General features: G+C 71.4%; 103 protein-coding genes (1 of these 103 only partly in view). 64 read left to right on the top strand and 39 right to left on the bottom strand.

Translation table 11 applies throughout. The features are described from left to right. The 3 genes from ACGFK0_RS22245 to ACGFK0_RS22235 all read right to left on the bottom strand — a co-directional run. Positions 1-542, bottom strand: the 5' portion of a protein-coding gene (locus ACGFK0_RS22245) for a cytochrome c biogenesis CcdA family protein (RefSeq protein ID WP_392907459.1). The gene continues 313 nt to the left of window position 1, outside the view; the window shows 542 of its 855 coding nt (coding positions 1-542); its start codon is at positions 540-542; its stop codon lies off the left edge, out of view. A gap of 7 nt (positions 543-549) precedes the next feature. Further along, entirely contained in the window at positions 550-1,110 is a 561-nt protein-coding gene (locus tag ACGFK0_RS22240) for a TlpA family protein disulfide reductase (RefSeq protein WP_392907457.1), read from the bottom strand. A gap of 151 nt (positions 1,111-1,261) precedes the next feature. Continuing rightward, the gene (locus ACGFK0_RS22235) at positions 1,262-3,106 is read right to left on the bottom strand and encodes an FAD-dependent oxidoreductase (RefSeq protein WP_392907454.1); all 1,845 of its coding nucleotides are present in this window, start codon (positions 3,104-3,106) and stop codon (positions 1,262-1,264) included. 283 nt (positions 3,107-3,389) lie between these two features. On the opposite strand from ACGFK0_RS22235, the gene ACGFK0_RS22230 reads away from it, so the two are divergent. Together ACGFK0_RS22230 and ACGFK0_RS22225 are read left to right on the top strand one after the other, a co-directional pair. Next, the gene (locus tag ACGFK0_RS22230; RefSeq protein ID WP_392907452.1) at positions 3,390-4,049 is read left to right on the top strand and encodes a TetR/AcrR family transcriptional regulator; all 660 of its coding nucleotides are present in this window, start codon (positions 3,390-3,392) and stop codon (positions 4,047-4,049) included. Between the two features lie 144 nt (positions 4,050-4,193). Next, a complete protein-coding gene (locus ACGFK0_RS22225; protein WP_392907450.1) occupies positions 4,194-5,246 on the top strand; it encodes an LLM class flavin-dependent oxidoreductase in 1,053 nt (350 codons plus the stop codon). A gap of 101 nt (positions 5,247-5,347) precedes the next feature. Here ACGFK0_RS22225 and ACGFK0_RS22220 read toward each other — a convergent pair whose 3' ends face one another. From ACGFK0_RS22220 to ACGFK0_RS22205, 4 genes are all read right to left on the bottom strand, one after another. After that, complete coding sequence (locus ACGFK0_RS22220; RefSeq protein ID WP_392907448.1) at positions 5,348-10,882, bottom strand: carboxyl transferase domain-containing protein; 5,535 nt, start codon at positions 10,880-10,882, stop codon at positions 5,348-5,350. A gap of 292 nt (positions 10,883-11,174) precedes the next feature. Next, complete coding sequence (locus tag ACGFK0_RS22215) at positions 11,175-11,504, bottom strand: DUF202 domain-containing protein (protein WP_392907445.1); 330 nt, start codon at positions 11,502-11,504, stop codon at positions 11,175-11,177. Then, positions 11,501-11,902, bottom strand: a complete 402-nt coding sequence (locus ACGFK0_RS22210; protein ID WP_392907442.1) for a YidH family protein — start codon at positions 11,900-11,902, stop codon at positions 11,501-11,503. The genes ACGFK0_RS22215 and ACGFK0_RS22210 overlap by 4 nt, the downstream gene beginning before the upstream one ends. 249 nt (positions 11,903-12,151) lie before the next feature. Further along, on the bottom strand, positions 12,152-13,504 hold the full coding sequence (locus tag ACGFK0_RS22205) for an LVIVD repeat-containing protein (protein ID WP_392907616.1): 1,353 nt from the start codon (positions 13,502-13,504) through the stop codon (positions 12,152-12,154). Between the two features lie 259 nt (positions 13,505-13,763). On the opposite strand from ACGFK0_RS22205, the gene ACGFK0_RS22200 reads away from it, so the two are divergent. Then, positions 13,764-14,402: a DUF305 domain-containing protein gene (locus ACGFK0_RS22200; RefSeq protein WP_392907439.1), complete on the top strand. Its 639-nt coding sequence runs from the start codon at positions 13,764-13,766 to the stop codon at positions 14,400-14,402. A 70-nt stretch (positions 14,403-14,472) separates the two neighbouring features. Here ACGFK0_RS22200 and ACGFK0_RS22195 read toward each other — a convergent pair whose 3' ends face one another. Next, positions 14,473-14,643, bottom strand: coding sequence for a hypothetical protein (locus tag ACGFK0_RS22195; protein WP_392907436.1), 171 nt, complete (start codon positions 14,641-14,643; stop codon positions 14,473-14,475). Next, positions 14,643-15,434: an ABC transporter ATP-binding protein gene (locus tag ACGFK0_RS22190; protein ID WP_392907433.1), complete on the bottom strand. Its 792-nt coding sequence runs from the start codon at positions 15,432-15,434 to the stop codon at positions 14,643-14,645. The genes ACGFK0_RS22195 and ACGFK0_RS22190 overlap by 1 nt, the downstream gene beginning before the upstream one ends. A gap of 472 nt (positions 15,435-15,906) precedes the next feature. Between ACGFK0_RS22190 and ACGFK0_RS22185 the strand changes: the two genes are divergently transcribed. Together ACGFK0_RS22185 and ACGFK0_RS22180 are read left to right on the top strand one after the other, a co-directional pair. Then, positions 15,907-16,839: a hypothetical protein gene (locus ACGFK0_RS22185; RefSeq protein ID WP_392907431.1), complete on the top strand. Its 933-nt coding sequence runs from the start codon at positions 15,907-15,909 to the stop codon at positions 16,837-16,839. A 36-nt stretch (positions 16,840-16,875) separates the two neighbouring features. Further along, a complete protein-coding gene (locus ACGFK0_RS22180; protein WP_392907429.1) occupies positions 16,876-17,454 on the top strand; it encodes a DNA-binding response regulator in 579 nt (192 codons plus the stop codon). A gap of 21 nt (positions 17,455-17,475) precedes the next feature. Here the strand turns inward: ACGFK0_RS22180 and ACGFK0_RS22175 are convergent, their stop codons facing one another. The 5 genes from ACGFK0_RS22175 to ACGFK0_RS22155 all read right to left on the bottom strand — a co-directional run bounded on the left by ACGFK0_RS22175 (position 17,476) and on the right by ACGFK0_RS22155 (position 21,388). Further along, the gene (locus ACGFK0_RS22175; RefSeq protein WP_392907425.1) at positions 17,476-18,444 is read right to left on the bottom strand and encodes an acyl-CoA dehydrogenase family protein; all 969 of its coding nucleotides are present in this window, start codon (positions 18,442-18,444) and stop codon (positions 17,476-17,478) included. Beyond that, positions 18,441-19,526: an acyl-CoA dehydrogenase family protein gene (locus ACGFK0_RS22170; RefSeq protein WP_392907423.1), complete on the bottom strand. Its 1,086-nt coding sequence runs from the start codon at positions 19,524-19,526 to the stop codon at positions 18,441-18,443. Before ACGFK0_RS22170 ends, ACGFK0_RS22175 begins: the two co-directional genes overlap by 4 nt. A gap of 110 nt (positions 19,527-19,636) precedes the next feature. Then, a complete protein-coding gene (locus ACGFK0_RS22165; RefSeq protein WP_392907420.1) occupies positions 19,637-20,365 on the bottom strand; it encodes a DsbA family protein in 729 nt (242 codons plus the stop codon). A gap of 111 nt (positions 20,366-20,476) precedes the next feature. Further along, positions 20,477-20,878, bottom strand: coding sequence for a cupin domain-containing protein (locus ACGFK0_RS22160; protein ID WP_392907417.1), 402 nt, complete (start codon positions 20,876-20,878; stop codon positions 20,477-20,479). Positions 20,879-20,926: 48 nt separating this feature from the next. Next, a complete protein-coding gene (locus tag ACGFK0_RS22155) occupies positions 20,927-21,388 on the bottom strand; it encodes a hemerythrin domain-containing protein (protein ID WP_392907413.1) in 462 nt (153 codons plus the stop codon). Between the two features lie 164 nt (positions 21,389-21,552). Between ACGFK0_RS22155 and ACGFK0_RS22150 the strand changes: the two genes are divergently transcribed. Together ACGFK0_RS22150 and ACGFK0_RS22145 are read left to right on the top strand one after the other, a co-directional pair. Beyond that, entirely contained in the window at positions 21,553-22,491 is a 939-nt protein-coding gene (locus tag ACGFK0_RS22150; protein ID WP_392907411.1) for an ATP-binding cassette domain-containing protein, read from the top strand. Next, positions 22,488-23,237: an ABC transporter permease gene (locus ACGFK0_RS22145; RefSeq protein ID WP_392907408.1), complete on the top strand. Its 750-nt coding sequence runs from the start codon at positions 22,488-22,490 to the stop codon at positions 23,235-23,237. Before ACGFK0_RS22150 ends, ACGFK0_RS22145 begins: the two co-directional genes overlap by 4 nt. On the opposite strand, the gene ACGFK0_RS22140 is transcribed toward ACGFK0_RS22145, so the two are convergent. After that, entirely contained in the window at positions 23,221-26,355 is a 3,135-nt protein-coding gene (locus tag ACGFK0_RS22140) for a BTAD domain-containing putative transcriptional regulator (protein ID WP_392907405.1), read from the bottom strand. The genes ACGFK0_RS22145 and ACGFK0_RS22140 overlap by 17 nt on opposite strands. A gap of 163 nt (positions 26,356-26,518) precedes the next feature. On the opposite strand from ACGFK0_RS22140, the gene ACGFK0_RS22135 reads away from it, so the two are divergent. Both ACGFK0_RS22135 and ACGFK0_RS22130 read left to right on the top strand, forming a co-directional pair. Continuing rightward, positions 26,519-27,355 (top strand): alpha/beta fold hydrolase, encoded by an 837-nt coding sequence (locus tag ACGFK0_RS22135; RefSeq protein WP_392907402.1) that lies wholly within the window; start codon positions 26,519-26,521, stop codon positions 27,353-27,355. Then, entirely contained in the window at positions 27,348-27,914 is a 567-nt protein-coding gene (locus ACGFK0_RS22130; protein ID WP_392907398.1) for a TetR/AcrR family transcriptional regulator, read from the top strand. Before ACGFK0_RS22135 ends, ACGFK0_RS22130 begins: the two co-directional genes overlap by 8 nt. Here ACGFK0_RS22130 and ACGFK0_RS22125 read toward each other — a convergent pair whose 3' ends face one another. After that, entirely contained in the window at positions 27,915-28,532 is a 618-nt protein-coding gene (locus ACGFK0_RS22125) for a TetR/AcrR family transcriptional regulator (RefSeq protein ID WP_392907395.1), read from the bottom strand. Positions 28,533-28,546: 14 nt separating this feature from the next. After that, positions 28,547-29,890: a hydroxysqualene dehydroxylase HpnE gene (gene hpnE, locus ACGFK0_RS22120; protein WP_392907391.1), complete on the bottom strand. Its 1,344-nt coding sequence runs from the start codon at positions 29,888-29,890 to the stop codon at positions 28,547-28,549. A 337-nt stretch (positions 29,891-30,227) separates the two neighbouring features. On the opposite strand from hpnE, the gene ACGFK0_RS22115 reads away from it, so the two are divergent. The 12 genes from ACGFK0_RS22115 to ACGFK0_RS22060 all read left to right on the top strand — a co-directional run bounded on the left by ACGFK0_RS22115 (position 30,228) and on the right by ACGFK0_RS22060 (position 45,225). Then, complete coding sequence (locus ACGFK0_RS22115) at positions 30,228-31,145, top strand: transporter substrate-binding domain-containing protein (protein ID WP_392907387.1); 918 nt, start codon at positions 30,228-30,230, stop codon at positions 31,143-31,145. Next, a complete protein-coding gene (locus ACGFK0_RS22110) occupies positions 31,142-32,062 on the top strand; it encodes an amino acid ABC transporter permease (protein ID WP_392907384.1) in 921 nt (306 codons plus the stop codon). Before ACGFK0_RS22115 ends, ACGFK0_RS22110 begins: the two co-directional genes overlap by 4 nt. After that, on the top strand, positions 32,059-32,973 hold the full coding sequence (locus tag ACGFK0_RS22105; protein WP_392907381.1) for an amino acid ABC transporter ATP-binding protein: 915 nt from the start codon (positions 32,059-32,061) through the stop codon (positions 32,971-32,973). Before ACGFK0_RS22110 ends, ACGFK0_RS22105 begins: the two co-directional genes overlap by 4 nt. Next, positions 32,942-34,093, top strand: coding sequence for a CapA family protein (locus tag ACGFK0_RS22100; RefSeq protein WP_392907378.1), 1,152 nt, complete (start codon positions 32,942-32,944; stop codon positions 34,091-34,093). The genes ACGFK0_RS22105 and ACGFK0_RS22100 overlap by 32 nt, the downstream gene beginning before the upstream one ends. Positions 34,094-34,118: 25 nt before the next feature. After that, the gene (locus ACGFK0_RS22095) at positions 34,119-35,396 is read left to right on the top strand and encodes a CaiB/BaiF CoA transferase family protein (protein WP_392907375.1); all 1,278 of its coding nucleotides are present in this window, start codon (positions 34,119-34,121) and stop codon (positions 35,394-35,396) included. Beyond that, positions 35,393-36,466: a 2-hydroxyacyl-CoA dehydratase subunit D gene (locus ACGFK0_RS22090; RefSeq protein ID WP_392907372.1), complete on the top strand. Its 1,074-nt coding sequence runs from the start codon at positions 35,393-35,395 to the stop codon at positions 36,464-36,466. The genes ACGFK0_RS22095 and ACGFK0_RS22090 overlap by 4 nt, the downstream gene beginning before the upstream one ends. After that, positions 36,463-37,737 (top strand): 2-hydroxyacyl-CoA dehydratase, encoded by a 1,275-nt coding sequence (locus ACGFK0_RS22085; RefSeq protein WP_392907369.1) that lies wholly within the window; start codon positions 36,463-36,465, stop codon positions 37,735-37,737. The genes ACGFK0_RS22090 and ACGFK0_RS22085 overlap by 4 nt, the downstream gene beginning before the upstream one ends. A gap of 109 nt (positions 37,738-37,846) precedes the next feature. Continuing rightward, complete coding sequence (locus ACGFK0_RS22080; protein ID WP_392907366.1) at positions 37,847-39,364, top strand: DUF3375 domain-containing protein; 1,518 nt, start codon at positions 37,847-37,849, stop codon at positions 39,362-39,364. Further along, entirely contained in the window at positions 39,357-40,028 is a 672-nt protein-coding gene (locus tag ACGFK0_RS22075) for a DUF4194 domain-containing protein (RefSeq protein WP_392907363.1), read from the top strand. The genes ACGFK0_RS22080 and ACGFK0_RS22075 overlap by 8 nt, the downstream gene beginning before the upstream one ends. Next, positions 40,025-43,369 carry an ATP-binding protein gene (locus tag ACGFK0_RS22070; protein ID WP_392907360.1) on the top strand — a complete coding sequence of 1,115 codons (3,345 nt, stop codon included), beginning with the start codon at positions 40,025-40,027 and terminating at the stop codon, positions 43,367-43,369. The genes ACGFK0_RS22075 and ACGFK0_RS22070 overlap by 4 nt, the downstream gene beginning before the upstream one ends. Continuing rightward, positions 43,366-44,592: a Wadjet anti-phage system protein JetD domain-containing protein gene (locus tag ACGFK0_RS22065; RefSeq protein WP_392907357.1), complete on the top strand. Its 1,227-nt coding sequence runs from the start codon at positions 43,366-43,368 to the stop codon at positions 44,590-44,592. The genes ACGFK0_RS22070 and ACGFK0_RS22065 overlap by 4 nt, the downstream gene beginning before the upstream one ends. A gap of 192 nt (positions 44,593-44,784) precedes the next feature. Beyond that, positions 44,785-45,225, top strand: a complete 441-nt coding sequence (locus tag ACGFK0_RS22060) for a pyridoxamine 5'-phosphate oxidase family protein (RefSeq protein ID WP_392907354.1) — start codon at positions 44,785-44,787, stop codon at positions 45,223-45,225. Between the two features lie 300 nt (positions 45,226-45,525). Here ACGFK0_RS22060 and ACGFK0_RS22055 read toward each other — a convergent pair whose 3' ends face one another. The 4 genes from ACGFK0_RS22055 to ACGFK0_RS22040 all read right to left on the bottom strand — a co-directional run bounded on the left by ACGFK0_RS22055 (position 45,526) and on the right by ACGFK0_RS22040 (position 47,677). Beyond that, the gene (locus ACGFK0_RS22055) at positions 45,526-45,867 is read right to left on the bottom strand and encodes a hypothetical protein (RefSeq protein WP_392907351.1); all 342 of its coding nucleotides are present in this window, start codon (positions 45,865-45,867) and stop codon (positions 45,526-45,528) included. Positions 45,868-46,066: 199 nt separating this feature from the next. Then, positions 46,067-46,486: a DUF2809 domain-containing protein gene (locus ACGFK0_RS22050; RefSeq protein ID WP_392907348.1), complete on the bottom strand. Its 420-nt coding sequence runs from the start codon at positions 46,484-46,486 to the stop codon at positions 46,067-46,069. 166 nt (positions 46,487-46,652) lie between these two features. Continuing rightward, positions 46,653-47,102, bottom strand: coding sequence for an OsmC family protein (locus tag ACGFK0_RS22045; protein ID WP_392907345.1), 450 nt, complete (start codon positions 47,100-47,102; stop codon positions 46,653-46,655). Between the two features lie 209 nt (positions 47,103-47,311). Next, positions 47,312-47,677, bottom strand: coding sequence for an ArsR/SmtB family transcription factor (locus ACGFK0_RS22040; protein ID WP_392907342.1), 366 nt, complete (start codon positions 47,675-47,677; stop codon positions 47,312-47,314). Positions 47,678-47,801: 124 nt separating this feature from the next. On the opposite strand from ACGFK0_RS22040, the gene ACGFK0_RS22035 reads away from it, so the two are divergent. The 5 genes from ACGFK0_RS22035 (at position 47,802) to ACGFK0_RS22015 (ending at position 52,840) form a co-directional block, all read left to right on the top strand. Next, positions 47,802-49,436, top strand: a complete 1,635-nt coding sequence (locus tag ACGFK0_RS22035) for an FAD-dependent oxidoreductase (protein WP_392907339.1) — start codon at positions 47,802-47,804, stop codon at positions 49,434-49,436. 97 nt (positions 49,437-49,533) lie between these two features. Beyond that, complete coding sequence (locus tag ACGFK0_RS22030) at positions 49,534-50,748, top strand: MFS transporter (RefSeq protein ID WP_392907336.1); 1,215 nt, start codon at positions 49,534-49,536, stop codon at positions 50,746-50,748. A gap of 152 nt (positions 50,749-50,900) precedes the next feature. Further along, complete coding sequence (locus tag ACGFK0_RS22025) at positions 50,901-51,209, top strand: ArsR/SmtB family transcription factor (RefSeq protein ID WP_392907333.1); 309 nt, start codon at positions 50,901-50,903, stop codon at positions 51,207-51,209. After that, the gene (gene arsB, locus ACGFK0_RS22020) at positions 51,206-52,312 is read left to right on the top strand and encodes an ACR3 family arsenite efflux transporter (protein WP_392907330.1); all 1,107 of its coding nucleotides are present in this window, start codon (positions 51,206-51,208) and stop codon (positions 52,310-52,312) included. Before ACGFK0_RS22025 ends, arsB begins: the two co-directional genes overlap by 4 nt. A 93-nt stretch (positions 52,313-52,405) precedes the next feature. After that, complete coding sequence (locus ACGFK0_RS22015; protein ID WP_392907327.1) at positions 52,406-52,840, top strand: arsenate reductase ArsC; 435 nt, start codon at positions 52,406-52,408, stop codon at positions 52,838-52,840. 276 nt (positions 52,841-53,116) lie between these two features. On the opposite strand, the gene ACGFK0_RS22010 is transcribed toward ACGFK0_RS22015, so the two are convergent. Both ACGFK0_RS22010 and ACGFK0_RS22005 read right to left on the bottom strand, forming a co-directional pair. Beyond that, positions 53,117-54,727: a protein kinase gene (locus ACGFK0_RS22010; protein WP_392907324.1), complete on the bottom strand. Its 1,611-nt coding sequence runs from the start codon at positions 54,725-54,727 to the stop codon at positions 53,117-53,119. Between the two features lie 116 nt (positions 54,728-54,843). Beyond that, on the bottom strand, positions 54,844-55,527 hold the full coding sequence (locus ACGFK0_RS22005) for a LysR family substrate-binding domain-containing protein (protein ID WP_392907321.1): 684 nt from the start codon (positions 55,525-55,527) through the stop codon (positions 54,844-54,846). Between the two features lie 54 nt (positions 55,528-55,581). Between ACGFK0_RS22005 and ACGFK0_RS22000 the strand changes: the two genes are divergently transcribed. The 5 genes from ACGFK0_RS22000 (at position 55,582) to ACGFK0_RS21980 (ending at position 60,588) form a co-directional block, all read left to right on the top strand. Further along, positions 55,582-55,965, top strand: coding sequence for a DUF5997 family protein (locus tag ACGFK0_RS22000; protein ID WP_392907318.1), 384 nt, complete (start codon positions 55,582-55,584; stop codon positions 55,963-55,965). Positions 55,966-56,106: 141 nt separating this feature from the next. Beyond that, positions 56,107-56,304, top strand: coding sequence for a hypothetical protein (locus ACGFK0_RS21995; protein WP_392907315.1), 198 nt, complete (start codon positions 56,107-56,109; stop codon positions 56,302-56,304). A gap of 113 nt (positions 56,305-56,417) precedes the next feature. Beyond that, entirely contained in the window at positions 56,418-56,552 is a 135-nt protein-coding gene (locus tag ACGFK0_RS21990; protein ID WP_392907312.1) for a tryptophan-rich sensory protein, read from the top strand. Continuing rightward, on the top strand, positions 56,549-57,841 hold the full coding sequence (locus tag ACGFK0_RS21985; RefSeq protein ID WP_392907308.1) for a cryptochrome/photolyase family protein: 1,293 nt from the start codon (positions 56,549-56,551) through the stop codon (positions 57,839-57,841). The genes ACGFK0_RS21990 and ACGFK0_RS21985 overlap by 4 nt, the downstream gene beginning before the upstream one ends. A gap of 656 nt (positions 57,842-58,497) precedes the next feature. After that, on the top strand, positions 58,498-60,588 hold the full coding sequence (locus ACGFK0_RS21980) for an MMPL family transporter (RefSeq protein WP_392907305.1): 2,091 nt from the start codon (positions 58,498-58,500) through the stop codon (positions 60,586-60,588). 123 nt (positions 60,589-60,711) lie between these two features. On the opposite strand, the gene ACGFK0_RS21975 is transcribed toward ACGFK0_RS21980, so the two are convergent. The 4 genes from ACGFK0_RS21975 to ACGFK0_RS21960 form a co-directional block, all read right to left on the bottom strand. Beyond that, complete coding sequence (locus ACGFK0_RS21975) at positions 60,712-62,142, bottom strand: ATP-binding protein (protein ID WP_392907302.1); 1,431 nt, start codon at positions 62,140-62,142, stop codon at positions 60,712-60,714. Continuing rightward, positions 62,139-62,831, bottom strand: coding sequence for a response regulator transcription factor (locus ACGFK0_RS21970; RefSeq protein WP_392907614.1), 693 nt, complete (start codon positions 62,829-62,831; stop codon positions 62,139-62,141). Before ACGFK0_RS21970 ends, ACGFK0_RS21975 begins: the two co-directional genes overlap by 4 nt. A gap of 128 nt (positions 62,832-62,959) precedes the next feature. Continuing rightward, a complete protein-coding gene (locus ACGFK0_RS21965; protein ID WP_392907299.1) occupies positions 62,960-63,607 on the bottom strand; it encodes an NAD(P)H-dependent oxidoreductase in 648 nt (215 codons plus the stop codon). Next, a complete protein-coding gene (locus ACGFK0_RS21960) occupies positions 63,604-64,692 on the bottom strand; it encodes an LLM class flavin-dependent oxidoreductase (RefSeq protein ID WP_392907296.1) in 1,089 nt (362 codons plus the stop codon). The genes ACGFK0_RS21965 and ACGFK0_RS21960 overlap by 4 nt, the downstream gene beginning before the upstream one ends. A 155-nt stretch (positions 64,693-64,847) precedes the next feature. On the opposite strand from ACGFK0_RS21960, the gene ACGFK0_RS21955 reads away from it, so the two are divergent. Then, a complete protein-coding gene (locus tag ACGFK0_RS21955; protein WP_392907293.1) occupies positions 64,848-65,294 on the top strand; it encodes a MarR family winged helix-turn-helix transcriptional regulator in 447 nt (148 codons plus the stop codon). Positions 65,295-65,384: 90 nt separating this feature from the next. Here the strand turns inward: ACGFK0_RS21955 and ACGFK0_RS21950 are convergent, their stop codons facing one another. From ACGFK0_RS21950 to ACGFK0_RS21930, 5 genes are all read right to left on the bottom strand, one after another. Continuing rightward, positions 65,385-65,546, bottom strand: coding sequence for a hypothetical protein (locus ACGFK0_RS21950; protein WP_392907612.1), 162 nt, complete (start codon positions 65,544-65,546; stop codon positions 65,385-65,387). 70 nt (positions 65,547-65,616) lie between these two features. Next, positions 65,617-67,947, bottom strand: a complete 2,331-nt coding sequence (locus ACGFK0_RS21945; protein WP_392907290.1) for a pyruvate dehydrogenase — start codon at positions 67,945-67,947, stop codon at positions 65,617-65,619. Between the two features lie 356 nt (positions 67,948-68,303). Beyond that, positions 68,304-69,323 carry an amidohydrolase family protein gene (locus tag ACGFK0_RS21940; protein ID WP_392907287.1) on the bottom strand — a complete coding sequence of 340 codons (1,020 nt, stop codon included), beginning with the start codon at positions 69,321-69,323 and terminating at the stop codon, positions 68,304-68,306. 68 nt (positions 69,324-69,391) lie between these two features. Further along, positions 69,392-70,432, bottom strand: coding sequence for a leucyl aminopeptidase (locus ACGFK0_RS21935; RefSeq protein WP_392907284.1), 1,041 nt, complete (start codon positions 70,430-70,432; stop codon positions 69,392-69,394). 11 nt (positions 70,433-70,443) lie between these two features. Beyond that, positions 70,444-71,217 carry an alpha/beta fold hydrolase gene (locus ACGFK0_RS21930; protein ID WP_392907281.1) on the bottom strand — a complete coding sequence of 258 codons (774 nt, stop codon included), beginning with the start codon at positions 71,215-71,217 and terminating at the stop codon, positions 70,444-70,446. Positions 71,218-71,461: 244 nt separating this feature from the next. Between ACGFK0_RS21930 and ACGFK0_RS21925 the strand changes: the two genes are divergently transcribed. The 10 genes from ACGFK0_RS21925 (at position 71,462) to ACGFK0_RS21880 (ending at position 81,128) form a co-directional block, all read left to right on the top strand. Then, the gene (locus ACGFK0_RS21925; RefSeq protein ID WP_392907278.1) at positions 71,462-72,193 is read left to right on the top strand and encodes a GntR family transcriptional regulator; all 732 of its coding nucleotides are present in this window, start codon (positions 71,462-71,464) and stop codon (positions 72,191-72,193) included. A 271-nt stretch (positions 72,194-72,464) separates the two neighbouring features. Beyond that, entirely contained in the window at positions 72,465-73,091 is a 627-nt protein-coding gene (locus ACGFK0_RS21920) for an isochorismatase family protein (protein ID WP_392907275.1), read from the top strand. A gap of 6 nt (positions 73,092-73,097) precedes the next feature. Then, entirely contained in the window at positions 73,098-74,168 is a 1,071-nt protein-coding gene (locus ACGFK0_RS21915; RefSeq protein WP_392907272.1) for an ABC transporter substrate-binding protein, read from the top strand. Further along, a complete protein-coding gene (locus ACGFK0_RS21910; RefSeq protein WP_392907269.1) occupies positions 74,161-75,033 on the top strand; it encodes an ABC transporter permease in 873 nt (290 codons plus the stop codon). The genes ACGFK0_RS21915 and ACGFK0_RS21910 overlap by 8 nt, the downstream gene beginning before the upstream one ends. After that, a complete protein-coding gene (locus ACGFK0_RS21905; RefSeq protein WP_392907266.1) occupies positions 75,030-75,806 on the top strand; it encodes an ABC transporter ATP-binding protein in 777 nt (258 codons plus the stop codon). Before ACGFK0_RS21910 ends, ACGFK0_RS21905 begins: the two co-directional genes overlap by 4 nt. Positions 75,807-75,849: 43 nt before the next feature. Continuing rightward, positions 75,850-76,836: a fumarylacetoacetate hydrolase family protein gene (locus ACGFK0_RS21900; protein WP_392907263.1), complete on the top strand. Its 987-nt coding sequence runs from the start codon at positions 75,850-75,852 to the stop codon at positions 76,834-76,836. Further along, positions 76,833-77,933, top strand: coding sequence for a zinc-binding dehydrogenase (locus tag ACGFK0_RS21895; RefSeq protein WP_392907260.1), 1,101 nt, complete (start codon positions 76,833-76,835; stop codon positions 77,931-77,933). Before ACGFK0_RS21900 ends, ACGFK0_RS21895 begins: the two co-directional genes overlap by 4 nt. Beyond that, complete coding sequence (locus ACGFK0_RS21890) at positions 77,933-78,886, top strand: VOC family protein (protein WP_392907257.1); 954 nt, start codon at positions 77,933-77,935, stop codon at positions 78,884-78,886. Before ACGFK0_RS21895 ends, ACGFK0_RS21890 begins: the two co-directional genes overlap by 1 nt. A gap of 28 nt (positions 78,887-78,914) precedes the next feature. After that, positions 78,915-80,171 (top strand): CaiB/BaiF CoA transferase family protein, encoded by a 1,257-nt coding sequence (locus ACGFK0_RS21885; RefSeq protein WP_392907254.1) that lies wholly within the window; start codon positions 78,915-78,917, stop codon positions 80,169-80,171. A gap of 42 nt (positions 80,172-80,213) precedes the next feature. Beyond that, a complete protein-coding gene (locus ACGFK0_RS21880; protein ID WP_392907251.1) occupies positions 80,214-81,128 on the top strand; it encodes a hydroxymethylglutaryl-CoA lyase in 915 nt (304 codons plus the stop codon). 352 nt (positions 81,129-81,480) lie between these two features. Here ACGFK0_RS21880 and ACGFK0_RS21875 read toward each other — a convergent pair whose 3' ends face one another. Together ACGFK0_RS21875 and ACGFK0_RS21870 are read right to left on the bottom strand one after the other, a co-directional pair. Then, positions 81,481-83,040, bottom strand: a complete 1,560-nt coding sequence (locus tag ACGFK0_RS21875) for an AMP-binding protein (RefSeq protein ID WP_392907249.1) — start codon at positions 83,038-83,040, stop codon at positions 81,481-81,483. A gap of 5 nt (positions 83,041-83,045) precedes the next feature. Next, positions 83,046-84,044: an NAD(P)H-dependent flavin oxidoreductase gene (locus ACGFK0_RS21870; RefSeq protein WP_392907247.1), complete on the bottom strand. Its 999-nt coding sequence runs from the start codon at positions 84,042-84,044 to the stop codon at positions 83,046-83,048. A 137-nt stretch (positions 84,045-84,181) separates the two neighbouring features. Here ACGFK0_RS21870 and ACGFK0_RS21865 point away from each other — a divergent pair, with 137 nt between their 5' ends. From ACGFK0_RS21865 to ACGFK0_RS21825, 9 genes are all read left to right on the top strand, one after another. Continuing rightward, positions 84,182-85,369: a lipid-transfer protein gene (locus tag ACGFK0_RS21865; protein WP_392907245.1), complete on the top strand. Its 1,188-nt coding sequence runs from the start codon at positions 84,182-84,184 to the stop codon at positions 85,367-85,369. 1 nt (position 85,370) lies between these two features. Beyond that, entirely contained in the window at positions 85,371-85,817 is a 447-nt protein-coding gene (locus tag ACGFK0_RS21860; RefSeq protein WP_392907242.1) for a MaoC family dehydratase N-terminal domain-containing protein, read from the top strand. Continuing rightward, entirely contained in the window at positions 85,814-86,227 is a 414-nt protein-coding gene (locus ACGFK0_RS21855) for a MaoC family dehydratase (protein WP_392907239.1), read from the top strand. The genes ACGFK0_RS21860 and ACGFK0_RS21855 overlap by 4 nt, the downstream gene beginning before the upstream one ends. A gap of 20 nt (positions 86,228-86,247) precedes the next feature. Further along, positions 86,248-87,072, top strand: a complete 825-nt coding sequence (locus tag ACGFK0_RS21850; protein ID WP_392907236.1) for an SDR family NAD(P)-dependent oxidoreductase — start codon at positions 86,248-86,250, stop codon at positions 87,070-87,072. Between the two features lie 23 nt (positions 87,073-87,095). Then, a complete protein-coding gene (locus tag ACGFK0_RS21845) occupies positions 87,096-88,379 on the top strand; it encodes a TetR/AcrR family transcriptional regulator (RefSeq protein WP_392907610.1) in 1,284 nt (427 codons plus the stop codon). 139 nt (positions 88,380-88,518) lie between these two features. Further along, entirely contained in the window at positions 88,519-88,869 is a 351-nt protein-coding gene (locus tag ACGFK0_RS21840; protein ID WP_392907233.1) for an ArsR/SmtB family transcription factor, read from the top strand. Further along, the gene (locus tag ACGFK0_RS21835; RefSeq protein WP_392907231.1) at positions 88,869-89,609 is read left to right on the top strand and encodes a methyltransferase domain-containing protein; all 741 of its coding nucleotides are present in this window, start codon (positions 88,869-88,871) and stop codon (positions 89,607-89,609) included. The genes ACGFK0_RS21840 and ACGFK0_RS21835 overlap by 1 nt, the downstream gene beginning before the upstream one ends. A 13-nt stretch (positions 89,610-89,622) precedes the next feature. Next, positions 89,623-90,150: a GNAT family N-acetyltransferase gene (locus ACGFK0_RS21830; protein WP_392907229.1), complete on the top strand. Its 528-nt coding sequence runs from the start codon at positions 89,623-89,625 to the stop codon at positions 90,148-90,150. 544 nt (positions 90,151-90,694) lie between these two features. Next, positions 90,695-92,881: a plasmid pRiA4b ORF-3 family protein gene (locus ACGFK0_RS21825; RefSeq protein WP_392907227.1), complete on the top strand. Its 2,187-nt coding sequence runs from the start codon at positions 90,695-90,697 to the stop codon at positions 92,879-92,881. A gap of 142 nt (positions 92,882-93,023) precedes the next feature. Here the strand turns inward: ACGFK0_RS21825 and ACGFK0_RS21820 are convergent, their stop codons facing one another. Next, positions 93,024-94,229, bottom strand: coding sequence for a cytochrome P450 (locus ACGFK0_RS21820; RefSeq protein ID WP_392907224.1), 1,206 nt, complete (start codon positions 94,227-94,229; stop codon positions 93,024-93,026). Between the two features lie 44 nt (positions 94,230-94,273). Next, positions 94,274-96,082 carry an ATP-binding protein gene (locus tag ACGFK0_RS21815; RefSeq protein WP_392907222.1) on the bottom strand — a complete coding sequence of 603 codons (1,809 nt, stop codon included), beginning with the start codon at positions 96,080-96,082 and terminating at the stop codon, positions 94,274-94,276. A 332-nt stretch (positions 96,083-96,414) separates the two neighbouring features. Between ACGFK0_RS21815 and ACGFK0_RS21810 the strand changes: the two genes are divergently transcribed. The 4 genes from ACGFK0_RS21810 to ACGFK0_RS21795 all read left to right on the top strand — a co-directional run bounded on the left by ACGFK0_RS21810 (position 96,415) and on the right by ACGFK0_RS21795 (position 100,558). Beyond that, entirely contained in the window at positions 96,415-97,374 is a 960-nt protein-coding gene (locus ACGFK0_RS21810; protein WP_392907220.1) for a helix-turn-helix domain-containing protein, read from the top strand. Between the two features lie 73 nt (positions 97,375-97,447). Continuing rightward, positions 97,448-98,155 (top strand): response regulator transcription factor, encoded by a 708-nt coding sequence (locus ACGFK0_RS21805; RefSeq protein ID WP_392907218.1) that lies wholly within the window; start codon positions 97,448-97,450, stop codon positions 98,153-98,155. A gap of 307 nt (positions 98,156-98,462) precedes the next feature. Then, entirely contained in the window at positions 98,463-99,359 is an 897-nt protein-coding gene (locus ACGFK0_RS21800; RefSeq protein WP_392907216.1) for a sigma-70 family RNA polymerase sigma factor, read from the top strand. A 458-nt stretch (positions 99,360-99,817) separates the two neighbouring features. Beyond that, the gene (locus ACGFK0_RS21795; protein ID WP_392907214.1) at positions 99,818-100,558 is read left to right on the top strand and encodes a hypothetical protein; all 741 of its coding nucleotides are present in this window, start codon (positions 99,818-99,820) and stop codon (positions 100,556-100,558) included. On the opposite strand, the gene ACGFK0_RS21790 is transcribed toward ACGFK0_RS21795, so the two are convergent. Further along, positions 100,515-101,225, bottom strand: a complete 711-nt coding sequence (locus ACGFK0_RS21790) for a response regulator transcription factor (RefSeq protein ID WP_392907212.1) — start codon at positions 101,223-101,225, stop codon at positions 100,515-100,517. The two genes, ACGFK0_RS21795 and ACGFK0_RS21790, sit on opposite strands and share 44 nt — an antisense overlap. 164 nt (positions 101,226-101,389) lie before the next feature. Between ACGFK0_RS21790 and ACGFK0_RS21785 the strand changes: the two genes are divergently transcribed. Further along, on the top strand, positions 101,390-101,758 hold the full coding sequence (locus ACGFK0_RS21785) for a response regulator transcription factor (protein ID WP_392907209.1): 369 nt from the start codon (positions 101,390-101,392) through the stop codon (positions 101,756-101,758). A 41-nt stretch (positions 101,759-101,799) separates the two neighbouring features. Here the strand turns inward: ACGFK0_RS21785 and ACGFK0_RS21780 are convergent, their stop codons facing one another. Then, complete coding sequence (locus ACGFK0_RS21780; RefSeq protein WP_392907205.1) at positions 101,800-103,194, bottom strand: hypothetical protein; 1,395 nt, start codon at positions 103,192-103,194, stop codon at positions 101,800-101,802. Between the two features lie 229 nt (positions 103,195-103,423). Here ACGFK0_RS21780 and ACGFK0_RS21775 point away from each other — a divergent pair, with 229 nt between their 5' ends. The 4 genes from ACGFK0_RS21775 to ACGFK0_RS21760 are packed head-to-tail and all read left to right on the top strand — an operon-like array spanning position 103,424 to position 109,627. Then, positions 103,424-105,262: a hypothetical protein gene (locus tag ACGFK0_RS21775; protein ID WP_392907201.1), complete on the top strand. Its 1,839-nt coding sequence runs from the start codon at positions 103,424-103,426 to the stop codon at positions 105,260-105,262. Between the two features lie 18 nt (positions 105,263-105,280). After that, a complete protein-coding gene (locus ACGFK0_RS21770; protein WP_392907198.1) occupies positions 105,281-106,273 on the top strand; it encodes an AAA family ATPase in 993 nt (330 codons plus the stop codon). A gap of 4 nt (positions 106,274-106,277) precedes the next feature. Further along, positions 106,278-107,411 carry a DUF58 domain-containing protein gene (locus ACGFK0_RS21765; protein ID WP_392907196.1) on the top strand — a complete coding sequence of 378 codons (1,134 nt, stop codon included), beginning with the start codon at positions 106,278-106,280 and terminating at the stop codon, positions 107,409-107,411. After that, positions 107,399-109,627: a DUF3488 and transglutaminase-like domain-containing protein gene (locus ACGFK0_RS21760; protein ID WP_392907194.1), complete on the top strand. Its 2,229-nt coding sequence runs from the start codon at positions 107,399-107,401 to the stop codon at positions 109,625-109,627. Before ACGFK0_RS21765 ends, ACGFK0_RS21760 begins: the two co-directional genes overlap by 13 nt. Positions 109,628-109,639: 12 nt before the next feature. On the opposite strand, the gene ACGFK0_RS21755 is transcribed toward ACGFK0_RS21760, so the two are convergent. Next, complete coding sequence (locus ACGFK0_RS21755) at positions 109,640-110,866, bottom strand: DNA-directed RNA polymerase I subunit RPA34 (protein ID WP_392907191.1); 1,227 nt, start codon at positions 110,864-110,866, stop codon at positions 109,640-109,642. 292 nt (positions 110,867-111,158) lie between these two features. Here ACGFK0_RS21755 and ACGFK0_RS21750 point away from each other — a divergent pair, with 292 nt between their 5' ends. From ACGFK0_RS21750 to ACGFK0_RS21735, 4 genes are all read left to right on the top strand, one after another. Continuing rightward, positions 111,159-111,779, top strand: a complete 621-nt coding sequence (locus tag ACGFK0_RS21750; RefSeq protein ID WP_392907189.1) for a DUF6668 family protein — start codon at positions 111,159-111,161, stop codon at positions 111,777-111,779. Continuing rightward, complete coding sequence (locus ACGFK0_RS21745) at positions 111,772-112,083, top strand: hypothetical protein (protein WP_392907187.1); 312 nt, start codon at positions 111,772-111,774, stop codon at positions 112,081-112,083. The genes ACGFK0_RS21750 and ACGFK0_RS21745 overlap by 8 nt, the downstream gene beginning before the upstream one ends. Positions 112,084-112,160: 77 nt before the next feature. Then, positions 112,161-113,177 carry a hypothetical protein gene (locus ACGFK0_RS21740; protein ID WP_392907184.1) on the top strand — a complete coding sequence of 339 codons (1,017 nt, stop codon included), beginning with the start codon at positions 112,161-112,163 and terminating at the stop codon, positions 113,175-113,177. Positions 113,178-113,243: 66 nt separating this feature from the next. Then, positions 113,244-114,413: hypothetical protein (locus tag ACGFK0_RS21735; RefSeq protein ID WP_392907182.1), on the top strand; the 1,170-nt coding region annotated here is incomplete at its 3' end.

Below are 114,413 nucleotides of genomic sequence, written 5' to 3'. Positions count from 1 at the left end.
TCCCGCGCCAGCGCCACCAGCATCGACAGGAGCCCCACGACCAGGCCCATCCCGACGCCGTACGCGGCGAACGCCGCCAGCCCGCCGACGATGCCCGCGCCGCCGGACACCAGGCCGGTGACGGCCAGGAACGGCGCGATGGTGCACGACAGGGACGCGACGGCGTACGAGACGCCGTATCCGTACAGTCCCGCCAGCGACCCCGACAGCCCGCCCGCCTGCACGCGCGGCAGCCGGAGCAGCAGTTCCCGCCCGGTGACCAGCCACGCTCCGAGCGCGATCAAGGCCACGCCCACGACGATGGTGACCCAGGGAAGGTACTGCTGGATCGAGGTCGTCAGCACCGAGACCAGCAGGCCGAACACGCCGAAGACGGTGACGAACCCCGCGGTCATCGCGGCCGACAGCCGCAGGGCCCGCCACACGCCGCCCGCCCCCGGCGTGGCGATCAGCAGCGTCAGATAGGACGGCAGGAGCGCGAAGCCGCACGGGTTGAACGCGGCCACCAGCCCGGCGGCCAGGGCGAGCGAGATCGTCTCCATCGGCCGGTCAGCCGAGGAGTTCGTCGACGTGCCGGTTCAGTTCGGACTGTCCCAGCGGCCCGGAGTCCTTGCTCGTCGTCCCGTTGGGGGCCATGAAGACGAACGACGACTGCGACGTCACCTTGAAATGGGAGTACAGCTTGCCGGTCCGGTCGTCCAGGTGCGTGAGGCTCTTGGTGCCCGTCCGGGAGACGAACGCTTGCAGCCGGTCCTTGCCGTCGTCCAGGCCGCCGATGCCGACGAAGGAGACCCTGTCCCCGTACTTCTCCGCGGCCTTGGCCACGTGGGGCCCCTCGGAGAGGCACTTGGGGCACCAGGGCGCCCAGAACCAGAACACCACCGGCTTGCCCGCCAGGCTCGCGCCGTCGAAGCCCTTGCCGTCCAGCGTCTCGCCCTCGAATTTCAACGCTTCGGGCACGGTCCCGGCGGGGCTTTGCGCGGCGGGGCGCTCGGGTGCATTGCTCGATGGCGGGACGGAGGTCGCGCCATCGCCATCACCATCGCCGCCGCCTCCGCATCCGGCCACGAGCAGAACGGCACCGATCACGGCCGCGATCACCTTTTTCATGCCGTTCACGCTAACGGCGGAACCGTCCATTGGTTCTTACGAAGAGATGACGCCGGACCGCGGCTTCCTGTGACGGCCGGAACCCGGCACTGGCCGCACGGTTCGGCGCGCGACGCGGCCAGTGCCGGAGACTCGGGTGCCCGGCGGCGGATCAGGTGCCGTCGTCGAGGATGTGCGGCTCGCCGTCGCGGTAGCGCTCCTGGTCGAGCTTCTTGGCGTCGTTGAAGGCGGGTGCGATCCACAGCTCGCCGATGGCGGCCTTGTCGCCGTTGTGGCCGGCGGCGTCCAGCAGGGCGTTGGCGGCCAGGCGGCCGCCTTCGTTGGCGGTTTCCATGGTGGACACGTAGAGGCCGGTCTTGACCCAGTCGCCGGCCAGGAAGAAGTTCTCGATGCCGGTGCCGGCGGTGGGGCGCGTCTCGTAGGCGCCGAGGGTCTGGATGAACAGCGGGTCCTCGTTGGCGACCTGGGGCGTGCCGGGGTTGAGGATGCCGGGGTCCAGGTACCAGGTGTGCAGCATGTCGTCGGTCAGCACCGGCGGTTTGCCGGGCTTGTTGACGTGCGCCTTGATCTGCTTCCAGACCTCCTCGGCGATCTCCTCGCGGGTGCACTCCTTGGCGGTCTTGCCGTTGAACATGCCGGGGGTGTTCCAGTCGGAGATGATCGCCGACAGGTTGTCGGTCACCGTGCCGTCGCCGTAGGCGGTGAAGTCCCGCTTCCAGAACTGGGCCTGGCTGATCGAGGTGATCGCCCAGGTGGAGTCCCAGTAGTTGACGTGCCCCGGCGTGATCGGCACCTCCCGCTTGAGGAAGAACATCAGGCCGTTCATCCAGTCGTTGCGCAGCTTGGAGATGTTGTTCAGCATCGGGTCGGCGGCGCGCATCCGGTGGTCGACCAGCCGGTCGGCGCGCTCCAGCGGCACCGCCGACACGAACCAGTCGGCGTCGACGGTGTGCCGGGCCCCGGCGGGGTCGACCGCGACCGCCGAGGCGATCCTGCCGCCGGACAGCTGGAACGACTCGGCCGCCCACCCCACCTGGAACCGCACCCCCAGGGTCTTCAGGTGCGCGACCCAGGGGTCGATGAGCATCTCGTCGGTCGCGCCGGCGAGGACCCGGTCCACCGACCCGCCCGCCTCGTTGCCCTCGCCGAGGACGCTCCACAGGGTGGCCTCGCCGACCAGGCCGATGGCGTGGGTGCTGGCGTCGGCGGACTTCATCGCGGCCAGGTTGCGCACCAGCCCGTCGGCCAGCAGCGTGTTGTACTCCTCCGACCGGGTGGCGGTGCCCAGGAAGTCGGCCCACGACACGTGGTCCCACTGCCCGACGCGGCGTTCGTCGCAGCTGGTGACGTACATGACGCCCTTGCGCACGAAGTGCAGGATCTCCGGCAGCGGGATCATGCCCAGTGACTGCAGCCCGCTGATCAACGTGGAGATCAGCGACTCGGGCGTCAGGAACGGCGGGGTGCCCTCGGGGATCGGCCACGGGAACGGGAACGGGATCGTCAGGTCCGGGCGGTCCTTGCGGGCGCCCAGGTAGGTGGACGCGCGGGTCAGGTTGTCCCAGGTGCCCTTCTCGTTGCCGGGGAAGGGGATGCGGCGCATCGAGTCGGGCAGGTTCTGGTAGAAGCCGGGGAAGAACCGGAACCCGTGCTCGGCGGGCAGTTCGTCCCGCCCGCCGCGCGCCGAACCCGGCACCCCGAACACCCGGGCCTTGCCGCCCAGCTGCCGCCGCTCGTACACCGTCACCGCGAACCCGCGCTCGGCCAGCTCCAACGCCGCCGACAGCCCCGCGATCCCGCCGCCGAACACCGCCACCCGGCGGCCGGCCGCACGCCGCCGCGCCCCGGCCGGGCCCGCCTGCCACCCGGCCTGCGCCGACGCCTCACCGCCCAGGACTCCCGCCACCGCCGCACCCGCACCCACGGCGGCGGCGCCGCCGAGGAACCTCCGCCGGGTCGGCCTGTCCGCAGGGCCCGAGTCGTGTCTGCCGCTCATGATGTCCTCTCATGTCGCCGGCCCCCGACTGTCTGGATCTCCCGCGCCGTGGAGTCACACGTGACCCTAGAGCAATATTGGCGCTTCGCCAATAGTGGCGGCCCTGTTGTCGGCAACGTCCTGTTGGCATAGCGTCAACAGTGCTCGCCGAGCGCAGCGGCACACGATCGGACGGAGGGTCCTCGCACATGGCAGGCCTCGCAACCACCGGAACACTCATCACCGGACGCGTCGCCACCGGTGGCCCGTACGCCGCTCCCGGCGATCGGATCCGAGGAACGACGTGACCGACCAGGCTGCGGTGGAGGCTCCGCGCAGAGTCCGCAAGGGGCCTGACGAGCGGCGGGAGCAGATCCTCAAATGTGCGCGCGCGCTGTTCAGGGAACGTCCCTACGGCTCGGTGTCGAACACCGAGATCGCGGCCGCGGCCGGTGTCAGCAGGGGCCTGCTCAACCACTACTTCGGCACCAAACGGGATCTGTATCTGGCCGCCGTGGCGCAGATGCTGGCGGTGCCGCCGGTCCCCGTGCCGGCGTTCGTGGAGGGTGCCATGGTCCCCGACCGCATCGACCAGAGCATCGAGGCGTGGCTGGAACTCCTCGAACGCAACCGGACGACCTGGATCACCGCCCTGGACATGAGCGCCTCCGGGGTCGACGCCGAACTGGTGGAGCTCTTGGAGAAGGGCAGGGAGACCGCGGTGGACCACATGGCCGAGGTCGTCGGGCTGGCGCCGGCCTCCCGCGAGCACCCGGAGATCCGTGCGGCGTTCCGGGGATACTCGGGGATGGCCGAGGCGACCACGCGTGAATGGCTCAAGTACGGGCGGCTGAGCCGTGACCAGGTCCATCTGATGCTGAAGGAGGTCCTTCTGCATCTCCTCGACCGGGTGGTCCCGCAGTTCGTCCAGGCCGGCGGCGGCTCAGGCCGAGGGTGTGGATGAGGGCGAGGCGTAACGGCCTTCATGGGACTTTGGTGGAAATCTGACGATAAGCGGAAAGTGACCCTCCGGCCACGCCGGAGCGCCTACGATTTCCCCATCCCCCGAACCGTGCGCAGGGTGCGCACTACAAGGAGATGTCTCCCTGTGAAGTTCAGCTATGCCATGCTTCCCGACTATCCGCTCTCGGAGTCGCTGGACTCCATCAAGCTCGCCGACCAGCTCGGCTTCCACGCCGTGTACGCGGCCGACGAGCCGTGGCACAAGGACCTGTGGCTGCTGTTCGCCGCCGCCGCGGCCGGCACCTCCCAGATCCGCCTCGGCCCGTCGGTGTCGGCGGTGACCCTCCGCGAGCCGTCCCTGATCGCCCAGGCCGCCGCGACGCTGGACGAGCTCACCGGCGGCCGCGCCGAGGTCGTCCTGGGGAGCGGCAACTTCGGGGTCCTCGCCCAATACAAGATCGACTGGGCGAAGACCAAGCCGCTCACCCGGGTGAAGGAGGCCGTCGCGGTCGTCCGGACCCTGCTGGACGAGGGCGCCATCACCCGCGACGGCGAGTTCTACTCCTACGAGGGCCTGTTCACCTTCGCGCGCCCCGTCCAGGAGCACCTCCCCGTCAAGATCGGCGCGATGCGCGGGCCGAAGTCGTTCGAGGCGGCCGGTGAGCTGTCCGACGGCGTGCACCACGCGCTGAGCTACTCGCGCGGCGCCTACGAGTACGCCGTCGAGCACTTCAAGGCGGGCGCCGAGCGCGCGGGCAAGGACTGGCGGACGCTCGACATCGGCGCCTGGGTCGTGTTCGCGGTCGGCCCCGACTCGGCCGCGGCCAAGGAGGCGGCCCGCAGCATGGTCGGCCTGTACGCGTCCGCGATGCCGGCCGAGCAGCTGGAGCGCAACGGCGTCGACCCGGCGGACATGGCCCCGATCATCGAGGCCATCGGCGCCGGCGACCTGGCCAAGGCCATCGAGCTGACCACCCCCGAGATCACCGAGAAGCTGTCCCTGGCCGGCACCCCCGACGAGGTCCGCGCCAAGATCGAGAGCGAGATCGCGCCGACCGGCGTCAACCACATGATCTGCGCGATCACCGACCCCGGCCTGGTGAAGTCCTTCACCGGCCGCGACCTCACCGGCGTCCCGGACGTGGACGGCCAGCTCCGCCTGATCCACGAACACCTGATGCCCGCGTTCACGTCCTGATGCCCGCGTTCACGTAACGCTGGTCAGGCCGTCCCGGAGCACGGGTGAGGGCCGGGCGCGCCGTCCGCGGCGCCCCGGCCCTTCGTGCGCGGGCCGGCCGCTCAGCGCCGGTTCAGGTGGGACTCGATCGCCTCGATGATCCGCGGGCGCAGTTCCGCCGCGCGGATGACGGCGTCGACCGAGCCGACCTCGACCGCGCGCCGGATGTCGTGGACGCGGTCGAACTCCGTGGCCACCTCGCCCAGCTTCTCCGCGCGGACCGACGCGCGGAGCTCGTCGAGCTCGGCGGTCAGCGCGGCGCGGTCGGCGCCGGAGGTGGGCGCGAGGCGGGCCTCCAGCTCGCGCACGCGCGGGTCGGCCGCGGTGCGGGCGTTGACGTCACCGGAGAACACGACGGCGGCTGCGGGCGCGCCGCCGAGCACCGACGCGAACGAGCCCTCCAGCGCCAGCACGGTCATGTTCGGGTTCAGCGCCTTGGAGAACACCACGAACGCGCCGCCGTGGTAGCGCGAGATCACGCAGAACACGATGGGCCCGCGGAAGTTCACGATCGCGCGGCCGATCTCGGCGCCGTACTCCAGCTGCAGTTTCCGCATCGACTCCGGTGAGCCGTCGAAGCCCGACAGGTTCGCCAGCACCACCAGCGGCCGGTTGCCGCTGGCCGCGTTGATCGCCCGCGCGGCCTTCTTCGACGACTGCGGGAACAGCGTTCCCGCGGTGTAGGTGTCCGGGCCGTCGGTGGGCGGGAAGCCGCGCCGCGGCACCGCCCGCGACTCGATGCCGAGCAGGCACACCGGCATGCCGCCGAGATGCACGTCCTGCACCGCCGCGGTGTCGGCGTCGGCCATGCCGGCCCAGCGTTCCAGCACCGGGTGGTCCTGGTCGGAGAGCGCCCGCATCACGGTCCGGATGTCGAACGGCTTCTTGCGGTCCGGGTTGGCCTCGGCGGAGAAGATCTCGCCGACGGTGGTGAAGTCGCTGCCCTCCACGGCGTGCGGGAAGCCGGAGACGTCCCGGTCGACGGGGTCGGACGTCCGCGCGCGGCGCGGCGCCTCCTCGCCCGGCGCGACGTAGGTGTGGTCGTAGTGCGACATCAGCACGTCCCGGGCGGCGGCCAGGCTGGGCGCCCAGTACTGGGCCTGCCCGTTCGGGCCCATCACCCGGTCGTAGCCGCCGATGCCGAAGTTGTCCTCCGCCGACACGCCGCCGGAGAAGTCGAGGGACTGCTTGCCGGTGAGCACCATCGCCGAGTCCGGCGTCATCACCAGGATGCCCTTGGTGTGCATGAGCATCGTCGCCTCGGCGTTCCAGTACGGCTGCGCGCCGACGTTGATGCCCGCGACCACGATGTTGATCTCGCCGCCGTCCTGGGTGAACTCGACGATCCGCTTGAGCGCCGCCGCCACCCAGTCCATGTTCTCCGTGCCCGACTCCATGGAGATCCGGGCCCCGGCGGACAGCGCGTACCACTCCACCGGCACCCGCATCCGCTCCGCGAGGTCCAGCGCGGCGATCACGCGGCGGCACTCCGGCTCCGACAGCGCGCCGAGCGCCTTCGTCGGGTCGCCGAGCAGCACGACCCGGGTGACGCCCCGGGGATGCCGCCGGGTCGTCGTGGTGACGACGCCCGCGACGATCGCCGCGGTGTTGCGTCCACGCGGCCGGTCGACCGGCACCAGCACGTGGTTCCCCGCTTCGTCGACGTCGAGGTCGTGCTCGGCGAAGCGGCCGAGCATGCCGGTCAGCTCGTACGGGTACACCGTGTTGCGGCTGCTCGCGCGCAGCACCTTCTGCCGGTAGTCGTCGAGCGGCTCCACCGGCTCGTCCGACGGCTCCCCGACGGTCAGCTCGGTTCCGCCGGTGGCGTCGTACGCCACCCGCACGGCGATCTTGAACAGCTCGCCGGTCCTCGGGTCGCGCTGCCGCCCGATGAGCAGGATCTCCTCCAGCCCGGCGCCCACGGTCGTCGGCACCACGCGCCCGGCGATCCGCTCCAGCTCCGTGCGGGTGAGGTCGCTCGGCGGCCAGACGTAGATCACGATCCGGTTGGTGTTGAAGCGGTTCTTCGACGGCCGGCGCTCCTGCGCGCGGCGGATCGAGTCGACGCAGGACGCGATGGTGTACTCGGCCGTCGGCAGCGTGAGCAGCCTGCCGTCGTGCTCCCGCAGTTCCGTCAGGTCGCGGACCTGCGCGAACGCGACGAGGCGGTCGTCGGACGGGTTGTCGCGCGCCACGCACTGGAAGAGGTAGACCTCCTCGTCCGAGGACGGCAGCCGGGTGAGGTCGAACCTGCTCAGCCGTTCCATCTGCATCCGCTGCGCGATGTGCGGGTGCAGGCCGCGGATCAGCCGCTCCTCCGCCATCCCGCCGCCCGACGGGCGGAACGTGAAGTGGTGGTGCATCACCGCGCCGCTGCTGCCCGCGACGGTGGCGGTGAGCCTGCGGACCCGGCCCGGCAGCGGGTGCGCGTTGATGACCCCGTGCAGCGCCGCCGCCATCGCGTCGAAGTCGTCCGGCTGGTTCTCCCAGGCGAGATAGATGTCGGCGTCGATGTCCTCGTCGCCGCCCGCCAGCTCGCCGAGCCCGCGCAGCGCGCCGCCCAGCGCCTCGAAGCTCACCGCGGACGAGACCAGGCACGAGCCCTCGCGCTCCGCGACCACGAACGTGCAGTCCGCGACCCGGCTGGTGCGGACGCCGGTGAGGCCCTTGTTGCCGTAGTACCGCCGGGTCAGCACCTCCAGCATGACCGCGTTGTCGCGCCCGTGGTCGTTCCCCCCGCGGCCGTCCTGCTCGCCGCGGATGAGCCGCCGGCCGAGCAGCCGCACCAGCGGCTCGGTGCTCCGCACCATCTCGGCGATGCGTTCCGCGCGGTCGGGCGCGTCCGGGTGCGCGTCCAGGTGGCGCAGGTGCCTGCGGACGTCGGCGTAGACGCGGGCCCGGTTGCGCCGCAGCAGCGGCTGGGCGTACCAGGCGAACACCACACCGCACGCGAGGTCGTAGACCACCGGGAAGCGGACCTGTGTCGCGGCCACCAGCCGCTCCAGCGCGAGACCGACGGGCTCGCGCAGCGACTCCTCCGGCGGCGGCTCCCGCAGCCACGCGCGCAGCAGCGTCGTGACGACCGCGGCGTCGGCGGACGCGCGCTGCTGGGCGAGGAAGATCCGGAACACCGCGGATTCCAGCGCGGGGGAGCGATCCAGCTCGGTGACCCCGTAGTGGCCGAGGGCCGTGGCGAGCTTGGCCTGGAACGCCTCCGGCAGCCCGGCCCGCTCGACGTCGAGGCTCTGCAGGTAGGTGTGGAAGTGCTCGCGGGCGCTGTGCACATGCCCGTTCCCGCCGCCGTCCCCGCCGCCGTCGCCGCCCGCCGGCCGGTTGCGGCTCAGCTCGGCGAGGTCGGCGAACACGTTGACGAGTTCGAGTTCCTCGGCCAGCGGCCAATGGCCGTCCACGATGGCGGCCCGGCGTGTGCCGAGGTAGTCGTCGAGAACCCGGCGTCCGTCCTGCGGGTCGACGTCGAAGCCCAGGAGCAGGCTGCGCAGGTCCTCCCGGCCGCGGCGGGCGCGTTCCCGCGCCGGGACCGCCGCGGGCGCGGCGGGCAGGTCCAGCTCGACGGACTCGGCCGCCGCGGTGTCGTCGTCCTCGCCGTCGTCGGCGAGCGGCTCCAGCCGAAGCAGCGGCGCACCGGTCTCCACCTGGCTGCCCACGGCGACGGCGCATTCCTTCAGCCGCGCCTTGAACGGCGCCCGCAGCACCGTCTCCATCTTCATGCTCTCCAGCACCAGGACCGGTGCCCCCGCCTCGACCTCGGCGCCGACCTTCAGCGGCGTGGCGACGACCAGCGCGGGCGCGGGCGAGCGGACGACGCCGCCCTCGTCGCGGCTGACCCGGTGCGCCACACCGTCCACCTCGACCATGTGGACCGGCCCGTGCGTGCCGGTGAGCAGGTGGTACCGGGAGCCGTTGACGACGATCTGCCCGGTGTGCCGGTCGAAGCGTTCGAGTTCGACGTCGGCGGTGCGGACCGCGCCGGCCGCGCCGTCCACCGCCTCGACGCCGACGCGGAACCGGTGCGCGCCGACGCGCGCGACGCGCACGCGGTAGCCGGCGCCGCGCAGCTTGAGTTCCAGCGGCCGGCCGCTCTCGTGCTGCACCTGCGGGCGCCCGCCGAACGCCGTGGACAGCAGCCGCTGCCGCTCGGCGCGCTCCTCCTCCTCGTACGCCTCGATGGCGGCGGCCGCCAGCGCGACGGCGGAGTGCCGGTGCGAGACGAGCCGGCCCTCGCCGCGGACCCGGTCGATCCAGCCGGTGTCCGCGCTCGCGTCGATCACCTCGGGCTGGTCGAGCAGGTCGAGCACGAAGCTCTTGTTCGTCGCGCCGCCCTCGATGATCACCGCGGTCTGCGCCATCGCCCGGCGCAGCCTGCCGAGCGCCTCGCCGCGGTCCCGGCCGTAGGCGATGATCTTCGCGATCATCGAGTCGAAGTCGGCGGGGATGGTGTCGCCCTCCCGGACGCCGGTGTCCACCCGGATGCCCGGCCCGGCGGGCAGGTCCAGCCGCGCGATGCGGCCCGGGGAGGGCGCGAAGTCGCGGTCGGGGTCCTCGGCGTTCAGCCGGGCCTCCACGGCGTGCCCGCGCTCCACCGGCGGCCCGCCTTCGAGCCGGCCGCCGGACGCCACCCGCAGCTGGGCCTTGACCAGGTCGAACCCGGTGGTGGCCTCGGTGATCGGGTGCTCGACCTGCAGCCGGGTGTTGACCTCCAGGAACGCGAACAGCTCGTCCCCGGGGTGATAGAGGAACTCGACGGTCGCCGCGCCGCGGTAGCCGACCGCGACGGCCAGCCGCTCGGCGGACGCCTTGAGCTCGGCCGCCTGCGCCGGGCCGAGCACCGGCGACGCCGACTCCTCGATGACCTTCTGGTTGCGCCGCTGCACCGAGCAGTCGCGGACGCCGAGCGCCCACGCCGTCCCCTCGCCGTCGGCGATCACCTGGACCTCGACGTGCCGGGCGCCGGTGACCAGGCGCTCCAGGAACACGACGCCGCTGCCGAACGCCCGCGCCGCCTCCTGGCTGGTGCGCTCGTAGGCGTCGGCGAGCTCGTCCCTGCTCGTGATCACGCGGATGCCGCGCCCGCCGCCGCCGGCGGTCGCCTTCAGCATCAGCGGGTAGCCGATCTCGTCCGCCGCCGCCAGCGCGGCGTCCAGGGTCTCGACCGCGCCGCGGCTCCACGGCGCGACCGGCACGCCGACCTCCTCGGCGAGCAGCTTCGCGCCGATCTTGTCGCCGAGCCTGCGCATCGCCTCCGCGCTCGGCCCGACGAACGTGACGCCGACCTTCTCGCACAGCTCCGCGAACGCCGGGTCCTCCGCGACGAAGCCCCAGCCGACCCACGCGGCGTCCGCCCCGGTCTCCACGAGGGCGCGCTCCAGCACCTCCAGGTCGAGGTACGGGCGCGCGGCGGCGGGACCGAGGTCGTAGGCGAGGTCGGCCTCGCGCACGAACGTGGCGGTGCGGTCGACGTCGGTGTGCAGGGCGACGGTCTCGATCCGCGTCCCGGTCTCCGCGGCGATGTCCCGTACGGCGTGGATGAGCCGCATGGCGGCCTCACCACGGTTGACGATGGCGACACGACTGAACACCCGGCCGAACCTTCCTGTACCGACGCTTCTGTAACCGACGCTGCGAGCCGCGACACGGCGGCCTCCGCAGGTGCTCACTTTTCCGTCTGGCGGCCCGCGGCGCCATGTCGCTGACAGCGCACGCTGGGCGTCCCGAGTTGTGGGAAACCTGCAAAACCCCGGCCGCCGCCAGAAGCGCCGGGCATGATCGATGAGTTCTCGAGGTGGCACCGGTCTACCCGGGCATGACAACGACATCTGAAGCGAGCCAGGTACAGTGCTCGCCCCGGCCCGCCGCCGTTGCGTCTCCTTATCAGCGTCGAAGCGGGAACAGGCTGTCCGAGGCGAAGAAGACCGTTGCGAGGGCGGCCGCGGCCACCAGGGTCACGGCGACGCTGATCAGCAGGAGGGCGCGGCGGCGCTCGTGCGCGGCGGCGCGTCCGGCCGGACGTGTCGCGCGGCCCAGCACGTGGACCAGCGCGCTCATGCCCAGGACGAGCCCACCGATCACGGGGGTCGTCTGGAGCATGGCGCCGCCGAGGGCCGCGAAGGCGACGGCGGTCCGGAACCAGGCCAGCTCGGTGCGCTCACGGGCCAGGCCGGGATCGAGGTCCTCTGGATCGTCGAGGGCCCCGGATGTCACTCGACCGCCTCCGACAGCAGGACGAGGACGGCGGCCAGCAGCGCGACGGCCGCGATGGCGATGGCGAGGACGCGGGGGAGCGGCGACCGCGGCAGCGGCTCTCCCCGGCGCAGCGCACGCTGGTTGCGGCCCCACTCGGCGAAACCGCCGACGGACAGCACGGCGCCGAGGACGATCAGCGGGACGGCCAGCAGATGCCGGCCCCACGGCAGCCCGGGGAACGGCGGCAGCAGCTGCACGATGGCCAGCCCGGCGACGATCAGGGCGAGCGCCGTGCGGTTCCAGGCCAGGAACGTCCGCTCGTTGGCGAAGGTGAACCGCGCGTCCGGCTCACTCTCGCGGGGACGGTCCGACGCGGCCTCCCCGCCGTCGGCCCCGGACGATTCGGATTCGCTCACGCGCAGGTCCCCCGGCCGGTGAGGTCCACCGGCGTGGCGTGCCGGCCGCTGGGATCTTCTGAAATCGCATCACTGTGAAGTCGCTTCACTACGTCGCAGCCTCCACGAACCGAGGGTAGCGGCTGTACTCGGCGCTCAGGTGGAGCGCCCCGGCATGCCGTCCGCATCGCCCGGAAACGCCATCGGCCGGAAACGCCATCGGCCCCGCGGAGCTTGGCGCTCCACGGGGCCGAGGCCCTTCCGGTCAGATCAGTCGTCGTAGTAGTTCGGCTGGGACTGCGCGTTGAGCATGTCGATCCTGACGCGCTTGGCCCGGTCGGTACGGCGGTCCCGGAGGTCGATGACGTCCAGGCCGCGCTGGATCTCGTTGGAGAAGATGAAGCCGTTGTAGTAGTACGCGGACCACGGGCCGGCGATCGCCAGTTCGTCCGACCACGGGCCGCGGTCGAGCCAGGCGATCTCCTTGGGCTTGCGGGAGTCGGTGAAGTCCATCACCGAGATGCCGCCCTGGTACCAGGCCTGCACCATGATGTCCTTGCCCTTCACCGGGATCAGCGAGCCGTTGTGCGCCACGCAGTTCTCGGCGTCGGTGTTGTGCCGCGGGATCTTGTAGTAGCTGCGGAACTTCAGCTCGCGGTGCTTGCCCTTGCCGACGATGTCGTAGATGGCGTTGGCGCCCTTCTCGGGCCCGACCTCCGCGTTGCAGGTGGCGGCGCCGCCGCCGCCCAGCTCGTCGGTGAAGACGACCTTGTTGGCGCGGTTGTTGAACGTCGCCGAATGCCAGAACGCGAAGTTGTCGTCGTCGCGCACACTGGTGATGGTGCGCGGCTTGAGCGGGTCGGAGATGTCGAACAGCACACCGTCGCCCATGCAGGCGCCGGCCATCAGGTCCTTGTCGGGGTAGGCGGTCAGGTCGTGGCAGCCGGAGGTGGCGCTGGTCCCGTTGGGCCACGGCGTGTCAGCCGGGTCACCGGGGTTGCCGCCGTCCGGGAACAGCACCGGCTCGGCCGCCACGTGCGCGGCCTGCGGGTGCCGCAGCGGGACCTTCACGATCGAGATGAGGTCGTGCGGGGGCTTGCAGTCGGGGTAGGTGTCGTTCGGGCGGTACGAGGACACGTAGATGTAGACCGTGCCGCGCTTGCCTGGGACGAGGGTGTTGGTGTGGGAGCCGCACTTGGTCTCGACGGCCTTGACGTAGCGCGGGTTGCGGACGTCGCTGATGTCGAAGATCTTGATGCCCTCCCACGCCGACTTCTCGGTGGCGGGCTTGGACACGGACTGGCACGAGTCGTCGCTCCTGGAACTGTCCGTCGACAGGAACAGCAGGTCCCCGGCGATCGACACGTCGTTCTGGGAGCCGGGACAGTGCACCACGGTGACGACCTTCGGCCTCTGGGGCCGGCTGATGTCGTAGACCGTGAAGCCCTCGTAGTTGCCGCCGAAGGCGTACCGGCCCTTGAAGGCCCAGTCCGAGCCGTACGCGGTGGGCCCGGCGAGCGGCCCCTGCTTGGGGATGTTCGCCAGATGGTGCATGTTCGGGGTCTTGCTGATCGGGTCATCGCCCGGCTCGGCCGACGCCGCTGGCACGAGCACGGACGACATCACCAGCACGATGCCCGAGAGGATGCCGAAGAAGGTCTTGCGTCTGGTTCTTCGCTTGAGAACTGGCGCCACCCTGACTCCTTTGTCTACATGACCCCCGGTGGGACAGTTGATCTCCCCGGATTATGAAGTCCACTGGGCTTGATGCATAGACCTGCCCGAACGTGTGGCTATTTGTCCAGATATCAAAAGCCGGTTTTGTGTAATCTTGCTCTGCTTGTACGGTCCGGTTGCGTGGTCGGCTGGCCTGGGAGGCGTGATGCGGAACCGGATCGCGATGACGGGCATGGTGGTCGTGCTGGCCGCCGGCGTCCTGGCGGGGTGCAGCGGCGAGGACGGGCCCGAGGCCGCCCCGTCGAGGTCCGTGCTGGTCCCGGGCCGTCCGGGCGAGCCCAACAAGACGGAGGTCGCGGGTCCGCGCGAAGCCGCGCCGCCCACCGCGGCCGAGGTCACGTTCGTGCAGATGATGATCCCGCACCACGCGCAGGCGCTGGAGATGTCCGCGCTGGCCCCCGACCGTGCGTCCGACGAGCGGGTGCGGTCGCTGGCCTCCCGCATCGACGCGGCGCAGAAGGTCGAGATCGCGGCGATGCGGTCCTGGCTGGAGAAGAACCCCAAGGCGGTCCTGAAGGCGCACGGCCGCAACCACGGCGGGCACCAGGCCGGCATGCCGGGGATGGCCACGGCCGAGCAGATGAAGCAGCTGCGGGACGCGCGCGGCGCCGCGTTCGACAAGCTCTATCTGACCCTGATGATCACCCATCACCAGGGCGCGCTCACCATGGTCAAGGACGTCCTGGGCAAGGGCACCGACATCACCATTCAGGAGATGGCCCGCGACGTCGAGTCCACCCAGCTGGCCGAGATCGGCCGCATGCGCGGACTCCTGGCGACCTGACCGCCGCGCGCCCTGCGGGACGGCCGCCGAAGCCGGGCGAGGACGAGGTCATCGCCCGGCCGGTGGCCGGCTAGTGGCTGGGAACGGTCTCGTCCTGGGATGCGGTGCTCGTGGTGCGGATTCCGCTCTCCATCAGCCCGCCGCACGCGGTGACGATGACGACTCCGAGGAACAGCGCGGCGAACGAGGCGGCGAAGCCGCCCTTCCGGAAACGCAGGGTGCGCAGGGCCAGCCGGAACATCAGGACACCTCCGCCGGACGGTGCCCGCCCGGATCGGTGTCCCAGGCGCCCAGATGCGTCATGCGCCCGGCGATCGCGTCGGCGGACGGCCGGTCCAACTCGTCCACGATGCGGCCGTCGGCCAGGAAGACGACCCGGTCGGCGTGCGCGGCGGCCGCCGGGTCATGAGTGACGATCACGATGGTCTGCCTGGCGTCGCGCACCGCCTCACGGAGAAGGGCGAGGACGTCCCGGGCGGTGCGGGTGTCGAGCGCGCCGGTCGGCTCGTCGCCGAAGACCACCGCGGGACGGGTGACCAGGGCGCGCGCGATCGCGACGCGCTGCTGCTGCCCCCCGGACAGTTCGGCGGGACGGCGGCGTCCGAGCGCGCCGAGCCCGACCCGCTCCAGCGCCTCGTGGACGGCGGCCCGGCGCGGCCTGCCGCCGGCGAGCAGGATCGGCAGTCCCACGTTCTCGGCCACGTTGAGCGCGGGCAGCAGGTTGAACGCCTGGAACACGAAGCCGATGCGCTCGCGCCGCAGTTTGGTGAGGGCCCGCTCGCCCATGCCGGTCAGCTCGTGGCCGTCCAGGACGACCGAGCCCGACGTCGGCCTTTCCAGTCCCGCCGCGCAGTGCAGGAAGGTGCTCTTCCCCGAGCCCGACGGACCCATGATCGCGGTGAAGCCGCCGGGCCGGAACGTGATGTCGACCCCGTTGAGCGCCGCGACGCCGTTCCGTTTCGAGCCGAACACCTTGCGCACCGCCCGCAGTTGGACGACACCGTCCGCGCCGGTACCTGTCGTTTCCTTCATGCCGTTCCCCGTGGATCCTTCCGGTGTGCGTGCGCACCGGTCTCCGGCGGCGCCCGTCCTGACGGATCGAGCCTCGCCGAGCGGACGGCCCGCAGGGCAGATGCCGATGTCGTCAGTCGGCGGTGATGAACGTCATGGGTGAAATGCGGACATCCGCATCTGCCGATGAACGCGGCGGCGGAACGACACTGGTCAACGGCGAACGCGATGGTGGAGGCCGGGAGGCCACGGGGACGGCGGAGGAGGTCACGTGACGGATGCCGGCGCCTCGTTGGCCATGCCGCGAGGCCGGCGCATATCCTGGCCCGGCCTCGATCCACGGGTGGAGGGCCACCTGACGCCGCAACCGACGCGACCCCCGCACGCCGCGCGACCCCCGCACGCCGCGCGACCGCCGCGGGCCGCGCGACCGCCGCGGGCGAGAACCGGCCGTTCCCTCCCGCTCACGGCGAACTTCGTTCCGCTCGCGGCGATGGGCGCGGTCGCCTACAGCGTCCTGATCCCCCTGGTGGAGCTGTGGCGCTTCGCCCTCACGTCCACGGACGCCCCCGCCCTGGGCGCGGTGCTGGCCACGGCCGCCTACCTGCCGCTGCACGTCAGGCACGTCTACCACGCGGCGCAGGGGACCCGTCCCCGCGGAGCCGGCTGGACGGTCGCGGCGATGGCCGCGGTGATCGTCGGGGCCGTCCCGTACCTCGGGGCCCTCTGGCTCGGGCAGTTCCACGCGCTCGCCGTGTCCGTGCTCATCGTGGTGCGCCGCCCCTGGTCGTTCGCCCTCTTCGGGACGATCGTGGCCGCGCAGGCACCGCTCGCGATCGTGCTCGGCCGCCCCGACATGGCGCCCTTCTTCACGATCGCCGGGGCCCTCAAGGGACTGCCGGTGTTCCTGCTGATCTGGCTTGTCGGCGCGGTGCGGCGGCTGCACGCGGCGCGCGGCGCGCTGGCCGACCGGGCGGTCGCGCGCGAACGGCTGCGGATCGACGAGGAACTGCGGCACACGGTCGGCACGGCACTGGAGTCGATCGCCGCGCGGGGACGGCGGGCGGGTGCGCTGGCCCCGCATGACAGGCGGGCCTCGGAGAACGAACTGCGGGCCCTGGCCGGCGATTCGAGACGGACGCTGGCCGAGACCCGGCGCCTGATCCGCGGCTACCAGCACACCTCGCTGGACGCCGCACTGGACACCGCGGTGACGCTCCTGTCCGCGGCGGGGATCGAGTGCCGCGTCGTCCTGCCGGACGGCGACGTCCCCGACACCCTCGATGAGGCCCTTCACTCGGCCCTGCGCACCGACGTCGCACGCCTCCTGCACGACGACGCCGTCCGGCGCTGCGCCATCGTGGTCACCCGCCACGACGGCCGCCTGCGGCTGGAGGTCACCGCCGAGCCGGGGGACGCCCCGTGAAGGCCGCGCCCGCCGGGTGGCTGGAGAGCCGAGGACGTGCACATGATCCGCGGTGCGCTGGTCGCCCTCATCTCGCTGGAGGACGACATGGAGGTCGTCGCCGAACTGGAGCGCGGCGACCAGATCGTCGCGACGGCCCTGGAGGTCCGGCCCGACGTGGCCGTCCTGGACATCGACCTGCCGGGCCTGGACGGGCTCGCCGCCGCCGGTGAGCTGTACGAACGGCTGCCCGAATGCCGGGCGCTCGTCCTCACCGGGCTCAGCCAGCCGGGCAACCTGCTGCGCGCGCTCAAGGTCCACGTCCGCGGCTTCATCATCAAGGACGCCCCCGCCGACACCCTCGCCGACGGCATCCGCCGCGTGGCCGCCGGCGAACGCGTCATCGACCCCGACCTGGTCGCGGCGGCCCTGGAGACCGGCAGCAGCCCCCTGACCCCGCGCGAGACCGACGTCCTCCGCGCGGCCGAAAGCGGCCTGTCCACCGAGGAGATCGCCACCGCCCTGTCCCTGTCCCGCGCGACGGTCCGCAACTACCTGTCCAACGCCATCGCGAAGGTCAACGCCCGGAACCGCATCGACGCCATCCGCATCTCCCGCAACGCCGGCTGGCTCTGATCCCGCCCCGCGCGGATCCGGCTACGGGTTGGTGATGAGGTGCCAGATGCCCTGGTCCGCCGATACCGCCGCCCGGGTGAGGAGTTCGTCCCAGTGGTGGAGCGAGCCGAACTCCGCGCTCCAGGCCAGAGCGGGAAGCGTGTAGCGGTGGAGCGGGTGCTCTGCCGTCGTCCCGATGGCGCCGTGGACTTGGTGGGCGTTGCGGACCACCGTCGCCGTCGCGTGGCCGGTGCAGGATCTCGCCACGGCGATGTTGAACGGTGTGAGGCCGTCGCGCAGGACGGTGTCCGTCGCCGCCTTCGCCAGCGAGGCCTCCGCCGCCATGTCGGCGATCAGGTGCTGGACGGCCTGGAAACGGGCCAGGGGGCGGCCGAACTGGGTCCGTGTCGCGGCGTGTTCGACGCTGAGCCGCAGGATGCCGTCCATCGCGCCGGTCGTCTGCAGGGCACGGGCCAGGGCTCCGCGGAGCATGAACTCCTCCGCCACGTGTTCGCCCACCCGGGTTCCGGACATGGTGTCCACGGGGGCGTGCACGGCGTCGCGTGGTTCGCCCGCCAGGTTCGCCGCGCGCTCGATGTGCAGTGACGACGCGGGGACGTCCGCTGCCCGCCAGCCGTCGCTTCCGGCCCACAGCAGCGTGATCCGGTCGGCGTCGCCGGCCCAGGGCACCGCCTTGGCCGTGCCGGTCCCGTCCAGGACGCAGGCGGTGCGGAGGCTCTCGTCGGACGGCAGGTCCGCCTCCGCCAGAAGCCAGTTCGCCAGAAGGTCGTTCTCGGCCAGCGGGACGGACACGCCGTGGGAGGCGGCCGTCCGGAGCAGCGCGGCGGCCTCGGCCCATCCGGCGCCGCTGCCGCCGCGTCCGGCCGGGGTGGTGAGGCGGGCGAGGCCCAGGGACTCCAGCGTCCCCCACAGGGAACCGGCCGGGGCGGCCGGGTCGTGGTCGGAGAAGACCGAGGCCATCATGTCCTGGAGCGCGGGATCGATGGTCATCGCAGCCCCAGCCCCCGCGCGATCACGCCGCGCAGGATCTCGTTGGTGCCGCCGCGCAGGGTGAACCCGGCACGTCGCAGCTGCGCGGCGGTCAGGAGCGGGTCGGCCATGCCGAGCCGGGCGGCGAACTCGACGATGTCGCCCTCCAGGGTCGTTCCGAGCACTTTGACCAGTGCGGCCTCGACGTCGGCGGTCTCCCCGGCTTCGAGGGCCCGCGCGACGCCCTGCGACATGTGCCGCAGCCCCGCGATCCGTGCGATGTGACGGCCCAGGTCGGGGTGATGGGGGAGTTCGCCCCGCCGTGTCGCCGCGGCCGCCTCGTCCAGCAGCGGAAGTGTCGACAGGAAGCGCTCCGGGCCGCTGCGCTCGTATCCCAGTTCGGACGTCACCTGCCGCCACCCGTCCCCGACGCGGCCCAGCAGCCGGTCGCCCGGGACGTACACGCCGGTGAACGCGACCTCGTTGAAGTGGTGTTCGCCGCCCATCGTCAGGATCGGGCGGATGGTCACGCCGGGGGCGCGCAGGTCGACGATGAACTGGCTGAGGCCGTCGTGCCGCGCGGACGGGTCGTGCGGCTCGGTGCGGGCGAGGACGAGGATGGCGTGGGCGCGGTGCGCCCCGGACGTCCACACCTTGGTCCCGGTGAGGAGCCAGCCGCCGCCGGTCCGTTCCGCGGCGGTGCGGACGCTGGCCAGGTCGGAGCCGGAGTCCGGTTCGCTCATGCCGATGGCGAAGAAGCACTCGCCCCGCGCGATCGCGGGCAGGAACTCGCGTTTCTGTTCTTCGGTTCCATGGGCCAGCAGGGAGGGGGCCGTCTGCCGGTCGGCGATCCAGTGCGCGGACACCGGCGCCCCGGCGGCGAGGAGTTCCTCGGTGACGGCGTAGCGTTCGAGAAAGGTCCGCCCGGCGCCGCCGTACTCCTCCGGGATGGTCATGCCGACCCATCCGCGCGCGGCGAGCGCCCGGGTGAAGTCCTCGTCCCAGCCGCCGTTCCAGGCGTCGACGGCAGGAGTGAAGTCGTACGACCGCAGGAACGCGCGGACGGAGGAGCGCAGATCGTCCATCAGAACCGGATCCCCCACGGCACCCCCATCGTCGGCTTCGATGGGCGCCAATCTTTCACGGCCGGCGACCCGCGCGCCGCCCGGGGTAGAGGGGCGATCAGATGCTGCGCTTCATCGGGGCGCCCGGCCTAAGCGGCGAGGACGGGCGGGGCGTCCTGTGCTCGGCGCCGCTTCGACGGCTGCGGTCCGTCCAGCAGTTCCGCCAGGTGGCTCAGGCCCGAAAGGCCCGGAAGGGCGCCGCCGTCCGGACGGACGACGGCCGGGACCACCTGCGTGAAGCCCTCCCAGTCCGCGCGCCACTGCTCGATCCGCAGCTGCCCGGTCAGTGTCAGGGCGCCGCCGAGCGTGCTGACGGTGGCGCCGAAGCGCCGCTCCGTCCCGGACGCCACACGACCGGCGTCCACCGGCATCGCGAGGCCCGGGGCGTACCGGTGCACGTCCATCGGCGTGCGCGGGTACATCAGCTCCGCGATGATCCGGCGGATCTCATACGGACTGCTCACGTGGCGCCCCTCCACCCAGACGGCACGGAAGATCGCGCGCCGCGCCTCGTCGGCCAGGCCGTCGGTCAGCGCTTCGGCGTAGGCCGCCACGGCCGCGCCGGTGTTGCTGACCACGGGCGGCGGCGCGTCCGGCACCCGCTCACCGGGCCGCGCGATGCCGGCGATCTCGCGCAGTTCGCGGTCCCACTCGTCCTTCGCGGCCGCGCTGGGGAGGCCGGTCAGCGGCAGCCGCGGCTCGTGCTCCACGGCGCGCCACTCGACGTCGGTCTGGCCCCGCCGGATGAGGTCGTCGACCCGCAGGCTCGCCAGGTAGGAGTAGGGGCAGTTGAAGTCCCCGTAGACGATGTAGGTCATCTCGCATCCCTCCTCGATGAGGCCGGCAGGCCGCGACCGATAGTGGTAATAGTTTTTACTAGTAGAAAATAAAAATCCACCCGCGCCCGCTGTGACCTCGCTCTCCCGGTACTACTGCCGGGTACCGCTCTCGTCGGCTCCCACGGCCTCGGCCGGCCACGGGCGGCGCGCGACCTCGTGGTCCGCCGCGGTCGGGGGCGGCGACACGACGTTCATGAAGACCATCCGGCCGCCGCGGGCGCGGACGCCCCGGGTGGTACCGGCCGGGACCACCACGACGTCACCCGCCGCCACGGCGTGCGGAGCGTCGCCGATCCACACCTCTCCCGCGCCCTCCAGGATCGCCAGCGCCAGTTCCACGCCCGGCGTGTGGAGCGGGATCTCCTGCCCGTCCTCCATGCCGACGATCATCACCCTGGTGAGGTCGGTCGCGGACAGGACCTTCGGGCGGAACGACTCGTCGCTGAACTCCGCGAGCTCGGACGCGCTTCCGACTACCGCCTTCTTCTCCATCGTCATCTCCGTAGCTGTCGAACCGGGCATGTGGTTTTCCGCTGGTGCTCAGGTGCGTGCTCTCAGGCACACCCACCCCTCCGGAAGCTCTCCGGAGCCGAGGAAGGAGCGCAGCCGCCCGGCCGCCGGCTCCGGCACGATCCGGTCCACCTCCGCGTAGAGGACCTTCTCCTCCTTCAGGTTGTGGTGAAGGAGCTGGACGGACAGCCGGCGGCAGAGCGTGAGCGCCGCACCGGTGTCCGGCTCGTCTTCCAGCGCTGCGAGCGTCCGCCACATCTGGGCGTGTTCGCGCAGCATGACGAGCACCGGGGCGGTCAGCCCCGCCCCGTACAGCGCAGGGAAAAGGAACTCCTCTTCGACGTAGATGTGGCGGCGGAGGGCACGGATCGCGCGCGTCAGCGGGCGCCGGTCCCGGCCCTCGGACGAGGGTTCGGCGGTGAAGGCCCCGATCCCGTCGTCGATCTCGCGATGTTCCCGTTCAAGGGCCGCCGCCAGCGACTCGATCCCCATCTCCGCCCCTCGACACGCATTGGAGAGTCCCGACGAACCTGCGGCGCCCATATTAATACAACTGGCGCTGTGAAAAATAGCCGGGTGCGGAGGCCGCGGCCGTGTCAGCGGCCGTGTCAGCGGGGTGACAGGGGGGTGACAGGCCCGGCGCTGATCGTGGAGCCATGAAGAATTCGGCGATTGCGGTTTCAGGGCTGCGCAAGGCGTTCGGCGACAAGGTCGTGCTCGACGGCATCGACTTCGATGTCGCCTCGGGCTCGGTCTTCTCCCTGCTCGGCCCGAACGGGTCGGGGAAGACGACGACGGTGAACGTGCTGACCACGTTGATGAAGGCCGACGGCGGGACGGTGCGCATCGCCGGCCATGACGTCGCGACCGAGGCCAGGGCGGTGCGCGCGGCGATCGGCGTCACCGGCCAGTTCGCGGCGGTGGACGAACTGCTGACGGGGCAGGAGAACCTGCAGCTGATGGCGGACCTGAACCGGGCGTCCTCCGGCGGCGGCAGGCGGATCGTCACGGAACTGCTGGAGCGCTTCGACCTGGTGGAGTCGGCGCGGAAGCCCGCGTCGACCTATTCCGGGGGGATGCGCCGGAAACTGGACCTGGCGATGACCCTCGTCGGCAGCCCGCGGATCATCTTCCTGGACGAGCCGACGACGGGCCTGGACCCGCGCAGCCGCCGCACCATGTGGTCGATCATCCGCGACCTGGTGGCCGACGGCGCGACCGTCTTCCTCACCACCCAGTACCTGGAGGAGGCCGATCAGCTCGCCGACCGGATCGCGGTCCTCGACCAGGGCCGGCTGGTCGCCCAGGGCACGCCCGGCGACCTCAAACGCCAGGTCCCCGGGACGCACGTCCGGCTCCGGTTCACGACCGTCTCCCTCCTCGACGGGGCCGCCCGCCTGTTCCCCGGCTCCACGCGCGACGACGAGGCACTGACCCTGCGGGTCCCCAGCGACGCCGGGACGAAATCGCTCCGTGCCCTGCTGGACAGGCTCGATGACCACTCACTCGGCGCCGAGGAGTTCTCCGTTCACACACCGGACCTCGACGACGTCTTCCTCGCCCTGACGGGCCGCACCACGGAGGCAGCGAAATGAGCACCACGTCCCATTCGATGGTGATGTTGCGCCGCAACTTCAAACACATCGCCCGCAACCCGACCTCGGTGTTCAACGCGGTCCTGATGCCGATCATCATCCTGCTGATGTTCGTGTACATGATGGGAGACGCCTTCGACGTCGGCGTCGACTACATCGACTACGTGACGCCGGGACTGATCCTGCTGGCCGTCTGCTACGGGCTGGGAGCCACCGCGACGTCCGTGAACTCCGACATGACGAAGGGCATCATCAACCGCTTCAAGGTCATGGACGTCTCCCGGGGTGCGGTGCTGACCGGGCACGTCGTCGCCGGCCTGCTGACCAACCTGATCGCCATCGCGGCCCTCGTCGGGGTGGCCTTCCTGCTGGGATTCGACCCGTCGGCGAGTCTCCTCGACTGGCTCGGCGTCGCCGGCATCGTCGTGCTGCTCGGTCTCGCGGCCGGCTGGTTCACGGTCGCCCTGGGATTGTTCGCGAAGTCTCCGGAGACGGCCGGCATGGCGTCCGTGCCGCTGGTCATGCTGCCGTTCTTCAGCAGCGCGATCGTGCCGGCGGAGACGATGGGGCCGGGCCTGCGGCAGTTCGCCGAGTACCAGCCCTTCACGCCGATCATCGAGACCGTCCGCGGCCTCCTCGCCGGAGCACCGGACACCGGCGACGCGATCACCGCCGTCGCCTGGTGCGTCGGCATCGGTCTCGCCGGCTACCTGTGGGCGCGTTCCACGTTCACGAAGCGAGCGTGACCGCGACCAGCTGATCCCAGCCGGTCTCCGTCCCCTCCCGAGCCGCCTCGGCGAACCCCGCGTCGCCGAGGCGGCTCCGCGCCGCCCGCTCGATGCGGGCGGTGTCCGGGAGGCAGCGGTCCGGCAGCCCGCGCACGGCGGTGCTCGCCGCGAGCAGCCGCGCCGCCTGCTCGGGCCGGTCGCGGCGCAGGGCCAGATCGGCGACCCCGACGAGTATCTGCGCGATCAGGGGTGCGTGCCATGTCTCGGCCACCGCCCGGCAGGCCGCGGCGTGGTGCTCCCGGGCCTCGTCGAGGTCGTCGGCGAGGAGGCCCCGCAGGTTGTGCAGCATCGCGCGGACGGTCGCCCGCTCCGCCTTGTCGCCCAGCATGGCCGTCGCGACATCGAGGTGCCGGTGAGCCTCCCCGGCGTCACCGGCCCAGCGGGCCAGTCCCGCTTTCGAGATGGCCAGCTCCGCCAGCGCGTCCGGCCAGGTGACCCGCTCCGCACACCGTTCCGCCTCGGCCATCGCGGCCGCGGCGGCGTCCTCGTCGCCCAGCAGCCGGTACAGCTGCGCCTGTCGTGCCCGCATCGGGATGACGTCCTCGATGGCGCCGACCTCGGTCACGACCCCGGCCGCCTGCTCGTAGTACTCGCACGCGGCGGCGAACTCGCCGCGCGTGGCGATGCGGTCCGCCAGCTCGGAGAGGGCGAAGGAGATCCCGAACCTTTCGCCGAGCGCCCGGAACTCGGTGAGCGCCGTCTCCAGGTCCGTGTCCGCCTCCCGCCCGGCGTGGCCGAGCGTGACCCGCGACTTGCCGAGGTGCAGCCGGGCGAGCGCGCGAACCCAGGCGTCCTCGTGGTCCAGCAGCGGTTCCCACGCGGACAGGGACGCGTCCGGCTCCCGCAGCATGCGTTCCAGCGGGACGACCAGGGCCGGCACAGGGTGGCGGGACCGGCTGAGCCGGGCGAACCGGTACGCCTTGCGGACCCACTCCGCGACCTGCTCCTGGTCGGCGGACGCCCCGGCGCTGGCGAACGGCACGGCGAGCCCGTACACGACGGCCCGGATCTCGTCGGTCACCTCGCCGGGCGTCTGCGTGGCCGCGATGATCAGCTCGATGCCCTCGGCCCGGTGCCCGCTGAGCCACCAGTACCAGCCGGCGCCGGCCGCGAGCCGCATCGCCGCCTGCGCCTCACCGGCCGCGAGCGCACCGCGCATCGCGGAACCGATGTTGTCGTGATCGGCATCGAGCGCGGCGAGCCATGTCATCTGCTCGGCGCGGCGGAGCCGCGGTTCCGCGGTCTCGGCGAGCTCGGTGAAGTAGGCGAGATGCGCGCGGCGCGCCAGGTCCGACTCCCGCGCCTCCGCGAGCCGGTGCGCGGCGTACTCCTTGACCGTGCCGAGCATCCGGTAGCGCGGCGCTCCGCCGCCCTCGGCGACCAGCAGCGACTTCTCGGTCAGCGCGGTGAGCAGTTCGAGCACCTCCTCCCGCTCGACCGTGTCGCCGCCGCAGACCCGCTCGGCCGCTTCCAGGCTCGCCCCGCCCGCGAACACCGACAGCCTGCGCAGGACGGTCCGTTCGGCGTCGGTCAGCAGCTCCCAGCTCCAGTCGACCACCGCGCGCAGCGTCCTGTGCCGCGGCAGCGCGGTACGGCTGCCGCCGGTCAGCAGGCGGAACCGGTCGTCGAGCCGGTTGGCGAGCTGGTCGAGGGACATGGTGCGCAACCTGGCCGCGGCCAGTTCGATCGCCAGCGGCATCCCGTCCAGCGCCCGGCAGACGCGCACCATCGTCGACAGCGTGGGGGCGTCGGCCGCGAGGTCCTTGCGCACGGCGCTCGCCCGGTCCCGCAGCAGCCGGACGGCCGGCGCGGACTCGATCTCGCCGGGACCGGCGTCCCCCGCCGGCAGGGACAGCGGCTCGACCGGCCACAGCACCTCTCCGGTGATGCCGAGCGGTTCCCTGCTCGTCGCCATGATCCGCAGCCGCCGGCACTCCCCGAGCAGCCGATGGGCGAGTGCCGCCGCCGGCTCGATCACATGCTCGCAGTTGTCCAGGATCAGCAGCGCCTCACGGTCGCGGATCGCGGCGATGAGCCGGTCCGCCGGCTCCATGTTCGGCGCCTCGCCGAGCAGCGCGTCCCGGAGGCCGAGCCCGGCGATCGTCGCCTGCACCACGTCGCCGTCCGCGCCGATGGCGGCGAGTTCCACCAGCCATGCCCCGTCCGGCAGGTCGCCGAGCAGCGTGCGCGCGGTTTCGGTGGCGAGCCTGGTCTTGCCCGAGCCGCCCGGCCCGATCAGGGTGGTGAGCCGGTGCCCGGCGACGAGGCCGGCGACCGCGGCGACATCGGCGTCCTTGCCGACGAAGCTGGTCAGCTCGGCCCGCAGATTGGTCTTCCGGTTCTCCTTCCGGTGTCCTGTTCCGCCCCGCAGCAGCGCGACGTGCAACGCGGCCAGCTCCGGTGAGGGGTCGGCGCCCAGCGCGTCGGCCAGGGCTTCTCTCGTGCGCTGGTACACGAGCAGCGCCTCGGTGTCGCGGCCGGTCGCGGCGAGGGCGCGCATCAGCGCGGCGACGAGCCGTTCCCGCACCGGGTGCGCGGCCACCAGGTCGGTCAGCTCCGTGACGATCTCCGCACCGCGCCCGAGGGCGATCTCCGCGTCCGCCCGCTCCTCCGCGGCGGTCAGGCGCAACCCCTCGAGCCGGGCGACCGCGGCGTCGAACGCGGCGCTGTCCTGCAGGCCGACGTCCTGCATGGCCGCGCCGCGCCACAGTCCGAGGGCCTCGCGCAGCGACCGCACCCGCCGGTGACCGTCCTCGGTGCGGGCCCGGCCCGCGATGAGGAGCCGTTCGAAGCGCACGGCGTCGACGGCGTCGGGCTCGACCGTCAACCGGTAGCCGTCCGTCCGCCCCTCGATCACTCCGTCCGGCAGTGCCTTCCGCAGCCGGGAAACCAGGCGCTGCAGGGCGTTCGCCGCATCGGCGGGCGGGTGCTCTCCCCAGATCCAGTCGATGAGCGACGCCTTCGGCACCACCTGGCCGGGCCTGAGCGCAAGGGCGATCAGCAGCCCGCGCAGCCGCGCGCCCGGTACGTCGGCCAAGCCGCCGCCGTCCGTGCGGACCTCGAGTGGACCCAGCATCCCGACCTGCACCCGCCGATCCTGCCATGGGCGTCCGGCGGACATACAACCGCGGCCGCGCCGCGCGACCCGCCCGACCGGACGTGCCGCCGACCTCCCGTTGACGGGGTTGGCTAATAAGATTAGCTTGTAGCTAACTGAATTAGCCAGCTTGGGGGATGTCATGACCGAGTACCTTGCCGTCGACGGCGGCACGATCGCTTACGAGGTGGCGGGGTCGGGCCCGCTGATCGTCCTCGCGCACGGCATGGGCGACAGCCGCGCCGCCTACCATGCGGTGATCCCGCCGCTGGTGTCGGCGGGCCATCGGGTCGCCGCGGTCGATCTCCGCGGTTTCGGCGAGTCCAGCGTCGGCTGGCCGGCCTGGAGCCGCACCGCCATCGCCGGCGACCTGCTCGCCGTCATCCGCCACCTGGGCGGCCCGGCGGTGCTCGTCGGCCACTCGGTCTCCGGCGGCGCCGCCACCATCGCCGCGGCGCAGGAACCCTCGCTGATCACCGCGGTCGTCGAGTTGGCGCCGTTCACCCGCAAGCAGTCGATGCGCCTCGGCGACCTCCGGGTGAAGCGCTTCCGGCAGGGCATGCTGCGGCTGCTCGGTACGGCCGCGTTCGGCAGCGTGCCGCTCTGGCGCTCCTACCTCGACGTGGCCTACCCCGGCGTGAAGCCGGCCGGCTGGGCCGAGCGGCTCGGCCGCATCGACTCCATGCTGCGCGAGCCGGGCCGGATGAAGGCCATGCAGGGCATGGGCCGCAGCGCCCCGACCGACGCCGGCGCGCAACTCGGCAACGTCCGCTCCCCGGTCCTGGTCGTGATGGGCACGCTCGACCCCGACTGGGCCGACCCGCACGCCGAGGGTTCGGCGATCGTCGACGCCCTGCCGTCCGGCCTCGGCCGCCTTGAGATGATCGAGGGCGCCGGGCACTACCCGCACGACCAGTTCCCCGACCAGGTGGTTTCGCTCATCCTCGCCTTCCTCCGATCGGACGCCGTCCGTGCCTAGGGTCGGCCTGGACCCGGCGGCCGTGGTCGCGGCCGGTGCCGCCCTCGCCGACGAGGTGGGCTTCGCCAACCTGACGATGGGTTCGCTGGCCCAGCGGCTGGGCGTGCGCACCCCTTCCCTGTACAAGCACGTGGGCGGCCAGGAAGACCTCAACCGGCGCATCGCGGCCCTGGCACTGAGCGAGGCCGCCGACGCCGTCGGCGGCGCGGTCCAGGGTTACGCAGGCCGCGACGCCCTGGCCGCCGCGGCGCGCGCCTTCCGCGCCTTCGTCGTGGAGCACCCCGGCCGGTACGCGGCGACGATCGGCGTGGAACCGTCCGGCCCGGACGATCCGCTGGCCACCGCGGGTCAGCGGCTGCTCGGCGCGTTCACGGCGGTCCTGCGCGGCTACGAGATCCGGGAACCGGACGCGGACCACGCCCTCCGCACGCTCCGCAGCCTCTGCCACGGCTTCGCCACGCTGCAGGCGGCCAACGGCTTCCAGTGGAGCGCCGACATCGACGACAGCTTCGAATGGCTGATCGACTTCGCGGACCGGGCCCTGCGCGCCGAACCGTGATCAGGTCCGGCCGGCGGGGAGGGCGTGGCCGTGGCCCGGGCTCGGGGGGAGGCTGAGTTGGGCGGCCATGTGGGCGCATTGGGCGAGGATGCGGTCGGCGGGGTAGGTCTGGGGGTCCCGGAGGTGGAGGCGGAGGAGTTCGTCGCCGACGAGGTGGAGGAGGTGGACGGTCAGGGACGGGTCCGGGCCGGTGGGGACGGGGTGGTCGGGGGTGGTGAGCATTTCGATGATGCGGGCCCGGCCGAGGGCGCGGCCCTGGTCGATGCGTTCGTAGAGTTCCGGGGGGCCGCCTTCGGAGGGCATGAGGAACATGCGCCAGGCGGCGGGGTCGGCGTCGGCGGCGCTGATGAGGCCCTGCAGGGCGGCGGTGAACGGGTCGCGGCCGGCCGGCGGGGTCTCGGCGATGACCGTGAGGAGGCCGGCCATGGCGCGTTCGGCTTCGCGGTCGATGAGCGCGGTGAGGAGGCCGGGGAGGTCGGTGAACTGGTGGTAGACCAGGGTTCGGGTGATGCCGGCGGCTTCCGCGACGCGGGTGATCGTGACGGCGGCGAAGCCCTCGGTGTCGACGATCGTGCGGGTCGCGTCGAGGATCTGGTCCCGCCGCCGGTCGGCGCTCATTCTTGCCATGGTGGTCAGCCGACCATACGCAGGGCTTCGATCGCACGTGAGGCGCTCTGTGCGGCGCCCTCCATGGTGGTGGGCCAGTCGTTGCGGGTCCAGTCCCCGGCGAGGGCGAGGCCTTCGACGGCGGTGCGCTGATCGGGGCGGATGGTGCCGGTGCCGGGGCGTGAGGAGAACGTGGCCTTCCGCCACGGGACGACGTGGGCGTGGACGACGTCGGCGTCCTCGGCCAGGGGGTAGATGGCGCGCAGCGACGCCATGCACCGCTCGACGACCTCGGGGGCCCGGAGCTTGATGAGGTCGTAGGACGCGCAGGTGGTCAGCGCGTAGAGGTGGCCCGCCGTGCTCGGTCTCCCGTGCATGCGCGTCCGGTCGAACACCCAGTGGACGTCGCCGTCCAGCAGGGTCTCCCACGGGTGGGAGGTCCCGATGGGGCGGTCGAGGTAGAGGTTGACCGACATGATCGGGATCGGGACGAGCCTGCGGGTCGCGGCGGCGATCTCCTCGGCGCCGGGGACGAGGTCGAGCAGGCCGCCGACGTCCCAGGCCGGGACGGCGACGATCACGGCGTCGGCCGGGATCAGCTCGCCGTCGGCCGTCGTCACGCCGCGCACCTTCCGGCCGTCCACCTCGACCCGTGCGGCCTTGGCCCGCAACCGGACCTCGACGCCCTTCTCCGCGAAGACCTTCTCGGCTCCGGTGAGGTAGAGGGTGCGCAGGTCGACGGTCGGGTATCCGATGCTCAGGGCGCGGCGTCCAAGGCGCGGGATCTTCTTGTTGCCCGTTCGCAGCGCGGAGGCCAGCGCGTGCGCGGACGCCAGGTGCGGGAGTTCGTTGAGGACGCCCAAGGCCGCCGGGCGCCACAGCATCCGGCGCAGCGCCGGGGGCATGCCGATCCGGTCGAGCCACTGCTCGACCGTGATCTCGTCGAGTTCGTCGCCGGGGCGGGCGGAGGCCGCGAGCATCCGCAGGTGCGGAAGTGCGCTCGCCGCGACGTCGCGGAACCCGATCCCGGGTACGCGGCCCGTCACGAGCCTGAGCACGTCGCGGGCGCGGACCCCGAGGGTCGCCGCGGTGCCGTCGGCCGCCCTGACCCCGAACGTGTCGGGGAACTCGACGAACTGACGAGTGCCCACCGAGCGGAGGTATCGCAGGAGGTGGTCGTACGACCCGGCGATGACGTGCTGCCCGTTGTCGACCATCTCGCCGCCGGCCTCCGCCAGCGGGAAACCGATCGTCCGCCCGCCGAGGCGCCCCTTGCGCTCCAGCAGCGTCACCTGGTCGCCGGCTTCGGCCAGCCACACCGCGGACGCCAGCCCGGCCAGCCCGCCACCGATCACCACGACCCTGCGCACGGCCCACCTCCCACTAAGTTACGTGCCGTAAGTTTCAGTCCGTAACTTGGCTGCGTCAAGGCCCGGTCGCTGATCGGACCGGGAGCGGATCCATCCGTCGCGCCCCTGCTCGGGGAGGTCGCGATCGATCATTCATGACGCTTGTCATGACGAGCGGAATGATCTTGTTGGTAAGAGTTCACGCCCGAGGCGGCGGCAGCACCTTGTGGCTGACCATGGACGATCTCTCTTGATCAGGCGATTCCAGCTCTTGACGCGCCCCAGGTGGCCGTTGAAGATAGTCACAATTCATGTCGCCCGACATGAGATATGAAGGCAACAGTGCCGGGAGGCCGCTGTGACCAGAATCTCAGGCCGTCCACTGTCCGCCCTGGTGATGACGGCGGTCGCGTCACTCGTGGTGACGCTGAGCGGATGCGGTTCCGAGGCGGAGCCGGACACCGAGAAGCTCCCCGCCGGAGCGGTCCCGGCCCTGCACCAGAAGCTCCCCGACTCGATGAAGAAGTCCGGAGTGATCCGGTTCGCCGGCGACCCGCACCCGCCGTACCGCATCGTCGGAGCCGACGGGAAGATCACGACGGGGCTCGACCTCGACGTGCAGGCGGCACTGGGCCGGGTGCTGGGCGTCCGCACCGAGATCGTGGCCGTCAGCGGCCTCGCCGCGTCGCTCGGCGGGATGCTCGCGGGCCGCCACGACATCTTCAACGGCCCGGTCCAGGACACCGCCGAGCGGGAGAAGCAGTTCGACGCCGTGGTCTGGATGACCACCGGGACCTCCTACCTGATCCCGGCCGGTTCGGGGCAGGCGGTGAAGGGCGCCGCGGACCTGTGCGGCAAACGCGTGGCGATCGTGGCGGGCAGCGTCGTCGAGAACCACATGAAGGGCCTGGACGATCACTGCCGCAAGCTCGGCAAGGGAGCGCTGACCCCCGTGGGACTCGCCGACACCAACAGCACCCTGCTGGCCGTCAAGGCCGGACGCGCGGACGCCGCCGGGATGACGCAGAACGCCGCTCTCTACGCCATGCGCCAGGAGAAGAACACCTACGGGATCGTGACCCAGACGGAGGAGCAGGGGGCCGGCACCGCCCAGCTCGCGCTGCTCGCCGCCAAGCGCGACAAGCTCGGCCCGGTGGTCCTCGACGCGTTCCGCGAGCTGTTCCGCACCGGCGAGTACCAGAAGATCATGAAGAAGTGGGGGATGGAGCAGGTGATGGTCCCCGAGCCCAAGATGAACGTCGCCTCCGGCGCATGAGCGTGGCGAAGATCAAGGGCTTGAGAGCGGGCGCCGCCACGTTGGCGCGGCCCGCCGGGGCGCCCCGGCCCACCGGACCGCCCACCGGGGACGACGACGCGGCCCGCGCGCGCTCGCGGATCAGGCCGGGCCGCTGGGTGGCGGGCGCGGTGTTCGCGGTCCTCGCCGCGCAACTGGCCGTGTTCCTGGTGCGCAATCCCGCGTTCGAATGGGGCGTCGTCGCCGAGCACCTGTTCAAGCCTTCGGTGCTGCGCGGACTGGCCATGTCCGTGCTGCTGGCCGTGGTCGCGATGCTCGCCGGCTCGCTGCTGGGGGTGTGCCTCGCCGTCGCCGCGCTGAGCGGCTTCGCTCCGGCGCGCTGGATCTCGGCCGCCTACATCACCCTGTTCCGAGGCGTCCCGCCGCTGGTGCAACTGCTGTTCTGGTTCAACCTCGCCTACCTGCTGCCGGAGATCTCGATCGGGATCCCGTTCGGGCCGACCTTCGCGCAGTGGCCGACCAACGACGTCATCACCTCGCTCACCGCCGCGATGGTCGCCCTGTCCCTGCACGAGGCCGGCTACATGTCGGAGATCATCCGCGGTGGGCTGCTCAGCGTCCCGCCGGGCCAGCGGGACGCGGCCCGGTCGGTCGGCTTCACCTCGGCCCAGGCGTTCCTGCGGATCACCCTTCCGCAGGCCATGCGGTTCATCATCCCGCCGTCAGGCAGCCAGTTCATCACCGTGCTCAAAGGCAGTTCGCTGGTCAGCGTCATCGCGATGTCGGATCTGCTGCATTCGGTCCAGGCCATCTACAGCCGCACCTACCAGGTGATCCCGCTGCTGCTGGTGGCCTGCTTCTGGTACCTGGTCGTGGTCACCGTCCTGTCGGTGGGTCAGCGGCACCTGGAGCGGTACTTCGCGAGGGGGATCGGATGAGCGCGACCAGCGCGACAGGCGGACCGGGCACCGCGGCGCCGGCGGGCGCGTCGTCGCCGCCGGTCCTGCGGATACGCGACGTGCGCAAGGCGTTCGGGTCGCACCAGGCCCTGGCCGGCGTCGACCTGGACGTGGCGGACGGCGAGGTCGTCGTGGTCATCGGGCCGTCCGGCTCGGGCAAGTCCACGCTGGTGCGCTGCGTGGACATGCTGGAGCCGATCGACGGCGGGTCGGTCTACCTGGACGGAGAACTGCTGGGCTACAAGCGGCGCGGCGATCGCCTGCACCCGCTGCCCGAGTCCAAACGGGCCGTCCAGCGCCGCCGGATGGGCATGGTGTTCCAGCAGTTCAACCTGTTCCCCCACTTCACCGTCCTGCGCAACATCACCGAGGGCCCGACGCGGGTGCACGGCCAGACGCGGGAGGAGGCCGAGCGGCGCGCGCGGAACCTGCTGGAGCGGGTGGGGCTCGCCGACAAGGCGCAGTCCTATCCGCAGCAGCTGTCCGGAGGCCAGCAGCAGCGGGTCGCGATCTCCCGGGCGCTCGCCCCCCGTCCCCGGATCCTGCTGTTCGACGAGCCGACCAGCGCGCTGGACCCCGAACTCGTCGACGAGGTCCTGGCGGTGATCAAGGAGCTGGCCAAGGCCGGGATGACGATGGTCGTCGTCACCCACGAGATGGCGTTCGCGCGCGAGGTCGCCGACCGGTGCGTCTTCATGGACGCGGGCCGGATCGTCGAGCAGGGCACCCCGGAGGAGATCTTCGCCCGGCCGCGCTCGGAACGGCTCCGCTCCTTCCTTTCGCGCATCTCCGAGCAGCACCCCGAGCAGGACCCCGAGCAGGGCCCCGCGCGGTCCGCCGAGAAGGGAGGCGACGCCGATGACGCAGGTGACACTGATGGCGGTCGGTGATCTGATCCTGGACGAGCCCGAGCCCGCCTGGTACCTGGAACCGGCTCGCCCGGCACTGGCCCGGGCACAGTTCGTGGTCGGGCACGTCGAGGTTCCGCACACCGACACCACCACCCGGCAGAGCACCGACGTCCCGGCCGAACCGGCCGATCCGCGGGCGTTGAAGGCCCTGGCCGGTGCGGGTTTCGGGGTGGTGACGCTCGCGGGCAACCACATCTTCGACTGCGGTGACGACGGCGTCCTCGACACCGTCCGCCACGCCGAGGCGGCAGGGCTCACGCCCGTCGGCGCGGGCCCGAACCTGGAGGAGGCGAGGAGACCCGCCATCGTCGAGAGGGACGGCCTGCGCATCGGATTCCTCAGCTACAACTGCGTGGGCCCCCGCGAGTCATGGGCGACCTCCGCGAAACCGGGATGCGCCTACGTCCACGTCCTGACCCATTACGAACTGGACCACGCCAGTCCTGGCGGCCCTCCCAAGATCTACACCTTCGCCGATCCGGACGGGCTGGACGCCATGGCCGCCGACATCGCCGCCTTGCGCGAGCGGGCCGACGCCGTCTGCGTGTCGTTCCACAAGGGAGTGGGCCACACCCCGGCCAAGGTGGAGCACTACGAACGGCAGGTCGCCAGGGCCGCGATCGACGCGGGGGCCGATGCGGTGTTCGGCCACCACGCCCACATCATGCGCGGCATCGAGGTCTACCGGGGGCGTCCGATCTACCACGGGCTGGGCAACTTCGTCACCGTCACCCGCGCCCTCGATCCCGGGAACGCCGACAGTCCCGAACGGCAGGCGTGGGCCCGGCGCCGCGTCGAGCTCTACGGGTTCGCTCCCGATCCGGCCATGCCGTTCTACCCGTTCCACCCCGAGAGCAGGAACACCGCGATCGCCGTATGCCGGTTCGGCCCGGACGGGGCTCTGGCCGAGGCCGGGTTCGTCCCGTGCTGGATCGACGACGGGGGACGCCCGGTCCCCGCCGGTGAGACCGGTGATCCCGGGAGGGCCGAGCGGGTGGCCGGCTACATCCGCGACATCAGCGAACGCGCCGGATTCGGCACGGAGTTCGTCCGGCGCGGCGACGAAGTGATCATCGAGGCCGTCGGGGGGAGATCATGAGCCAGGTAGGGAATCCGATCCGGCCGTGCGCGGGACGGGGTGCCCGGTGACCGGCGGCTCACCGGCCGGGCGCCCTCTCGCGGGACGGGTCGTCCTCGACCTGACCACCGCGCTGGCGGGCCCGTACGCGACGCTGCTGCTGGCCGGCCTGGGCGCCCGGGTGATCAAGATCGAGAATCCGGCGACGGGCGGCGACTCCTCCCGGGGCAACGCGCCCTACCTGGGCCGGGACGGGTTGAGCCTGGCCCGCCGGCACGACGACGACCTGTCGGTCTCCCATCTGCTGCGGGGGCGCGGCAAGGAGAGCGTGACACTCGACCTCAAGCATCCGGGGGCGCGTCCCGTCTTCGCCGACCTGGTGCGGCGCGCCGACATCCTGGTGGAGAACTTCAGCCCCGGCGTCACCGGCCGCCTCGGCATCGGCTTCGAGGACGTGCACGCGCTCAACGCCCGGCTCGTGTACACCTCCATCAGCGGCTTCGGAGGCCAGGGCGGCGGGCCGGGGACGGGCAAGGCGATGGACGCGATCATCCAGGCGCTGAGCGGGGTGATGACGACCGCGGGAGCCCAGGGCGACGGCCCCGTCCGGTTCGGGCTGCCGATCGGCGACCTGCTCGCTCCGCTGTACGCGGTCATCGGCACGCTGACGGCCGTCATCCAGGCCGACGCCACCGGCGTGGGCCAGCACGTGGACGTGTCCATGCTGGGGGCGCTCACGTCCCTGGTGGCCTGCGAGCCGTTCGACGTCTACGAGGCGGTGGGGCTGGAACAGCGCACCGGGGCGACGGTGCCGAGACTCGCCCCGTTCGGGGTGTTCGAGGCCGAGGACGGCTGGGTCGCGCTGTGCGCCCCCACCGACCGCTTCGCCGAGGGCGTGTTCGCGGCCATGGGCGTCCCGGACGAGCAATGGCGGCGCCGCTTCGGGGACCGGGACTCCCGCGTCGCCCGGGCGGGGGAGCTGCACGGCCTCATCGCCGACTGGGCCAGGCGGCGTCCGCTGGCCGAGGTCGTGGAGCGGCTGAGCGGGCACGGTGTGCCCGCCGCCGAGGTGCGCGATCCCGTCCAGGCCGTGCGGGACCCCACGGTGCGGGCGCGGGAGGAGGTCGTCCCCGTCCGGCATCCCCGCTACCCCGACGCGGTCGAGCTGTCGGGGACCGGCCTGCCGATCCGCTTCTCGGACGCCGACGCCGGGCTGCGCGAGCCGCCGCCCTACCTCGGCGAGCACAACCTGACCGTCCTGCGGGACCTGCTCGGCTATGACGACGTCCGCATCGCGGACCTGACCGGGGACGCGGTCATATGAGCGCGCTGGACGCCCTCACCGCCCGCTACGGCGACCGGCTCGCCGCGGCGCGCTCGGCCTGGACCGTCGGGTACGTGGGCGCGGACACCCCCGTCGAGCTGATCACGGCCGCCGGTGCGCTGCCGGTGCGGCTCTTCGGCGATCCGGGCGCGAGCACGGACGACGGGGACCGCTACCTCGGCCGGGGGGTGGACCCGTCCGCGCGTTCCGTGCTCACCCGGATCCTCGCCGGGGTCTGGGACGGGCTCGACGCCCTGGTCGTCTCGCGTGACCGTGAGGCGTCGCTGCGGCTCTTCTACGCCCTGCGCGAGCTGCGCAGAACCGAACCCGAGCGTGCGCTGCCGCCCGTCCATCTGGCGGACGTCCTGCATCTGCCGCACCGGACCACCACCGCCTACAACCTGGTGCGGCTGCGGGAGTTCCGCGACCGGCTGTCGTCGTGGACCGGACGCCCGGTCACCGATGAGGCCCTCGCCGCGGCGATCGGCGCGCACGACGAGAACCGGCGGCTGCTGGCCGAGGCCGCCGGGCTGCGGCGGCGCGTGCCCGCGCGGCTGACCGGCACCGAATGGCTGGCCGTCGTGGGCGCGGGCACCGTCATGCCCGCCGAGGAGTACTCCGGGCTTCTCAAGCAGCTGCTCGCCGAGGCCGGCGCGCTCCCCGGACATCGGGGCACCCGGGTCTTCCTGACCGGCAGCGGGCACGACACCCCGCACGTCCACAGGCTGCTGGAGTCGTCCGGATTCCTCGTCGTGGGCGAGGACCACGATTGGGGTGACCTGCTCTTCGAGCGTACGGCCGGAGTCCCGACCCTGGAGGCGCTGGCCGAGCGCTACCAGCACAACGGCCCCTCCGCCCCCCGCGCCTCGATCCGGGCCCGTGCCGCGCACACGGCGCGGGCCGTCCGCCGCTGCCGCGCCGACCTGCTGGTCTCCTACGCGCGCGCCCAGGACGACGCGCCCGCGTGGGACTTCGCCGCCCAGCGGGACGCGGCGGGCGTCCCGGCCGTCCTGATCGACCACCAGCCCTACGGCGAGATCGACCTGTCCCCCATGGAGGAGTACCGGTGACCGGTGACCGGCCGGCTTCGGCGCTGGAGGCGTCGCGCCACCAGCGCGAGTGGTTCCGGCGGCTGCACGCGGAGGCGGGGGAGGGGCGCCCGCTGGCCCTGGTGAACGCCGACGCCCCCCAGGAGATCTTCCGCACGATGGGCATCCCGTACGTGGTGAACCAGTGGTGGGCCTCGATCGTGGCGGCCAAGCAGCAGACCGGCCGCTACCTGGCCCTGCTGCGCGAACACGGCTACCCCGACGACACCGAGCAGTACAGCGCGACCTCGCTGGCCTCCCTTTTCGACGATGACCCGGAATCGGCGCCCTGGGGCGGGCTGCCGCGTCCCACGATCGTGCTCGGCGAGACCACCGGCGACACCTCCCGCAAGGTGTTCGACGTCTGGGACCGGCAACCCGGCATCACCTACTACCCCCTGGAGAGCGCGGCGGAGAACCTGGTGCCGCCCTCCTGGTGGGAGCTGATGCCCTACCAGTGGGAGCAGGCCATCGGCACCGCCCGGGTGGACCTGATGACCGCCGAGCTGCAGGGCCTGATCCGCTTCCTGGAGACCACCACCGGGCTCACCTTCAGCGAGACCAGGTTCCGTGAGGTCATGGCGCTCATCAACGAGCAGGAGGAGTGGAACCGCCGAACCCGGGACCTCGTCGCCCGCGCCCGTCCCACACCGTTGCGGGTGGCCGACGGCATCCCCAGCGTGATGATCCCGCAGTGGCATCGCGGAACCGAATGGGCCCGGGACGCAGCGCGGCGCTTCCACGACGAGGTGCGCGAGCGCGTCGAGTCCGGGCACGCCGTGTGCCCGGACGAGCGGGCCAGGCTGATGTGGATCGGACGCGGGCTGTGGTTCGACATGGACTTCTACCGGTCCTTCGAGGAACGCCATGGCGCCGTGTTCGTCTGGTCGATGTACCTCGCCATCGCCGCCGACGGCTACATCCGGTACGGCGACGACCCGCTGCGCGCCCTGGCCGCCCGGTTCGCCGCCTTCACCGACCAGCTCTACACACCCCCGTGGTCATCCGAGTGGTACGTCAAGGAGGCCCGCCTGCACGGCGTCCACGGGGTCGTCCATCTGATCGAGGACGACGCCCGCGGCGGCTACTTCACCACCCAGGCCCTGCGCCGCGCCGGCATTCCCGTCATCGAGATCCACACCGGCAACGTCGACACCCGCACCTACGACGGCGCCGCCATCACCCGCCGGATCGAGGACTGGCTGGAGTCGGCCGTCCTGCCGGAGGCGGAACGAACACGGGCCCCGCGATGACCGACCCGGAAAACGACGCCGCCGGGCACGCGGCCGCGAAGCCGCCGATCCCGATGCGGTCGATTACTGCGGCTGAGAGAAGGGGCCGCAGGCCGTACCCTGGTCGGCGATGGGTACACGAGGAGTGGAGGGCGCATATCAGGGTGCGCTCCGGGCGTTCCAGAACCCGATGCTCGATCTGCTCCACCGGACCTACGCGCCGTTCGTGGTGACGGTGCTGGCGATGATGTTCACGCCGGAGCGGCCGACGGTGGCGGTGGCGGACGCCCATGCGGAGATCGCCGACGCCCTCGACCGGTTGCGGGCCGCCGGCTACGGCCGCGAGGGCGACCAGCCACTGCCTTCGGGGAACGCCCGTGACCTGTGCCGGCAGTGGGTGCAGGCCGGCTGGCTGGTGCGGCAGGTCTCCGATGACGTCGAGGTGTACCGGCTGTCCGCCCACGGCGTGGGTGCGCTCGAGGTGGCCGGCCGGGTCGGCGGGGCGCGGACCAGAGTGTCGGAGTCCAGGGTCCGGACGCTGCTGGAGGCGGTCGAGCGGCTCGCGCAGGACGCCGACCCGGACGTGATGGCCCGGATGGCGCGCCTCCAGACGGAGATCGATCAGCGCCGGAGGGAGCTCGGGCGGCTCGAACGGGACGGCGTCGTCGACACCGTCGGTGACGACCAGCTGCTCGAGGCGGCGGAGAACGTGCTGCATCTGGCGCGGGAGCTGCCCGCCGACTTCGCCCGCGTCGCCGAGTCGATCAAGGCCATGCAGCGGGACGTCGTCGCCGACCTGCGGCAGGACGTGCGGCCGACCGGGGAGGTGCTGCGCGAGTACCTGGAGCGCGGCCGGCAGATCATGGACGCGACACCGGAGGGCCGCGCGTTCGCCGGGGCGCTGCGCCTGGTCGGTGACCCGGCGCAGATCGACGACCTGTGGGGTCTGCTGCGCACCGTGCTGCGGCACCGGTTCACCGACCTGATGCCGGAGCAGCAGCGCCGGGAACTCGCCGAGATCGCACGCCGGATCGAGCAGGGCGTCAAGGAGGTGCTGGCGGCGCAACGGCAGGCGTCGCACGTCATCACCACCCAGGTCCGCAATCACGACCCGATGCGGGACCGACAGGTGGACGAGTTGCTGCGCGACGTGATGTCCGGATTCCACACCTGGGTGCCCGCGTCGCGCCGCAGCGCGGCCGTCGCCCCGCTGCGCCGCCTGCCCGTGGCCGACGTCGGGCATCTGCGGCAGACCACGAGCGACCCGCGTCCGCCCCGGCCGCCCACGCCCCTGCGGGAATGGGACGAGGCCGAGGACGTGCCGTCCGCCGACACCCGGGCGTGGGGCGGTCCGCAGTACGCCGAACTGCGCGCGCATCTGGCGGCGTTCGCGGGCGACGACGGCGAGGTCGATGTCGCGGCGGCGTTCCGCGCGGCGGCCGAGCGGATACGGCGGCCGGTGGATCTGCTCGGCCTGCTGGAGATCGCGCACGATGACCTCGGGCTGATCGACACGGCCGAGGTCGCGGTGGTCGACGCGGTCCGGCCCGACCGGACCCGGCGGCGGCTCGCGTTCGGCGGCGTGCTGGCGGTGAACCCGGCACCGGCCCGGCCCGCGGACGAGCCGGCGGGGAACGGCGATGAGTGAAACCGGCGGCGCGGACGACGGCCCGGCGGCCGGCGCGGCGGCCGGCTTCATCGAGCCGGTCCCGATGGAGGACGACCCGGCCGAACTGTTCGCCGGTGACACCGGCACGTTGGACGTGGACGTGCGGCGCGTGCTGGTGCGGCTGCTGCAACGCAGGTTCCTGCTGGCCGAGAAGACCCCGGCCCAGTGGCGCACGCTGCTGGAGAACCAGCAGATCATCGAGTCGCGGTTGCACGACCTGTTCGTCCGGCTCGTGGTCGACCACGACCGTGGCATCGCCTACAAGCAGCAGGTGCGCTCGGCGGAGTCGGAGGTCCCGATCCTGCTGAGGGACGATCCCTACAATCGGGCCGAGACCCTGGTCCTGGTCCACCTGCGGACCGTCTTCCAGCGGGAACGCGGCGCGGGTGAGACGTCCGCACGGGTCGACATCGAGGAGCTGGAACAGACCGTCCTGACGTACTTCGATCCGGACGACCACAATCTCGCCCGCAGCCAGCGCGAGATCCAGAACGCCGTGCAGCGGCTGGTCACCGAGGGGCTGCTCGCGGAGGAGTCCGCGGGACGGTACCGCATCACGCCGCTGGTCGAGGTCGTGCTGAGCATCGAGAGGCTCACCGAACTGAACGAGTGGCTACGGGAGCAGAACGGGGCCGCGCCATGAGCATGCTCGACACCTTGTTCGGGTTGATCCCGGCGGCCTCGCGGGGGCAGCAGTGGGTGGCGCGGGATCTGCAGCTGGTCAACTGGGGCGGCTACGACGGGTACCACCGCGTCCGGCTCGCCCCCGGTGCGACCCTGTTCAGCGGCGGTTCCGGGTCGGGCAAGTCGACGCTGATGGACGCCTACATCGCGCTGCTGATGCCGCACACCACGCCGTTCAACGGGGCGTCCAACGGCGGGGTGGTCGGCCGGCCCCGGGGCAAGGACCAGCGCAACATCCTCTCCTACGCGCGCGGGAAACTCGACGAGTCACGGTCGGACGGCGAGACGAGGCTGCGGGTGCTGCGCGGGGACGGCCGCGACACCTGGTCGGCGATCGCGGTGACGTGGGCCGACCACGGCGGTGCGATGTTCACCGCGCTCCGGGCCTGGTACGTGCCGTCGTCCGCGCGCACCCTCGACGATGTCGTCCCGGTCCGCGCCACCTGCGACGACGCCTACGACCTGCGCGAGCTGGACGCCGCCGCGGCCAGCAGGCTCTCCCGCGCCGCGGTGACCGCGACCGGGCCGGCCTGCTTCGACACCGACCGGGACTTCACCGCCCGGCTGCACACCGCTCTGGGCATCGGCGCCGCCGGTGACGGGCACAAGGCGGTCGGGCTGCTCGGCCGGATCCAGGCCGGGCAGCAGATCACCACCGTCGACGCGCTGTACAAGACGATGGTCCTGGAGGAGCCGTCCACCCTGGCCACCGCGGACGAGGTGGTGCAGCAGTTCGACGAGCTGTCCGGAACCCGGGAACGGATGATCACCGCCCGCCGGCAGGTGCGGGCGCTGACCCCGATCCGCGGCCACCGGGACGCCATCGACCGCGCGGTGGCGCGGTTGCTGGTGATCGACGACGTCGGATCGTTCACCGACCCGGCGTCCCCCGCGGCGCTGTGGCGGCACGAACGCCGGCTCGACCTGCTGCGTGCGGCCGAGAAGGACCTGACCGGACGGCGCCGCCGCGCCGAGCAGGAGGCGCAGGAGACGGCCGCGCTGATCACGTCGGCGGAGTCCCAGCGGGAGGCGGTCCTCGACACCCTGCGCGCGTCCGGCGGCGACCGCCTGGAGAACGCGCTCCGGGAGATCCGCAACGTGGAGCGGCGGCTGGCCGACGTCGAACGCGCACGGGAGCGGCTGGACCGCGTCCTGGGCGCCATCGACGCCACCGTGTCGTCCGGTGGGGACTTCGCCGCGCTGGTCGAAACGGCGCGCCGGGCGCTGGCCGACTCCCATGCCAGGAAGACCGCCCAGAACGAGTTCGCCGAGGCGACGTCGGAACGCAAGGCCGCCGAACGTGAACTGGCCGAACTGCGCGCCGAGCACAAGGCGGTCAAGGCCCGCCGCGGCAACATCCCCACCGACCTGCACGCCGCCCGCGACCTGCTGGCCGACGCGGCCGGGCTCACCCCGGACGACCTGCCGTTCGTCGGTGAGCTGATCGAGGTGCGCACGGAGTTCGAACCGTGGCGGGAGGCGTTCAACCTGGCGCTCGGCGGGTTCGCCACCCGGATGCTGATCGACGCCGGCCGGCTGAGCTCGTTCCGCGAGGCGATCAACGCGGTGAAGCTCGCCCGGCGCATCCACTTCGAGGGCGTCCGCACCGGCATGCGCGACGAGATCGGGCTGAACGACAAGACGCTCCCCGGCCGGCTCGACTACCGGCCGTCGCCGTTCACCGCCTGGCTCAAGAGCGAACTCGTCCGCGGTTTCGACTTCGTCTGCGTCGAGACGCCGAAGCTGCTGGGGCAGTACTCCAAGGCGCTCACGATCACCGGCCAGACGTCGCAGAGCGGCCGGGGGGCGCACGGCGGTCACGGCCGGGCCAACCTGCTGGGTTTCAGCAACACCAGGCTGCTCGCCGACCTCGACGGCCGGATCCGCCGCGCCCAGGAACGTCACGATGACGCCGTCGCACAGGCGGCGGAGGCGGAGCAGGCCCTCAACTCGTTCGAGGAGAGACGCACCGCGTACCAGACCGTGACCGAACTGTCCTGGGACCAGGTGGACGTCGAATCGGTCACCGACGAACGGGACCGCTGGGCGGAGGTCATCGCCGACGTCCGCAAGGGCAACCCGGAGATCGACCGGCTGCAGAAGGAGTCGGAGGACCTCAAGGAGCGGATCAGGAAGCTCACCGAGCGCGTCGGCGGGCAGAAGCAGCAGGCAGAGCGGCTCGGCGAGGACTGGGAGTCGATCGTCGACGAGGTGGACGGCGCCCAGCGGGCACTCGACACCGCCGCGGCGACCGGCACCGTGGTGAGCCCGGAACACCGCGAGTACCTCGCGGGGCTGTTCGACGACGCCCCGGACGGCGCCGCCCCCGCGACCGCGCTGGGGGAGTTCGACGCCGCGCACCGGCGCGGTGTCGAACGGATGCACGACGACCGGAAGTCGGCGGAGGATGAGATCGGCCGGTCACGGAAGTCGCTGCAGGAGACGTTCTCGACGTTCGTCGAGCGCTGGCCGAACCCGAACCTCGGCACCGACCCGGACGCCTCCTACCGCGACTTCGACCGCCTTCTCACCGATCTGGAGACCAGCGGCCTGCACGAGCTGGAGACCGAGTGGCGCGACAGCCTGCTCAAACTCTCCGGCAACGACCTGACCAGCCTGGACAGCGAGCTCGCCGCCGCGGTCCGGGAGATCCGCGACCGGATCGACCCGGTCAACCGCATCCTCGCGGAACTGCCGTTCGCCGACGACCACCACCGGCTGCGCATCGACCCGCAGGAAAGCCACTCCGCGGTGCGCGCCCGGTTCCGCAAGGAGCTGCGCGACGTCCGCGCCGTCATCGACAAGGCGGTCGCGGACGCCGACCGGGAACGCGCCTACCACCGGATGGCCAAGGTGATCGACCACATCCGCCGCACGGCCCCCGATTTCGCCGACCTGATCGACGTGCGCAACCACGTCCGGATCAGCGCGGAGAAGTGCGACCTCGCCGGCGAGCATGTCGCGGTCTACGACCACATCGGGGAGAAGTCGGGCGGCGAGTCCCAGGAACTGGTCGCGTTCATCGTCGGCGCCGCGCTGCGCTACCAGCTGGGCGACGCGGGCGCCGAACGGCCACGCTACGCCCCCGTCTTCCTCGACGAGGCGCTGATCAAGGCGGACGCCCACTTCACCGGCCGGGCCATCGGCGCATGGCGCGGGCTGGGCTTCCAGCTCATCATCAGCGCCCCCAACGACAAGCACAGCGCGATCGAACCCCATGTGGACGCCGAGTACCTGATCCTCAAGAACACCGAGGGGCGGTCATGGGCGAAACCCATCGTGGCGGTTCCCGGCGCATGACCCCCCGGCTGATCAACCCGGCCGACGCGGCCGAGTCGCTTCGCCGCAACGTCCACCGGAAATGGGCGGCGGCAGTGTGCGCCGACATCGGCGTCGGAGACCCGGTCACGTTCTCCGTCCCGCTCCGTCCCGGCGTGTCGACCGGAGGCGCGGTCGCGCGGATCGGGTACGCCGCGTGGCACGAGTGGCACATGCGCTGGCGTGAGTTCGCCGACCGGCACCCCACGGGCGTGCTGATCGTCCGCAGGCCGGTGTCCGTCCAAGGCGTGACGGACGACTACCCCGCCACACTCGTCGCGGACCTGGACGCCGCCGTCGCCCTCGTCTCCGGTACCGGGCCGCCGGCCGTGGACGTCGCCCGCGCCCGTGCGCTCGCGTCGTCGCTCCGGTCCACCGGCGCGGTCCTCACCCCGGCCACCCTCCGGGCCGCCTGCCAACTCGGAGCCGACGACGCCGACGTGCTGCTCAGCGCGGTCGCCTGGCTGCATCGGAACCCGGACGCCGGCGCATGGACCGCACGTCAGCTCCCGGTCCCCGGGATGCACACCAAGTGGCTCGACACCCATGGCGCGCTGCTGCGCGATGTCGCCGGGCGCGACGTCCGGGACGAGGTCCGGCCCCGTCCGGCCGTGCTGCACCTGACCTACGTCGACCCCGGTCACGCCGCGTCGGGCCGCCGCAGACATGACGCCTGGACGACCGGCGACATGCACGACATCGCCTACCGGCCGCGGATCGTCCTCGTCGTCGAGAACCGCGACTCCCGGCTCTGGTTCCCACCGGCGCGGGACACGATCGTGGTCGAGGGCGGCGGCAAGGCGGCCGCGGCCCTGCTCGCGAACGTGCCGTGGATCCGCGCCGCGGACCACATCGTCTACTGGGGAGACATCGACGCGGACGGATACGCGATCCTCGACGGCTTCCGCGCCGCGCTGGCCGAGCCCGCACCGGACGGCGCACCACCGAAACCGGTCACCTCGATCCTGATGGACGCCACCGACCTGCACCGCTACGCCGATCATGGGGTGAACCACGACAAGGCCGGCCGTCCCATCAGGCCGTCCCCGGCGACCCTGAGGCACCTCACCGAAGCCGAGACGACCGCCTACGACACCATCGCCACCGCAGGCCCCACCCCGTTCCGCCGGATCGAACAGGAAGCGATTCCTCTCGCCCACGCGGCGACCCGGTTGCTGGACGTCTCCACGAAATCTCCTGCGTAACCGGCCGCCGCCGCCGTCCGCCGTGAGGCCGGCACGGGCCCGGCAACTACAGTCCGGCAGTCGGGAGCTCGGGGTCTCCCTGGTTCGCTTTGCCCGCCATGACGGATGCGGAGGGCGTCCGGGCCGAGCGTCCGGTCTCGCCGGGACCGCCGGGTGTCGGGCATGCTGGGAGATCGGCGGAGAGGAGCCGTGATGAGCCTGGTGATGAGCGCGGCCGAGCGGGAGGCGTTTCTCGCCGGCACGTACGTGGGCATCTTGAGCGTCGCGGACGAGGCGGGCCGGGCGCCGCTGGCGCTGCCCGTCTGGTACACCTACGAGCCGGGCGGCGAGATCACCTTCATCACCGGCCGGGACAGCCGCAAGATGGCCCTGATCCGGGCGGCGGGACGGGTGAGCCTGGTGGTCCAGGAGGCCGCGCTGCCCTACCGGTACGCCTCGGTAGAGGGACCGGTCGTCGGGTTCGAGGATCCGGCCCGTCCAGAGGACCGCCGCTCGCTGGCCGAGCGCTACCTCGGCGTCGAGGGCGGCGCCGAGTATCTGGAGGCGACGAAGGACGTCGCCGAGACGATGGTCCTGACGCGGGTGCGTCCGGAGCGCTGGTACACCCGCGACTACACCGAACAGTCCGGCTGACGACCCCGCCGGCCGCAGAACGAGCCCCGAAGACCCCCGGCGAGCGGAGGGCCGCCGTCCTGACGCCCATGGCACCTGAACGTGCCTCGGCAGCTGGTGGCGGCGTCGTCGAAGGCGCGCACGGCGAAGGTGAGCCGCCCGCCCTCGACCGTGCTCAACTCCGCTTCGACGGTGAAGCCCTCCACTGCTTGCCGAGGTGCGCGAGCGGCCGCAAAAGGTTGCGGAGGGCGGCGCCGACCCATAGGTCGCCTTGGTCGGCGCCCAGACCCGGGGATCACGTGCGGGACGACCGGAAACTCATTACATCTTGGGTCGGCCGTCCCGGTCTGGCGGACGATTCGCCGCTTCGTAAGCGTCGATCACCGTCTGCGGTATATGGCGGGACGGGTCTTGAGTGAAGCCGCGGCCAACATCGAATCGTCTGATCTTCAGGTGGCCGAAACCGTCTTCGAAGAATCCGCTGTCGATGACGTCGATCGGACATCCGATAATCTCAGCGATCTGGTCCACGGCCGCGAGCCACTGTTCGCGACGCTCTGGGTCGTCGTAGCCGATCACGAAATACGAACCAGTCATCGCGTCCTGGCTCTGCAGTTCCTCGGTCAGAAACCGCACCGGTTCAACCGTCAAGCCGTCGTCCACGACGTCAGTTTAGACCCGTTCATCGACGTGGTCGGCGTCTTCCCCGACCGCGCCGCCGCCCAGTTGCTTCCTCGGGTCCCCGGCTACTTCGGCCGGAGTAGAGGCGGTTGCGCCTCCCGACCAGTTCCCACGCTCATCGCTGCCGTTGCCCAAGCTTCTACTTCACGGACGGTGCAGGGCGAGCACGGCTGTTCCAGGATCATGATGTGAGGGTGGGTGTCGGGTCTGTTCGGGAACGTGTGCGGGCCCGGAGGAACCAATGTGCGGCGACCAATGGGATGACGCCGACGGGGTACCAGGCAACATCAATGAGGTCGAACCGGGCGCCCAGCAGTTGGCGCGCGAACCAGCTGCGTTGGGAGAGTGCCGCGGGTATGGGGGTGAGCTGTGCAAACTCGATGAACCAGCAGTATGCGATCGCGGCACTGCCGGCGGGCAGTGGGGAGATCAGCGGCCATATGAAGATCACTATCGTGTAGACGATGGCCGCGGACAAGGCGGCGCCTGAGTACTGTTCGATGGGCCCGTCCATCGCAGCGCGGATTGCGAAGGCCGCGCCTGTGAAGCCGGTTGCCGATACCACCATCAGAAGCCGAGTCCAGCGCACTGCGAGCGACATCGCGCAATCATAAGTGGCAGCGCAGCTAAGGTGGCGGCTGGTCTGCTGAGCTTGGACGGGCGGCAGCCTTACCGCTGCCAAGGGCGGGACGGCAACCCGATGGGTCTCTCACTCAGCGCGAACGTCGCCGAGCAGCGCGTCCAGGCTGGCCGTTCCGGCCCGCGCATCATGGCGTCGCGGCCGGTGGGCTCGTGACAATGCCGCCCTGCACCTCGCAGGTGGCGGCGAGGGTGTTGTAGACGGTGCCGTGGCGGCGCAGGTTACGGTGCAGCAGAGCGACCCGGTGTTCGGGTTCGTCGGTGTCCAGCCGCAGTTCGTAGGTGAAGCGGGTGAAGGTCGGTGGGGAGTCCTGGCGGTGGGCGGTCACCACGGCCTCGGCATGCCGGTACCGGAAGGGCAGGATCTGGCCGCACCGTTCGACGTTCTTGAGCAGGCAGGCGGCGAGCGCCGCGGCGAGCAGTTCGGCGGGTCCTGGGAGCCCGGACGGTGCGCTCGCCCAGGCCGTGTCGAGTGTGATCGTCTCGCGCCCGGCGGTGACCCGGGACCGGCCGGCCGAGGTGGTGGAGGCGGTGACCTGATAGCTGGTGGGCGCCGCCTGGGTGGTGGTGTCGTTCATCGCGGACTCCGGGTGTTCGCGGCGCCGTGAGGGCACGGCGTCCGCATGTCGGCCGTGGGGACATCGATGGCACTGTCATTTCGATGCTCCACTGGGAACCCACCCGTAAGGCAGAGGCCAAGGTCCCGAGATCCACGTCAGCTGGTCCAAGGCGATGGTGGCACCGGTCCGCGGGCACGTGTGGCCGGGGTACGAGGCAGGGGACGGAGTTAGGCCGGTGTCAGGGTCGGCAGGGTGAACAGGCCGGACAGGCGGGTCAGCCTGTCCGGCACCACCCGGTAGTACACCCATGTGCCGCGTCGCTCACCCTCGATGAGCCCGGCTTGGCGCAGCACCTTCAGGTGGTGGGAAATGGTCGGCGCGGTGAGTTCGAACGCGGCGGTCAGGTCGCACACGCACGCCTCGCCGCCGTCCACCGAAGCGATCATGTTCAGCAGGCGCAGCCGCACCGGGTCCGACAGCGCCTTGAACACCTTGGCAAGCTCGGCCGCGTCCGCGTCGCTCAATGCCGGGCCGCTCAGCGGTGCACAGCAGGCGGGCTCTGTCAGGTTCTCAAGCGCCAGAGACTTAGACATGCCTCTAAATTGACATCCATCTATGCAATGATGCAAACTGACCTCTGCTTAGACAGACATCTAAGCAAGGGTTGTGATGAGAGCGCTGCTCGCCCGAACCCTCCCGAACGCGTAAGGAGTCAGAGTGAACGACGAGACTGGACGGCCGCAACCCGAGCCCACCGGTACGGGAGGTTGCTGCACCGACGGCGCGGTGGCCGAGAACCCCGCGGTGGCGGTCCAGCAGGCAAAGGCCGACGCCGGCCGCGGCTCGGCCGTTGACGGGCGGTTCGACGGTCTGCCGGTCGTGGTGATCGGAGCCGGACCGGTCGGGCTGGCCGCGGCCGCGCATCTGGCCGAACGCGACCAGGACTTCCTCGTCCTGGAGGCCGGGGCCGAGGCGGGCGCGGCGATCTCCGAGTGGGGACATGTCCGGTTGTTCTCGCCTTGGCGGTACGACACCGACGCCGCCGCCCGGCGGCTGCTGGAGCCGGCGGGCTGGCGCCTGCCCGATGCCGAGGTGCTGCCGACCGGTGCCGAACTGGTGCGCGACTACCTGGCTCCGCTGGCGAAGGTACCCGCGCTGGCCGGGCGGATCCGCACCGGCACCCGCGTGGTGGCCGTCGCCCGTCAGGGGGTGGACGTCACCCGGACGGTCGGCCGCGAGGAGCGTCCGCTGCTGGTCCGCGCGGTCGGCCCGGACGGCGCCGTCCAGGACGTCACCGCCCGCGCCGTCATCGACACGTCCGGCACCTGGGGACGCGGCAACCCGCTGGGGCACTCCGGTCTCCCCGCGCCAGGCGAGCAGGAGGCCGCACCGTACCTGACCGGGCCGCTACCCGACGTCCTGAACCGTGACCGTGACCGCTTCGCCGGCCGCCACACCTTGGTGGTCGGGATGGGGCACTCGGCCGCCAACACCTTGCTCGCGCTGGCGGAACTCGCCCGAACCGAGCCCGGCACCCGCATCACCTGGGCGGTGCGGGGCGCGTCGGCGGCCCGGCTGTACGGCGGCGGCGACGCCGACGGCCTCCCCGCGCGCGGCGCCCTGGGCACCCGCCTCAAGCAGGCGGTGGACGACGGCGAGATCGACCTGGTCCGCGGATTCACCATCACCGGCTTCACCGCGCCCGAAGGCGGCCCCGCCGCCGGACCGGTCCAGGTCACCGGCGACACCCCGGACGGCGCACGCACCCTCCCGGCCGACAACGTGGTCGCGGCCACAGGGTTCCGGCCCGATCTGGACATGCTCCGCGAGGTCCGCGTCGACCTCGACCCCGCCACCGAGGCACCGGCCAGACTCGCCCCGATGATCGACCCCAACTTCCACAGCTGCGGGACGGTCCCGCCGCACGGTGAACGCGACCTCACCCACACCGAGACCGGCTTCTATCTGGCCGGGATGAAGAGCTACGGCCGCGCCCCCACCTTCCTGATGGCCACCGGGTACGAGCAGGTCCGCTCCATCGCCGCCGCGCTCGCCGGAGACCGCGAGGCCGCCGACACCGTCCAGCTCGACCTCCCCGAGACCGGCGTCTGCTCCACCGGCCTGGTCACCGAGGACCTGCTGCCCGGCGCCACCGGTGAGGACGCCGGATGCGGAACCTTGTGCTCCACCGGACCGGAGGCCGCCACTGAGGCCGGGCCCGACAGCGCCTCCTGCTGCGGCACCTCGGCATCCGAACCGGTCACCGTCGGTGTCGGCGCCCCGGCCGGAGCGGGGTTCGCGACCGGCCGCCTCCACGGCCACTCCGGTGAGGCCGAACGAGGCGATGCCTGACGCGGCGGAACCGGTCACGCGAGACCGGGCACCGGCGGTTTCGGCCGCCGGTGCCCGCGGACTGGCCGGCCGTGCCTCGAGAACGACCGGCAGCCCCTTGGCCGCGCTGTGCGTCACCGAGATCACCAGCTGGGGCGTGCTGTACTACGCCTTCCCGGTCCTGGCACGGGACATCACCCGCGATACCGGCTGGTCCACCGCGGCCATCACCGCCGCGTTCTCCTCCGCGCTGATCGTGGCCGCGCTGGCCGGCATCCCGGTCGGCCGGGCACTGGACCGGCACGGTCCCCGGGCACTGATGACCGGCGGCTCGCTGCTGGCCGTCCTCGCCGTCCTCGCGGTGGCGGCGGCGCCGAACCTGGTGTGCTTCGCCGCCGCCTGGCTGCTCGCCGGCGTCGCGATGGCCGCGGTGCTCTACCAGCCCGCCTTCGCCGCACTGACCCGCTACTACGCGCCCCACCACCTCCGCGCGTTGACGACCCTCACCCTGGTCGCCGGACTGGCCAGCACCGTCTTCGCGCCGCTCACCGACGCCCTTTCGGCCCACCTGTCGTGGCGCGGCGTCTACCTGGTACTCGCAGCGGTGCTGGCCCTCGTCACCATCCCGCTGCACCTGCTGGCCCTGCGACGCCCCTGGCCCCCACCACCCGAAGCCGCCTCGGGCGGACGCGACGGACCGGCCGGACGCGCCCGTGACCGCGCCGGTGTTTCGGGCACCGTGCGCAGCAGGCCGTTCCTTCTGCTGGCCGCCGCGCTCACTCTGTCGGCGTTCGCGATGTACGCGGTGATGATCAGCCTCATCCCGCTGCTCACCTCCCGCGGCGCCGCCAGCGGCACCGCCGCCTGGGCGCTCGGCCTCGGCGGGATCGGCCAGGTCGCCGGACGCCTGGGCTACGGCGCCCTGGTGCGCCGTACCGGCGTCCGCGCCCGCACCGTCTGGATCCTGACACTGTCGGCCGCCACCACCGCCGCTCTCGCGGTCATCCCCGGCCCGGTCGCACTGCTCATCGCCGTGGCGTTCCTGGCCGGCACGACGCGCGGCATCGCCACCCTGCTGCAGGCCACCGCCGTCTCCGACCGCTGGGGCGCCGCGTCCTACGGCGCCCTGTCCGGAATCCTCGCCGCCCCCGTCACCATCGCCGCCGCGCTGGCCCCCTTCGCCGGAGCCGCCCTGGCCGCATGGCTCGGCGGCTACCCCCACATGTTCCTGGCACTGACCGCCGCCGCCGTCCTCGCGGCACTGCTCGCCGCCGGCACCGCACCGCCGCACGCCACCACCGCCGATCACCGGCCCGCAACGCCGACATGCTGACCGCGGTGCGGGCCCCGGGTGGGCCCGCACCGGATTGGCGACGAGCCCCTGGGAGCACCGGAATTCGGAGCATCGGTGATGTCCCATATGCGGCTGCTCGTTCGTCGTAGGGGGCGAGAGTCCGATGCCCTGGCCTGTATCATTCCAGGGTGATGTCAGTAGAAGTTGATGTGTTGCGGGTGCTGGCGGATCCGCTGCGTGCGCGGATCGTGACCCTGCTCGCCGGTGAGGCGCTGTGCACGTGCCACCTGGTGGAGGAGACCGGCGCGAAACAGACCAACATCTCCAACCACCTGCGGGTGCTGAAGGACGCCGGGGTGGTGGAGACCGAGCCGTGCGGCCGGTTCACCTACTACCGGCTGCGCCCCGAGGCACTGGACGTCCTGGCCGAGCGGCTCGGCGAACTGGCGACGAAGGCCCGCACCACTCGTGACAGCGACACCAGGAGGCCCTGCCCGTGACCACCACCGAACCGGCGACGCCGCAGACCGATACCGCCGAGTCCGGCCTGGTGGGCAGGCTGTCCACGCTGGACCGGTTCCTGCCGGTGTGGATCATCGCCGCGATGGCGGTCGGGCTCGGGCTCGGCCGCACGGTGTCCGGCCTGGACGACGCGCTGGCCAAGGTCGAGGTCGGCGGCATCTCGGTGCCGATCGCCCTGGGGCTGCTGGTGATGATGTATCCGGTGCTGGCCAAGGTCCGCTACGACCGCCTCGACACCGTCACAGGCGACCGCCGGCTCATGGTCTCCTCGCTGGTGCTGAACTGGCTGATCGGCCCCGCGCTCATGTTCGCGCTCGCCTGGATCTTCCTGCCCGACCTGCCCGAGTACCGCACCGGGCTGATCATCGTCGGGCTGGCCCGCTGCATCGCGATGGTCATCATCTGGAACGACCTGGCCTGCGGCGACCGCGAGGCCGCCGCCGTCCTGGTCGCCCTGAACTCGATCTTCCAGGTCGTCGCGTTCGGCGCTCTGGGCTGGTTCTACCTCAAGGTGCTGCCCGGCTGGCTCGGCCTGGCCACCGACGAGGTGCACTTCTCCACCGGCACGATCGTGGTGAACGTGCTGGTGTTCCTCGGCGTCCCGCTGCTGGCGGGCTACCTCACCCGTCGCGCCGGCGAGAGGGCCCGCGGACGCGACTGGTACGAGACCCGGTTCCTGCCCCGCATCGGCCCGGTCGCGCTGTACGGGCTGCTGTTCACGATCGTCATCCTGTTCGCCCTGCAAGGCGACACCATCACCGGCCGGCCCGCCGACGTGGCCCGCATCGCGCTGCCGCTGCTGGTCTACTTCGCGCTCATGTGGGGTGGGTCGTTCGCCCTCGGCCACGCCGTCCGGCTGCCCTACCCCCGGACCGCGACGCTGGCCTTCACCGCCGCCGGCAACAACTTCGAACTGGCCATCGCCGTCGCCATCGGCACCTTCGGCGTCACCTCCGGCCAGGCCCTGTCCGGTGTCGTCGGCCCCCTCATCGAGGTCCCCGTCCTGGTCGCCCTGGTGTACGTCTCCCTGTGGCTCCGCCGCCGCCTCACCACCCGACCGGCGCAGGCGGGGACGACTTGACGTGCTCACCACCGGCCAGCTCACCACCGACGTGCTCACCACCGACGTGCTCACCACCGGCCTGCTCACCATGCTCGACCAGCGAGGAAACCGATGCCCGACAAGCCCAGCGTCCTGTTCGTCTGCGTCCACAACGCCGGACGGTCCCAGATGGCCGCCGCCTACCTCGCCCACTTCGCCGGCGACAGGGTCGAAGTCCGCTCCGCCGGATCGGCCCCCGCCGACCAGGTCAACCCCGCCGTCGTGCAGGCCATGGCCGAGGAGGGCATCGACGTCTCCGCCGAAACACCCAAGATCCTCACCACCGACGCCGTCCAGGCCTCCGACGTCGTCATCACCATGGGCTGCGGCGACACCTGCCCCGTCTTCCCCGGCAAGCGCTACCTCGACTGGGAACTCGACGACCCCGCCGGACAGGGCGTCGACGCCGTCCGCCCCATCCGCGACGAAATCCGCGCCCGCATCGAACGACTCACCGCCGAACTCACCGGCGACCGATCCGACGAACGCGGCCCCCGGTCGAGTTGAGCCGGCGACCCGCGACCGCCGAGCAGCCCGGAAGTCGGGATCCTGGTGCGGCTTCCACAACCTGGACCTGACGCGTTGGCTTGGCATCATCGGGACGCTTGCACGAAGAACGCGGTCGGCGCGCCAGGGCCCGGTTACGCGACGGCGCTTTAGCGGTTCAGGGCGGCGCAGGTGGGCTGCCACCGGGTGGTGTAGGCGGCGCGGGCGGGTTCGGGGAGCGGGGCGAGCACGGTCGCGACAGTCTGCTCCGGCGTGGCGGGGTGTGACCGAGGCCGGTCAGGAACGCTGGAGGTTGGCGCTTTCACCTACTTCGGGATCCTCCCAGACGAGGCCCTGACCTCGCGGTGTCAGGCTCTGCAGCTCGCCGAGCACGCAGCGCGGGTCCTGGGTGAGCAGCCGGTTGGGAAAAGCGAGGATGGGGTCCTCGGCGGAGACGAGCAGGGCCGTCGACTCGCAGGTGAGCCCGACGGCGTTCGTCGTGCTGATTCTGACGGCTTCGGTGCCGACGGTGCCGTCGGTCAGGACGAATGTCCGGCGCATGCCCGCGCCTTCGGTGGGGACGGCGGTGATCGCACCGGAGGTCCCGGTCCAGCGTCCGCGCAGGGCGCCGGGCACCGAGTTGCGGCGGACGCGGCTCAGGGTTCCCGACTCAGTGTCGGCCTTGTTGGTGGATCCTTCCCAGGTCCCGAGCATGCCCGCCGGGACGTCGCCCCGGACCGTACGGGACGGCCGCGGAGCCCCATCGGCGGCGGTCCGGTCGCTGTTGAGGGCGATGGCGGCTCCGATCGCGACGACGGCGGTCGTCGCGGCGGCCCCGGTCGCCAGATAGATCCTGGTACGCGGGGTACGGCGCACGGCGGGCGGGACGGCGGCCGCGGGCCCGCCCGAAGACGTGGGGAACCCCTCCGGCGTGGGCACGGCCATTGCGGAGGACTGGTCCACGGCAGACTCCGGGACCGGTCGGGACGGTGCCGGCGCCGGGTCCGGTGTGGACGGCGCAGCCGCGGGGTTCTCCAGATCGAGCAGGCCGACGGCGTGACGGCCCAGTTCGCTGACGACCTCGGCGGGCAGCCAGGAGGGCGGCATCGGCGGTAGCGCGTCCAGGATCGCGGCCGGCGTGGTGCGCTCCTGCGGTGCCTGCACCAGGCAGGACTCCACGAGATCGCCGACCGGCCCGGACAGATCACCGAGGTCGGGGCGGCCTTGCGTCACCTGGAGGAGCAGGGCGTGCACACCGTGCACGCGCGTCCCGTACGGTCGGCGGCCCGTCGCCGCGTACGCCAGCACCGAGCCCAGGCTGAAGACGTCGCTGGCGGGGCCGAGCTCGCTACCGCGCACCTGCTCGGGCGACATGAAGGCGGGCGTGCCGACCAGGGCGCCGGTGCGGGTGACGACGCTGTCATCGACCGACTTGACGATGCCGAAGTCGATCACCCGCGGCCCGTCGATGGTCACCAGCACGTTGGACGGTTTGAGGTCGCGGTGGATCAGCCCTACGGCGTGCACGGCCTGCAACGCGTGGGCCAGCCCGGACGCCAGGGCCAGGACGGACGCGGTGGGCAGCGGGCCGTGCCGCTCCACCAGGTCTTCGAGCGAGGGACCCGGCACATAGCCGGTGGCGACCCAGGGGGTGTCGGAGTCGGTGTCGGCGTCCAGGACCGGCGCCGTCCAGGCCCCTCCGACGCGCTGCGCCGCCTTCACCTCGCGGCGGAACCGCCGCCGGAACTGCGGGTCCCGGGCGAACTCGGGGTGCACCACCTTGACGGCCACCGTCCGCCCGCTGCGGGAGCGGCCCAGGAAGACCCGTCCCATGCCGCCGGCGCCCAGCCGGCCGAGGAGCCGGTACTCGCCCATCGTCTGCGGATCGCCGGGCTTCAAAGCCTCCACGCGTCCCCCCTGTTCCAAGATCAAGAGCAGGATAGGAGGGCCCTTCCCCGGCCGCCACCGGAGTTCAGATCCCGATCCACGGGCCGGCATGCCGTCCGCTCCAAGCTACGGGTTCCTCATCTCCGGCGGCGCTTCTGGCGGCGGTGCTTGGAGGCGGGGCGCTGTTGCGGTGGCTTCTTACGGGCGGGCTGCTGCCGGGGATTGCGGCCGCGGGAGCTGTTGGGGGTGCGGCCGCGGACGATGCCGATCAGTTCCTCCATGAGGTCGGTCGTCTCGGCCTCGAGCCAGGCCAGGCCGATCTGGGACTGAGGAGCGTCGGTCACGGTTCGGTAGGTGAGGTCCTTGCGGTGGTGGAGGCGGGCCAGAGACTGCGGGAGCAGCAGGACGCCGGTTCCCGACGCCACCAACCCGATCGCGCCGGCGGTGCTCTCAGGACGGGTGAAGGCAGACTGCCCGGGACGGCCGTCCCAGGTCAGGACGTCGTCGAGCGGCTCGAAAACGTCCTCGTCGGCGAGATCGGCGAGCTCCACCTCCTCCACCGCGGCCACCGCGTGATCCTTGGGCACCACGACCACGGTCGTCTCCAGGTACAGCGGGATCACATGGAGGGCCTCGCGGTCGACGGGCAGGCGTACGAACGCCGCGTCCACGCCGCCGTTCCGCAGCACGGGGACGACCTCGGCCGCCGGCATCTGCAGCAGGCGGAGCGGCACCTCCCGGACCCGCTCGGCCCACACCCCGGCCCACTTCGCGGGCGTCACCCCCGGCACGTAGGCCAGCCGGAACTCACCATCGGTCACTCCGCCACCCTAGTCACGTCCAGACGGTTCCCTTTCGCTGGCTACCCTTGAGACATGGGCACGTCCAAAGCAAAGACCCCGCAGACCATGAAGTCCGCGACGGCGGCCAAGAAGCTGGGGATCCTGCTGTCGGCAGCACCCGCCGAGTTCCAGGAAGGTCCTGTCTCCCGGGACGAACTGAACGCGCTCCAAGCCGACCCGCCCTCATGGCTGGCGAACCTGCGCCGTGAGGGGCCCCACCCCCGCCAGGTCGTGGCCGCCAGGCTCCGCGTCTCCATCTCAGGTCTGGCCCGCGGCGGCATCACGGGCCCGCTCACCACGGCCGAGATCGAGAACCTGAAGGCCGAAGGGCCCGACTGGCTGGAACGCGAGCAGGCCGTCCAAGCCGAGGTCCGCAAGGAGGAACTCCGCCTCAAGCAGCAGCGCACCAACGCCTGACCATCCGGGTTCCCGAGCCCGTCGCCGGGCCGCGCGAGACGTTGGCGACATGACACACCCGGCCCGACTTGCTTAACTATGGACGACCTTGTCGTTACTGTCGTACCCCCAGAGTCGGCGAAGCGGTCACCGGAGGTAGTGATGAGGTCCGGACGGTGGATGCTCGTCGCCTGGCTGATCATAGGAGCGCTCGCCGCGGGACAGCGCCACTACTACACCCAGTTCGACGGCAGCTGCGCCAGAATCGCCACGATCGGAATCACCCTGGCCTCCGGTCCGCTCAACTACATCGGTCTCAACCCCACCGCCGACTGCAAGGTCCCCCAGCCGAGCACATGACACGTCGGGCTCTGCGACCGCGTCATCGTGAAGTGGTGGCGCGGGTGTGAGGACGCCGCCTCAGTGGGAAGGGCCGGGTGCATGACACTGGAGGTCGAGCAAGGTGGGGGCCGATGGGGAGCCGGTGGAGGACGTACGGGGGAACCGCCGCGGGGGCCGCGCTGGTCCCGTACGCGGTGTGGTGCGCGTTCGCCACGGCGTTGAACGGCGACATCGCCTACCGCAACCGTCGCGATCGCCGGCGATGAGCACCTCGATCATGCTCTTCACCCGCGATCTGCGGGTGCGCGACAACCCGGCGCTGGCCGCCGCCTGCCAGGCCGGCCGCGTCGTTCCGGTATTCGTCTTCGACCGGGCGATCCTGGACGGTCCGTTCGCCGCGCCCAACCGCGTCCGGTTCCTCCTGGACTGCCTCGCGGACCTCCGCGGGTCGCTGCGCGAGCTGGGCGGCGACCTGGTGGTGGCGCGCGGCGACCCGGTCGCCGAGGTCGCCCGGCTGGCCGAGGACACGCGCGCCGGGTCACTGTTCCTGGCCGACGAGCGGTCGGCGTACGCGACCCGGCGCCTCGCCCAGCTGCGCCGACTCGCACTGGACATTTCGGTGCACCCCGGCATCACGGTCGTCCCGCCGGGCGAACTCACGCCCCTCAGCGGGGACCACTTCCGGGTGTTCACCCCGTACTGGCGGGCCTGGGAGGCGGCCCGGTGGCGTCCGCTCGCGGACGTGCCCGGGGCGGTCCGCCTGCCGTCCGGTGTCGAGGCGGGCCGGCTGCCGCCGCTCGCCGAGCTGACGCCGGGCCAGACCTCCCCCGACCTCGCGCCCGGCGGCGAGCGGAAGGGACGCCGGCGCGTGGCCGACTGGCTGCACCGGGACGCCGCCGCCTACGACAAGGTCCACGACGACCTCGCCGCCGACCGGACGTCCCGGCTCAGCCCGTACGTGAAATTCGGCTGCGTCTCACCTCGGGAACTGGCGGGCGCCGGGCCGGACGCGTTCCGCCGCCAGCTGGCATGGCGCGACTTCCACCACCAGGTCGCCTCGGCCTTCCCCGGACTGCGCAACCAGGACTACCGGCCGCGCGGACAGCACTGGAACGACGACCGGGACGCCCTGGCCGCATGGCGCGCCGGCAGAACCGGAATCCCGATCGTGGACGCTGGCATGCGCCAACTGCACCGCGAAGGCTTCATGCACAACCGTGCACGGCTCATCACCGCCTCCTTCCTGACCCGCAACCTCCAGATCGACTGGCGCGCCGGCCTGCGGCACTTCGAGGAATGGCTCGCCGACGGTGACATCGCCGACAACGCGGGGAACTGGCAGTGGGTCGCCGGCACCGGAAACAGCACCCGGCCGGAACGGGTCATGAACCCGCTCCGGCAGGCGTCCCGTTTCGACCCGCGCGGCGACTACGTCCGCAGGTACGTGCCCGAACTCGCCGGCGTCGAGGGTTCGCGCGTCCACCGCCCATGGGCCCTACCCGCGCCCGTGCGGCGCACGCTCGACTATCCGGAGCCCATCCTCCTCCCCGAGTGACCGGTCGACCTGTGACCAGCGCAGGGAGTGCGGACCTGTCCGCCCTCGACCGGGCGTCTGGGGGCACCGACGTGGTCTCGGACGCGTCGGCTTAGCACCTCGCGGCGACTCACGCCCGCTCCGCATCCCTCAACGATACGGCGGAGCCGGTACCTGGCGGGTGTAGTAGTCGGCGTTCACCCCGGCCAGGACGGCGACGTCCTCACGGCGCAACCCGGCGACAAGATCCTTCCCAAACACAGCTCCGGCTCGCTCGGCGGCTCGCCAAGGACCTACGACGGCCCTGGGAGAAACCCGCCGAGCCCGGCCGCCTCACCCCCGCCCGCGTCCGCCGCGGGTTTCGGAACATCCGCCCGGCCAGCGCACCAGCCACTCGGCCACCGTCAGCGGACTCCCGGCCGGACCACGCAACCGCACCAACGCCTCTGGGCTGCCGAGCACGACAGCGCAGCCTCGGGATAGGGCGACACGAGCTCCTCCTGGTTCGCCTCCCATCACAGAAGCCGGGGCACCTCGGTATTAACGGTCGTCTCAGGTTCGCTCGGTAGGAATCAGGCATCAGATCAGCGGAGTGACCCGTATGTAGGAGGCCAGTGATGGCAGTCAACGCAGCGCCGTCCGGGAAAGCGCCGGCCGGTCGGTTGGCCGGTCGGTGGGTGCCGTGGTTGGTGATCGGCCTGTGGATGGTGCTGGCGGCGTTCATGGTGCCGCTGAGCGGAAAGTTGAGCTCGGTCACCACCGACAGCGCCGCGGACACCCTGCCGGCCAGTGCAGAGTCCACCAAGGTGGCGGTGCTGGAGGACGGTCTCCCCGGGGGTGACGACAACACGTTCGTCTTCGTGTACCACCGCGCCGGCGGCATGACCGACGCCGACCGCACGACGGTCGAGCGCCACTACAACACCCTTGCCAAGCGGTACCCGCCGAAGGAGGCGGCCCCCGCCGGCGGCGAGGACGAGGGCCCACCGACGAGATCCTCCACCGACGGCGAGGCGATGATGTTCACCCTCCCGGTGAGCACGACCTACGGCGAACCGGAGGCCGTCGTCGGCCCGTTGCGTGACGCCGCGAAGGACCGCCCCGCCGGCCTGGAACTCGACGTGACCGGCCCGGCCGCAATCGACGGCGACATGGACGCCGTCTTCGACGGCATCGACCTGCAGGTCCTCCTCACCACCGTCGTCGTCGTCACGCTCCTGCTCATCCTCACCTACCGCAGCCCGGTGTTGTGGTTGATCCCGCTGGTGGCCGTGGGCGCGGCCGCACTGACCGCGATGGCGACCGTCTACCTGCTCGTCAAGGGCTTCGGCATCGTGGTCAACAGCCAGAACTCGGCGCTGCTGACGATCCTGGTATTCGGCGTCGGCACGGACTACGCACTGTTGCTCATCTCCCGGTACCGGGAGACACTGCACCACCACGAGAACGTCCGGGTCGCGATGGTCCACGCGCTACGCAGCGCGGCGCCGGCCATCGTCGCGTCCGCGGCCACCGTGGTCGCCGGCCTGCTCTGCCTGCTCGTCGCGGACCTGAACAGCACCAGCGGGTTGGGCCCGATCGGTGCGGCCGGCATCCTGTGCGCGCTGGTGGCCATGCTGACGCTGTTCCCGGCGGTGCTCGTGGTGCTCGGCAGGCGGATCTTCTGGCCGGCCATCCCGCGGTTCAGCACGGCCGTGGAGGAGAAGCCGGGGCTGTGGGGACGGCTTGGCACCGCCATCAACCGCCGCCGGTGGGTTGCGACGCTCGGCTCGTTCGGAATCCTCGGCATGCTCGCCATCGGGCTGGCGGGCGACACCGGCACCCTGCGGGAGCAGGACCAGTTCCTGTCCGCGCCGGAGTCGGTCACCGGGTTCACCGTTCTCAGCCAGCACTTCCCGGAGCTCGGCGGCCAGCCGATGACGATCTTGACGCGGCCGGCGCACCAGGAGCGGGTGCTCGACATCGTCAAGGACACTCGCGGTGTGGCCCTGGCCGTCCCGGAGGAGACCAGCGGTGGCTGGGCCAACATCTCCGCGTTCCCGGCGGACGCGCCGGAAACCGCCGCGGAGTACGACACGATCAAGCGGGTGCGCACCGCCGTGCACGCGGTGAGCGGGGCGGAGGCGATCGTCGGCGGGCCGAGCGCGGAGAACCTCGACACCGAGGTGACCACCAGCCGCGACGAGAGGCTGGTGATGCCGCTGGTGCTCGCCGTCGTCCTGATCGTCCTCGGGCTGCTGCTGCGCGCGATCGTGGCCCCGCTGGTCCTGATGGCCACCGTGATCGTCTCATTCGCCGCGGCCTTCGGCGGCAGCGTGTTCGTCTTCGACACGATCCTCGGGTTCAAGGGCATCGACTATTCGGTGCCGCTGCTGGCATTCCTGTTCCTGGTGGCGCTCGGCGTCGACTACAACATCTTCTTGACCAGCCGGGCCCGGGAGGAGACCGTGCGTCTCGGCACCAGGGAGGGCATGCTCAAAGCCCTCTCCGCCACCGGTGGCGTCATCACCTCGGCAGGCGTGGTCCTGGCGGCCACGTTCGCGGTCCTCACGACACTTCCGCTGGTGATGCTGATCGAGGTCGGGTTCCTGGTCGCCTTCGGCGTGCTGCTCGACGCCCTGCTGGTGCGGTCGGTCCTGGTGCCCGCCCTCACCCTGCTGATCGGCCGGCGGATCTGGTGGCCGAACCGGCTGTCCCGTCCAGCGGCGGAACTGCCGGACGGTCGACAGCCGCTCGCCGACGACCAGGAGCCCACGCTGCAACGGTGAGCGCGTCGGCACGGACGAGATCCGGGACGGGGACCCAGGCCCGTCCCGGATCTCGTCATGGGCCCGACGGCCGCCCTTCGGGCCTGCGCCACGCGCCGGGGCGGGTCAGCGCACCGCGGTGTCCTATCCGGCGGTGAGCCGCGCGGTCGGGGCGGGCGGGGCCGCGGCCGGAAGGTCGACCCGAAGCAGCGCGCCACCGCGTGCGGAGCGGGCGACGGTGGCCCGGCCGCCGTGGGCGTCGACGACCCGCTGCACGATCGACAGCCCCAGACCGGATCCCGGCAACGCCCGGGCGCTGTCGGCACGGTAGAACCGGTCGAACACCCGCGGTACGTCGGCGGCGTCGATGCCCGGCCCGGCGTCGTCGACCTCGAGCACCGCCGACGCGCCCTCGGCTCGGAGCCGGACCTGGACCGGCTGGTCCGCGGGGGACCACTTGCCGGCGTTGTCGATGAGGTTGAGCACCGCCCGCTGGAGCGCGGCGGGACGCCCGCTCACCCACACGGAGGTCTCGTCGAGCGCGACCTCGATGTCGGGCACGCGGGAACGCGCCCGGGTCGCGGCGGCCACCACCACGTCGGCGAGGTCGAGCAGCTCGGTGCTCTCGTCGCTGACGTCACCGCGCGCCAGGTCGGTCAGCTCGGCGGCAAGGGTGCTCAACTCGGCCACCTGGGCGCCGAGATCGTCGAGCAGCCGGGTCCGGCTCTCCGCCGGCAGTGCGCTGTCCAGGGTGCCGCGCCGATCGAGCCGGATCAGCAGCTCGACGTTGAGGCGCAGGCTGGTGAGCGGGGTCTTGAGCTCGTGGGCGGCGTCCTCGGCGAGCAGCCGCTGAGCCCGCCGGGAGTCCCGGAGCGCGGCGAGCATGTCGTTGATCGACTGAATCAGCCGCCGGATCTCCCCACCGCCCTCATCCGGGATGTCGGCGTCGAGATCCCGGGTGTGCGCGACACGTACCGCGGCGGCGGTCAGCCGGTCGATCGGTGCCAGCCCGGTCCGCGCCACGGCCCGCCCGACAAGGGCGCCGCCGACCACGCAGAGCAGCCCGATCAGCAGCATGCCCAACCCGAACCGGGTGATCGGGCTGTCGTCGTCGGCGACGCGGGCCACCTGGACCGCGCCGTCGCCCGCCCGCAACGTGTAGATGAAGTAGCCGTCGCTGTCGTTCGACTCCATCAGGCCGGCCGACGCGCCCTGCGCCACGCGCCCGGCGTGCTCGCTGACCGGGGGCAGCGCGGGTTGGCCGGCCGGCGTCCGGGTCGAGCCGTCGGGCAGGATGACCCGCACCAGCTGACCGGATCCGGGATACGGCGGTAGCTGGACCTGCGCCAGACCGGCGCGCTCCGCGTCCGTCGCCAGGACGCGGGAGTCGGCGCGTAGCCGATTCTCGGCGGTGTCCTGCAGCTCCCAGTTCAGGAGCTCGATGCCCACCTGGAAGGCCACGAACACGCTGACCGCGATGGCCGTCGCCGCGATCATCGTCAGCCTGGTCCGCAGGGACCGCCGGCGCCACCATCGGGTCAGCCGGCGCGGTTCCCGGCCGGCGGGCCTGCTCACGGAGGAGTCTCCCGCAACGTGTATCCCAGGCCGCGCAGCGTGTAGATCAATCGCGGCTCACCCTCGGCCTCCATCTTGCGGCGCAGGTAGCTCACGTATACCTGGAGGTTGTTGGCGCTGGCGCACATGTCGAAGCCCCAGATCGCCTCGAACAGCGCGTCGTGGGTCAAGACCCGGGTCGCGTTGCGCAGGAGGACCTCCAGGAGGGAGAACTCGGTCCGGGTCAGGCGCAGCGGCCGCTCGCCCCGCCACGCCTCGAACCTGTCGGGATCGAGCCGGACGTCGGCGAACGACAGGACCTGCGACTCCCCGTCGGGCGGCGTGCGCCGGCGCAGCAGGGCCCGCACCCGGGCCAGCAACTCCTCGGTGGCGAACGGCTTGGGCAGGTAGTCGTCGGCGCCCGCGTCCAGTCCCGCGACCCGGTCGGAGACCTGGTCACGGGCGGTCAGCATCAGCACCGGCAGATCCCGGCCCGCGGCCCGCAACCGCCGGCAGGTCTCCAACCCGCCGAGGCGGGGCATCATCACGTCGAGGATCAGCAGATCCAGCGTGCCGCCGCCGGCCCCCCCGACCCCGTCGAGCACGGCGAGACCGTTGGCGACGGTGCTGGTGTCGTAACCCTCGACCTGGAGCACCCGCTCCAGCGACTCACGGATGGCCCTCTCATCATCCGCGATCATGATCCGCACGCCGGCCCGCCCCCTCCAGTCGATGCTTTTGCCGCTCATTGTCCCCGATCAACCTGAGAGCAGGATTAGCGCGTCGCCGGGGAGACCCCACCGCAACTGCAAGGTTCCCCAGCCGAGCAAGTGACCTGTCAGTCAGCCGGCTTCCCGCGAGTCGCCACGAGCGTGAGGATGTCGCTCACGTCCTCGACGGCCATCTCGATGCGGCCGTAGACGCGCGGGGTGAGGAGCGTGGTGCCGTCGAAGTCGCCGGAGGATGCGAAGACGGCGACCGGGAGGGTCATCGACTGGAAGAACCCGAACAACGGGCGAAGGGCGTGCTCCAGGACCAGCGCGTGGTGATCCCCGCCGCCGGTGGCGGCGAGGAAGACCGGCTTGTTCGCGAGTGCGTACTGGTCGACCAGGTCGAAGAAGTGCTTGAACAGGCCGGTGTACGAGCCGCGGAACACCGGGGTGGCGGCTATGAGCAGGTCGGCGTCCTCGGCGCGGCGGAGCGCGTCCTCGATCTCGGGGGCGATGCCCTCCCTCTCGAAGGCTCCGGTGAAGGCGGGGCCGAGCCGGTAGACGTCGATCCGGGTGTGCTCGACCGCGACGTCGTGGACGGCGAGCACGCTGGTGAGCGTCTGCAGCACGACGCCGGCCAGTCCGGCGGTCTTGGACTTCTCGCTCGGGCTGCCGTTGACGACCACCACCCGCAGTGTCCGAGCCTCCTCCTGGGAGGGGGCACGGCCGGTGCGGCCGCCGGTGAGAGCCCGCTGGTCGCTCGCGGTGGTGGTCATGCCGCCTGCTCCTTCCGGGCGCCGACCTCGCGGCGTACGACGGGGGCGACCTCGGTGCCGAGCAGTTCGATCGCATCGAGGACGTCCTTCTGCGGCATCCCGCCGAAGCCGATCTGGATCAGGGCGCGGTCCAGGCCGTAGAGCTCGTGGTAGGCCAGCAGCTTCTCGATGACCTCCTGCGGGCTGCCGACGACGAGACCGGCGCTGGGGGAGGTCTGGGCTTCGAAGGCGGCCCGCGGCATCGCGAACCCGCGGCCGCGCTGGTGGTTGTTGGCCATCATGCCCTTCGCGAAGTAGGGGTACATCGTGTCGCGGGCGCCCTGGCTGGTACGCCCGACGTGGCCGTGAAGGTTGATGCTGGTGCGCAGCGCGGCGGGGTCGTGCCCGGCCTGCTTTGCGGCTTCTCGGTACAGGTCGACGGTCTGCCGGTGGTGGGTGATCGGCCCGAGCAGCAGCGCCATGGCCATGGGGAGGCCGAGCCGGCCGGTGCTGATGGCGGAGGCGGGGGTTCCTCCGACGCCGACCCAGATCGGCAGTTCCTCCTGCAGCGCGCGGGGACCGACGTCGGCGGCGTCCAGTGCGGGGCGGAACCGTCCTTTCCAGGTGATGGGGTTCTGTGCGCGGATCCGCAGCAGCAGGTCGAGCTTCTCGCGGTACAGGTCGGCGTAGTCGGCCAGGTCGTAGCCGAAGAGGGGGAAGGACTCGGTGTAGGAGCCGCGGCCGGCGATGATCTCGGCCCGGCCCCCGGAGATCTGGTCGAGCGTGGCGAACTGCTCCCAGACCCGCACCGGATCGTCGGAGCCGAGGACGGTGACCGCGCTGGTCAGCCTGATGTTCGTGGTGGCCTGGGCGGCCGCGGCCAGGACGACGGAGGGGGCCGAGCCGACGAAGTCGGTGCGGTGGTGCTCGCCGACGGCGAACAGGTCGAGCCCGGCCTCGTCGGCGAGCCGCGCCTGCTCGATGGTCTCCCGGGCGCGCTGGTGTGCGGAGGGAAGCGTGCCGGTATGTGGGTCGGCGGTGATCTCGGCGAACGTCATGAAGCCGATCTCGAAGGGGGATCGCCCGCCGGTGACGGTGGTAGGCAACGTGCTCTCCTTACGGTCTCTTGTGCGGACGCCGTTCGGCGTCCCGACCCATAACAAGATGTCTGCGCAGGCAGATATTCCACCCCGGCGTGCTGCCTGCGCAGACATGTATGCCCGGCGATGAGGACGGCGGTCGCGCGCGGTACGCTCCGGACGTGGCGACTCCACGTCTGAGCGACCTTGAGAACGAGGCCTGGCAGGGCTTCCTGTATGCCCACGACCGCATCTGGCGTGAGATCGAGGCGGGGATCGCGCCGCTGGGCGTGAGCATGGCCGAGTACAGCGTCCTGTCCCTGCTCGGCCGAGCCGGCCGCTCCGGCATGCGGATGTCCGAGCTGGCCAGGGATCGGCTGATGTCGACCGGCGGTTTCACCCGGCTCGCCGACCGGCTGGAGCGCCGCGGGCTCATCGAGCGCCGGCGTGCGGCCGAGGACGGGCGCGGCTACGTCGCCGTCCTGACACCCGATGGGCGCAACCTCCTGCGCAGGGCATGGAAGCAGCAGCATGCCGACGTGCGCCGATTCTTCCTCGACCGTCTCGACGACGACGACCTGCGCGACCTCACGCGGATCTGGTCACGCCTCGGGCCGGAGAGCGACTAGGGGCGAGCCCGCGGTAGAAGGTGTCGAGCATGACGCTGCGCGCCGTCGAGGTCGTCGACGCGTGCGGGGCGGATCTCGTAGGTCACGTGGTCACTCCGGTTCCGGTCGGGTCGCCCAGCAGTGCCATGGTGAGGCGGCGAGCAGGTCGAGGATGGTGGCCTGGGTGAGCGTGTCCAGCCCGGAGGTGATCTCGTCACAGATGAGGATCCGGGGCCGGGCGAGGAGGGCGCGGGCGAGGGCGGCGCGCTGGATTTCGCCGCCGGCCGTCGCGGTTGCTGGTCATGACCCAGAGCACGCCGCGACGCTGATGCTCGCCCCGGCGTCAGCCGTCGGCCAGGTCGAGTCCGGCGCGGACGATGGCGTCGGCGTCGAGGCCGTGATGGCGGTACACGTCCTCGATGGACCCCGACTGGCCGAACCGCGTGACGCCCAGCGAGGTGGTCGGCACCCGGTTGATCGTCGCCAGGAACGCCAGCGTGTGCGGATGGCCGTCCAGCACGGTGACCAGCGGGGCGGCCCGGTGGGCGGGGAAGAGGCGGTCGAGGATCCAGCTCGACGCCTCCTCGTGGCCCTGGCGGGCGCGCACCGCGCTCATGAGCAGGCCGGGGCTGGTCACGCACACCACGTCGGCGTCGACGCCGTGGCCGGCCAGCCGGTCCGCCGCGATCAGGGCCTCGGGCACCACCGCGCCCATCGCCGCGATGGTGACCGCGGGGGACTCGGTGCGCCTCAGGAGGTAGCCTCCCGCGACCGCCTGCGCCCGGCGCCGTTCGCGGGCCGCCGGATCCCGTGGAACGCCAGCGAGCGACTGGTCCACCGGCCGGGTGGAGAGGCGCAGGTACGCCGAGCCGCCGTCCGGCCGCCCCAGCCGGGCCATGGACGCGAGCAGCGTCCATTCGACGTCGATGGCGAACGCCGGCTCGTACGAGACGCAGCCCGGCTGCTCGATGCCCAGCGACGGGGTGGTGATCGACTGGTGCGCGCCGCCCTCCGGTGCCAGGCTCACGCCGGACGGCGTCCCCACGAGGATCGACTGGCCGCCCGCGTAGATGCCGAACGACCACGGCTCCGCCGCCCGCTGCACGAAAGGGTCGTACAGCACGCCGATCGGCAGCAGTGGCTCGCCCCACCGGCTCCAGGTGGTGCCGAGCTCACCGATCAACCCGACCAGGTTGGTCTCCGCGATGCCCAGCTCGATGTGCTGTCCGGTGGGTCGCTCACGCCAGTGCAGGATCGTCTCGGAGTCGTCGGCGAACCAGTTGGGACGTTCCCGAGCCGACCAGACGCCCACCTTGTTGACCCAGCCGCCCAGGTTGGTGCTGGAACTGACGTCCGGGCTCACCGTCACCACCCTGCGGGCGATCTCGGGCGCCGAACGGGTGAGGTCCATCAGCACGCGGCCCAGTGCCGCCTGGGTCGTCGCCGTTCCGGTCGGGGTGCGGCCGAAGTCGTGGGGAGGGTCCGGCACCTTGGGCGCCCGGACGCCGGGGCGGCGCAGCCGACGCGCCGTCTCGGCGCACAGCAGCCCCGCGGCGCTGTCCGGGTCGAACCGCGTCCAGGGATGGGCCGGGTCGGCGCCGACCTCGGCCGCCAGCTCCTCCATCTGGGCGGTGGTCAGCAGCGAGGAATGGTTCTGCGGGTGGCCGTGGGTGGGCAGCCCGTACCCCTTCACGGTGTACGCGAAGACGACCGTGGGCCGATCGTCATCGATGGCGGAGTAGGCGCGGTCCAGTGCCGTCAGGTCATGCCCGCCCAGGTCGGCGATGACGGCCGCCAAGGTGGCGTCGTCCAGCCCGGTGATCAGTGAGGCGAGCCGCTCGCGCCCCGGACCGGTTCCCGGGAGGCGCTCGCGCAGCTCGCCGGGCCCGCAGCGCAGCAGCCGCTGGTACTCCGGGTTGGACATCCGGTCGATGCGCTCGCGCAGCGCGTCCCCGCCGGGCCGGCCGAACAGATCCTCCAGCAGGTCCCCGTACTTCACGGTCAGCACCTGCCACCCGGCGGCGGCGAACATCCCGCGCAACCGTTCGGCGGCGATGTCGGGGATCACCCGGTCCAGCGACTGGCGGTTCAGGTCGACGATCCAGACGATCTCCCCGAGCTCGCGCACGCCGGGTTCCAGGATCGCCTCCCACACCGCGCCCTCGTCCAGCTCCGCGTCGCCCACCAGCGAGTACTGCCGGCCGGTCCCGGCGCCGCCGAACGCATGGTCGACGTAGCGGCGGGCCAGCGCACCCCAGATCGGGGCGGTGGCGCCGATCCCGACCGAGCCGGTCGAGTAGTCCACCGGATCGGGGTCCTTGGTGCGGCTCGGGTAGCTTTGCAGCCCGCCGAACGCGCGCAGCGTCGGCAGGTGGGACTCCTCCAGCTCGCCGAGCAGGTAGTTGATCGCGTGCAGCACCGGGGAGGCGTGCGGTTTCACCGACACCCGGTCCTGCGGCCTCAGGTGGCCGAACCACAGCGCGGTCATGATCGACACGATGGACGCCGACGAGGCCTGGTGGCCGCCGACCTTGAGACCGGACGGGTTCGGGCGCACCCGATTGGCCTCGTGGATCATCGAACTCGCCAGCCACAGCACCCGGCGCTCGATCTCCCGCAACGTGTCCCCGGCGGGCTGCCGCGCGGCGACCGGCACGCTTGCCATTTGTTTCATCAGCGTTCTCCTGACCGTGCATACGACTGCTAGAAGAAGAACATGAAGGTCAGTGGTGCACAACATGTGCGATAGGCATTGGGCAGAATGCACGCTCGTGTGGCATCTCCTGCGTAGAAAGTGAGCATCATGCGAAGTGAGGACCGCATCGACCAGACCGATGCGCGGCTGCTCATGGCCCTGAACGACACGCCGCGGGCCACCATGATCGCGCTGGCCCAGCGGGCGGGATCGACGCAGACGACCTCTACCGGATCGCCGGGGAGATCCTCGCGGTCCCGGGCGTCGAGCGGACCAACACCTCTCTGGTCATGCGCGAACTGGTGGAGTGACCGGCCGCGGCGCAGGAGGGCGCCCTAGTCCGGTACCGGCGCCGGCGGTGAGGCGGGGGAGGTCACCGCCCCTGCCGTCGGAGACAGCAGTTCGATGGCGTTCCCACCGAGGACGCCCGCGACCTGGTCGTCCGGTATGACCTTCCGCACCAGATCGATTCCGTGCCGGGTCGACCAGTACGGGTAGTCGCTGGAGAACAGCAGCCGCGAAGGCCCGACCAGTTCCGCCAGCAGGCTCAGGGACTCGGGTTGGTTGCAGACCGTGTCGAACCACATCCGGCGCAGGTAGTCCGCGAACGGCCGGTCCAGGTCGGGCCACCATCCCTTACCCCGGTAAACGTCGATCCGGCCGTGCAGATACGGCAGCGTCCCCCCGACGTGCGGATGGACGATCTTGAGCCGTGGATAGCGATCGAGGACGCCTCCGACGATGAGGGACATCGACGCGAAGCTCGTGTCGAACATGTATCCGATCGTCACTTCCATCTTGTAAGGCGTGACCCTCGGTTCCCGGAAGGAGCGGGTCGGATGCAGGAACAGGGGGAGCCCGAGTTCCTCCGCCCGCTCGTAGACCGGCCACACCCGCTCGTCCGCGACCGACATCCCGTCGATGCTGCCCGGCAGGTAGATCCCGCGCAGGCCGAGCCGGCCGACGGCGTCCTCCAGCATGTCGAGCGCCAGGTCGGGATGCTTGAGCGGGAGGTGCGCCAGCCCTGCGAAGCGCCCGGGATGAGTCGCCTGGGCCCGGGACAGTTCCTCATTGAGGAGCAGGCACAGGTCGTGCGCCTCCTCGCGCTCCCGGTCGTTGACGTCGCCCGCTGCCGCCACGCTGACGACGGCCATGTCGATCCCGGCCTCGTCCAGCACCTTGACCTGATGGTCGAGGTCGGTGAACCGCCGGTCGTACTTCCAGACCTCGTCGGGCGAGACTTCATAGACGTACCCCTCCGCGGTCCGTACCGCTCGGGGGCCGTGTGCCCTTCCGATGTGCGCGTCGAGGAACGCGGTGGGGTACCAGTGCCATTGGCTGTCGACCACGGTCATGTCTTACCTCCGTTGGTGTCGGTGAGAGTCCCGGGGGGAGGGGGACGAGGAGCGAGAAGACGTCCGGATCACCGGCGGGACGGCGCCCGCAGATCCGGGTCCGCGATGTCGCCGTCGATGACGACCGGCTCGTCGTCGAGGAACAGGCTGCACCCGCGCATCGGAATGTCGAGGTGGCAGGCGGTGTCGTTGGGACCGCCCAGTTCGTTGTTCGGGCCGATCGAGAACATGACGTTGCCGTAAATGGAGCGCAGCTCCATCCCCATTCCGCCTGGGAACGACGGCTGTGCGAGCCCGTGCCAGTGCGCGCGTTCGTCGAGACCCCACCCGATGTGGGACATCCCGTAGCCGCGCGGGTCGTTGAACGACGTGATGTAGGAGCGGATCAGGTCCGCGTCGAACCCTCCGCGTATGTCGGTGATGAATCCCTTCTCGATCGTGAACTCGACGCGGCCGGTCACGTACAGGTTCTGTGGCAGGAGCACGTCACCGGGGCCGAGGACGATCCGGCCGTCGACGCCGTCGTCCGCGGCCCCGGTGAACACGAATCCCGCCGGCCAGTGGTCCCACCGTCCCGGTGTGTCGGTGTACCCGTATTCGGGAACGGTCGGGTACGCGCCGAGCCGGTAGGTCACGTCGGTGCCGTGCTCGTTGGTGAAGCGCAGCGTCGATGCCTTCTCCAGCAGTCCGGCGGCGGCCTCGACCCGCTCGCGCAGTGCCGGGCTGGGGGCGAGGCGCGCGAGCAGTTCGACCGGCTCGACGACCGTGAGGATCCTGGTGCCCGCCGCCTGGACGGCGAACTGCTCGGGTGAGAAGAGCAGGAACGCCAGGTCGACGAGCATGTCCGACTGCTTCAGCGCCTCGACCGCCTGGGGGCTCGCGGCGAGCTCGGTCGATCCCACCGACCAGGTTCCCGTGTCCGGGAGCGGGTGCGGCAGGCGCAGGTGAAAGGTGGTGGCGCCGAGGCTTCTGGCCGCATACATGAAGGCGTCGGCGTAGTCGAGCCGTTCGCGCCCCCGCGACAGCACGGTCACCCGCTCGCCTTCGTGGACGCCGCACAGTGTCAGCTGGCCGCGGAACAGTCCCTGGATCAGGCTCTGGTCGTACATCGTCATTCCTCTCAGAGGTGGTTCCGCAGGGCGGCCCAGAACCCGTCCGGGTTGTCCCACGGCACCATGTGACCGGCGTCCGGAACGGAGATCACCGGGAGTGCGGGGTTGGCGCGCGCGAGCTCGGCGGAGTCGGCGGCGGTGACGACCGGGCTCGCCTCGCCGCGCACCAGGGCGACCGGTGGGAGCAGCCGGCGCCAGAGGTCGTGGAAGTCGTCGCGGTGAAAGCCGTCGAGAGTCTCCAGGACGGCAACGGGGTCGCAGGTCGGCAGTTCCCGTGCCCTGATGGCGATCTCACGCCGCGGCCAGCGCGGGTAGCGCGCTCGGATCAGTTCGGTAAGGCCCGCCGCCCGGCGGGCCTCACCGAGTTGCGCGAGGAAGTCCTCCCGGGTGGTCGGGTAGGGCCGCCGGCCCGGACCCGACAGCGGCGGGTCGACCAGAACGACACGGCCGTGCCGTCCGGGGTGCCGCACCGCATACGCCGCCGCGATGCGCGCGCCGAACGAGTGGCCGAGCAGCGCCGGCGCGTCCAGCTGCAGGGACGCGACGATGGCGGCGACGTCGTCCACATGGTGGCCGAGCGTGTAGTGGCCCGCGGGGGCCCGCCCGGATCTGCCGCGGCCGCGCAGGTCCGGCACGTAAACCGTGTACCGGTCGGCGAGGGCGAGGGCGATGAACTCCGCCGCGTGCGCCGTGGTGGTGATCCCCGGCAGCACCAGCAGCGGCGGGGCGCCTCCGCCGCCGCCGTAGCGAAGCACCCGCAGCCGGAGGCCGCCGGCGTCCACCGGCAGGCTGTCCCCGCGCGGCTCCGGCGCGGGACCTCCCTCCCCCGTCACTGCGGGGCCCGGCGATCGGAGCCGACCGGCGCCTTCAACTGATGTTTCATGGGAGAAGTGGATCCACTTTGCGTAGGGAAAGTCAAGTATTCCTCCGGAACGGTGGAGAGTTGAGTACAGTTGGGGGCGCGAAACGACGCGGCCGTGACTCGCCGTGCTCGGGTGTGCCGTCCACGTACCGGGAGACATGGTGATGAGCGTTGAAATCGGGTCGCCCCAGCGAGCCGACGGCCGACGGCTGGTCGTCGACATCCACGCCCACGTCCGCCGGCTGATCCTCGACGGGACGCTGCCGCCGGGGTCGACCGTGGCCCAGGCCGAGCTGGCGAGGACGCTCGGAGTCAGCCGCACGCCGTTGCGCGAGGCCTTCCGGATGCTGCAGGAGGAGGGGCTGCTCGAGATCGCGCCCAACCAGCGCGCACGCGTCAGCGACATCGACATCGCCTACGTCGACCAGGTCTACGGCGCGAGGATCCTCCTGGAGTCCCTGGGCGTCGCGCTCACCCTTCCCGAGTTGAACGCGGAGCGCTTTGCGCAGATGAGGGCGCTCCTAGAGCGGATGGAGACGCTGGCCGAGGCCGGCGACTGGAAGTCGTGGCAGCAGGCGCACCACGACTTCCATGCGGTACACAGCGCGCGCGTCGGCGGTCAGGTGCGGCAGATCATGTCGAGCCTGGCGGAGCACTGCCAGCGGTACATCACGCAGAACCGGGTTCATGAGGTGCAGACACTGGACGTCGCGCACCGGGAGCACACGAAGCTGCTCGAGGCGCTGGAGAGCGGCGACCAGTCCACGGCGGTCGAGTCGATCGTCAGGCATCTCGCGAGGACCGTCCTGACGACCATGGCGCACACCGCGCCCGAGTACGAGCCGGTCGGCGTCCGGACGGCGCTGCGCATGGTGCTGGGCACCGCGCAGGACTGACAGCCCGCTCCGTCACCGTCCATGGGCGGTTACGGAGCGGGCTCTCACCTTTACTCCCTGGCGCCCTACCCGCCTCCCGCACTCCCTTGACCTGTACCTTCGCGACTCGGCTCCGGCGTGGCGGCCGAGTCTTCGGCGATGCGCCCGCGGCGACCGCGACCTCCGAGCCAGTAGATTAAGTGGATCCACTTTGTTGGCCAAAGGGTTGACTTCGCTGGATGAAGTGTGTTCACTTTGGCCCTACGTTCCGTCGGAGTGAGGAGAGCGGGACATGCTGGAAGCCACCTACACCGAGGCCGGGTTCGGACGGCCCGTACGTCGCGGCCACCGCCCGGCCGTGGTCGTCGTCGACTTCAGCGAGGGATTCACCGATCCGTCGTTCCCCACCGGGGCCGACATGTCGGCCGAGGTCGAGGCGTGCGCCGTGCTGCTGGCCTCGGCGCGGGAACGGGGCTTCCCCCGCGTCTTCACAACGATCGCCCACGAGGGCCCGCACGACGCCACCGCATGGTGGGACAAGGCGCCCGGTCTGCGCACGTTCATGGCGGGGTCGCGGGCCGTCCGGCTGGACGAACGCCTCGGTCGGCGGGCCGACGAGGCACTCGTGGTCAAGAGGGGGCCGTCGGCGTTCCACGGCACCGACCTGGCCGGACGGCTCACCCGCGATCGCGTCGACACGGTGATCGTGTGCGGGGCGACCACGAGCGGGTGCGTGCGCGCGACCGTCGTCGACGCCGTGCAGCTGGGATACCCGGTTCTGGTGCCGCGGGAGTGCGTGGCGGACCGGGCCCGGGGGCCGCACGAGGCGAGCCTGTTCGACATGAACCAGAAGTACGCCGACGTCCTCAGCCTCGCCGAAACGCTCGCCCACCTCGCGGGCATCCCGGCCGCCGATTGATCCGCGGTGGCCGGCCAAACGGGCTCCCGAAGCGGCAGTCACCCCATGGAAGGGGTTAGTTCAATGGTTTCTCTGAAGACCACATCCACGATGGCGGCCATTCTGCTGACGATTTCGGCATGCGGCGTCGGGCAGGGCGCGTCGGACGGCACCGGCCGCTGCGGCACCTTCACCCTCGGTGCGCTGGACGACGACTCGCACCGCGCGGCCTACCACGCGATCGAGAAGGGCCAGGTGAAGTCCGAGGTGATCGGCAAGTTGAAGATCGATTACCTGCAGATTCCGGCGCTCATCCAGGCGACCGCCTCGGGGCAGTACGACGTGGTCGGCACCTCACTGCCGGGTGTGGTCAACGCGCGCGAGAAGGGTGGCGTCGACCTGCGCATCGTCGGCCTCATCCAGGCGCAGACCGGCGGCGGAACCAAGACTTTCGTTCCCAGCGGATCCGACATTCAGAGCGGGCGCGACCTGAAGGGGAAGACGGTCGGCGTCAGCGGATTCGGTTCGAGCGTGATGATGTCGACGCAGATCGTGTACACGAAGAAGTATGGCCTGGACGCCAAGGCCGAGGGCGGCGACATCAAGTACGTCGAACTGGATCCGCAGACGATGTACAGCGCCCTCAAGAAGGGCGACATCGACGCCGCCGTCCTGTTCCATCAGGCGGGCTGGCGTGCGAGCAATGACCCCGGCCTCCGGGTCGTGGCCGATATCGACAACGACTTCCGCGAGATCAGCGGGGCATGGCTGGTGGGCGCCGCCTATGTCGTGCCGGGTGACCTGCTCAAGAAGAAGTCGAAGTGTGTCGCCGAGTTCCAGCGCATGATCGGCGAGTCGGTCGCCTACGCGGAGAAGAACGTGAGCGAACTGGCTCCGGAGATCAGCGAGCAGACCGGCGTCGAGGCCGCGTTCATCGAGTACTGGTGGAACCAGAAGTCCTACCGTTTCGGGGGCGGCACCGACCCCGAATGGATCGAGTGGGCGGGCAAGTTCTACCGGCTTGCGCACGAGGGCGGGCACCTGCCGAAGAACCCGGATCTCGGCGAGATCGTGGTCAACGGCGGCACCGGTGAGTGAGCACGGCACGGGCACCGCGGTCCTGGGCGAGCGGGGCGGCACCGGGCGCGGGACGCGGGACCGCGACCCCGTCCCCGGTGGCGGGACGGCGAAGCCCGGCCGCCGCTGGATCCTCGCCCGCCTGCTGGCCGACGGCCTGCCGCTGCTGCTGCTCGCGGCGTGGTTCTGGTATTCGGCGAACGTCTCCGCGGCCGAACTGCCGAACCCCGTCGAGGTGGGCCGGGAGAGCATCGACCTGCTGGTCGGCGAAGGCGCGGTGCACACCTGGACCTCGATGGTCCGGATCGTGCTGGCGGTGCTGCTGGCGACGTGCATCGGCAGCCTGCTCGTCTTCCTCGCCGGCGTCGCACCGGTCACCGAACTGCTGATCGGCAAGCGTGTACTGCCGTTCTTCAACAGCGTCCCGGCCCTCGGCTGGGCGATCCTCGGCGTCATCTGGTTCGGTGTCGGAGACTTCTCGGTGGTCTTCGTGGTGACCGCGATCACGGTCCCCTTCTGCCTGGTCAACCTCTGGGAGGGCAAACGCGCGCTCGATCCCGGGCTGCTGGAGATGGGGCACAGTTTCACCCGGTCGCGGGTCCGTGTCCTCTTCGCGATCGAGCTGCCGTTGCTGGTGCCCTACATCTTCGCCGCGGCCCGCCTTTCCTTCTCGGTGGGGTGGAAGGTCGCGCTCATCGCGGAGTTCTTCGGCTCGCAGACCGGGCTGGGACTCGTCATGAACCGGGCAAGGCAGTCCTTCGACTCGCCGACGGTCTTCGCCACGATCATCGTGGTCCTTGTGATCGTCAGCGTGGTGGAACGGCTCCTCTTCGACCCCCTGGCACATTGGTTCGCCAAGCGGACCGGGACGGCGGTGGCGCGGTGAACACCATAGACATCCAGAATCTGGAAGTCCGGTTCGGTGACGAGGTCATCATCGATGGCATCGATCTCGGGATTCGGGACGGGGAACTGGTCACGCTGCTGGGGCCGAGCGGCTGCGGCAAGTCGACGATGCTGCGCATTCTCGGCGGACTCGCCGGCCATCACGGCGGCAGTGTCACCGTGAACGGCCGTCCGGCGGCGCAATCATGGGACAGTCTCGCGTACGTCTTCCAGGCCGCTCGCCTGGCGCCGTGGAGAACCGCGTTGGACAACGTGGTCCTCGGCATGAAGCTGCGAGGAGTCGACGGCTCAAGGCGCGAGATCCGGGAACGCGCCCGCGGCTTCCTGGAGACGGTGGGCATCGGCGCCCTGGCGGACCGCCCCGCTCACGCGCTCTCCGGCGGGGAGCAGCAGCGCGTCTCGATCGCCCGGGCACTGTCGGTGGAACCGAGCGTGCTGATGATGGACGAGCCGTTCAGCGCGCTCGACGTGCAGACGCGGCGGCGTCTCCGGCAGGAGATCGTGTCGCTCTGGGAACGCACCGCGCTCACCATCGTGCTGGTCACCCACGACATAGAGGAAGCCCTCGTCGTGGGCAGCCGCGTCGTCGTCTGCTCCCCCAAACCGACGGGGATCCTCGCGGACATCGACGTGGACATGCCCTACCCCCGGGACCCCGCGGCCGCCGAGTTCGGCGAGCACCGCAAGCGCATCGTCGGTCTGTTCGGCTCCGAGGCGGCGGTCGGCGGCCGGACCGGGGCGGAAGTCCGCTGACGGTGCGGGTCGATCTCATGCTGAACGGCAAAGGGAGAATTCTGTGAGTGCGGACATTCAGTCCTCAGATGGGCCTGCCTTCCGTCTCGGGACGGCGACCCGCGATGATGTGCGGACGGCGGTCGTGGAGTCGCGGGGCTCGCTGTACGACCTGGCGGAACTGGTGCCGGCGGCTCCGCCCGCGAGTTCCGTCCTGGACCTGGTCGAAAGCGGCTGGGACGCCGCCCTCGACGGGATCGCCGAGGCCCTGGCCGACGGTCCGGCGGCGGAGCCGCTGGACGAAGGATCCTTGCGCTGGCAGGCGCCGGTGATGCACCCGCGGAAGCTCATCTGCATCGGCACCAACTACAAGGATCACATCCGGGAGATGGGATTCAGCCTCGACGCGCTGTCCGCCTCTCCGTACAGCTTCATGGTCCCGCCGACCACCACGCTGGTGGGAACGGGACAGCACGTCGCCGTCCCCGCGATCGCCGAGCGGATCGACTGGGAGGCCGAGGTCGCCCTCGTCATCGGCCGTCCCACCCGCAATGTGGAGGCCGCCGACGCCCCCGAGCACGTGGCGGGGTTCGCGGTGCTCAACGACCTTTCCGCGCGGGACTGGAGCGGCCCGAACGCACCCGCGGTCGGCATCGACTGGGTCATGACCAAGGCGCACGACGGGTTCAAGCCGATGGCTCCGTTCGTCACGCCGGCACGCTTCATCGCCACCCCGGAGAAGTTGTGGGTGCGGTCGTGGGTGAACGGCCGCCTGAAGCAGGACGGGTCCACCAGCGACATGGTGTTCGACTTCTGGCAGATCATCGAGCACCTGTCCCGCATCATGACCCTGGAGCCGGGCGACGTCATCGCCACCGGCACTCCGGCGGGCGTCGGTCATGGCCGCCGCCCGCCCGAGTACCTCACCGCCGGCGACCACGTCGCCGTCGAGGTCGAGTCGCTGGGGCGGGTGGAGACGACACTGATCGGGCAGGACGGCGCCCCGTCCGCCGTGCGCACCGGGACGGCCGTGCCGGACGGCCGGCCGTGACGGGTCGGGCGATGATGCGGGCGGCCGTCCTGGAAAGGCGCGGCAAGCCGGACGAGTTGTACGTCCGGTCGTGGCCGCGGCCGGCGCCGGGCCCCGGCGAGGTGCTGGTCGCGGTCCGCACCGTCACCACGGCGTCCTTCGACATGCAGGCGCGCACGCTGCCGATCACGGAACTGCCGAGGATCCTCGGGCAGGACCCAGCCGGGGTGGTCGCCGAGACCGGGACCGGGGCGGCCCGGTTCCGGGTCGGTGATCGCGTCACCGTCGGCGGCTTCCAGCCGTGCGGTTCGTGCGAGCCCTGCCGCGACGGACGTCCGTTCTGCAACCGGCACGAAGTGCTCGGCATACAGCGCGACGGCGGCCAAGCCGAGTTCGTCACGGTGCCCGAAGAGCTCGTGGTGCCCATTCCGGACGGCATCGGATTCGCCGAGGCGTCCATCATGGCCGTCACCTACCCGGTCGCCTGGAACCTGATCAGCGTCAGCGGACAGGTCCGCCCCGGCGACCGCGTACTGGTCATGGCCGCGGCCGGCGGTCTCGGCCTGGCCTGCGTCCAGGTCGCCCGCTCGCTGGGCGCACACGTCGTCGCGGCGGTCGGCGCGCAGTGGAAGGCCGAGCGGCTCCGGGAACTTCTCGGCATCGACTCGGTCGTTGACTACTCGCGGCCGAACTGGGCCGAGGACATACGCCGGATCACCGGTCAGGGCGGGGTCGACCTCGTCGCGGACAATATCTCCAACCCCGCGCTGTTCGAGGACACGCTGCGGCTGCTGGCGGTCGGTGGGCGCCTCGTCACCTGCGGTGCGCACGGTGGTGGAGTCGTCAGTGTCGACATCCGCCGGCTGTACCTCAACCGCCAGTCGATCATCGGGGTGAACATCCCCGGCCGGGACGTCGTGACCGCGGTCTGGAGGAACGTCGAGCAGGGACGTCTGCCGGCGCCCCCGCTCGTCGAGGAATTCAGGCTCGACGATCTCCCGGACGTGCACCGCCTGATCGCCGCCCGGAAGACGATCGGCCGCACGCTCATCCGGGTGAGCGAGGACGGCCCGGCGGGCGGCTCCCACCCGAACGATCACGACATCGAGGAGTCATAGTGCCCATTCCCCTGCCTCCCGAAGAGCGGTCCGCCCCCTGCGTGTCACCGATCACGCACACCAGATATCTCGCCATCGGCGTCCCCGACTACCACAGGTCGGTCGATTTCTATGGCTCGACCTGGGGGCTGCGGCCCGTCGTGGACGACACCGGGGTGACCTTCTTCTCCGCCGAGGCCAGCGAGGAGCAGTTCGTGCTCCGCGTGCGCGCGGCCGAGCAGAGGCGCCTCGACCTGCTGGCACTCGCCGTTTCGACGCCGGCCGAGGTCGACCGGCTGGCCGAGTCCCTCGCACGGGCCGGAGTGCGAATCGACCTCACGCCGACGTCGCTGACCGCTCCGGGCGGAGGCTACGGGTTCCGGTTCTTCGACCCCGACGGTCGCCTCATCGAGATCTCCTGCGACGTCGCGACCCGCGAGGCGCGGGTGCTCGAGGAGCGCGAGGACATTCCGAGCAAGCTCAGCCACGTGGTGTTCAACACCGCGAACCTGGCGCGGACGATCGCCTTCTACGAACGTCATCTGGGCTTCCGGATCTCCGACTGGGTGGAGGACCGGATGGTCTTCATGCGCTGCGGGCGCGACCACCACACGCTGGGGTTCGCCGCCGCCGCCCACGCCTCCCTCAACCATGTCTCGTTCGAGATGCGCGGCGTCGAGGAGTACATGCGGGGAACCGGACGCCTGACCAGAGCCGGGTTCCCCGTGCTCTGGGGTCCCGGGCGGCACGGGCCGGGCGACAACACCTTCTCCTACTTCCGATCGCCGGACGGCCACGTGGTCGAGTACACCACCGCGCTGCTGCAGGTCGATGAGAGCACCTGGGTGCCCTGCCGGTGGGACGGCGGCGGCGAGGAGGCCGACCAGTGGGGGACGGCGGGCCCCATCGACGAGTTCATCCCGGTCGCGGTCGGGGACCCGGACCCGGGCCTGTGGACACCGCCTCCGTTCTGACCAGCCGCTTCCACCCTTCAGGAGAGTCATGACCGGCACAGGTCCGCCCGGGTACCGGAGTGAAGCCCGACCCGCCGGGCGAGGCGCGTCCGGACCGCTGGCCGGAATGCGCGTCATCGAACTCGGTTCCGTCGTCGCCGGCCCCTTCGCGGGTCGCCTGCTCGCGGATCTCGGCGCCGACGTGATCAAAATTGAGGCCCCGGGACGACCCGACCCCCTGCGTCACTGGGGGCAGGAGTCGTACCGGGGGCACAAGCTGTGGTGGACCGTACACGCCAGGAACAAGCGCTGCGTCACGCTCGACCTCCGCATCGAGCGGGCACAGCGACTCCTGCTGGACATGGTCGCCACCGCGGACGTGGTGGTGGAGAACTTCCGTCCGGGCACGCTCGAACGCTGGAACATCGACTATCCGCGCATGCGGCGCGCCAACCCCGGGATCGTCCTCTGCCAGATCTCCGGCTTCGGGCAGACCGGACCCTACAGTCACCGTGCCGGCTACGCCTCCGTGGCCGAGGCCATGAGCGGTCTCCGGGCCCTGAACGGATACCCCGGGCAGGCACCGCCGCGCATGGGCATCTCGCTCGGTGACTCGCTCGCGGGCATGTTCGCGGTCCAGGGCATCCTCGCCGCACTACTGCACCGCGACCGTACGGGCGAGGGCCAGGTCGTCGACGTGGCGCTCACCGAATCGTGCCTCGCACTGCTGGAGTCGGTCATCCCCGAATTCGACCGCCTGGGCCGGATCCGCGAACCTGGCGGGACTCGCCTGGAAGGGATCGCCCCCTCGAACCTTTTCCGCTCCAAGGACGGGGTCTGGGTCGTCATCGCCGCGAATCAGGACACCCTGTTCAAGCGGTTGTGCGAGGTGATGGACAGGCGTGAACTCGCCACCGACCCGCGCTATCGCGATCACGAGGCCCGTGCCGCCAACCAGGACGCCATCGAGGCCGTCGTCGCCGAATGGGCCGGACGGCACGACGCCCGCCATATCCAGGAGGTGCTGGCCGACAGCGGTGTCGCCGTCGGCCCCGTGTACTCGGTGGACCAGGTCGTCAGCGATCCCCAGTTCCTGGCCCGGGGCATGCTCACTCCGCATTTCGACGAGCGGCTCGGTGAGGAAGTGCTCGGGCCGGGAGTGGTCCCCCGGTTCTCCGCCACACCCGGTTCTGTGAGGTGGGCCGGCCCGGCGGTACCGGGGGCGCACAACGCCGATGTGTATCCCGAACTACTCGGTCTGACAGCGAACGACCTTGAGGAGCTGGCCGATGAAGGCGTCATCTGAAACCAAGGGTCGCGTCCGCCGCGGGAACCGGCGGCACCGCCGATGACGACTCCGACCCGCCCTCGTCTCGACATCCGCGAAGTGGGCCCGCGTGACGGGCTGCAGAACGAACCGCCCATCTCCACCGAGGCCAAACTCGACATCATCGAGCACCTCGTTCGAGCGGGCGCCCGCCGTATCGAGGCGACGTCGTTCGTCTCGCCGCGCTCGGTCCCCGCGCTCGCGGACGCGGCGGACCTGGCCGCAGCTCTGCCGCAGTGGCCCGACGTCCGGTGGTCCGCCCTGGTCGCCGGTGTGAGAGGAGCGGAGAGGTCCGTCGCGGCCGGCATCTTCGAGGTCGAGTATGTCGTCTCCGCGGCGGACGGGCACAGCAAGGCCAACGTCGGGCGCACGACCGAGCAGTCGCTGCGGCTCATCCCCCAGGTGGCGGACGTGGTCCGGCAGGCCGGAGGGGTGCTCGAGGTGATCGTCGCGACGGCCTGGGACTGCCCATTCGACGGCGAGACGCCGCCGGCCCGGACACGCGACGTCGTCGCGCGCGCGATCGACGGCGGTGCCGAACGCCTCTGCCTGGCCGACACCATCGGCACCGTGACACCGGGCCGGCTGACGGCGCTGGTGGAGGCGACGCGTCGTATCGCACCCGGCGTGGACATCGGCGTCCACCTGCACAACACCCGCGGCACGGGCCTCGCGTCGGCCTACGCGGCCCTGCTGGCCGATGTCGGCTGGCTCGACTCGTCGATCGGCGGTCTCGGCGGATGCCCCTTCGCGCCGGGTGCGAGCGGGAACATCGCAACCGAGGAACTCGTCTACATGGCGCACGATCTCGGCCTGGAGACGGGGTTCGAACTTGAGAAGTTGCTTGCGGCAGGACACCGAGCACAGGAGATCCTGGACGTTTCCCTCCCCAGCGGACTACTGCGGGCAGGCGACCGCACTCGCGCCCCGGCCTAACTAGCTTGTGGGCATGGGACCGCGGGGCGTGCTGGCCCTGTGGCGTTCCGCCACGTGCACTACGCGCTCCCGCGGTCCCGAGCTGTTTCAGCGTGAACTCAGGCGGACCTGGACCGGGTGCACTTCAGTTTCGTGCCTTCCCAGCGGCAGGTCTGCTGGTAGTCGGAGCGGAATGGGGCGCCGACCCAGGGGTAGCGGTCGTCGGGTTGTTCGGTGGGCATGACGCAGTTTCTTGAAGGTGCGCAGGTCGAACGTCTCATGTGGGGTGGGTGTCCTTCCGCCGGGGGTTGCAGCAGAGGACCGCTCTGCTGCGGTCGGAAATGGGTGAGGAAGTCGCGGGGAGGGTGGGCGGTCAGTTGACCTGGCGGCTGCGGCCGGCCCAGTACGGTGCCCGCAGCGACTTCTTGTCGATCTTGCCTGCGGGGTTGGTGGGCAGGGAGTCGATGAAGTCGACGCTCTTGGGCGCCCAGACGCTTCCCTTGTGCTCCTTGACCAGGGCGATGAGCTCGCCGGGTTCGACCGGGGTGCCCGGCCGGACGACCACGAGGGCCTTGACCGCCTCGCCCCACCGCGGGTCCGGGACGCCGATGACGGCGCACTGGGCGACGGCGGGGTGGGTGATCAGAACGTCCTCGATCTGGCGGGGGAAGACGTTGAAGCCGCCGGTGACGATCATGTCCTTCTTGCGGTCGACGATGAAGACGTAGCCGGCGTCGTCGATGTAGCCGATGTCGCCGGACCGTACCCAGCCGTCCTGCATCGCCTCGGCGTCCCGGTCGGCGTCGACGTACCCGACCATCTGCCCGGGCTGGGACGCGCAGATCTCGCCGGTCTCGCCCGGCGGCATGAGGTTGCCGTCGGTGTCGCGGACGGTCAGGTCGACGTGGTACATCGCGCGTCCGGCCGAGGCCAGCCGGGCGATCCATTCGGGGGAGTCCAGGCGGTGGTCTTCCTTGCGCAGGCAGGTCATGTAGCCGGGCTCTGTTCCGGCGTAGGTCTGGGCGAAGACGGGACCGAAGGTCTCCAGGGCGCGGCGGAGCCCGTCGGGGGCCATGGGGGAGCCGGCGTAGATGATCGTGCGGAGCGTGGACAGGTCGGCCTTCTCACGGCGGGGGTGGTCCAGCAGCATGTACACGATCGTGGGGACGACGGCGGTAGCCGTCACGCCCTCCCGTTCGATGGTGTCCAGCAGCAGGTCGAGGTCGAAACCGGGCAGCAGGACGTTGGTGCCGCCGCGCATGAAGACGGGCATCACGAAGGTCTGGGTGAAGTGCGTGAGCGGCGCGGCGTGCGCGAAGACCTCGCCGGGGCGGATGTCGCCGATCTCCAGGCCGGCGGTGATGGCGTAGTGCGACCAGGTGGCGTGGGTCTGCAGGACGCCCTTGGGGACGCCCGTGGTCCCCGAGGTGAACCCGACGAAGGCCAGGTCGTCGACGCTGATGTCCACGTCCGGGGCGGTCGAGGGCTGCGTCCCGAAGGTGGTCTCGTAGTCGAGGACGTCCGCCGCGGGGGTGTCGCCGCCGAGCCGGATGACGTGCTGGAGTTCGGGGAGCCGGTCGCGGATCTGCGCGATCTGGCCGTCGAAGGATTCGTGGTAGACCAGCGTCGAGGCCCCGACCTCGTCGAGGTAGTAGTGGAAGTCGTCGGCGGAGGCGCGCGTGGGCATCTGGGTGACCGCCGCGCCCGCCTTCCAGATCCCGCACATCGTGGGGATGAATTCCAGGCAGTTCGGCATGAGAAGCCCGACGCGATGCCCGCCGCCGACTCCGAGGCCGGTGAGTCCGTTACCGACCCGGTTGGCCCATTGGCGCATCTGGGCGTAGCTGAGACGCCGGTCGGCGTCCACGAGGGCGGTGCGGTCGGCGTGGTAGGTGCACGTCCGGTCGAAGACCTTGGGCAGAGTTCCCCACATGGCGTCTACCTTCCTGATCCTGGGGTGGCCGTGGATTGCCGTGGTGATGCGGAGTGCCGGTGCTCGGTGGCCCGCTGGAGCGCCTCGGCCGTCGCCTGCCGGGCCTGGTCGTACTCGCGGCGGGTCTGATCGACCAGTTCGGCGATGCTGAGGATCCCGGTGATTCCCGAGACGCTGTGGCCGGCGCTCCATACGTTGCGCTGGTTGAGGAGCCGTTGTTGCGCGAACCCGTCGGTGCCCTGGGGCGGGGCGTCCGCTGTCGCCTTCCTCAACCATCCGTCGAGGAAGTTGGCCGGTAGACCGCTCAGGGCGGTGGTGAGGGTGACCTCGTCCAGGGTCGATTCGACCAGTGCCTGGCGGAAGGCGTCGTCGGCGAGGCTCTCGGTGGTCGCGATGAACTTGGTGCCCATATAGGCCAGATCGGCGCCCAGGGCCTGGGCGGCCCACAGGGCGACGCCGTCCGACACGCCTCCGGCGAGGACGATGGGTCCGTCGAACCGGCCGCGGACGGCCCGGACGAACGACAGCGGGTTGGCCCAGCCCGTCTGGCCCCCGGCGCCCGCTGTCAGCAGCACCAGGCCGTCGACACCGGCGTCGATCGCGCGTTGGACGTGCCGCATGCTCGCGACGTCGGCGAAGACCAGGCAGCCCGCGTCCTGCAGCGGGGCGAGAACCGGCGCGGGGGACCCGACGCTGGTGATGACCAGGGGCACCTCATGGCGGATCAGGGAGGCGACGTCCCCGGCGAGCCGCTGGTTCGAGCGGTGCACGACCAGGTTCGCGGCGAACGGTGCGGCCTCGTCCTCCAGGTCGGCCAGGCCGGCGGTGATCTGCTCCAGCCAGCCGTCGAGTTCGGAGGGCGTCCGCGCATTGTGGGTGGGGAACGAGCCCACGACCCCGTTGCGGCACGCCGCGGTCACCAGGTCGGGCCCCGACACGTCGGTCATCGGGGCGGCCACGAGTGGGAGCGCTAGGCGGCCGAGCCGGGAAGGCAGCACCGTCACCCCTCCAAAGTGAAGATTCGATGGTGGATCCTGAGATCACATCATCTGTCTGTAGTAGGCACTTGGTGGCGTAAGTAAATATGGATTAACCTCCGTTGGCAAGAGCAAGTGGCATGACACCAGTGCGGAGGTTCTGCGTGGACCGTTTCGTTCAGATCGCCGGGGTCGGGATGACCCCGTTCTCCAAGCCCAGTGCGGGCACCCCCTACACGGTGCTGGCCGAGCAAGCCGCCCGCGTCGCGCTGGCGGACGCGGGCATCGACTACAGCCAGGTGCAGCAGGCCTACGCCGGATACGTCTACGGCGACTCCACCTGCGGCCAGGCGGCCCTGTACGGCCTCGGGCAGACCGGCATCCCCATCGTCAACGTCAACAACAACTGCTCCACCGGCTCCTCTGCGCTGTGGCTGGCCCGCCAGGCCGTCCAGAGCGGCGAGGTGGACTGCGTGCTGGCCGTCGGCTTCGAGCAGATGCGCCCGGGCGCCCTTGCCAGCGTCTGGGACGACCGCCCCGACCCCCTCGAACGCTCCGAGACGGCGATGGCGCAGATCCAGGGGGCGGACGCGCACGCACCGGTCGCCGCGCAGTTGTTCGGCGGCGCCGGCCAGGCCTACGCCGACGCGCACGGCACCGCCCCCGAGACGTTCGCCAAGATCTCGGTCAAGGCACGGCGCCACGCTGCCGCGAACCCCTACGCGGTGTTCCGGACGGCACTGACCGAGGAGGAGGTGCTGGCCTCCCCGCACATCTACGGGCCGCTGACCCGCCTGCAATGCTGCCCGCCCACCTGCGGCGCGGCCGCCGCGGTGGTCTGCAGCACCGACTTCGCGCAGCGGCACGGCCTGGACACCTCCGTCGCCATCCGCGCCCAGGCGCTCACCACCGACACCGCTTCCACCTTCGACGCCGGAGACATGATGAAGGTCGTCGGCTACGACATGAGCCGGGCCGCAGCCGAGCGCGTCTACGCCGACGCCGGCGTGGGGCCCGGCGACATCGACGTGGTGGAGCTGCACGACTGCTTCACCACCAACGAGCTGATCAGCTACGAGGCGCTCGGGCTCACCCCCGAGGGGACCGCGGAGAAGTTCGTCCTGGACGGCGACAACACCTACGGCGGGAAGGTCGTCACCAACCCGTCCGGCGGGCTGCTGTCCAAAGGACACCCGCTCGGCGCCACGGGCCTCGCGCAGTGCGCCGAGCTGGTCTGGCAGCTGCGCGGCCAGGCCGACGCCCGGCAGGTCGAGGACGCCCGGCTGGCACTCCAGCACAACATCGGGCTCGGCGGCGCCGCCGTGGTCACCCTCTACGAGAGGACCAGCTGAGATGGCCGGCTCGATCGGTTTCTCCACGCCGCCGTCGACCGTCGATGTAGAGCGCGGGCGGCTGCGGCTGTTCGCCAAGGCCATCGGGGAGACCGACCCCGTCTACACCGACCTCGACGCCGCCCGCGGCGCCGGCCACCGCGACCTGCCCGTCCCCCCGACCTTCCTGTTCTGCCTGGAGATGGACCGGCCGGACCCGTTCGCCTTCCTGACCGAGGCCGGGATCGGCCTCGACCGGGTCCTGCACGGCGAGCAGAGCTTCACCTACCACGGGCTCTGCCACGCAGGCGACAGCCTGACCTTCGAATCCCGCATCACCGACGACTACGAGCGCAAGGGCGGCGCGCTGCGGTTCCTCGTCCGCCAGACCCATGTCACCAGAGCCGGCCGGCCGATCGCCGACCTGAGCAACGTCATCGTCGTCCAGCAGGAGAAGGCGGAAGCATGACCCCCCTCACCGACCTGCGCGTGGGCGACGAACTGCCGCCCCTGCGGCTACCGAAGATCAGCCGGACGACGCTGGCCCTGTACGCGGGCGCCTCAGGCGACCACAACCCCATCCACATCGACATCGACGCCGCCCGCAACGCCGGGCTCGACGACGTCTTCGCGCAGGGCATGCTCTCCATGGCCTACCTCGGCCGGCTCCTGACCGGCTGGGTCCCTCAGGACCGCATCCGCTCCTACAGCGTCCGCTTCACCTCCATCACCCCGCTGCACGCCGAGCCGGTCTGCACCGGCCGGGTCACCGCGATCGAGGACGGCGACGGAGAACGCCGAGCCCGCCTCGACCTCCACGTGGCCCTGAACGACGGCAGCATCACGCTGCGCGGCCAAGCCCTCATCGCACTGGCATGACAGCACCGGAAAGGACTCCCGTGGGAACACTCGACGGCAAGATCGCCCTGGTCTCCGGCTCCGGCCGCGGCATCGGCCGCGCCATCGCCCTCAAACTCGCAAGCCACGGCGCCCGCGTCGTCATCAACGACCTCGACCCCGAACCGGCCGAGGAGACCCTGACGGCGATCAAAGCCGCGGGCGGCGAGGCCGTCGCCTGCGTCGGCAGCGTCACCGACGACGACTTCGCCGACCGGTTCGTCGCGACCGCCGTCGACGACTACGGCGGCGTCGACATCGTGATCAACAACGCCGGCTACACCTGGGACAGCGTCATCCAGAAGATGACCGACGAACAGTGGGACGCGATTCTGGACGTCCACCTCAAGGCACCGTTCCGCATCCTGCGCGCCGCCCAGCCGGTCATCAGCGCCCGCGCCAGGGCCGAACAAGCCGACGGCCTGCGCGTCCACCGCAAGATCGTCAACATCTCCTCGATCGCCGGGCTCGGCGGCAACCCCGGCCAGGCCAACTACGGCGCCGCCAAGGCCGGCATCGTCGGCCTCACCAAGACCCTCGCCAAGGAATGGGGCCGCTACGCGGTCAACGTCAACGCCGTCGCCTACGGCCTCATCCGCACCCGCCTCACCGAAGCCGCCGCCGACAGCGACTCCACCATCGACGTGCAAGGACGCCAGATCAAGGTCGGCGTCAACCCCGGCCTGCTCACCGCGATGGAGCAGACGATCCCCCTCGGCCGGGCCGGCACCCCCGAGGAGGCCGCCGGAGCGGTCTACCTGCTGTGCCTGCCAGAGTCGGACTACATCAGCGGCCAGGTCGTCGTCTGCGGCGGCGGCTACTCCTGAACGGACCTAACATTCCCCACGTGATGCCGACCGAGGACAAGCCCGCGATGACCCGGACGAGCACGCATCCGGCACGCGGCAGGCGCCCACGCGACCGCAAGGCGCAGATCGTGACCGCCGCCGCCGACCTGTTCCACCGGCACGGCTACCACACCGTCACGATGGACCAGATCGCCGGCGCGGTCGGCATCACGGCCGGGGCCCTCTACCGCCACTTCCGCAACAAGCAGGAACTGCTCGCCCGCACCGTCGACGACGGCCTCGCGGCATTCGAGACCGCCGTCCGCGGCACCGCACCTGGAGACGTCGACACCCTCCTGGACGTCATGGCCTCCCTCACGCTGGACCGCCGCGACCTCGGAGTCCTCTGGCAACGCGAATCCCGGAACCTTCCCGACACCGACCGCGACCGCCTACGCCACCGCTTCCGCAGCGTCGCCGAGAACACCGCCCCGGTCATCCAAGCGGCCAGACCCGGCCTCACCACCGCCGACGCCGACCTGCTGACCTGGGCACTGTTCGCCGTCTTCGCCAGCCCCTCCCACCACAGCGCCCAACTTCCCCGCGCACGCTTCCACACCCTCCTGCAGCAACTCGGAGGTGCCGTGATCCACACCGCGCTCTCCGACTCCCAAGAGAGGCCCGACCGCCCCAACACCGAGACCAACACCGGGCTCTCCCGCGCGTCCCGCAGAGAATCCGTCCTCGACGCCGCCGCCCGCCTGTTCGGCGAACACGGCTATCAGGCCGTCAGCATGGAGGACATCGGCGCCGCCGCCGGCATCAGCGGCGCCGGCATCTACAACCACGTGACCGCCAAGTCCGAACTCCTCGTCGCGGCCCTCACCCGCGCCGCCGACGCCCTGCACATGGACGCCGGCCGCATCTTCGCCACCGCATCCACCCCCGGCCAGGCACTCACCCGACTTCTCCGGTCCTACATCGACCTGACCCTGACCTCCAGCCACCTCACCGGCGCCCTGATCACCGAGGTGGTCCACCTACCCGACGACCAGCGGCGCACGATCCGCCGCCTGCAACACGACTACGTCGGCGAATGGGTCCAACTGCTCATCACCGAGACACCCGACCTCACCGAGACCGAAGCCCGTGTGATCACCCAGGCCGTCCTCGCCATCGTCAACGACCTGGCCCGCATCCAACACCTGCGCCGACGCCCCCACCTCGCCGACGACCTCGCCGCCCTCGGCGAAGCCGTCCTCGCATCACCACGACCTGCCACCCCTGACCCGGGGGGCGAGGTGCCGACGCCTGTTCGGGACATCGACACCTCACACTGGGGCTAGCAGGCTCATCCTCGACGAGGACGACACCCGCGTTCGTGCCCCTGCCCGCGAAACTCCCGACCGCAGCCTCCCGGCGAGCCTCCCGGCATTGGTTCCCGCCCTTCCCTCTATCGCCTTCATCGTCTATCGTCGATGAACGATGAACAAGACACAGAGGCCGCTCGACCGGGCGATCGCCACCGAGTACGCGTCCTGGTTCAAGGCGTTGGCCGACCCGACCCGTATCCAGATCGTGTCGCTGCTCGCACGGCAGCGTCGGCCGATGAGCGTCGGGGAGATCGTTGACGCCGTCCATGTCGGGCAGTCGACCGTCTCGGCACATCTCAAAGTGCTGTCAGAGGTCAGGTTCGTCCTGGTCGACCAGCACGGGACCGCCCGTTACTACCGGATCAACCAGGCATGCGTGGCCTGCTTCCCCACCGCCGCCGACCTGGTCATGGGACGCCCCGCACCGGCCGCCCCGACCTGCCCGCCCGAAGGAGACACCTGATGCCCGACTCCAGCACCAGCGATCCCGTCGAGGCCGTCGTCGCGCGGTACTCCGGCCTGGCCCGGCTCGCCTTGGCGGGCGGAACCCCGCAAGACGGCGGTACCTGCGGCGACTCCTGCGTCGATGCCGCCGGGTACCCGAGCGAGGACGGGATACCCGAGGCCGCCCTGCGCACCAGCCTGGGATGCGGCAACCCTCTCGCCGTCGCCGAGCTGCGCCCCGGAGAAACCGTCCTGGACCTGGGCTCCGGCGGCGGCCTGGACGTACTGCTGTCCGCCCGCCGTGTCGGCCCTGGCGGAACCGCCTACGGTCTGGACGCCAGCGACGACATGCTCACCCTCGCCCGCGCCAACGCCGCCCAGGCGGGAGCCGACAACGCACACTTCCTCCACGGCCACATCGAAGACATCCCGCTCCCTGACGCCAGCGTCGACGTGGTCATCTCCAACTGCGTCATCAACCTTGCCGCGGACAAGCCCCGCGTGCTCGCCGAAGCCTTCCGCGTCCTGCGCCCCGGCGGACGATTCGGCGTCAGCGACATCATCGCCGGATCCGGCCTCGACCCCGCCGAACGCACCGCCGCTGAACGGCGCATCGGCTGCGCCGCCTCCGCACTCACCGCCGAGGAGTACCACCGCGAACTCCGAACGGCCGGATTCACCGCCGTCGACATCACCACGACCACCGACACCGGCGGGCTGAACGCGGCCGTCGTCCACGCCGTCAAACCCGCCGACTAGCAGGACGCGCGCCATGCCATCCCATCAGCACGACCACCCCGGCACCACCATCCGAGCCATGCGGCACCAGGACGCCGACGAAGTCCTGGCGATCTACCAGCAAGGCCTCGACACCGGACACGCCAGCTTCGAGACGACCGCTCCCACCTGGCAGGCGTTCGACACCGCCAAGCTCGCCCAATACCGGTACGTCGCAACCGACGCCTCCGCAGACCCGGGCAAAGTGCTCGGCTGGATCGCCGCCGGCCCCGTCTCCGACCGCTGCTGCTACGCCGGAGTAGTCGAGCACAGCATCTACATCTGCCCCCACGCCCGCGGGCAAGGCATCGGAGCCGCGCTGCTGACCGCATTCATCGCCGCCACCGAAGCCGACGACATCTGGACCATCCAAACCGGCATCTTCCCCGAGAACACTCCCAGCCTCCGGCTCCACGCCAAGGCCGGCTTCCGCACCGTCGGCACCCGTCGGCACCTCGGCCGCCTCCACGGTCAATGGCGCGACGTCGTCCTCCTCGAACGCCGAAGCCCCATCGTGCTGTGACCTCGCGACGCTCCAGCAGGCGGCGAGGCCTGAACGCGACCCACGCGGTCTAGCCCTGAGGCCACACCAGGTCGGTCTTCGGGGCGCGAACGACGATCTTGGCGTCGGTGTGTGTCGCGATGGAGAACTCAACATCGGGGCGGAGATGCGTGCAGGAACGGTCTGCGTGATCATGACCGTGCCTGCTCCTGCATCATCCCTGATCTCTGCTGTCGTTGGCGACCCGGCCGTTGTCGATCGTGAAGCGCTGGCTGCGCGGATCCCGGCCCTGGTGGCGCACCTGGCATGGGTTCCCGATCCACGAGACCCGCGGGGCGTGCGGCATTCGCCGGTGTCGCTGCCGGGCACGGCGGTCGCGGCCACAGTCGCGGGGGCGCGGTCGCTGGCGGCGATCGCCTAATCGGCCGCCGATGCCGGGAGGAGTGTCCGGTCGCTGCCAGAATTGGGTGCGACCAGTGATGCGACATATGCGGTTCGCGGGCCGGTGTCTGGACGCGCGGCCGATGCGGTCCGCACCGTCAAAGACCAAGGAAGCCCGCGCCTTATGCCTTCGGTTCGAGATCAGCAGACCACCGTCCATCAGATTAAGGCCCAGCTCGACGGGATACGGCCGCCGATCTGGCGGCGGCTCGTGCTGCCTTCGGACGCGTCGCTGGGCGCGCTGCACGATGTGATCCAGGTCGCCTTCGGCTGGGAGCACGCGCATCTGCACCTCTTCGAGGAGCTTCAGCGCGGCGGTCGGCGGTGGAGCGAGGCGGGGATGCTCGAGTACTCCGATGCCTTCGACGAGGACGCCGCGACCCTCGACCAAGTGCTGCCGCGTGCGGGGACCCGCCTCCGTTACATCTACGACTTCGGCGACGGCTGGGACCACCTGATCACGGTCGAGGAAGTCCGTGAGGCCGGGGCCGGGGAGGGTGTACGTGCCGTGTGCGTCGCCGGTCGCCGGGCGATGCCGCCCGCCGAGGACATCGGCGGTGTGTGGGGGCTGGCGGAACTCCTCGAGCGCTACGCCGCGGGAGACCGGCCGCAGGCCGGCGAGGATGAGTACGACGACCTGTACGGGTCGGTCCTGGCCGAGATGCACGCCGAGGATTTCGACCCGGCTGCCTTCGACCCGTACGCCCTGACCGCATCGCTGAGCGAGGTGGCGCTGGTCCGGGGGAAGCCCGATCCACGGCGCGACGGCTACCGGTGCCCCGATTGCGGAGATGTTCATCCGCTGGCCGCCGGTGGCGTACCCGATGACCAGGACGACAGCGAGCAGGTCCAGGAGTTGCTCGATGCCGCCGGCGTGCTGATCCCCGCCGTCCGGCTGCCGGGCGAGGCGGAACTGGCCGCGGCCGTCCACAGGGTGGAGCCGTTCATGGCGGCGGTGCGGCTGGGCCGCTGGTGCGACGGCGGGCGCGACCTGACCCCGAAGGGGGTGCTGCGGCCGAAACTCGCTCGGCAGGCGGTCGAGGAGGTGGAGTTGTGGCGCATCGACCCCGGCGAGTGGGGCGACGCGGCGGACCGGGCCGCGCGGCTGGCGGCGATCCGCAGTGCGGGCGACATGAGGCTCGTCGACCTGCCCTGGACGTGGGGGCTCAACTGTGGCTTCATCGAGACCGACGCCAAGCGGGCGTACCCGGGCGAGGGACTCCCGGACGAGGGCGACGACACGGCATTGCTGGCGGCCTACCAGGAAATCGCCGCCAGCGCCGCGTCCGAGGTCGCGTTGGCGGTACCCGGCGTCGGCGGGATGATCGGCCAGATGCCGCAGATCCGGCGGCTCCTCGAGGAAATGCCACCGCTGTCGTTCGTGATGCTGGTGGCCGCGTACGGGCTTCCGGACGGGGAGTGGGTGCCGTGCCGCGACTTCGTGGTGTCGGGCATGACCGACGTCGCCGACGACGCCTCGGGATGGTTCCTCGAGGCGCTCTACGGCCGCCAACTCGCCGAACTCGCGGAGATCACGGAACTGTTCGGCGTCGCGGAGTGGGAGAACCTTTCCCGGCCCGCCGAGCCGGGCATGATCTTGCTGTTCGGCACGCGACCGGAGCAGCCAGCGCTGTCGGGCCGGATGCGGCTCACCCCGCTCGGCCGCTCCGCCGTCCACGCCCTCCTCTCCGGTCTCGGGCTCAACGCACCCGTCATCGGCACGCTCGCCGAGGCGGACGCGGGGGACCTGCTGGACGCGATCGGGGTGTACGAATCGGAGCAGGACGTCCTTGCCGAGGTGACCGGTTGGCTGACCCACCGCTCTCCCGCCAGCGCCGCGGCACAGGTTCTGGACGCCTGCGCGGGCACAGAACCCAGGGACGCGCTGCGCCGGCTGGCGAACCCACTCGTGCTGGAAGCCGTCCTGACGGCCGACGAGGCCGGGCAGGCGAAGGACCTGCTGCGCACGGCGGCAGCCTCGGGTGCCGACGGCCGTGCACGCACGGCGGCCTCCATGCTCCGCAGGATCGGCGAACCGCCCGCCGACCAGGCGTCCTGGGGCCTGGACTGGATGATCGTGGACAGCCTGCTGCCCTTCGCCCGGCTCGGCGAGGAGACGCTGCGCGCCCGCCTCAACGCCGCCGCCGGACTGCTCGATCAACTCGCCGACCATGCCGACGACCTGTGGAGGGCACGGCACCCGCACGGCGAGGAGGTCCTGACCGTCCTGGCCAGCACGGCCAAACCGCTCGACAAACACCTGGCCAAGCGAATCAGGAAGGCCGCCTTCAAAGCAGCGAACGCCTCCTGACACCATCCGCCCAACGGTCAGCCGGTCAGTGATGCGGTCGAAACCCATCGACCTGCGTCGCGGGTGCGGACGTTGCCGGGGGCAGTGGTGTGCGGGACACCCGGCCTGGTGGAGGTGCCGCCGGGCCGGGTGTCGTGGTGCGTCAGAGGCCGAGGGTGGCCGGGATGGAGAGCGGGCCGATCGTGAAGAAGGAGGGGGAGTAGGGGACGTCGTCCGGGTCGATGGCGAGGGCGAGGCCGGGCAGCCGCCGGTACAGCGTGCCGAGCGCCAGGCGTCCCTCCAGGCGGGCCAGCGACGCGCCGATGCAGTAGCGGGGACCGTGGCCGAAGCTGAGGCGCGTGTTCTGCTCACGGGTGATGTCGAACTGGTCCGCGGTCTCGCCGTGCTCGGCCGGGTCGATGCCGGTCACCTGGTAGACGACGCCGACCGCCTGGCCCTTGGGGATGTCGACGCCGGCGACGGTCACGTCCTGCGCGGTGAAGCGCCAGCTGGTCATCATCACCGAGTGGCGGTGGCGCAGGGTCTCCTCGACCACGTCGTCCCACCGGTCCTCGGCCTTGGCCAGCGCCAGCTGGTCGGGGTGCTGGGCCAGCGCCAGGATGGCGTGGCCGAGCATGTGGACGGTCGTCTCGTGGCCGGCGACGAGCATCAGCCACAGCACGCCGACCAGTTCCTCGGTGGTGAGCCGGTCCTCTTCGTCGTGCGCCTGCACCAGGCCGGACGTGAGGTCGTCGCCGGGGTTCTTCCGCGTACGGTCCACCATGGCGTGCAGGTACGCCTGCAAGGCCTTCTGCGTCGCGAAAGCCTCCTCCGGCGGCGTCGTGTGCGCCAGCAGGGAGGCCGTCCAGTCGCGCATCTGGGTCCGGTCCGCGGCGGGCACGCCGAACAGCTCACAGATGACCCCCATCGGCAGCGCCTCGGTGAAGGCCGGGACCAGATCGACGCCGTCGCCTGCGGCGATCACGTCGTCGAGCAGGTCGTCCACGATCTGCTGGACGCGCGGCTCCATCGCCTGGACCCGCGCGGGGGTGAAGGCCTTCCCGATCAGGCCGCGCAGCCGCCGGTGGTCGTCGCCGTCCTTGGTGGACAGGTGGCCTCCCTGGACGACGGCGCGCAGCGGCCAGTCCTCGGGGATCGTCCCGTCGTACAGGGCGGGCCAGTTCTCGGGCTCGCGCAGGAAGGTTCTGTTGTCTCCGGAGAGGATCTCCTTCACGGCCTCGTGGGTCAGCGCCAGGTAGGCGGCGACGCCTCCTGGGAACTCCACTTCGACCACGGGGGCGATGTCGCGCAGCCGGACGCAGGTGTCGAGCGGCTTCTCGTCCGCGGCGGGGAAGGCGGGCAGGGTCATTGGCATGTGATCCTTGCTGGATGCGGGGGATGGGGACGACGGGACTACGCCCGCGGCGCGGGAGCGGATGCGTCCAGCGCCTGGACGTCTTCTTGGTGAGGACGTGCTCGACCATGGTGATCAGCACTTGCTTGGCCGAGGCGCGGCACTAGCGCGCCCCCGTCCTCCCCGGGGTCGGGAGACAGGGGCAGCAGGAACCGGACGTCGAGACCGCCCGACGGTGCGGCGGTGATCTCGACCCGGCCCTTCATGGCGGTCATCACCGTGTCGGCGATGTACAGCCCCATCCCGCTCCCGGGCCGGTCCCGCACCGTGCTCGACCGGTAGTACGGCTCGCGAGCCAGTTCGTGCTCCCCGGGCGCGAGGCCCGGGCCCTCGTCCGTGATGCTGATCACACCGGACGAGCCCTGCCGGCTCATCGTGATGTCGATCTTCCCGTCGGGCGCGTACTTCTGGGCGTTACCGAGCACGAGAAGCAGGCACTGCCGCAGCCGCAACGGGTCGCCCTGCACGGTCAGTCCGCACTGCGCCGTGACCACCGCGCGCTGCGCCACCGACGGGACGCTGCGCAGGGTCCGGCGCAGCAGCGGCTCCAGTTCGACGGGGCGCACGGTCGTCGCGGGCGGCGCGGTCGGGTCCGGTCCGACGACGTGCACGAGGTCGGCGATGATGCGGTGCATCATCTCCTCGGAGTCCAGGATCGCCCCGAGCGAGGCCGCCACGGTCTCGTCGTCGGGCAGGACCTCCTCGAGCAACTGGCCGTGCCCCCGGATCGCGGTCAGCGGGCCGTGCAGTTCATGATGCGCCGACGTCAGGAGCAGGTGCCGCGTGTACTCCACCTGCCGTTGCGCCGACTCGTCCACGAACACCGCGGTCAGCAGGCCGGGGGCCGCGGTCTCCGGCGCAGCCGAGCACGACACCCCGATCCACGACGAGCGCCCCCCGGGGGTGGTCAGCCGGACGCTTCCGCGCAGCCCGGGGGCCAGACCCACGGCTCCCTCCTCGCCGGTCAGGGTGAACAGGTCCTCGGGGCGCCGGCCGAGGGCGCCGTTCGCGGTCACGCCCACCAGCTGCGCCATCGCGACGTTCCAGACGATGATCGAGCCTTCCCCGTCCAGGGCGAGGACGGCGACGTCCGTATCGTCGACGACCGCGCTGAGCCTGGACCGCTCCGCCTCGGCGCGGTGAGCGGCATACGCCTCGTCCCGGAGCGTGCCCAGCGCGCGCGCCGCCCTGTTCACCGCGCGGCCCAGCACTCCGGTGGTCGTCCAGGCGGCCAGGTGCCGGCCGCCCAGGCGGGTCCAGCCGAGCAGCAGATAGCCGGCGTCGAGCCCGTCAGGGGTGCGAATCGGGATGTGCACCCCGACCCGCCAGCCATTCGGGAGCATGACCCGCGGGATGCACCCGGCCGTCCGGTGGGAGAGGCGCTTGAAGCGCTCATGGGCATAGGGCGTTCTGGTGCGGAGGGCCTCGACGTCGGCGGACGCTTCGGTCCACACCTCTCCGCCGGGCAGCGTGATGTACAGCCACAGCTCGTCGGAACCGAGGATCCACCGCAGGTCGCCGGTGAGCGACACCAGGTCCTCGCCGGTCACCCGGTGCGCCGCTCCCAGGTGCGGCAGTTCGAGCAGTCGCTCCGCGATGCGCAGCGCCTTCGACCGGGCGGTCAGGACGCCTGCGCACAGCAGGACGGCGCCGACCGAAGCCAGGGCGAGCAACCCCAAGAGCGCCTGTTCCGAGCCCATCGCCTTCAGCACCAGCATCGCGGACGTGCCGACGGCCACCGCCCAGGCCAGCGAGACCGTGGCAGGTGCGGTCTGCTCGGACCGGCACGTCATGATATCGATCAGCATGGTGACGGCACGGCCAGGGCCCGGACCACGCGTCTGTCAGGGTGCCGTAGGACGATTGCTGTCACTGAAGTCATAGCGGGGAACGCGGGAAGTCCTGTCGTCACGGAAATGCCCCTTTTGACACGCCCCGCCGACGGCTCTCTGCCAGCGGGTCGATCACCGAGTATCGTCGGTCGAGGTTCATCCGGGACAGGGCTGCTCGAGGTTCTGCCCCGAACCGGAAGTCAGGTGTCACGAAAACCGAAGTCCGGCCGGGCCGGCATGCCAGCCGGGACCGGCCGCAGGGGAGCTCAGTCAATGGCGACGAGCGGGGCAACAGTGAAGGGAGGCCCATGAGGTATCACTCCTGGACCACCGACAGCACCGCGGACTACCGCGATGTCTCCGACAGCATCCTGCCGATGGACCATCGTTTCCGGCCCGGGGACTGGCACGCCGACCTCACCGTCCAGGAAAGCGGCGGCTACCGGCTGCTGCACTGGGACCAGGTCGGCGACCGGATCGCCACCCGCACGCCTTCGCACCTCCGGAGGTTCCCGGGCGACGAGCACTACTGGGTCGTGGCGCCGCGGCGCGGCGTCTACACCGTCAGCCGCGGGGAGGGCCAGACGCGGACCCTGCCGGGGCAGGTCTCCGTGATGGGCCTGGACGAGTCCTGCGTGCTTTTTGTCCCGCAGTCCGAGGCGTACGCGATCCAGGTGCCGCGCCCGGAGATCGACAGCCACGTGAAGTCGCGCGACACGCTGTGCCTCGTCCTTGATCTGAACACCGGTCTGGGCCGGATCCTCAGCGCGCTGATCGAGAGCAGCCACGCCGAACGGGACAACCTGTCCGACCTGGAATTCCATGCGGTGTGCAATCGGATCAGCGAGCTGTTCTGCATGGTCGTACTCAAGGACAGGCAACCGTCGGAAGGCCACCTCGCCCAGGTCGCCCAGGTCGTCCGGCAGTACGTGCGGCAGCGGATCGGCTCCGGCAAACTGCCGCTCGAAAGCGTGGCGCACGAGCTCGGCTGGTCGCCGCGCCAGCTGCGCAACGCCCTCAACCAGGTCGGCACCACCTATCGCGACCTGCGTCATGAGGAGACGCTGCGCGCCGCCCGGGACCTCCTCCAGGACCCGGCCTCGGCCGAGCTGGGCATCGGCGAGATCGCCGCCCGCGTCGGCCTCACGCCCGCCTGGTTCTCCTCGGCCTTCAAGAGCCGCTACGGCGAGATGCCGCGCGAGTTCCGTCGCCGCAGACTCGCCGAAGGCTCCGACCGCGCCCAGGGCCCGCCGCCCGGTTCCCCGTAGGTCCCGGCGGTCGATCGCGGTTCGGGCCCGGGCCGGGGCAGGTGCCTGATTTCGGCCCCCATAGGATGATCTCGTGGCACGGGTGCTCGTGGTCGATGACGACCCGCGACTGGTGAAAGTGGTCGCGAGCCTGTTGTGGAAGCGGAACCACCAGGTCGAGTTCGTGCCCAACGGGAAGCTGGCCCGCCAGGTCCTGCGCGGGGGCGACATCGACATCGTCCTGCTGGACGTGAACCTGCCCGACGTCAACGGCATCTCCCTGCTGCACCAGCTCCGCGAGGAGGGCGACACCACTCCGGTCATCTTGCTGACGGTCCGCACCGAGGTGCAGGACCAGGCGCTCGGGCTGCGGCTCGGCGGTGACGACTACATCGTGAAGCCCTTCAACCCCGAGTTGCTGCTCGCCCGGATCCAGGCCGTGCTGCGGCGCAGCGCGCGGGGCGCCGCCGGGCGCCCCGCGCGCCGGCAGAGCGAGCAACTGGAGATCCCGCCCGTCGTCATCGACCTCGCCGCACGGCAGGTGCTCCGGGACGGGGTCCCCGTGCGCCTGACCCCGCTGGAGTACGCCGTCCTGGAGGTCCTGGCGACCAACCGCGGGAGAGCGGTGTCCAGGGAGGAGCTCATGCAGAGCGTGTGGGGCACCGGCCGGGGCGCCTCCCGCACGCTCACCGAGCACGTCTCCCGGCTGCGCCGCAAACTCGGTGACGGTCTGATCTCCACCCAGAGCGGCTACGGGTACCTCATCCCGGGTCCCGGAGAGTCCACGACCACCGACCGTTGAGCGGGCGGACGAGGGTGCGCACCAGAACGGCAATGCGCGAGCACCAACGATCCAACGAGCGATCCCCGCGAGATCAACTTTTTGTCAACGAGTGCGCGGCATGCCGGCCGCCGCGGGCGTTCGCAGCGTGAATCGCTGACCTGCGAATTCGCGGGGCCGCCGGCGCGGTGAACGGGCACCGTCCGGGTGGCGGGCCGTCCAGTGGGGTGCGGAAACCGCGGAAACAAGTCAACGATGGTCTCCTGACAGGTCTTGTTTCGGTCATGGTCGCGTCGGAGGGGTTCTGTGCCACGAACTGGAGAGGTTGATGGACAACGCGCAGCCAGCCGACGAGAAGCGTGCCGCCGCGGACGAGTTCCGCGCCCGCAACGACGCTCTCTTCGCGCGCCGCAAGGAGCTCCACGGCCAGATCATGGAGTTGCGGGCACGGATCGACGCGGGTTCCGGTGACACGTCGGCGGAGGTCGCGTTGCGCAAGGCCGAGCGCGACTTCGACGACCTCACCTACGAGATCCTGACCGCCAACTACGGGCTCGTCCGCCAGTACGTCGCCATGTTCACGACCAGGTCCGTCGAGCACAGCGAGGACTTCGAGAGCGCCGGCAAGGTGGGGTTGCTCTGGGCCATCTCCTCCTACGATCCGGCGCGTGGGTCGTTCTCGAGCTGGGCTTTCAAGCCGATCCAGCGGGAGGTGCTGCGGGCGGTCCGGGACGCCGACCACGCCAACCTCACCCTCGGCGACTTCGAGAAGCGGCCGGCCATCCTCGCGGCGGAGCGCGGGTTCATCGAGGAGCGCGGTGCCGACACTCCGGTGGACTACGCCGACATCGCCGGACGGGCCGGGGTGACCGAGGCGCAGGTCCGCCGGGTCCTGGCCCCGGCCCGGCTGGAGAGCCTGCAGTCGCCGCGCAGGGGCCAGGACGAGGACGTCGTCGCCTGGGAGGACCGGCTGACCGACCCGTCCCTGAACCTGGAGGAGGAGGTGCTGGTCCGCTTCCACCTCCGCGCTCTCCTCACCGAGGGGCTGCCGCGCCTCGACGCCCGTGAGCGGTACGTGCTGGCGCGGCGGTTCGGCCTGGACGGCGGCCGGGAGCAGTCGCTCCGCATCCTCGGTGAGCAGCTCGGGTTGTCCCGTGAGGGCGTCCGGCAGATCCAGCAGAAGGCGTTGGCCAAGCTCAAGGGGCCCGTCGCGGGCACGGTGTGAGCGTGCCGCCGGCGCAGGAGGGCGCCGGCGAGGTCTTTGACGCGGGGGCGCGACCCGGGAAGATCCGGGGCATCGACGATGGTTGACAAGGTCACGAAGGCATCGTTGTACGATCCGTGTCCGCTCGTTCTGACTCACCGTGCGCGCGCAGGGCGAACTTCGGGGGACGAACTCCGGTCGCGGGCTTGCCGATCCGCGCGCACACGGACGTTAGAGGGAGAGGGCTCGCGCCATCGGAGCGAGGTGGATCAGCGACGCTGGGACGCGCAGGTTGCGGATGAGAGGAACAAGACGGTGTCAACGATTCCGAGGTATCTCGGTCTGGAGCCTCGGCTCGTCAGCGCGACGGTGACCCCGAACGCCGCATCCTGCGGGCGGGCGGAACTCCGCCCCGCCGCCCCCGAGTCGCCGACCGGTCGCACGTGTTGAGGTACGCGGGGCCGGCGCTTCCGGTCCTCGTGCACGCGCGTACGGGCTCCCCGCCGACCGGAGTCGAGGACCTGGAGTGCGGTGACGGATCGCCCCCGGACCGGGACGCGCTCGTCGCGGCGGGCCAGGCGCTGACGTGGCAGTCCCCGTTCACGCTTGGATCGGTCCTGGCGGTGCCGCTGACACGGGCGTCCGCCGTGACGTTCGACCATCCCGAGCTGGCGGGGGTGGACCGGTGGCACGACCGGTTCCTCCGGGGGTTCGCCCACCGGATGGCGATCGAGCTCACCATCGCCTCGGTGACGGCGGAACTGGTCGGTGAGACGGCCGAAGCGCAGCCGGGCGAGGACGTGCGGATGCTCGGCTCGGCGATCACGGGCCTCGGTCAGCTCCTCAAGGACCTGGGGGTCGTGCGCCGCCCCGAGGAGTGCAAGAGCATGATCGTGGCCGACACGATGCGCACCCATGACGTGCTGCTCGGCGGGCTGGGCTCCCAGGAGGTGTCGCTACGGCGGCGCGGGGCGTTCGCGGTGCACACCGTGCGCTCGGTGCCCCAGCGCCCCGAGCGCTGCGACCTGGACGTGGCGCGGGCGCAGGTCGGCCTGCCGTGGCCGACCCGGGTCGGCGGCGGGATCGGCGAGGACCTCGGGCTGGCGCGCTGGCGGACGACCATGCAGGCGCTCGGCCACCAGGTGTGGTCCCGGCTGGAGGAGCGGGACGCCCTCGTCACGGAGTTGTGGCTGCGCGATCTCGCCGAGGCGCCGGGATGAGGTACCCGTAGCCGCTGCGGGTGACGATCAGGTCGTCGCCGAGCTTGCGGCGCAGCCGGGAGATGTGCTCGGAGAGCGTCCGGGACACGCCGCGGCTGGTGCCCCACACGCGCAGCATGAACTCCTCCTTCGACACCGCCCGGCCGCGGTTGATCGCCAGGAACTCCAGCAGGGCGTACTCCAGCGGCGCGAGCTGCACCGCGGCCCCGTCCCTGGTCACCTGCCGCCGGGCGAAGTCGATGAGCACGGAATCGATCTTCATCGTGCCGCCGCGCGCGTCCTCGGCCCCCGGCGCCGCGCCCGCCGCGCTGCGCCGCAGCACGGCCTCGATGCGGGCGAGCAGCACCTCGGAGTTGAACGGCTTCGGGACGTAGTCGTCCCCGCCGAGTTGCAGCCCGAGCGCCTGGTCCTGCGCCTCCGAGCGGACGGTCAGCAGGATGACCGGGGTGGTGTCGTCCTCCTCGCGCAACTGGAGGATCAGCGACATGCCGTTGATGTCGGGAAGGTTGACGTCCAGCAGGACGATGTCGACGTCGCCGCGGCGCAGCACCCGGCGGGCCAGTTCGCCGTTGGGCGCCGACTCGACCTGATGGCCGTGCCTGCGCAGTTGGCTGGTGACGACCTTGACCAGCCGCGGATCGTCATCGACGACGAGTACTCGTGCCACGTGTCAATGGTATATCCGACGAAGACTCCAAGATCGATTCATCGTCAAGTGAGTGGTGGAGCCGTCCCGCTTGCGATGCTGCCGACCGTGAGCGGACGCGGCCGGAGGCCCGTGCCCGGATACTGGTAGGCTCTCCGGCCGTACGGGTCGGACGGTGCCGGGCGGTGGAGCAGCAGGTGCGGGTGCTGATCGTCGAGGACTCCAGGGTCGGTGAGCTGCTCCGCGTGATCCTGAAGCGCGAGGGTTACGATCCGGTCGTCACCGAATGCGGCGAGGACGGCTGGACGGAGCTCAACGACCCCTGCCGCCCCGAGCTGCTCATCCTGGACCGCATGCTCCCCGACATGGACGGCGCCGATCTGCTGGCCCGCATGCGCCTCGACTCCCGCACCGCGCAGGTGCCGGTACTGGTGCTGACGGCGGCCGTGCAGGCGTCCGGCGACCTCGACGACGGCGTCCGGACGCGCGTGCTCGGCAAGCCCTTCGAGCTCAGTGAGCTGAAGCAAGTCATCTCCGCGCTCACCGAGCACTGATCGCGGCGAGGGCCGCGCCTGCCGGGCCACCACCGGGCGGTTCAGCCGCTCCGCTTGACGCGGTGGGTGCAGACCGGCTTGGCCTGGGCGACCCGGTCGACGTCCACGACGGCGACGACGGTCAGGCAGTAGTCCACGCCCGGGTTCAGCGCGGTGACCTCGACCCTGGCGGTCCCCGGCGGTGTGCTGGCCAGAGTCGTGGGCGGACGTCCCGTCGGCCCGCCGACCACGTAGTGCGAGGCCCGGCCCGCGCTGCGGTCCTGCCAGGTGACCTGGATCGAGATCCGGCCGTCCACGATCCGCAGCGCGCCGGGCGTGTACTGCTTGACCGGGCGCACCGCCGTCGGGGCGGACGAGGGGACCTCGGGGGACTTGGACGCGGGAGGCGGAGCGGCTTGCGAGGACTGCGGCTTCGCCGACTCCGACGGCTGCGCCGCCTTCGCCGGTGAGGGCTCCGGTGAGGACCCGGCCTGGGTGCGTCCTTCGTCCGCCCAGTCCCCGCCTATCAGGCCGGCCGCACCGATTCCCACCGCGATGACCACGACCACCACCAGGGCCATCAGCACGCTCCTTCGGCCGCTTCGGCCGCGATCGCGGGGATGTGGAGCCGGGGATGCCGGCATGGTCTGGGGCCAGACGGCCTGGTCGGGCTCCGGCGGAGGTTGAGTCCAGATCTCGGGCTCGGGCGCCGCCTGCGGGGGCCAGACGGCCTGGTCCGGTTCCGGTGCGGGCTGTGTCCAGGTCTCGGGCTCGGGCTGAGCCCAGGTCTCGGGTTCCGGCTCTGGTGGCGCCTCCTCCCATGCGGGCTCCAGCAGCTGTTCCATCACGGTGGGCGGTGCGGCGGCAGGGTGCGCGCTCTCCTCAAGCGCATCGGTGAACTCCGGCGCGCCGTACCCGGGTGGGGTCTCCAGGGGTTCCCGAGCGTCCCGGACCACCGGGAACTCCCGGACGTGGAACTCCTGGACCTGGACCTCCTCGACCTCCTCGACCTCCTCGACCTCCTGGGACTCCCATGGTTCCGGAGGAGGCTCGGGATGCAGGTCGGGCGCGGACTCCTGGCCGGGTGGTGCGGGGCTCGCCGGCCGGGCGACGCCGAGGGCGGCCAGCAGGTCCGACAGGCTCATCGGCCGCGCGCTAGTGACCACGTCCTCGACGAACCGGTCGCCGCGTTCGCTGAAGTAGCCGTGGACGAGCACGGTGAACCCGCTGGCCGCCAGCCCGTTGGCCAGGTCGGGGACCCGGGTCTCGGGGAGGTCCTCGTCGAAGCCCGGCGTGAACAGGAACGCGGCCGGTGGCCGCACCCTGCCGCTCCTGGAGAGCTCCCGCAACTCGGTCGCGGAGGCGACGTCGAACACGGCCGGGAACCGCCGCGTCTCGCGCAGCTTTTGTGACAGGCCAACGTCGCCCGTCACGACAAGGTTCGGCGCGGTAGTCATCACGTTGTCCTCGGCGCTCTGGTGATCGGCCGGACCGACCTCGGCCCGTGCTTCTCGCTTGTAGGGACAGTGCGGGTAGTAGAGACAGTGCGGGCAAGTGACGATATGGCCATTCCGGATCGGCGGCTTACCCGATCGCCACAGGATTCGGTCGTGCGCATCGCGGGTTCCTCCGGACAGTCAGTCGTGGAACCTCTGGTGCGATGTGACGACGCGGGGTGAATCGCGGGTGGGAACTGAAGAGGCGCCTCCGCAAGAGCGGAAGGCGGCCGGGCTGAAGGCCCGGGTGCGCGTCGGTGGCTGGGGCGCGGCCGTCCTGGTCACCGTGGCGCTGGCGGCGACGCTGCTCGGCAGCGGCCGCATCGGTTACGCCCTCGAGGCCTCCGACGGCAGCGCCTGGCTGTGGAGCCGCATGACGGGCGAGGCGGCGCTGGTCGACCCCGGCAACGGCCAGGTGCAGGGACGCCGCGAGGTGCCCGGCGCCCGTGGCCACCGGGTCAAGGTAACCCAGGACGACCAGCACCTGCTCATCCACGATCTGGAGACCGGGCGCGTGTCCTCGCTCGACCTGAGCGGCCTCGGGCTGTCGGGTCGGCTGGACGTCGGTACCCGCGGCGACCCCCACCTGGTGCTGAGCGCCACCGCCGCCGCCCTGGTCGAGCGCACCACTGGCGCGGTGCGGGCGCTGGACCCCGCCACGCTGCGCCCCGTGGGTCCCGTCCTGCGACTGCCGGGGCCGCTGGTCGGCGGCGAGTTCGACGGTGCCGGACGGCTGTGGATGGCGGTGCCCGCACAGGGGACCGTCGTCGCGTTGAAGGTCTCCGCCGAGGGCGCCGAGGTCGCCGTGACCAAGGAGGCCGCCGAGCCCGGACACGACCTCGCGGTGACCGTGCTCGACCAGGGCGCGCTGGTGATCGACCGCAGCGGGCGCGACCTCGTGGTCGCGACCGGCGACGACGTCCGGCGGCTCACGGCGCCGGTCCCGCTCGCGGGCGCGATGGTGCCCGAGCGCACCCACGGCGCCCTGGCCGCGATCACCGTTCCCGGCGCCGGCTCGGTCGTCACGCTCGAAAACGTGGGCGAGGGCGGCGAGGTCGGGTCGTTCCCGCTGCGCGCCCCCGTTCAGGAACCCGCCGTGCCGTTCGCCGGCAAGGTGTACGTGCCCGTCCGGGAGACCGGCCAGGTCGAGGTGTTCGACCAGGCCGGCCGCCAGACCGGCGTGCTGAACATGCCGTCCGGACGCGGCGATCTGGAGCTGCAGGTTCGCGAGAACAACCTGTTCATCAACGCGCCGGGAAGCCCGGACGCGCAGGTCGTCGGCCCCGACGGCCGGGCCCGCCCGGTCGGCAAGTACCCGACCGGGCCGGGGAAGGGCAGCGACCGCCCGGTCGCGCCGGGCGGCGGCGAGGACAGCCCGCCGCCGATTCCGGCGCCGACCATCGACCCGATCTTCCCGAACCCGGCCCAGGCGCCCGTCGAGCCGCCCACCGGGCCGGACCCGGTGACGCCCACGACACCGCGCTCGCCCCGGACGACCGCCCCGCCGCAGAGCCGGGAACCGGAGACGCCCGCCACACGCTCTCCGTCGACGGCACCGGCGCCGGGGCCGTCGACCACGCGGCCGTCTACGAAGCCGTCCACCACGAGGCCCTCCACCAGCCCCACCACGACCAAGCCCTCCACGCCCCCGCCGAGCACCCCCAAGCCGAAGCCGAAGCCGCCCGTCACCCGCAACCCGTACACGCCGCAGCAGGTCTGCAACTCCGGTTCGGGCGGCAACTACGTCGTTCAGCGGTCGATCTCGTTCACCGGCGGGCGGGTCTACCAGCTCTACAGTTCCAGCACCAAGAAGAACTGCGCGGTCACGATGAAGACCGCGAACGTCGGCAAGGGCACGAGTGTCTTCGTCCGACTGGTGGAGCAGAAGGGCGGCGAGGTCGGCAGCGACTCCGGCACGTTCAAGTACTACGCCGGTCCGGTGTACGTGTCGGCGTCAGGCGTCTGCGTCCGCGTCTCCGGTGGCGCGTCCGGCGCCAGCGCCTCGAGCGGCTGGGGCAACTGCGGCTGACATGAGGAAGGACCGAACGTGAGCACCACTGTGGCCGAGGCCGGCGCGATCAACGGCGAGGACGCGATGCTGGCCGCCGACGCCTTCGCGCGGATGGCGGCGGGCGTCGGCAGGGTCGCGCACTGCGCCCCCGCGACGGTGCGGCTGATCCTCACCGCGTTCGCCACGGGCGGGCACGTCCTGCTGGAGGACCTGCCCGGCATGGGCAAGACCACGCTGGCCCGCGCGCTGGCGGCGGTGACCGGCGGGTCGGTCCGCCGCGTGCAGTGCACCCCCGACCTGCTGCCGTCCGACATCACCGGTGTGACGATCTTCAACGAGCGGACCCGGGAGTTCGAGTTCCACCCCGGCCCCGTCTTCGCCAACGTCCTCATCGTGGACGAGATCAACCGGACCTCGCCCAAGACGCAGTCGGCCCTGCTGGAGGTCATGCAGGAACGGCAGGTCACCGTGGACGGGACCGCGCACCCGGTGCCCCGGCCGTTCCTGGTGGTCGCCACGCAGAACCCCGTCGACCTGGAGGGCACGTTCCCGCTCCCGGAGGCCCAGCTCGACCGGTTCCTGATGCGGCTGTCGCTGGGGTACCCGGGGGAGGAGGCCGAGCTGTCGCTGATGCGCAACGCGGCCCCGGCCGCTCCGGAGACCCTGGACCCGGTGCTGGACGGCTCGGAGGTGGCGCGCCTGAACACCGTCGCCGAACAGGTCATCTTCGCCGACCCGGTGTACGACTACGTTCTGCGGCTGGCCCAGCGGACCCGCCGGCACACGCGGCTGCGGGCGGGGGTGTCGATGCGCGCGTCCATCGCCTTGTGCCGGGCGGCGCGCATGTACGCGCTGGCCGACGGCCGCGTGTACGTCACCCCGGACGACGTCAGGGCCCTGGTCGGGCCCGTGTGGGGGCACCGGCTGGTACCGCTGTCGGGCATCGCCACCGCGGAGGAGAGCGCCGTGCTGCTGGACGAGGTCCTGGCCGAGGTACCGGTACCGGGGCCGCACGAGAACCGGCGCTAGACCGATGGCAGGCGGCACGACTCGGCTCACCCGGCGCGGCTGGGGGCTGATCGCCTCCGGGGCCGTCCTCGCGGGCGGCGGCCTCGGCCTGGGCTACCTGGCGCCGGGCGCGCTGGGCGCGCTCGTGTTCCCCACCGTCGGCCTCGCCATGGCGCTGGCCAGGCCGCCCCGCCCGGCGCGGGTGCGCCGCCGTGTCACGGCCACGCGGGTGCGCGCCGGCGAGTCCGTCACCGTCATCGTCGAATCGGACGGCCCCGGCGAGGGACGCGTGACCGCCGCCGAACGCGTCACCGGGCCGGCCGGGACGCTCGTCCTCCCGCTCGGCCCGGCCCGCGCCCGGATCCGCTACGAGCTGTCCGCGCAGCGGCGGGGCTTCCTCGACGTCGGCCCGCTCGACCTCGTCCGCACCGACCCGCTGGGCCTCGCACGGGCCGCCCGGACGGTCGGCGACGAGACCGTGCGGCTCCTCGTGCATCCCCGCCACCACGAGCTCACCGTCCTGCCCGCGGCCGGCGGCGGCGGCCGGGACACCTCCTCGGCGGCGACCCGGGCGACCGAGGGCTCCTTCGCGGGGCTGCGCGAGCTCGCGCCCGGCGACGACGTCCGCCGGATCCACTGGCGCACCTCGGCCCGCCGCGGGCGCCTGATGGTGCGCGAGAACGCCGACTCCGCCCGGCCCGGCGTCACCGTGCTCGTCGACGACCGCCACGGCCGGGCGGAGCTGGACGCCCTCGCCGAGGCGGCGGCCTCGATCGTGGTGTCCGGCCCGGACCTCCCGGTCGAGCTGCGCCTGGCGGGCGGCGGGTACTCGCCCCCGTCCGCCGGCGTCACCGCGCACCTGGACCTGCTCGCCGAGGCGACGTCCCGTCCCGACGCCGACTTTCCCGCCGCCTGCGCGCGGCTGCGCGCGGGCAGCGGCCGCGCGGTCGTCCTGCTGTCCGGCCGGGCCGCCCCCGCGGACACCGCCGCCGCGATGGACGCCCTCGCCACGCGGCGCGTCCTGTCGCTGGTCGCGCTGGTGGGCCCCGCGTCCGGCGCGCAGCCGCCCGCCGCGCCTCCCGGCGTGCGGCTGCTGCAGGCGGACACAGCGGAGGCCTTCGCCGCCGGCTGGAACCGGAGCCGCTGGTGGACGCGGTGAACCGGGGACGGGCCCTGCTCGCCGCCGCCGCGGTGACCCTGGCCGCGGCGGCATCGTCACCGCTCCTCGCCGCCGGGTACGAGCGGCCGGCACCGGTGGCGGCCGTGCTGGCCTGCACCGCGATCGCGGCGGTGGCCGTCACGTCGGCGGCGCACCGGCTGCTGCGCGGGCTCGGACCCATCGCGGTGCTCGCCGGGCTCCCCGTGGCCGCCGCCGGGCTCGTGGTGGTGGCCGCCCTGGCCCCCGGGCCGGTGCGGGAGCCGGTGCCCGGGGCGGTGGACGCACTGCTGCACTCGGGGGCCCGCATCCTGACCACGGCGCCGCACCCCCCGGCGACCGTGGACCTGCTGGCGTTCCCCCTGCTGGCGGTCTGGCTCGCCGGAGCGATCGCGACCGTGCTGCGCCGCGACGGCCGCGTCCTGCCCGCGCTGCTGCCCGGCGCGGTGCTCCTGGCCGGGGCCGCCGCGCTCAACCCGGAGACGGCCGGCGCCGGGTACTGGTCGGCGGCGCTGCTGGCCGGCGCCGCCGCGCTGGTGCTGGCCTCCGCCCCGCCCGACGCCCCCGACTCCGCCGCTGCGGGGTTCACGGTCCGGGTACGGGCCCCGGAGACGGCGCGCGCGCGGCGGCGGCCCCTTCCGCGAGTCGCCGCGGCGGGGACGGCTGTGGCCTGCGCCGTGGCCCTTCCAGGGATCGGCGCGGCGGTCGCCGCGCCCGGCATGCTGGAGGGCTGGCCGGTACGGGCGTCCGATCCGCGCAGGCAGGGCGAGCTCCCCGACAAGCCGCGCGAGGTCCGCAACCCGATGGCCTACCTGTCGGAATGGTCGGCCGCGCCCGATCTGCCGCTGATGACGGTGTCGGGCGGGCGGACGCCGCTGCGCTGGGTCGCGCTCGCGGAGTTCACCGGAACGATGTGGATTCCCGACGCCACCTACACCCCGGCGGGCCCGACCCTGCCGCCCGCCGAGGCGGTACCGCCGCGGACGACCCGGAGCACGGTTCAGGTGAAGGTCCAGAACCTGCCCGGCGACTGGCTGCCGGTCCCCGGCATCCCCACCCGGGTGGACGGGATGGCGGTCGGCCACGACGCGGGCTCCGGCACGCTGCTGTCCCTGAACGGCCCGGTGGCGGGGCACTCGTACACGGCGACCGGGACCGTCCCCGACTGGACCGGATGGCGCGGCACCGACGCCATGGCCGCCTCCGGAACCGGTTTCGAGCGCTACCTGCGCCTCCCGCCCGGTGCCCCGGCCCGCCTGGACGAGATCGCGCGGAAGGCGGCCGGCGACGGCGGCCCGCACCAGCGGGCGTCCCGGATCGCCGAGTACCTGCGCGACTCCTACACCTTCCGGCCGGGCGTCCCGGGCGGGCACGGCTACGCCAGGCTCGGCAAGCTGCTGGTCCCGCCGGGCCGCCGCGGCGGCGGCGCCACCTCCGAGCAGTTCGCCGGCGCGTTCGCGGTCCTCGCCCGGGCCGCCGGACTGCCGAGCCGGGTGGTGGTCGGGTTCGGACCTGCCCGCGACGGCACGACGGTCCGCAGCGGCGACGCGGTGGCCTGGGGCGAGATCTACTACGAGGGCGTGGGCTGGGTCTCCTACGACCCCAACCCGCGCAAGCGCTCGGCCGCGTCCCCGGCACCGCGGCCGGGAGACCGGACGACGGACGACGGCACCTACCGCGACGACGACGCCGGCGACCCGGCGGGCACCGGCGCACGCGGCGGCGAGGCGCCGCCGGGAGACGGCGGAGGTTACGCCGTCCTGGCCGTCCCGCCGCTGGTCCTGCTTCTGCTCTTCCTGACGATGGTGCCGCTGCTGCGGCTGCGCGGCCTGCGCCGGTCGCGGCGGGGCACGGCGCGCGAGCGGATCCTGGCCGCCTGGACGGAGCTCCTGGTGGCGATGCGGCTCGCGGGTCTCACCCTGCCCGCGTCCGCCACCACGGCCGACGTGTCGGCGCTCCTCGCGGCACGGCTGCCGGGAACCGAGCCCGGACCGCTGCGGCGGCTGGGCGCGCGGGTGGACGCGGCGGGCTTCGGCGGCCCGGTCACCCCGGACGACGCCGCGTTCGCCGCCGCGCAGGTCGGCGCCCTGGCGGCGGGCCTGCGGCGCTCCAGCTCACCGGTCCGCCGCCTGGCATGGTGGTCGGACCCGCGCGCACCCCTCTGGTCGGCCCGGCCGTCCCGCCTGACGCGGCGGGCGCGGACGGGCCGGGGGAAGTGAGCCGGCGCGCGCTCACGGTATCTGGCTGACCTCGCCCGGATTCGCGGACGGCCCGGAGACCGCGAGCCTGATCGCCGCCCGGACGCGCGTCGCGGGATTGGCGATCAGCGCGCCCACCTGGCCCTCGGTCGCCATGTCCTCGGCCAGCGCGCCGGGGCGGACACCGACCACGTAGTCGGCCTCCATCGGGGACGCCGCGGTGACGCAGCCGGCGGGCAGCGTCACGTACGGGCCGAGGAAGACCCGGCTGCCCGCCGGTATCAGGGAGGCGAGCGCACGCACCACGATCCGCGCGGCGGGACCGGTCACGGTCACCGTGCGCATGTGCCGCAGCGCCATCGCGACCTGCGAGAGCTGGTCTTCGGTGAGGACGCCGGCGGCGAGGAGCCAGTCCGCGCTGGCCACCTGCGCCGGGGTGCGGCTCACGACCACTGCATCGCCGACCCGTGCCACGACGGCGCCCTGCGTGCCCTGATTCGTCCGGAAAGCCTCCACAGCACGCTGAGCTGTGCCGAGGTCCGGGAATCCGACGACCCGGTGCATGCCGTTCCGGCCGCAGACGGTCACCTCGGTGCCGTGGACGTGCACCTCGTCGACGCTCTCGTCCCGCCACAGCTCGCCGAGCAGGTGGCAGCCGCTGAGCACGTCGTGGACGCGGCCCGCCATGGCCTCGTCCCCGCCGGTGTGCCGGGCGAGGGCCTCCGTCCAGATCTCGAAGAGCCGCGGCTCGAGCGAACGGGCGATCTCCTCGGCGGCGACCCAGTCCGGGGGCGCCTGCGGGCCCTCCGGCTCCGCCACCGCCTCGGCCGCCCGCGCGGCGACCGGCCGGATCGGCTGCGGCGCCTCCCGCTCGTCCTGCTCCATCCGCTCCTCCTGCTCCACCGGCTTCACCGACCCGTCCTGCTCCACCCGCTCCTCCTGCTCCACCGGCTTCACCGACTCGTCCTGCTCCACCCGCTCCTCCGGTCCCGGCGTGCTGCCCGGCGCCGGGAACTCCACCGTGGCATGCCGGGTGACCCGCGGCGAAGGACGGGAAGGTTCCTTCTCCGAGGACCGGTCGCCCGCCTCCTCCGCAGGCGGTCCGGGCCGCTCGGCCGGTCGCGGGGAACGCTTGCGGGGGCGCCCGGCGACGAGTTTGTCCCGGCTGTCCGGCAGGGTCGGCGCCTTGCCGGTCTCCGGTTCAGTGCCGAGGGCCGCCCAGAAGTCCGTTCCCTTGACGGAAGTGTCGTCCGCTGCCATACCGATTTCCTCTCCCGAGGAGCTTCACGCCGGGTCCGCGACCTCTCGAAACGCGACGTCCTCCACCTCCGACTGTGCGGACGAGCACGCTCGCCGCCAGCCACCGGCGCGGAAAGCGGCAGTTGAGCGGGCCGTATCGCGGCCGCGCGAAATTTCTCGCCCGCCGCGGTTGACGATCATCTGGATGCGCGGACGGTTCACCGCATGGCAGAGGTGTGCTCGGAAAGGTGCTCGCCTCGTCGGCTCGGTCCCGACCGGCGAGCGACCCATTCGGAGAGGGGGCTCAACAATCATGCAAGTGACGGACGCGGCGCAGTGGACGGCCGCTCCCGAGGGCCCGCCGAACGCGGTCGCCGGCGCTCCCCGGCCGGGTGACGTCCACGGCGGCCGGTTCCACGCGCGGGCGGTCACACCCGCCCGGCTGGCGCCGCCGCCGACGAGTTCGCTGGGTCTCGCCGGGTACAGCGGCCCCGGCCCCGCCCTCTGGATCTCCTCATGCCACGGGGGAGCCGGCGTCTCCACGCTGGCCGCGCTCATCCCCTTCGGCAGGAGCACCGGACGGTACTGGCCGGCTCCCGACCCGCCCGGGCAGGCCCGGGTGATTCTCGTGGCGCGCACCCACGCCGTCGGCCTCCGCGCGGCCCAGGCCGCCGCCGGGCAGTGGGCCGCGGGTGTACTGCCGAACGTGCGGCTGCTGGGGCTGGTGGCCATCGCCGATGCCCCCGGAAAACTGCCGAAGCCCCTGAAGGACCTGCTGCGCCTCATTTCCGGAGGCGTACCGCAGGTCTGGGAGCTTCCCTGGGTCGAGGCCCTGCGCCTCGGCGACCCCCCGGAGCAGGTCAGACTGCCGTCCGCATACGCGCGGCTGGCTCAAGACCTCAATCGCATCATCTCGGAGGACGCACATGCTTGACGTGATGATCTCGCTGACGGCCGATCTGGCGCACCATGTGGTCGCTCTGGCTCCTGTCCCCAAGCCCGACGAATCTACCGCCCCGCCGGGAGCCGATCAGTTTGAGATAATCCTCGGCTGGGCCAAGTGGGGCGCCTTTTTCTGTTGCGTGGCGGGGTTCATGCTCGTCGGTGCCAGAATGGGAATCCAGCACAAGAGAGGTGAGGGAGGGGGGCACATAGCGAGTTTGGCCATCGTGTCATTCGCCTGCGCCATCATCGGTTCTGCAGTCGTCATCGTCGAGAAGTTCGCCACGACCACGTGATGACTGGATACTTCGGTCCCGCGCGTGTGGCCCGCTCCCGAAGCCCGGTGCGTCGATGCGTATCCGGTCTGCCTGCTGTGATCTTCGGGCTGGGCATCATCCTGTGCGCGATCGGCCTTCCTCATGCTTCCGTTCCGGAGCAGGCTCGCCTGGTCTACGGCGGTCCCGCCCCGGAACGATGGACGCAGCCGGCCGGTCAGTTCTCCCCCGGCCCGGTACGGCTCGCGGTTGAAGCCGCCCCTGCCGTTCTGGGATCTCAGCGGGTCGCCGTCGGCCTTGCGGCGGCGAAGGCTCCCGTGGACTGGGATGAGACGGACGAGATCAAGACCGTGGACGGCGACCCCGGCGGCAAGCTGCAATGGCATCCCGCCAGCGGCCGGGTGAGAGTGTGCGATGTCGAGGGTGACGGCAAGGACGTGCGCGGCTACGTGACGAGAGGGGGGAAAGTAGTCGCCACCATGCGCGCGGGTGAAAAAGGCAAGTGTGATGAGCCCGACTCGGGATACAAGCTGGCCCTGATCGTGAAATATGGCCTCAAGGTCTGCCTGGGCTCGGACGAGGGGGTGGGGTATTGCAACACCAGCGACACCACCAAGTGGCCCGATGCGGACCGGCAAGAAGATTACTGCAAGGACAATTTTTCCGGCGCGGAACTCGTCAAATGCCAAGGCGGAGACAGTCCTTGCGACAAGATCAAGGGTCCGGCGAAAGAGTATTGTCAACGCGGTACGGGTGAACGGAAGTACGAGAATGTGTTTCCCAGCGGCAAGCCGTGGATAAAGCCACCCCCTCCGGGAGGCTCCAAAAAGTCCATCAATGACAGGCCCGAGGAGGAGCTCGAGCTAAGAGGGCACGCGGAGAATGCCTCGGAAGTCGCCGAGCCGTTGCGAGTCTTGAACGGCTGGCTGGTCTGGTTCGCGCTGGGCGCGTGCATGCTCGGATTCATGCTGGTCGGCGGCAATATGGCGCTCAAGCACAAGAGGGGCGAGGTCGGCGCTCATGCCGCCAACCTGGGCTGGGTGCTGCTCGCGTGCCTGATAGCCGGCTCCGGATTGGTGATGGGTCTTATCTCCCTCCTGTTCGAGCCGCTCTGAACGGAAATATGCCTCACCCAGGTCAGGCGTTTTTCTGATGGTATTTTGCCACCGTGCGGAGGCCTGATGATCGAGGACATACTCGACTCAATTCTTTCCTGGTTCACCGAGCAAATCCTGCTCGCCGCGATGGATTCTTTCCAGATGCAGATGAGCTGGTGGATCGGTGAATCCTACAGCCAGAACTTCGCCGATCGCAAAGGGGCGGGCGGTGTTCTTTATTTTCTGCGCGTGCATACCAACTGGCTGACCTCGCTCATGGCGTTCGCCGGGTTCATCTTCGCAGCATTCAGGGCTGCTATACAGCGCAAGGGCGAACCTTTTCGAGCGGCGTTCTCGCAATTTTTCGAGTTGGCCATAATTGTCCTCATGCTTGCCACGGTGGTGCAACTGGCGTCGATTGCGGGCGACAGATACTCCTCGTGGATTCTGTGGGAAGCCGCGCCGAAAGATAGCAATTGGACCAAAAAATGGAACGAGGAGCTCGGTCCCCACCAGCAGGCCGGCACCATCTTCCTCCTTGCCATTTTCGGTGTCTTTTTGACGATCTCGTCACTCATTCAATGGGGGCTGATGCTCTTTCGGTCCGCCGCAATGGTGGTTCTGGTGGGAATCATCCCCGTATTTGCCGCATCGCGGTACACTTCATATGGGGAGCGCGCCTACAAAATGGCTATGGGCTACCTGATCTCCTGGTGGGCGTACGGCCCGATCGCTGCGACGGGCGCGGCCGCGGGCCAGCGACTAATGGCTTCCGATTACCAGGCAGACCGATTCGCCGGCATGGCCTTGATCATCGGAATGGTGTTCGCCCTACCGGCGGTCTTCTCTGCAATCATGCCCGCGGTCAGAGAGGACAACAATTCCTTCAGCCCGCGCCAGGTCGGCCACTTCTTGTTCGGGGGCACCGCTGTGAACGTCGGCAAGCTGAACGGCGTCTGGTCTGGCGCGACGGGCTATATCAACAAGCGCTTGACCCCGGAGGGAAACCCGAGCGGTCCGAGGGGCAACCCGAGCGGTCCGAGGGGCAACCCGAACGGTCCGAACGGCAACCCGAACGGTCCGAACGGCAACCCGAACGGTCCGAACGGCAACCCGAACGGTCCGAACGGCAACCCGAACGGTCCGAGGAGCAACCCGAACGGTCCGAGGGGCAACCCGAACGTTCCGAACGGCACCCCGCCGAACGGTTCGAAGGGCCACCCGCCGAACGGTCCGAGCGGCACCCTGTCGCGT

Source organism: Spirillospora sp. NPDC048823, from assembly GCF_043198445.1.
GTDB lineage: Bacteria > Actinomycetota > Actinomycetes > Streptosporangiales > Streptosporangiaceae > Spirillospora.
This window is presented reverse-complemented; position numbering and strand designations above follow the sequence as displayed.

Bases quoted from the DNA above. Each gene is read 5' to 3' on its own strand.
- ACGFK0_RS22240 (WP_392907457.1), bottom strand. From the start codon at position 1,110: ATGAAAAAGGTGATCGCGGCCGTGATCGGTGCCGTTCTGCTCGTGGCC.
- ACGFK0_RS22235 (WP_392907454.1), bottom strand. From the start codon at position 3,106: ATGAGCGGCAGACACGACTCGGGCCCTGCGGACAGGCCGACCCGGCGG.
- ACGFK0_RS22205 (WP_392907616.1), bottom strand. From the start codon at position 13,504: ATGTCGTCCGTGCTCGTGCCAGCGGCGTCGGCCGAGCCGGGCGATGAC.
- ACGFK0_RS22200 (WP_392907439.1), top strand. From the start codon at position 13,764: ATGCGGAACCGGATCGCGATGACGGGCATGGTGGTCGTGCTGGCCGCC.
- ACGFK0_RS22195 (WP_392907436.1), bottom strand. From the start codon at position 14,643: ATGTTCCGGCTGGCCCTGCGCACCCTGCGTTTCCGGAAGGGCGGCTTC.
- ACGFK0_RS22190 (WP_392907433.1), bottom strand. From the start codon at position 15,434: ATGAAGGAAACGACAGGTACCGGCGCGGACGGTGTCGTCCAACTGCGG.
- ACGFK0_RS22185 (WP_392907431.1), top strand. From the start codon at position 15,907: ATGGGCGCGGTCGCCTACAGCGTCCTGATCCCCCTGGTGGAGCTGTGG.
- ACGFK0_RS22175 (WP_392907425.1), bottom strand. From the start codon at position 18,444: ATGACCATCGATCCCGCGCTCCAGGACATGATGGCCTCGGTCTTCTCC.
- ACGFK0_RS22165 (WP_392907420.1), bottom strand. From the start codon at position 20,365: ATGACCTACATCGTCTACGGGGACTTCAACTGCCCCTACTCCTACCTG.
- ACGFK0_RS22160 (WP_392907417.1), bottom strand. From the start codon at position 20,878: ATGGAGAAGAAGGCGGTAGTCGGAAGCGCGTCCGAGCTCGCGGAGTTC.
- ACGFK0_RS22155 (WP_392907413.1), bottom strand. From the start codon at position 21,388: ATGGGGATCGAGTCGCTGGCGGCGGCCCTTGAACGGGAACATCGCGAG.
- ACGFK0_RS22150 (WP_392907411.1), top strand. From the start codon at position 21,553: ATGAAGAATTCGGCGATTGCGGTTTCAGGGCTGCGCAAGGCGTTCGGC.
- ACGFK0_RS22145 (WP_392907408.1), top strand. From the start codon at position 22,488: ATGAGCACCACGTCCCATTCGATGGTGATGTTGCGCCGCAACTTCAAA.
- ACGFK0_RS22140 (WP_392907405.1), bottom strand. From the start codon at position 26,355: ATGCTGGGTCCACTCGAGGTCCGCACGGACGGCGGCGGCTTGGCCGAC.
- ACGFK0_RS22135 (WP_392907402.1), top strand. From the start codon at position 26,519: ATGACCGAGTACCTTGCCGTCGACGGCGGCACGATCGCTTACGAGGTG.
- ACGFK0_RS22125 (WP_392907395.1), bottom strand. From the start codon at position 28,532: ATGAGCGCCGACCGGCGGCGGGACCAGATCCTCGACGCGACCCGCACG.
- ACGFK0_RS22110 (WP_392907384.1), top strand. From the start codon at position 31,142: ATGAGCGTGGCGAAGATCAAGGGCTTGAGAGCGGGCGCCGCCACGTTG.
- ACGFK0_RS22105 (WP_392907381.1), top strand. From the start codon at position 32,059: ATGAGCGCGACCAGCGCGACAGGCGGACCGGGCACCGCGGCGCCGGCG.
- ACGFK0_RS22100 (WP_392907378.1), top strand. From the start codon at position 32,942: ATGACGCAGGTGACACTGATGGCGGTCGGTGATCTGATCCTGGACGAG.
- ACGFK0_RS22090 (WP_392907372.1), top strand. From the start codon at position 35,393: ATGAGCGCGCTGGACGCCCTCACCGCCCGCTACGGCGACCGGCTCGCC.
- ACGFK0_RS22080 (WP_392907366.1), top strand. From the start codon at position 37,847: ATGGGTACACGAGGAGTGGAGGGCGCATATCAGGGTGCGCTCCGGGCG.
- ACGFK0_RS22075 (WP_392907363.1), top strand. From the start codon at position 39,357: ATGAGTGAAACCGGCGGCGCGGACGACGGCCCGGCGGCCGGCGCGGCG.
- ACGFK0_RS22070 (WP_392907360.1), top strand. From the start codon at position 40,025: ATGAGCATGCTCGACACCTTGTTCGGGTTGATCCCGGCGGCCTCGCGG.
- ACGFK0_RS22065 (WP_392907357.1), top strand. From the start codon at position 43,366: ATGACCCCCCGGCTGATCAACCCGGCCGACGCGGCCGAGTCGCTTCGC.
- ACGFK0_RS22060 (WP_392907354.1), top strand. From the start codon at position 44,785: ATGAGCCTGGTGATGAGCGCGGCCGAGCGGGAGGCGTTTCTCGCCGGC.
- ACGFK0_RS22050 (WP_392907348.1), bottom strand. From the start codon at position 46,486: ATGTCGCTCGCAGTGCGCTGGACTCGGCTTCTGATGGTGGTATCGGCA.
- ACGFK0_RS22045 (WP_392907345.1), bottom strand. From the start codon at position 47,102: ATGAACGACACCACCACCCAGGCGGCGCCCACCAGCTATCAGGTCACC.
- ACGFK0_RS22040 (WP_392907342.1), bottom strand. From the start codon at position 47,677: ATGTCTAAGTCTCTGGCGCTTGAGAACCTGACAGAGCCCGCCTGCTGT.
- ACGFK0_RS22025 (WP_392907333.1), top strand. From the start codon at position 50,901: ATGTCAGTAGAAGTTGATGTGTTGCGGGTGCTGGCGGATCCGCTGCGT.
- ACGFK0_RS22015 (WP_392907327.1), top strand. From the start codon at position 52,406: ATGCCCGACAAGCCCAGCGTCCTGTTCGTCTGCGTCCACAACGCCGGA.
- ACGFK0_RS22000 (WP_392907318.1), top strand. From the start codon at position 55,582: ATGGGCACGTCCAAAGCAAAGACCCCGCAGACCATGAAGTCCGCGACG.
- ACGFK0_RS21995 (WP_392907315.1), top strand. From the start codon at position 56,107: ATGAGGTCCGGACGGTGGATGCTCGTCGCCTGGCTGATCATAGGAGCG.
- ACGFK0_RS21990 (WP_392907312.1), top strand. From the start codon at position 56,418: ATGGGGAGCCGGTGGAGGACGTACGGGGGAACCGCCGCGGGGGCCGCG.
- ACGFK0_RS21985 (WP_392907308.1), top strand. From the start codon at position 56,549: ATGAGCACCTCGATCATGCTCTTCACCCGCGATCTGCGGGTGCGCGAC.
- ACGFK0_RS21965 (WP_392907299.1), bottom strand. From the start codon at position 63,607: ATGACCACCACCGCGAGCGACCAGCGGGCTCTCACCGGCGGCCGCACC.
- ACGFK0_RS21945 (WP_392907290.1), bottom strand. From the start codon at position 67,947: ATGAAACAAATGGCAAGCGTGCCGGTCGCCGCGCGGCAGCCCGCCGGG.
- ACGFK0_RS21940 (WP_392907287.1), bottom strand. From the start codon at position 69,323: ATGACCGTGGTCGACAGCCAATGGCACTGGTACCCCACCGCGTTCCTC.
- ACGFK0_RS21935 (WP_392907284.1), bottom strand. From the start codon at position 70,432: ATGTACGACCAGAGCCTGATCCAGGGACTGTTCCGCGGCCAGCTGACA.
- ACGFK0_RS21925 (WP_392907278.1), top strand. From the start codon at position 71,462: ATGAGCGTTGAAATCGGGTCGCCCCAGCGAGCCGACGGCCGACGGCTG.
- ACGFK0_RS21920 (WP_392907275.1), top strand. From the start codon at position 72,465: ATGCTGGAAGCCACCTACACCGAGGCCGGGTTCGGACGGCCCGTACGT.
- ACGFK0_RS21885 (WP_392907254.1), top strand. From the start codon at position 78,915: ATGACCGGCACAGGTCCGCCCGGGTACCGGAGTGAAGCCCGACCCGCC.
- ACGFK0_RS21880 (WP_392907251.1), top strand. From the start codon at position 80,214: ATGACGACTCCGACCCGCCCTCGTCTCGACATCCGCGAAGTGGGCCCG.
- ACGFK0_RS21875 (WP_392907249.1), bottom strand. From the start codon at position 83,040: ATGTGGGGAACTCTGCCCAAGGTCTTCGACCGGACGTGCACCTACCAC.
- ACGFK0_RS21860 (WP_392907242.1), top strand. From the start codon at position 85,371: ATGGCCGGCTCGATCGGTTTCTCCACGCCGCCGTCGACCGTCGATGTA.
- ACGFK0_RS21855 (WP_392907239.1), top strand. From the start codon at position 85,814: ATGACCCCCCTCACCGACCTGCGCGTGGGCGACGAACTGCCGCCCCTG.
- ACGFK0_RS21845 (WP_392907610.1), top strand. From the start codon at position 87,096: ATGCCGACCGAGGACAAGCCCGCGATGACCCGGACGAGCACGCATCCG.
- ACGFK0_RS21840 (WP_392907233.1), top strand. From the start codon at position 88,519: ATGAACAAGACACAGAGGCCGCTCGACCGGGCGATCGCCACCGAGTAC.
- ACGFK0_RS21835 (WP_392907231.1), top strand. From the start codon at position 88,869: ATGCCCGACTCCAGCACCAGCGATCCCGTCGAGGCCGTCGTCGCGCGG.
- ACGFK0_RS21830 (WP_392907229.1), top strand. From the start codon at position 89,623: ATGCCATCCCATCAGCACGACCACCCCGGCACCACCATCCGAGCCATG.
- ACGFK0_RS21825 (WP_392907227.1), top strand. From the start codon at position 90,695: ATGCCTTCGGTTCGAGATCAGCAGACCACCGTCCATCAGATTAAGGCC.
- ACGFK0_RS21820 (WP_392907224.1), bottom strand. From the start codon at position 94,229: ATGACCCTGCCCGCCTTCCCCGCCGCGGACGAGAAGCCGCTCGACACC.
- ACGFK0_RS21815 (WP_392907222.1), bottom strand. From the start codon at position 96,082: ATGCTGATCGATATCATGACGTGCCGGTCCGAGCAGACCGCACCTGCC.
- ACGFK0_RS21810 (WP_392907220.1), top strand. From the start codon at position 96,415: ATGAGGTATCACTCCTGGACCACCGACAGCACCGCGGACTACCGCGAT.
- ACGFK0_RS21800 (WP_392907216.1), top strand. From the start codon at position 98,463: ATGGACAACGCGCAGCCAGCCGACGAGAAGCGTGCCGCCGCGGACGAG.
- ACGFK0_RS21780 (WP_392907205.1), bottom strand. From the start codon at position 103,194: ATGACTACCGCGCCGAACCTTGTCGTGACGGGCGACGTTGGCCTGTCA.
- ACGFK0_RS21765 (WP_392907196.1), top strand. From the start codon at position 106,278: ATGGCAGGCGGCACGACTCGGCTCACCCGGCGCGGCTGGGGGCTGATC.
- ACGFK0_RS21755 (WP_392907191.1), bottom strand. From the start codon at position 110,866: ATGGCAGCGGACGACACTTCCGTCAAGGGAACGGACTTCTGGGCGGCC.
- ACGFK0_RS21750 (WP_392907189.1), top strand. From the start codon at position 111,159: ATGCAAGTGACGGACGCGGCGCAGTGGACGGCCGCTCCCGAGGGCCCG.
- ACGFK0_RS21745 (WP_392907187.1), top strand. From the start codon at position 111,772: ATGCTTGACGTGATGATCTCGCTGACGGCCGATCTGGCGCACCATGTG.